General features: G+C 58.9%; 116 protein-coding genes, 3 pseudogenes and 1 riboswitch (1 of these 120 only partly in view). Of the genes and pseudogenes, 45 read left to right on the forward strand and 74 right to left on the reverse strand.

The genetic code is table 11. The annotated features are described in order from the left end of the window. The first annotated feature begins 432 nt into the window (after nt 1-432). From H8F21_RS17570 to H8F21_RS17580, 3 genes are all read left to right on the forward strand, one after another. Complete coding sequence (locus tag H8F21_RS17570; protein ID WP_203482692.1) at nt 433-945, forward strand: sigma-70 family RNA polymerase sigma factor; 513 nt, start codon at nt 433-435, stop codon at nt 943-945. Beyond that, the gene (locus H8F21_RS17575) at nt 921-1889 is read left to right on the forward strand and encodes a FecR domain-containing protein (protein WP_203482691.1); all 969 of its coding nucleotides are present in this window, start codon (nt 921-923) and stop codon (nt 1887-1889) included. The genes H8F21_RS17570 and H8F21_RS17575 overlap by 25 nt, the downstream gene beginning before the upstream one ends. A gap of 118 nt (nt 1890-2007) precedes the next feature. Beyond that, nucleotides 2008-4485 (forward strand): TonB-dependent siderophore receptor, encoded by a 2478-nt coding sequence (locus tag H8F21_RS17580; RefSeq protein WP_203482690.1) that lies wholly within the window; start codon nt 2008-2010, stop codon nt 4483-4485. A gap of 198 nt (nt 4486-4683) precedes the next feature. Here H8F21_RS17580 and H8F21_RS17585 read toward each other — a convergent pair whose 3' ends face one another. Further along, on the reverse strand, nt 4684-4872 hold the full coding sequence (locus H8F21_RS17585) for a YhfL family protein (RefSeq protein ID WP_136478052.1): 189 nt from the start codon (nt 4870-4872) through the stop codon (nt 4684-4686). A gap of 360 nt (nt 4873-5232) precedes the next feature. On the opposite strand from H8F21_RS17585, the gene gabP reads away from it, so the two are divergent. Continuing rightward, nucleotides 5233-6636, forward strand: coding sequence for a GABA permease (gene gabP, locus H8F21_RS17590; RefSeq protein ID WP_203482689.1), 1404 nt, complete (start codon nt 5233-5235; stop codon nt 6634-6636). Between the two features lie 10 nt (nt 6637-6646). Here gabP and H8F21_RS17595 read toward each other — a convergent pair whose 3' ends face one another. The 4 genes from H8F21_RS17595 to H8F21_RS17610 are packed head-to-tail and all read right to left on the reverse strand — an operon-like array spanning nt 6647 to nt 10889. After that, a complete protein-coding gene (locus tag H8F21_RS17595) occupies nt 6647-7771 on the reverse strand; it encodes an agmatine deiminase family protein (RefSeq protein ID WP_203585121.1) in 1125 nt (374 codons plus the stop codon). 48 nt (nt 7772-7819) lie between these two features. Beyond that, nucleotides 7820-8923, reverse strand: a complete 1104-nt coding sequence (locus tag H8F21_RS17600; protein ID WP_203585122.1) for an extracellular solute-binding protein — start codon at nt 8921-8923, stop codon at nt 7820-7822. 1 nt (nt 8924) lies between these two features. Continuing rightward, nucleotides 8925-9833: an N-carbamoylputrescine amidase gene (gene aguB / locus H8F21_RS17605; protein ID WP_203585123.1), complete on the reverse strand. Its 909-nt coding sequence runs from the start codon at nt 9831-9833 to the stop codon at nt 8925-8927. A gap of 3 nt (nt 9834-9836) precedes the next feature. Further along, nucleotides 9837-10889, reverse strand: a complete 1053-nt coding sequence (locus H8F21_RS17610; RefSeq protein WP_203482685.1) for an agmatine deiminase family protein — start codon at nt 10887-10889, stop codon at nt 9837-9839. 132 nt (nt 10890-11021) lie between these two features. Here H8F21_RS17610 and H8F21_RS17615 point away from each other — a divergent pair, with 132 nt between their 5' ends. After that, nucleotides 11022-11888: a LysR family transcriptional regulator gene (locus H8F21_RS17615; RefSeq protein ID WP_203585124.1), complete on the forward strand. Its 867-nt coding sequence runs from the start codon at nt 11022-11024 to the stop codon at nt 11886-11888. On the opposite strand, the gene H8F21_RS17620 is transcribed toward H8F21_RS17615, so the two are convergent. Further along, a complete protein-coding gene (locus tag H8F21_RS17620; protein ID WP_203482683.1) occupies nt 11885-12127 on the reverse strand; it encodes an addiction module antidote protein in 243 nt (80 codons plus the stop codon). The genes H8F21_RS17615 and H8F21_RS17620 overlap by 4 nt on opposite strands. Here H8F21_RS17620 and H8F21_RS30060 point away from each other — a divergent pair, their 5' ends adjacent. Continuing rightward, nucleotides 12128-12235: a DUF3077 domain-containing protein gene (locus tag H8F21_RS30060; protein ID WP_203482682.1), complete on the forward strand. Its 108-nt coding sequence runs from the start codon at nt 12128-12130 to the stop codon at nt 12233-12235. It abuts the gene before it with no gap. A 2-nt stretch (nt 12236-12237) separates the two neighbouring features. On the opposite strand, the gene H8F21_RS17630 is transcribed toward H8F21_RS30060, so the two are convergent. After that, a complete protein-coding gene (locus tag H8F21_RS17630; protein ID WP_203482681.1) occupies nt 12238-13419 on the reverse strand; it encodes a YeeE/YedE family protein in 1182 nt (393 codons plus the stop codon). A 101-nt stretch (nt 13420-13520) separates the two neighbouring features. Between H8F21_RS17630 and H8F21_RS17635 the strand changes: the two genes are divergently transcribed. Continuing rightward, the gene (locus H8F21_RS17635) at nt 13521-13997 is read left to right on the forward strand and encodes a GNAT family N-acetyltransferase (protein WP_203482680.1); all 477 of its coding nucleotides are present in this window, start codon (nt 13521-13523) and stop codon (nt 13995-13997) included. A gap of 1 nt (nt 13998) precedes the next feature. Here H8F21_RS17635 and H8F21_RS17640 read toward each other — a convergent pair whose 3' ends face one another. Further along, on the reverse strand, nt 13999-14640 hold the full coding sequence (locus H8F21_RS17640) for a DUF1109 domain-containing protein (protein WP_136478062.1): 642 nt from the start codon (nt 14638-14640) through the stop codon (nt 13999-14001). After that, the gene (locus tag H8F21_RS17645; RefSeq protein ID WP_203482679.1) at nt 14640-15209 is read right to left on the reverse strand and encodes a sigma-70 family RNA polymerase sigma factor; all 570 of its coding nucleotides are present in this window, start codon (nt 15207-15209) and stop codon (nt 14640-14642) included. Before H8F21_RS17645 ends, H8F21_RS17640 begins: the two co-directional genes overlap by 1 nt. A gap of 181 nt (nt 15210-15390) precedes the next feature. Between H8F21_RS17645 and H8F21_RS17650 the strand changes: the two genes are divergently transcribed. From H8F21_RS17650 to H8F21_RS17665, 4 genes are read left to right on the forward strand one after another with little or no spacing between them, the layout of a single operon-like run. Then, on the forward strand, nt 15391-15672 hold the full coding sequence (locus H8F21_RS17650; RefSeq protein ID WP_136478064.1) for a BufA1 family periplasmic bufferin-type metallophore: 282 nt from the start codon (nt 15391-15393) through the stop codon (nt 15670-15672). Nucleotides 15673-15703: 31 nt separating this feature from the next. Next, nucleotides 15704-16555: an MNIO family bufferin maturase gene (bufB, locus tag H8F21_RS17655; RefSeq protein WP_203482678.1), complete on the forward strand. Its 852-nt coding sequence runs from the start codon at nt 15704-15706 to the stop codon at nt 16553-16555. Next, the gene (locus H8F21_RS17660) at nt 16552-17298 is read left to right on the forward strand and encodes an HvfC/BufC N-terminal domain-containing protein (RefSeq protein WP_203482677.1); all 747 of its coding nucleotides are present in this window, start codon (nt 16552-16554) and stop codon (nt 17296-17298) included. The genes bufB and H8F21_RS17660 overlap by 4 nt, the downstream gene beginning before the upstream one ends. A 37-nt stretch (nt 17299-17335) precedes the next feature. Continuing rightward, on the forward strand, nt 17336-17809 hold the full coding sequence (locus H8F21_RS17665) for a DoxX family protein (RefSeq protein ID WP_203482676.1): 474 nt from the start codon (nt 17336-17338) through the stop codon (nt 17807-17809). On the opposite strand, the gene phnE is transcribed toward H8F21_RS17665, so the two are convergent. From phnE to H8F21_RS17685, 4 genes are read right to left on the reverse strand one after another with little or no spacing between them, the layout of a single operon-like run. Continuing rightward, on the reverse strand, nt 17806-18573 hold the full coding sequence (phnE, locus tag H8F21_RS17670; protein ID WP_203482675.1) for a phosphonate ABC transporter, permease protein PhnE: 768 nt from the start codon (nt 18571-18573) through the stop codon (nt 17806-17808). The genes H8F21_RS17665 and phnE overlap by 4 nt on opposite strands. Beyond that, entirely contained in the window at nt 18570-19397 is an 828-nt protein-coding gene (locus H8F21_RS17675) for a PhnE/PtxC family ABC transporter permease (RefSeq protein ID WP_203482674.1), read from the reverse strand. Before H8F21_RS17675 ends, phnE begins: the two co-directional genes overlap by 4 nt. Continuing rightward, complete coding sequence (locus H8F21_RS17680; protein WP_203482673.1) at nt 19391-20185, reverse strand: phosphonate ABC transporter ATP-binding protein; 795 nt, start codon at nt 20183-20185, stop codon at nt 19391-19393. The genes H8F21_RS17675 and H8F21_RS17680 overlap by 7 nt, the downstream gene beginning before the upstream one ends. After that, the gene (locus H8F21_RS17685) at nt 20182-21036 is read right to left on the reverse strand and encodes a putative selenate ABC transporter substrate-binding protein (protein WP_203585125.1); all 855 of its coding nucleotides are present in this window, start codon (nt 21034-21036) and stop codon (nt 20182-20184) included. Before H8F21_RS17685 ends, H8F21_RS17680 begins: the two co-directional genes overlap by 4 nt. A 124-nt stretch (nt 21037-21160) precedes the next feature. Between H8F21_RS17685 and selD the strand changes: the two genes are divergently transcribed. Together selD and mnmH are read left to right on the forward strand one after the other, a co-directional pair. Then, nucleotides 21161-22195: a selenide, water dikinase SelD gene (selD, locus tag H8F21_RS17690; protein WP_203482671.1), complete on the forward strand. Its 1035-nt coding sequence runs from the start codon at nt 21161-21163 to the stop codon at nt 22193-22195. Beyond that, nucleotides 22195-23298, forward strand: coding sequence for a tRNA 2-selenouridine(34) synthase MnmH (gene mnmH / locus H8F21_RS17695; protein ID WP_203482670.1), 1104 nt, complete (start codon nt 22195-22197; stop codon nt 23296-23298). Before selD ends, mnmH begins: the two co-directional genes overlap by 1 nt. 8 nt (nt 23299-23306) lie before the next feature. On the opposite strand, the gene H8F21_RS17700 is transcribed toward mnmH, so the two are convergent. Both H8F21_RS17700 and H8F21_RS17705 read right to left on the reverse strand, forming a co-directional pair. After that, entirely contained in the window at nt 23307-23687 is a 381-nt protein-coding gene (locus H8F21_RS17700) for a lysozyme inhibitor LprI family protein (protein ID WP_203482669.1), read from the reverse strand. Nucleotides 23688-23799: 112 nt separating this feature from the next. Beyond that, entirely contained in the window at nt 23800-24711 is a 912-nt protein-coding gene (locus H8F21_RS17705) for a LysR family transcriptional regulator (protein ID WP_203482668.1), read from the reverse strand. Nucleotides 24712-24800: 89 nt separating this feature from the next. Here H8F21_RS17705 and H8F21_RS17710 point away from each other — a divergent pair, with 89 nt between their 5' ends. Continuing rightward, nucleotides 24801-25283: a DMT family transporter gene (locus tag H8F21_RS17710; protein WP_203482667.1), complete on the forward strand. Its 483-nt coding sequence runs from the start codon at nt 24801-24803 to the stop codon at nt 25281-25283. Here the strand turns inward: H8F21_RS17710 and H8F21_RS17715 are convergent. From H8F21_RS17715 to H8F21_RS17760, 10 genes are all read right to left on the reverse strand, one after another. Further along, on the reverse strand, nt 25276-25833 hold the full coding sequence (locus tag H8F21_RS17715) for a hypothetical protein (protein ID WP_211202181.1): 558 nt from the start codon (nt 25831-25833) through the stop codon (nt 25276-25278). The genes H8F21_RS17710 and H8F21_RS17715 overlap by 8 nt on opposite strands. A gap of 96 nt (nt 25834-25929) precedes the next feature. Further along, on the reverse strand, nt 25930-26304 hold the full coding sequence (locus H8F21_RS17720; RefSeq protein WP_203482666.1) for a YkgJ family cysteine cluster protein: 375 nt from the start codon (nt 26302-26304) through the stop codon (nt 25930-25932). A 149-nt stretch (nt 26305-26453) separates the two neighbouring features. Further along, nucleotides 26454-27671, reverse strand: coding sequence for an alanine transaminase (gene alaC / locus H8F21_RS17725; RefSeq protein WP_203482693.1), 1218 nt, complete (start codon nt 27669-27671; stop codon nt 26454-26456). A 143-nt stretch (nt 27672-27814) separates the two neighbouring features. Further along, the gene (locus H8F21_RS17730; protein WP_203585126.1) at nt 27815-28948 is read right to left on the reverse strand and encodes a hypothetical protein; all 1134 of its coding nucleotides are present in this window, start codon (nt 28946-28948) and stop codon (nt 27815-27817) included. 156 nt (nt 28949-29104) lie between these two features. After that, entirely contained in the window at nt 29105-29992 is an 888-nt protein-coding gene (gene cyoE, locus H8F21_RS17735; RefSeq protein WP_203482664.1) for a heme o synthase, read from the reverse strand. An 11-nt stretch (nt 29993-30003) separates the two neighbouring features. Then, nucleotides 30004-30336, reverse strand: coding sequence for a cytochrome o ubiquinol oxidase subunit IV (gene cyoD / locus H8F21_RS17740; protein ID WP_203482663.1), 333 nt, complete (start codon nt 30334-30336; stop codon nt 30004-30006). Continuing rightward, the gene (locus H8F21_RS17745) at nt 30337-30966 is read right to left on the reverse strand and encodes a cytochrome o ubiquinol oxidase subunit III (protein WP_203482662.1); all 630 of its coding nucleotides are present in this window, start codon (nt 30964-30966) and stop codon (nt 30337-30339) included. It abuts the gene before it with no gap. Between the two features lie 3 nt (nt 30967-30969). Next, the gene (cyoB, locus tag H8F21_RS17750) at nt 30970-32988 is read right to left on the reverse strand and encodes a cytochrome o ubiquinol oxidase subunit I (RefSeq protein WP_203482661.1); all 2019 of its coding nucleotides are present in this window, start codon (nt 32986-32988) and stop codon (nt 30970-30972) included. A 3-nt stretch (nt 32989-32991) separates the two neighbouring features. Then, the gene (gene cyoA, locus H8F21_RS17755) at nt 32992-33936 is read right to left on the reverse strand and encodes a ubiquinol oxidase subunit II (RefSeq protein ID WP_203585127.1); all 945 of its coding nucleotides are present in this window, start codon (nt 33934-33936) and stop codon (nt 32992-32994) included. Nucleotides 33937-34499: 563 nt separating this feature from the next. Next, nucleotides 34500-35006: a disulfide bond formation protein B gene (locus tag H8F21_RS17760; RefSeq protein WP_136478082.1), complete on the reverse strand. Its 507-nt coding sequence runs from the start codon at nt 35004-35006 to the stop codon at nt 34500-34502. A 239-nt stretch (nt 35007-35245) separates the two neighbouring features. On the opposite strand from H8F21_RS17760, the gene H8F21_RS17765 reads away from it, so the two are divergent. After that, on the forward strand, nt 35246-35509 hold the full coding sequence (locus H8F21_RS17765) for a YebG family protein (protein ID WP_203543433.1): 264 nt from the start codon (nt 35246-35248) through the stop codon (nt 35507-35509). Nucleotides 35510-35516: 7 nt separating this feature from the next. On the opposite strand, the gene H8F21_RS17770 is transcribed toward H8F21_RS17765, so the two are convergent. Beyond that, on the reverse strand, nt 35517-36536 hold the full coding sequence (locus tag H8F21_RS17770; RefSeq protein ID WP_203482132.1) for a Leu/Phe/Val dehydrogenase: 1020 nt from the start codon (nt 36534-36536) through the stop codon (nt 35517-35519). A 125-nt stretch (nt 36537-36661) separates the two neighbouring features. Between H8F21_RS17770 and H8F21_RS17775 the strand changes: the two genes are divergently transcribed. Beyond that, nucleotides 36662-37468 (forward strand): SirB1 family protein, encoded by an 807-nt coding sequence (locus H8F21_RS17775; RefSeq protein ID WP_203482133.1) that lies wholly within the window; start codon nt 36662-36664, stop codon nt 37466-37468. Here H8F21_RS17775 and maiA read toward each other — a convergent pair. Genes maiA through hmgA form a run of 3 tightly spaced genes read right to left on the reverse strand, consistent with a single transcriptional unit; the run spans nt 37465 to nt 40704 of the window. Beyond that, nucleotides 37465-38094, reverse strand: a complete 630-nt coding sequence (maiA, locus tag H8F21_RS17780; RefSeq protein ID WP_203482134.1) for a maleylacetoacetate isomerase — start codon at nt 38092-38094, stop codon at nt 37465-37467. The genes H8F21_RS17775 and maiA overlap by 4 nt on opposite strands. Nucleotides 38095-38106: 12 nt before the next feature. Beyond that, a complete protein-coding gene (gene fahA / locus H8F21_RS17785; RefSeq protein ID WP_203482135.1) occupies nt 38107-39399 on the reverse strand; it encodes a fumarylacetoacetase in 1293 nt (430 codons plus the stop codon). A 3-nt stretch (nt 39400-39402) separates the two neighbouring features. Next, entirely contained in the window at nt 39403-40704 is a 1302-nt protein-coding gene (hmgA, locus tag H8F21_RS17790) for a homogentisate 1,2-dioxygenase (RefSeq protein WP_203482137.1), read from the reverse strand. Between the two features lie 172 nt (nt 40705-40876). Here hmgA and H8F21_RS17795 point away from each other — a divergent pair, with 172 nt between their 5' ends. Further along, entirely contained in the window at nt 40877-41671 is a 795-nt protein-coding gene (locus H8F21_RS17795) for an IclR family transcriptional regulator (protein WP_203482139.1), read from the forward strand. A gap of 282 nt (nt 41672-41953) precedes the next feature. On the opposite strand, the gene H8F21_RS17800 is transcribed toward H8F21_RS17795, so the two are convergent. The 5 genes from H8F21_RS17800 to H8F21_RS17820 all read right to left on the reverse strand — a co-directional run bounded on the left by H8F21_RS17800 (nt 41954) and on the right by H8F21_RS17820 (nt 45576). Further along, nucleotides 41954-42310, reverse strand: a complete 357-nt coding sequence (locus tag H8F21_RS17800) for a hypothetical protein (RefSeq protein WP_203482141.1) — start codon at nt 42308-42310, stop codon at nt 41954-41956. A gap of 74 nt (nt 42311-42384) precedes the next feature. Further along, complete coding sequence (locus H8F21_RS17805; protein ID WP_203482142.1) at nt 42385-43299, reverse strand: SDR family oxidoreductase; 915 nt, start codon at nt 43297-43299, stop codon at nt 42385-42387. A 127-nt stretch (nt 43300-43426) separates the two neighbouring features. Beyond that, complete coding sequence (locus H8F21_RS17810; protein ID WP_203482143.1) at nt 43427-44329, reverse strand: alpha/beta fold hydrolase; 903 nt, start codon at nt 44327-44329, stop codon at nt 43427-43429. A gap of 184 nt (nt 44330-44513) precedes the next feature. Continuing rightward, nucleotides 44514-45200: an LrgB family protein gene (locus tag H8F21_RS17815; protein ID WP_203585128.1), complete on the reverse strand. Its 687-nt coding sequence runs from the start codon at nt 45198-45200 to the stop codon at nt 44514-44516. Next, nucleotides 45190-45576, reverse strand: a complete 387-nt coding sequence (locus H8F21_RS17820; protein ID WP_136478094.1) for a CidA/LrgA family protein — start codon at nt 45574-45576, stop codon at nt 45190-45192. Before H8F21_RS17820 ends, H8F21_RS17815 begins: the two co-directional genes overlap by 11 nt. A gap of 97 nt (nt 45577-45673) precedes the next feature. Here H8F21_RS17820 and H8F21_RS17825 point away from each other — a divergent pair, with 97 nt between their 5' ends. Next, nucleotides 45674-46561 carry a LysR family transcriptional regulator gene (locus H8F21_RS17825; protein ID WP_203482144.1) on the forward strand — a complete coding sequence of 296 codons (888 nt, stop codon included), beginning with the start codon at nt 45674-45676 and terminating at the stop codon, nt 46559-46561. Here H8F21_RS17825 and H8F21_RS17830 read toward each other — a convergent pair whose 3' ends face one another. Further along, on the reverse strand, nt 46562-47017 hold the full coding sequence (locus H8F21_RS17830; RefSeq protein ID WP_203482145.1) for a flavodoxin: 456 nt from the start codon (nt 47015-47017) through the stop codon (nt 46562-46564). A gap of 139 nt (nt 47018-47156) precedes the next feature. Between H8F21_RS17830 and H8F21_RS17835 the strand changes: the two genes are divergently transcribed. Further along, the gene (locus tag H8F21_RS17835; protein ID WP_203482146.1) at nt 47157-47615 is read left to right on the forward strand and encodes a PAS domain-containing protein; all 459 of its coding nucleotides are present in this window, start codon (nt 47157-47159) and stop codon (nt 47613-47615) included. Nucleotides 47616-47686: 71 nt separating this feature from the next. Continuing rightward, on the forward strand, nt 47687-48304 hold the full coding sequence (locus H8F21_RS17840) for a hypothetical protein (protein ID WP_203482147.1): 618 nt from the start codon (nt 47687-47689) through the stop codon (nt 48302-48304). Here H8F21_RS17840 and H8F21_RS17845 read toward each other — a convergent pair. Further along, nucleotides 48289-49239, reverse strand: a complete 951-nt coding sequence (locus tag H8F21_RS17845) for a MerR family transcriptional regulator (RefSeq protein ID WP_236043103.1) — start codon at nt 49237-49239, stop codon at nt 48289-48291. The genes H8F21_RS17840 and H8F21_RS17845 overlap by 16 nt on opposite strands. Before the next feature lie 226 nt (nt 49240-49465). Here H8F21_RS17845 and H8F21_RS17850 point away from each other — a divergent pair, with 226 nt between their 5' ends. From H8F21_RS17850 to H8F21_RS17865, 4 genes are read left to right on the forward strand one after another with little or no spacing between them, the layout of a single operon-like run. Further along, on the forward strand, nt 49466-50035 hold the full coding sequence (locus tag H8F21_RS17850) for an antibiotic biosynthesis monooxygenase (protein WP_203482150.1): 570 nt from the start codon (nt 49466-49468) through the stop codon (nt 50033-50035). A 55-nt stretch (nt 50036-50090) separates the two neighbouring features. Continuing rightward, the gene (gene folM / locus H8F21_RS17855) at nt 50091-50789 is read left to right on the forward strand and encodes a dihydromonapterin reductase (RefSeq protein WP_203482152.1); all 699 of its coding nucleotides are present in this window, start codon (nt 50091-50093) and stop codon (nt 50787-50789) included. A gap of 24 nt (nt 50790-50813) precedes the next feature. Beyond that, nucleotides 50814-51110, forward strand: coding sequence for a DUF1244 domain-containing protein (locus H8F21_RS17860; protein WP_203482154.1), 297 nt, complete (start codon nt 50814-50816; stop codon nt 51108-51110). Continuing rightward, nucleotides 51103-51441, forward strand: a complete 339-nt coding sequence (locus H8F21_RS17865; RefSeq protein ID WP_203482156.1) for a HopJ type III effector protein — start codon at nt 51103-51105, stop codon at nt 51439-51441. The genes H8F21_RS17860 and H8F21_RS17865 overlap by 8 nt, the downstream gene beginning before the upstream one ends. Here H8F21_RS17865 and H8F21_RS17870 read toward each other — a convergent pair. The 7 genes and pseudogenes from H8F21_RS17870 to H8F21_RS17895 form a co-directional block, all read right to left on the reverse strand. After that, nucleotides 51428-52375, reverse strand: coding sequence for an alpha/beta hydrolase family protein (locus H8F21_RS17870; protein WP_203482158.1), 948 nt, complete (start codon nt 52373-52375; stop codon nt 51428-51430). The two genes, H8F21_RS17865 and H8F21_RS17870, sit on opposite strands and share 14 nt — an antisense overlap. Before the next feature lie 60 nt (nt 52376-52435). Then, a complete protein-coding gene (fabV, locus tag H8F21_RS17875) occupies nt 52436-53635 on the reverse strand; it encodes an enoyl-ACP reductase FabV (protein WP_203482159.1) in 1200 nt (399 codons plus the stop codon). 170 nt (nt 53636-53805) lie between these two features. Beyond that, nucleotides 53806-54735 carry a methyl-accepting chemotaxis protein gene (locus H8F21_RS30065; protein WP_413243011.1) on the reverse strand — a complete coding sequence of 310 codons (930 nt, stop codon included), beginning with the start codon at nt 54733-54735 and terminating at the stop codon, nt 53806-53808. Then, nucleotides 54709-55803: pseudogene (locus H8F21_RS30070) on the reverse strand (methyl-accepting chemotaxis protein); the annotation flags it as partial. The pseudogene H8F21_RS30070 and the gene H8F21_RS30065, both read right to left, overlap by 27 nt. Nucleotides 55804-55991: 188 nt before the next feature. After that, nucleotides 55992-56831 carry a regulatory signaling modulator protein AmpE gene (gene ampE / locus H8F21_RS17885; protein WP_203585129.1) on the reverse strand — a complete coding sequence of 280 codons (840 nt, stop codon included), beginning with the start codon at nt 56829-56831 and terminating at the stop codon, nt 55992-55994. After that, the gene (gene ampD, locus H8F21_RS17890) at nt 56828-57394 is read right to left on the reverse strand and encodes a 1,6-anhydro-N-acetylmuramyl-L-alanine amidase AmpD (RefSeq protein WP_203482162.1); all 567 of its coding nucleotides are present in this window, start codon (nt 57392-57394) and stop codon (nt 56828-56830) included. Before ampD ends, ampE begins: the two co-directional genes overlap by 4 nt. A gap of 80 nt (nt 57395-57474) precedes the next feature. Then, nucleotides 57475-59667, reverse strand: coding sequence for a DUF1631 domain-containing protein (locus H8F21_RS17895; RefSeq protein ID WP_203585130.1), 2193 nt, complete (start codon nt 59665-59667; stop codon nt 57475-57477). A gap of 151 nt (nt 59668-59818) precedes the next feature. Here H8F21_RS17895 and nadC point away from each other — a divergent pair, with 151 nt between their 5' ends. After that, nucleotides 59819-60667 (forward strand): carboxylating nicotinate-nucleotide diphosphorylase, encoded by an 849-nt coding sequence (gene nadC, locus H8F21_RS17900; protein ID WP_203482164.1) that lies wholly within the window; start codon nt 59819-59821, stop codon nt 60665-60667. 84 nt (nt 60668-60751) lie between these two features. Here the strand turns inward: nadC and trxB are convergent, their stop codons facing one another. Both trxB and H8F21_RS17910 read right to left on the reverse strand, forming a co-directional pair. Continuing rightward, nucleotides 60752-61708 (reverse strand): thioredoxin-disulfide reductase, encoded by a 957-nt coding sequence (gene trxB / locus H8F21_RS17905; protein ID WP_136478111.1) that lies wholly within the window; start codon nt 61706-61708, stop codon nt 60752-60754. A gap of 136 nt (nt 61709-61844) precedes the next feature. Next, complete coding sequence (locus H8F21_RS17910; protein ID WP_133216766.1) at nt 61845-62444, reverse strand: peroxiredoxin; 600 nt, start codon at nt 62442-62444, stop codon at nt 61845-61847. A gap of 266 nt (nt 62445-62710) precedes the next feature. Between H8F21_RS17910 and cysZ the strand changes: the two genes are divergently transcribed. Both cysZ and H8F21_RS17920 read left to right on the forward strand, forming a co-directional pair. After that, the gene (gene cysZ, locus H8F21_RS17915; protein WP_203482165.1) at nt 62711-63466 is read left to right on the forward strand and encodes a sulfate transporter CysZ; all 756 of its coding nucleotides are present in this window, start codon (nt 62711-62713) and stop codon (nt 63464-63466) included. Between the two features lie 83 nt (nt 63467-63549). Then, a complete protein-coding gene (locus H8F21_RS17920; protein WP_203482167.1) occupies nt 63550-64542 on the forward strand; it encodes a cytochrome-c peroxidase in 993 nt (330 codons plus the stop codon). Nucleotides 64543-64599: 57 nt separating this feature from the next. Here H8F21_RS17920 and H8F21_RS30075 read toward each other — a convergent pair whose 3' ends face one another. Both H8F21_RS30075 and H8F21_RS30080 read right to left on the reverse strand, forming a co-directional pair. Further along, nucleotides 64600-65031, reverse strand: coding sequence for a methyl-accepting chemotaxis protein (locus H8F21_RS30075; RefSeq protein ID WP_413243012.1), 432 nt, complete (start codon nt 65029-65031; stop codon nt 64600-64602). A gap of 114 nt (nt 65032-65145) precedes the next feature. After that, nucleotides 65146-65979: pseudogene (locus tag H8F21_RS30080) on the reverse strand (PAS domain-containing protein); the annotation flags it as partial. A gap of 114 nt (nt 65980-66093) precedes the next feature. Here H8F21_RS30080 and H8F21_RS17930 point away from each other — a divergent pair. After that, nucleotides 66094-67323 carry a glycosyltransferase family 4 protein gene (locus H8F21_RS17930; protein WP_203585131.1) on the forward strand — a complete coding sequence of 410 codons (1230 nt, stop codon included), beginning with the start codon at nt 66094-66096 and terminating at the stop codon, nt 67321-67323. Here the strand turns inward: H8F21_RS17930 and H8F21_RS17935 are convergent. From H8F21_RS17935 to H8F21_RS17945, 3 genes are all read right to left on the reverse strand, one after another. Continuing rightward, nucleotides 67292-68395 carry an NADH:flavin oxidoreductase gene (locus H8F21_RS17935; protein WP_203482173.1) on the reverse strand — a complete coding sequence of 368 codons (1104 nt, stop codon included), beginning with the start codon at nt 68393-68395 and terminating at the stop codon, nt 67292-67294. The two genes, H8F21_RS17930 and H8F21_RS17935, sit on opposite strands and share 32 nt — an antisense overlap. Nucleotides 68396-68545: 150 nt before the next feature. Next, a complete protein-coding gene (locus H8F21_RS17940) occupies nt 68546-69028 on the reverse strand; it encodes a glutathione peroxidase (protein ID WP_203482174.1) in 483 nt (160 codons plus the stop codon). Nucleotides 69029-69184: 156 nt separating this feature from the next. Then, on the reverse strand, nt 69185-69670 hold the full coding sequence (locus H8F21_RS17945) for an FKBP-type peptidyl-prolyl cis-trans isomerase (protein ID WP_203482175.1): 486 nt from the start codon (nt 69668-69670) through the stop codon (nt 69185-69187). On the opposite strand from H8F21_RS17945, the pseudogene H8F21_RS30085 reads away from it, so the two are divergent. The 4 genes and pseudogenes from H8F21_RS30085 to H8F21_RS17960 form a co-directional block, all read left to right on the forward strand. Continuing rightward, a pseudogene (locus H8F21_RS30085) lies at nt 69639-69760 on the forward strand (DUF3565 domain-containing protein); the annotation flags it as partial. The gene H8F21_RS17945 and the pseudogene H8F21_RS30085 sit on opposite strands and share 32 nt — an antisense overlap. A 99-nt stretch (nt 69761-69859) precedes the next feature. After that, the gene (pta, locus tag H8F21_RS17950) at nt 69860-71956 is read left to right on the forward strand and encodes a phosphate acetyltransferase (RefSeq protein ID WP_203482176.1); all 2097 of its coding nucleotides are present in this window, start codon (nt 69860-69862) and stop codon (nt 71954-71956) included. Nucleotides 71957-71958: 2 nt separating this feature from the next. Beyond that, the gene (locus H8F21_RS17955; RefSeq protein WP_203482177.1) at nt 71959-72861 is read left to right on the forward strand and encodes an acyltransferase; all 903 of its coding nucleotides are present in this window, start codon (nt 71959-71961) and stop codon (nt 72859-72861) included. A 150-nt stretch (nt 72862-73011) separates the two neighbouring features. Then, complete coding sequence (locus H8F21_RS17960; RefSeq protein WP_203482178.1) at nt 73012-73590, forward strand: hypothetical protein; 579 nt, start codon at nt 73012-73014, stop codon at nt 73588-73590. A 94-nt stretch (nt 73591-73684) separates the two neighbouring features. Here the strand turns inward: H8F21_RS17960 and H8F21_RS17965 are convergent, their stop codons facing one another. From H8F21_RS17965 to H8F21_RS18005, 9 genes are all read right to left on the reverse strand, one after another. Then, a complete protein-coding gene (locus tag H8F21_RS17965) occupies nt 73685-73987 on the reverse strand; it encodes a DUF3077 domain-containing protein (protein WP_203482179.1) in 303 nt (100 codons plus the stop codon). Between the two features lie 377 nt (nt 73988-74364). Beyond that, on the reverse strand, nt 74365-75060 hold the full coding sequence (locus H8F21_RS17970) for an OmpA family protein (RefSeq protein WP_203482180.1): 696 nt from the start codon (nt 75058-75060) through the stop codon (nt 74365-74367). 96 nt (nt 75061-75156) lie between these two features. Continuing rightward, nucleotides 75157-75801: an MBL fold metallo-hydrolase gene (locus H8F21_RS17975; protein WP_203482181.1), complete on the reverse strand. Its 645-nt coding sequence runs from the start codon at nt 75799-75801 to the stop codon at nt 75157-75159. Between the two features lie 75 nt (nt 75802-75876). Next, nucleotides 75877-76626: a hypothetical protein gene (locus tag H8F21_RS17980; RefSeq protein WP_203482183.1), complete on the reverse strand. Its 750-nt coding sequence runs from the start codon at nt 76624-76626 to the stop codon at nt 75877-75879. 104 nt (nt 76627-76730) lie between these two features. After that, nucleotides 76731-78440, reverse strand: coding sequence for a DUF5666 domain-containing protein (locus H8F21_RS17985; RefSeq protein WP_236043104.1), 1710 nt, complete (start codon nt 78438-78440; stop codon nt 76731-76733). After that, nucleotides 78437-79273 (reverse strand): DUF6502 family protein, encoded by an 837-nt coding sequence (locus H8F21_RS17990; protein WP_203480668.1) that lies wholly within the window; start codon nt 79271-79273, stop codon nt 78437-78439. Before H8F21_RS17990 ends, H8F21_RS17985 begins: the two co-directional genes overlap by 4 nt. A gap of 86 nt (nt 79274-79359) precedes the next feature. Next, complete coding sequence (locus tag H8F21_RS17995) at nt 79360-80115, reverse strand: hypothetical protein (RefSeq protein ID WP_236043105.1); 756 nt, start codon at nt 80113-80115, stop codon at nt 79360-79362. Between the two features lie 200 nt (nt 80116-80315). Next, on the reverse strand, nt 80316-81071 hold the full coding sequence (locus tag H8F21_RS18000) for a cache domain-containing protein (RefSeq protein WP_203480667.1): 756 nt from the start codon (nt 81069-81071) through the stop codon (nt 80316-80318). A 68-nt stretch (nt 81072-81139) separates the two neighbouring features. Further along, nucleotides 81140-81916 carry a FadR/GntR family transcriptional regulator gene (locus H8F21_RS18005; RefSeq protein ID WP_203480665.1) on the reverse strand — a complete coding sequence of 259 codons (777 nt, stop codon included), beginning with the start codon at nt 81914-81916 and terminating at the stop codon, nt 81140-81142. 284 nt (nt 81917-82200) lie between these two features. Between H8F21_RS18005 and H8F21_RS18010 the strand changes: the two genes are divergently transcribed. From H8F21_RS18010 to H8F21_RS18030, 5 genes are all read left to right on the forward strand, one after another. Beyond that, entirely contained in the window at nt 82201-83625 is a 1425-nt protein-coding gene (locus H8F21_RS18010) for a gamma-aminobutyraldehyde dehydrogenase (RefSeq protein ID WP_203480663.1), read from the forward strand. Nucleotides 83626-83688: 63 nt separating this feature from the next. Further along, nucleotides 83689-84294, forward strand: coding sequence for a dimethylamine monooxygenase subunit DmmA family protein (locus H8F21_RS18015; protein WP_203480662.1), 606 nt, complete (start codon nt 83689-83691; stop codon nt 84292-84294). Then, nucleotides 84291-85259, forward strand: a complete 969-nt coding sequence (locus H8F21_RS18020; protein ID WP_203480660.1) for a PDR/VanB family oxidoreductase — start codon at nt 84291-84293, stop codon at nt 85257-85259. The genes H8F21_RS18015 and H8F21_RS18020 overlap by 4 nt, the downstream gene beginning before the upstream one ends. Before the next feature lie 17 nt (nt 85260-85276). Further along, on the forward strand, nt 85277-86314 hold the full coding sequence (locus tag H8F21_RS18025; protein WP_203480658.1) for a heme-dependent oxidative N-demethylase family protein: 1038 nt from the start codon (nt 85277-85279) through the stop codon (nt 86312-86314). Between the two features lie 72 nt (nt 86315-86386). After that, complete coding sequence (locus H8F21_RS18030; protein WP_203480656.1) at nt 86387-87592, forward strand: MFS transporter; 1206 nt, start codon at nt 86387-86389, stop codon at nt 87590-87592. Nucleotides 87593-87675: 83 nt separating this feature from the next. On the opposite strand, the gene H8F21_RS18035 is transcribed toward H8F21_RS18030, so the two are convergent. From H8F21_RS18035 to H8F21_RS18075, 9 genes are all read right to left on the reverse strand, one after another. Continuing rightward, nucleotides 87676-88368, reverse strand: coding sequence for a sensor histidine kinase (locus H8F21_RS18035; protein WP_203480654.1), 693 nt, complete (start codon nt 88366-88368; stop codon nt 87676-87678). Further along, nucleotides 88365-89972, reverse strand: a complete 1608-nt coding sequence (locus tag H8F21_RS18040; protein ID WP_203543405.1) for a response regulator — start codon at nt 89970-89972, stop codon at nt 88365-88367. The genes H8F21_RS18035 and H8F21_RS18040 overlap by 4 nt, the downstream gene beginning before the upstream one ends. Nucleotides 89973-90093: 121 nt before the next feature. Further along, nucleotides 90094-91173, reverse strand: coding sequence for a sensor domain-containing diguanylate cyclase (locus H8F21_RS18045; RefSeq protein WP_203480649.1), 1080 nt, complete (start codon nt 91171-91173; stop codon nt 90094-90096). A gap of 80 nt (nt 91174-91253) precedes the next feature. Then, complete coding sequence (locus H8F21_RS18050) at nt 91254-91844, reverse strand: MliC family protein (RefSeq protein WP_203480646.1); 591 nt, start codon at nt 91842-91844, stop codon at nt 91254-91256. Between the two features lie 72 nt (nt 91845-91916). After that, complete coding sequence (locus tag H8F21_RS18055; RefSeq protein WP_203480643.1) at nt 91917-94640, reverse strand: helix-turn-helix transcriptional regulator; 2724 nt, start codon at nt 94638-94640, stop codon at nt 91917-91919. Nucleotides 94641-94846: 206 nt separating this feature from the next. Next, nucleotides 94847-96211 (reverse strand): DUF1329 domain-containing protein, encoded by a 1365-nt coding sequence (locus H8F21_RS18060; RefSeq protein ID WP_203480641.1) that lies wholly within the window; start codon nt 96209-96211, stop codon nt 94847-94849. A 27-nt stretch (nt 96212-96238) separates the two neighbouring features. Continuing rightward, on the reverse strand, nt 96239-98122 hold the full coding sequence (locus tag H8F21_RS18065; protein WP_203480639.1) for a DUF1302 domain-containing protein: 1884 nt from the start codon (nt 98120-98122) through the stop codon (nt 96239-96241). A 337-nt stretch (nt 98123-98459) separates the two neighbouring features. Beyond that, nucleotides 98460-100142, reverse strand: a complete 1683-nt coding sequence (locus tag H8F21_RS18070) for a fatty acid--CoA ligase (RefSeq protein ID WP_203480637.1) — start codon at nt 100140-100142, stop codon at nt 98460-98462. Between the two features lie 123 nt (nt 100143-100265). Further along, the gene (locus H8F21_RS18075; RefSeq protein WP_203480635.1) at nt 100266-100895 is read right to left on the reverse strand and encodes a LysE family translocator; all 630 of its coding nucleotides are present in this window, start codon (nt 100893-100895) and stop codon (nt 100266-100268) included. Between the two features lie 143 nt (nt 100896-101038). Between H8F21_RS18075 and H8F21_RS18080 the strand changes: the two genes are divergently transcribed. The 5 genes from H8F21_RS18080 to H8F21_RS18100 all read left to right on the forward strand — a co-directional run bounded on the left by H8F21_RS18080 (nt 101039) and on the right by H8F21_RS18100 (nt 104878). Continuing rightward, nucleotides 101039-101617, forward strand: coding sequence for an NAD(P)H-dependent oxidoreductase (locus H8F21_RS18080; RefSeq protein ID WP_203480633.1), 579 nt, complete (start codon nt 101039-101041; stop codon nt 101615-101617). A 12-nt stretch (nt 101618-101629) separates the two neighbouring features. Beyond that, entirely contained in the window at nt 101630-102001 is a 372-nt protein-coding gene (locus H8F21_RS18085; protein WP_203543400.1) for a MerR family transcriptional regulator, read from the forward strand. A gap of 26 nt (nt 102002-102027) precedes the next feature. Continuing rightward, on the forward strand, nt 102028-102993 hold the full coding sequence (locus H8F21_RS18090) for a 2-hydroxyacid dehydrogenase (RefSeq protein ID WP_203480628.1): 966 nt from the start codon (nt 102028-102030) through the stop codon (nt 102991-102993). Between the two features lie 51 nt (nt 102994-103044). Beyond that, complete coding sequence (locus H8F21_RS18095) at nt 103045-104043, forward strand: class I SAM-dependent methyltransferase (protein WP_203480625.1); 999 nt, start codon at nt 103045-103047, stop codon at nt 104041-104043. Between the two features lie 38 nt (nt 104044-104081). Then, a riboswitch (yybP-ykoY riboswitch) is annotated at nt 104082-104203 on the forward strand. 87 nt (nt 104204-104290) lie between these two features. After that, nucleotides 104291-104878 carry a TMEM165/GDT1 family protein gene (locus H8F21_RS18100; protein ID WP_136478147.1) on the forward strand — a complete coding sequence of 196 codons (588 nt, stop codon included), beginning with the start codon at nt 104291-104293 and terminating at the stop codon, nt 104876-104878. Nucleotides 104879-104946: 68 nt separating this feature from the next. On the opposite strand, the gene H8F21_RS18105 is transcribed toward H8F21_RS18100, so the two are convergent. The 4 genes from H8F21_RS18105 to H8F21_RS18120 all read right to left on the reverse strand — a co-directional run bounded on the left by H8F21_RS18105 (nt 104947) and on the right by H8F21_RS18120 (nt 106931). Continuing rightward, entirely contained in the window at nt 104947-105762 is an 816-nt protein-coding gene (locus H8F21_RS18105) for a M48 family metallopeptidase (RefSeq protein WP_136478148.1), read from the reverse strand. Nucleotides 105763-105851: 89 nt separating this feature from the next. Next, nucleotides 105852-106475 carry an SOS response-associated peptidase gene (locus H8F21_RS18110; RefSeq protein WP_203480622.1) on the reverse strand — a complete coding sequence of 208 codons (624 nt, stop codon included), beginning with the start codon at nt 106473-106475 and terminating at the stop codon, nt 105852-105854. 13 nt (nt 106476-106488) lie between these two features. Further along, nucleotides 106489-106749 (reverse strand): putative signal transducing protein, encoded by a 261-nt coding sequence (locus H8F21_RS18115; RefSeq protein WP_203480619.1) that lies wholly within the window; start codon nt 106747-106749, stop codon nt 106489-106491. Continuing rightward, the gene (locus H8F21_RS18120) at nt 106749-106931 is read right to left on the reverse strand and encodes a CPXCG motif-containing cysteine-rich protein (protein ID WP_203480616.1); all 183 of its coding nucleotides are present in this window, start codon (nt 106929-106931) and stop codon (nt 106749-106751) included. Before H8F21_RS18120 ends, H8F21_RS18115 begins: the two co-directional genes overlap by 1 nt. Nucleotides 106932-107052: 121 nt before the next feature. On the opposite strand from H8F21_RS18120, the gene H8F21_RS18125 reads away from it, so the two are divergent. Beyond that, entirely contained in the window at nt 107053-108219 is a 1167-nt protein-coding gene (locus tag H8F21_RS18125; RefSeq protein ID WP_203480613.1) for a 1-acyl-sn-glycerol-3-phosphate acyltransferase, read from the forward strand. Between the two features lie 41 nt (nt 108220-108260). Here the strand turns inward: H8F21_RS18125 and H8F21_RS18130 are convergent, their stop codons facing one another. Together H8F21_RS18130 and H8F21_RS18135 are read right to left on the reverse strand one after the other, a co-directional pair. After that, nucleotides 108261-108521: a hypothetical protein gene (locus H8F21_RS18130; RefSeq protein ID WP_203480610.1), complete on the reverse strand. Its 261-nt coding sequence runs from the start codon at nt 108519-108521 to the stop codon at nt 108261-108263. A 206-nt stretch (nt 108522-108727) separates the two neighbouring features. Next, nucleotides 108728-109312, reverse strand: coding sequence for a YajG family lipoprotein (locus H8F21_RS18135; protein WP_136478153.1), 585 nt, complete (start codon nt 109310-109312; stop codon nt 108728-108730). A 177-nt stretch (nt 109313-109489) separates the two neighbouring features. Here H8F21_RS18135 and H8F21_RS18140 point away from each other — a divergent pair, with 177 nt between their 5' ends. After that, the gene (locus tag H8F21_RS18140) at nt 109490-109723 is read left to right on the forward strand and encodes a hypothetical protein (RefSeq protein WP_203480607.1); all 234 of its coding nucleotides are present in this window, start codon (nt 109490-109492) and stop codon (nt 109721-109723) included. Nucleotides 109724-110328: 605 nt separating this feature from the next. Further along, nucleotides 110329-111021, forward strand: the beginning of a protein-coding gene (mqo, locus tag H8F21_RS18145; protein ID WP_203480605.1) for a malate dehydrogenase (quinone). 813 nt of this gene lie beyond the right edge of the window; only the first 693 of its 1506 coding nucleotides appear in the window; the start codon lies at nt 110329-110331; its stop codon lies beyond the right edge, outside the window.

The raw sequence follows: 111021 nt of genomic DNA on the forward strand, positions 1-111021 counted from the left end.
CTCGTGCAGTCACTTGTGATGCTGATAATCTTTCTGACTATCAGTCTGAGTCACAAGCACCCACACGAATTGCTTGATTCGATTGTTAAAGAGCGTTGGCTGAAGTCTTTCGCTTCAACCGAGGCGCACATTCTACGCTTTCCTCAGAGTGTGTCAAGCGTTTATTTTGAAGTTTTCCAGAATTTCTCTTTCAACTTCAATCGCTTAAGCTAAAAGCAGTTTCGAACTGCTCGTTAGCGGGAGGCGAATAATACAGTATTCAAATACCCGGTCAACCCCTGCCTGGAAATTCTTTTTCCTTATCAAAGCACCCGGGTTGCCACTATAGATACTGACTGACTGCTTTTGGCCCCTGCTGACCAAGCGCTTACGATTGCCTTAAAGCGCAGCATCGCAAATAATGAGACATATTATCATTTGCAGCGATCAATCATGGACGCAGGGGTCAAAGCTACAACACCACTGGATGTCGAGCATCTGTACGGCGAGCATCATAGCTGGCTGAAAGGCTGGATACGTTCGCGTATCGGTAATAGCGCCGATGCTGCGGATCTGGCTCAAGACACCTTTATACGTATGCTGACCCTGCGCAGCACGCCCCTCCTGCGCGAACCACGGAATTATCTGGCGACCATTGCCCGCGGGCTATTAATAGACAAGGCCCGCCGTCAAACCCTCGAACGGGCGTATCTGGACGTACTTGCCACTCGCCCCGAGCCGCTGCAGATATCACCGGAAACTCATCACCTGATCATTGAGTCGCTGATGGCCATCGACGCGCTGCTTGATGGTCTTGGGGCACGCACCCGGAAAATCTTTCTGCTGGTTCAGCTCGAAGGCCTTAGCTACGTGCAAGTGGGCAAGCAGTTGGGGCTATCGGTAACGACAGTGAAAAACCATCTGGCAAAGGCGCTGATGCAATGCATTCTGTTGATGGACGATTGAGCGGTGCGCACATCGATGCGCCGACCAAGGAGCACTTGCAAGCGGCAGTACAGTGGTACCTGGCACTCAACGACGTCGATGTCAGTTGCGACCAGCGCATGGCTTGGCAGCGCTGGCTTGGCGCTGACCCCCGGCACGCAAATGCCTGGGCGCGCATCGAAAAGCTCCAGCAGCAGTTGCGCGGTGTAGCGCCAGATGTGGCCTTGCCAGTGTTGTCGCAAATGGGCGTGCAACGGCGCCAGGGCCTGAAGATGCTGATGGTGTTGACCGCCGGTGCCACGACTTTTGCAGGTTACCGCGCCTCCCCCTACAGCGCGGATTTCGCCACCGGCACCGGACAACAACGGCAAGTGACCCTGCCGGACGGCAGTAACCTTGAGTTGAACACCGACACCCGTGTAGACATCGCGTACAGCCTGGAGGAGCGATTGATTCTGCTGCGGCAGGGCGAAATCCTCGTCACCACTGCAACCGATCGCGCTCCCGCTCGCCCGTTGTCGGTACAAACGCCGCATGGCCGCATCCTGGCCTTGGGCACTCGTTTCGATGTACGCCTGCAGCAGGGCTTCAGCAGTGTCGAGGTGCAAAAGCATGCAGTGGAGGTGCGCGCCTTGGACGCCCCACTTCAAGTACAAAGAGTCGAAGCAGGGCAAGCGCTGACCTTCGGCACCTCCCAGCTCGGTAAGCTGCGCCCGAGTCCTGTCGGCAGTAGCGCCTGGAGCCAAGGTTTGTTGGTGGTCGTGGACTGGCGACTGGCAGACTTTGTCGCCGAGCTGGCTCGCTATCGCCGCGGTTATCTCGGGTGCGCCGAGAACGTCGGCGATCTGCGCATCTCCGGCGCTTTCCGCCTGGACGATATTGATGGTGTGCTGGCCAACCTGCAGGTTTCGCTCCCTGTGAAGGTGCGGCGCTTTTCCAGATATTGGGTGCGGGTCGAGGCATAGTCGGCTCGCCTACCTGCGAATAACAATAAATCGCGTCTTGCCGATTCCTTTTTTCGTTCGGCTCATCAGTAGAGCGGTTAATCAGCCGCCTTTACTGCAACGGCATAGGAAGCGTTACATGAGCCACCCCAGTCCCCTCCAGAAGACCGCATTGCGGATGAACCTCAATGGTGCATTGTTGCGCATCAGCCTCGGCGCTGCCTTTTGCTCCGCAGCCATTGCTCCCTGCGCCTGGGCGCAACAAGCCAGCGAACAGCTCGACTACACCATTGCGGCCGGCCCCTTGGGAACCGCGCTCAGCCAATTTGCCGCGGCAAGTGGCGTAACCTTGTCGTTCGGTTCAACGCAAACCCAGGGCCTGGTCACCCCGGGAATCAAGGGCCGCTACTCATTCAATGAGGGCATCACCCGGCTGCTGGCAAATAGCGGGCTGCAGCTGCGTCAGGAGGGGGCCGGACGCTTCAGCTTGATCAACACACCATCCGGCTCGGCCCTGGAACTCGACACCACTAACATCACCGGTGGATACCTGGGCGCTACCACCGAAGACACCGGTTCCTACACCACCGGCTCCATGCAGACGGCAACCAAACTTGCGCTGTCGATTCGCGAAACACCACAGTCGGTCACGGTCATTACCCGCCAACGCATGGACGACCAGAACATGAAGTCGCTGGAAGATGTGCTGAAAAGCACCCCCGGCATCGCCGTTACAAAAGATGGCCCGCAACGCTCGACCTTTTACTCCCGCGGCTTTGCCGTGGAAAACCTGATGACCGACGGCCTGGCCAACGATCTCTCGCACTACCTCACCCGCGACATGAACTCCGCCCCCGACATGGCGATCTTCGACCGAGTGGAGGTGGTCCGTGGCGCAACCGGCATGATGCAGGGCTCCGGCAATCCCGCGGCGGCGGTCAACATGATCCGTAAACGACCTACCGCCACACCGCGTGTGAGCATCACCGGCAGCGCCGGCAGCTGGGACAACTACCGCACCGAATTCGATGCCTCTAATGCACTCAATGAAAGCGGCACCCTGCGCGGCCGCGTGGTTAGCGCCTATCAGAGCAAAAACAGTTTTCAGGACTTTGTCAGCGCCGAACGCTCGGTGTTTTATGGCATTACCGAAGCGGACCTCAACGAAGACGCCACCTTCACCTTTGGCATCAGCAACCAGAACTCCAACTACAACGGTGCATGGGGCGGCTTGCCGGTTGCCGCCGATGGCAGCGATCTGCACCTCAAGCGCTCCACTTATTTAGGTAGCAACTGGGAGTTCTGGGACCAAGACAACACCACTGCCTTCACGCGCCTGGAATACCGCTTCGCCAACAGCTGGAAAATGATGCTGGCGGCCAGTAAGAGCTGGTCGGACCTAAGCATGGCCGGCTCTATTCCTGAACGAATGGGTGACAACTTTGACCAGTTCGGCCAGTACATCGGCAGGTACGATTACGACGACCGACAGAGTAGTTACGACGCTTATGTAACCGGCCCCTTCTCGCTGCTCGGCCGTAACCATGAGCTGATTATCGGCGCCAGCAAGCGTGACTTGAAGTTCAAGGGCAAGGGCCTGGCCACTTCGCTCGATACCCATACCGACCTGCACAATCCCGGCGGCATTCCCAAGCCAGACTTGAGTGCAAACCCCTGGAAACAAGACCGCACCAGTGAGCAGGAAGGTGCCTATGTCACCACGCGACTGAGCATTACCGACGATTTGAAATTAATCCTCGGCGCACGCCTGGACTGGTACGAGTTTGATGTGGATACCAGCTGGAACGGCAAGACCTCGGCCAGCAGCCTGCCGAACAAAGTCACCCGCCATCTGACCCGCTATGCCGGCGCTGTCTATGACCTGGACCAGAACCACTCGGTGTATGTCAGTTACACCGACATCTTCCGCCCGCAAACCGAGCTAGACGCTCAGAGCAACGCACTCAAGCCTATTGAAGGTAAAAACTACGAGATCGGCATCAAGGGCGAATACTTCAACGGCAACTTGAATGCCAGCGCAGCTATCTTTCGCATCGATCAGGAAAACCGCGCCAAGGAGCTCAACCCCAACCAGTGCAATCCGGTGGGCAGCACCTGTTTTGAAGCCGCTGGGGAAGTGCGTAGCGAAGGTTTCGAACTGGAAGTGAATGGCTCGCTGATGCCCGGCTGGGAGTTGGGCGCCGGGTACACCTATGCCGCGGCTAAATACACCAAGGACACTGACCACAATAATGTCGGGCGCTTGTTCAGCACCAACATTCCGCGTCATATATTCAAGGCGTTCACCACCTATCAACTGCCGGGTGAACTCAATCGCTGGACGATCGGTGGCGGTCTCTCCCGACAGAACACTGTCTACAACAAAGGCACTAACGACTACCTGACCACGTTCGACTATCGCATCGAACAAAAGGCCTACACCGTCGTAGACCTGATGACCAGTTACCAGGCTTCGGAAAACGTGAACGTACGTGTGAACCTGAACAACGTCTTCGACAAAACCTACTACCAGGACATCAGCTCCAACACCGACTACGGCAATAGCCTGTACGGCGAGCCACGCAATGCGATGGTGACTGTTCGCTGGTCATTGTAAGGCCGTAGCTCGCTGCTGCAATCGCGGATGTTAGCACCATTCCCCGTGCCGCCAGAGCCTGACAAATTGTTAACCTGAAGATCAAGTTAGTTGGGATACAAGCAGCTTAACAACAGCAGAAAAACAAAACCCCCTGCTACGTCAGTAACAGGGGGTTTGGACTGATCCCGAAAGGGACCAGTCGAGTCACTTCTAAACTTACTGCTGTGGCAGCTTGTCGATAGGACCGCAACCACCAATAATTTTAGAAACGGAAACCGAAGGGTGGAACAGGTAGTCGTAGGTGCAGTTTTTTGGCTGGTTGTAAACTTGGCCAGTGCAGCCCGACAGCAGAGCAACGCCCGAAACCAGGGCAACAGCAACAGATGCTTTCAACAGCTTTTTCATACTAAGTCCTTTAATTTATGAAACACCGCCCTAATAGCGGCGGCGCGATTATACGGAAAACTTGTAAAACTCACCAGTCAGCAATGGACCCGCTCTAGGGCGTCTTTTTAACCCGACTGATCTGCCATGCCATGTCGCAATCGGACTTGGCTACGGCGCGCTCGACAAACACTCCAGCCCACACTCGTAGGTAATGTGACCAGGCCTTTTTCAACCATGCGTTCGTCGTGATGACTGATCGACTAGAGCAACTGCGCGTTTCAGCTATGCCGCTTTCAAGGTGTTCGAACGGGAAGAATTGATGTTCGCCTAACGGTCAGTCAGCACGCCCCAAGATCAAACACAAAGAGAATAAGCATAATGATCAGCTTGGGCTCCGAAGATTCGAAAGGTCAGTTGGCGCAAGGTTTCAAACCTCGCCACGTCACCATGCTTTCCATTGCCGGTATTATTGGTGCGGGGCTATTCGTCGGTTCCGGACATGCAATTGCCGCTGCCGGTCCCGCTGCAATCCTGGCTTACTTTTTGTCCGGCATTCTGGTCATCCTGGTCATGCGTATGCTTGGCGAGATGGCCGTCGCCAATCCTGATACCGGCTCTTTTTCCACTTACGCCGACCAAGCTATCGGGCCATGGGCGGGTTTCAGCATTGGTTGGATGTACTGGTGGTTCTGGGTGCTGGTCATTCCAATTGAAGCGCTTGCTGCAGGGCATGTACTCAACGCCTGGTTTCCTGGGGTCGAGTCCTGGTTGTTTGCACTGATCTCCATCATCGCCCTGGCCGCCACCAACTTATTCAGTGTTGCCAAGTACGGTGAGTTCGAATTCTGGTTCGCGATGTTCAAGGTGCTGGCAATCATCGCCTTCATTGGCCTGGGCGCTGCGGTGCTGATGGGCTGGGTGCCAGAGCGGGAGGTCAGTGGGTTTAGCCAATTACTGGAGGAACACGGCGGCTTCGCACCTAACGGCGCTTCGGCCGTGGTAGGGGCCTTCATCACCGTAATGTTCAGCTTCATTGGTATCGAGGCGGTTACCATTGCCGCGGCTGAATCACAAAGTCCGGCAAGGAACATCGCCAGGGCTACCCGTTCGGTCATCTGGCGGATCGGCGTGTTTTACCTACTGTCGATTTCCGTAATCATTTCCATCGTGCCCTGGAACGATCCTTTGTTGGCGTCGGTGGGTTCCTACCAGCGAGCACTGGAGTTGATGAACATTCCCCACGCCAAGTTCATGATGGATGTGGTGGTACTGGTCGCGGTGGCCAGTTGCATGAACTCCTCGATTTACATTGCCTCTCGCATGCTCTATTCGCTGGGTAAGCGTGGCGAGGCGCCCAGGCAGGTTAAGGTCACCTCAAAAGTAGGAGTACCAAGAACTGCCGTGATCGCCAGCACCGTGCTCGGTGCCGTGATCACCGTAGTCAGTTACTTCGCCCCGGCTGGGTTGTTCCAGTTCCTGCTGGCCAGCTCTGGCGCCATTGCCTTGCTGGTGTATCTGGTTATCGCCATTTCACAGATGCGCATGCGCGCTAAGCTGCGGCGCCAAGGCGTGCAGCTCAACTTTCAGATGTGGCTGTTTCCGTGGCTCACGTATGCGGTGATCGCCTTTATTATCGCAGCGCTCGGGGTCATGCTGGTAACCCCGGAGCACCGCGCCGAAGTCACCACAACCATCGGCCTGGCGCTGGTGATTTCCTTACTGGGCATTGTGCTGACCCGCCAGCAAGGGCAGCCAGCACGCGTGCGCTCTACCGCTCAGTGAACACCTGGGCTTATACCATCGGCAGTTGGTGGGTTACGCAATGAATACCGCCCCCACCCGCTGCAATGGCGTCGATATTGAGCTGCACCACATCACGGTCCGGGTACAGTTCCGTGAGCAAGTCGTACGCTTTGGCGTCGGCGGTTTTATCCCCAAACTGCGGAGCAATGACTGCGCCGTTGATAACGAAGTAGTTGATATAACCGGCAGCAAAATCCGGATTGTCCTTGCTGAAGCGGTTGCTACGCGGATTCAGTGGCGGTGACACCGTGTGTATCTTGAGCTTGCGGCCATCGGCGTCGGTCGCGTTGTTGAGAATTTCCAAATGCCTCTTGGTTACCTTGTGATCGTATGAATCAGGGTCGGTGTCGAGGTTGGCAATAACGACGCCAGGGCTGACAAAACGCGCATAGAAATCGACATGCGCATCGGTGATGTCCTTGCCCTTGATCCCCGGCAACCAGATGATCTTGCGCAGCCCCAGTTGCGTCTTGAGTTCCTCTTCAACCTCAGCCTTGCTCCAGTCACGGTTGCGATTGGCATTGATCCAGCTGCTTTCGGTCATGATGCCCGTACCGTGACCGTCCACTTCGATACCACCACCTTCACCCACCAATTCGCTACGCCGATAGGTGGCCTCGGCGTTGTTCGCCACCAGCCTTGCCACCCGAGCGTCAAAGGCATGCTGTTGCTTGTTGCCCCAGCCATTGAAGTTGAAATCGACTGCACCCAAGTCGCCTTGCTCGGTGATGACAAAGTTGGCGCCGATGTCACGCATCCAAATGTCATCCAGCTCGGTAACGACAAAGGTGGTGTTCTTGCTGCCACATAGTTCTTCGGCCAGCTCCCGCTCATGGGCACGGCACAGCACAACCACAGGCTGGTAGCGAGCGATGGTGCTGGCGATCCGGCCGATCGCTTCTTGCACGTCACCGGTGAAGTCTTCCCAGATGGCTTCTTGGGCACCAAAGGACACAAAGGCGCACTGTTGCTTTTCGCCCTCGTCCGGCATGAACCAGTGACCATTACCGGCTGCCAACGCCCGGGGGGTGCCGAAACCAAAGCCCATCGATGCAACCAGACCCAGGCCGGCGGCCGCTGAAACCTGCTGTATAAATTCACGACGCGTTGGCATCTGTTTGTCTCTCAATCAAATCAATAACAGTGAACGGGCGCCACGCCGTCAGTTGCCGGACGCCGTTTTGAATTTGGTCCAAACCCGCATCCGCGCACGCATGTCGGATTGGGGAATGTCCTTACCTGTCACCAGGCGCTCGAAGGCCTCTGCAGCCGGATAGATGTCCGGGTTGTTGCGCATCTGCGGATCGACATCCGGGCGCGCCTTGGCGTTCGAGGTGGGGTAACCGGTGAAATTGCTGATAGCCGCCATGTTCTCCGGACGCATGACGAAGTTGATAAAGGTATAGGCGTATTCCGGGTGTTTGGCATCGACTGGAATCGCCATGTTGTCCATCCAAACCGTGGTGCCTTCACGCGGGATGCGGTACTGGAAGCTGACTTTCCTGGACGCTGAGTCGGCGGTGCGCTGAGCCTGGGTCATGTCGCCGCTGTAACCGAGCGACAGGCACAAGTTGCCGTTGACCAGGTCGGTGACCGGCTGCGACTGGAACTTGCGGATATACGGCCTGATCTTGAGCAGCAGTTCGCTGGCCGCGGCGAGGTCTTCCTTCTTGGCACTGCGCGGATCGCGGCCTAAGTAATTAAGTACTACCGCCAGGGCTTCGTCCGGCGAATCGATCATCGAAATCCCGCAGTCGGCAAATTTGGCTGCCAGCTCCGGTTTGAACAACAACTCCAGGCTGTCCACCGGCGCATCCGGCATGCGCTTGCGAATCTGCTCATCGTTGTACGTCAGGCCGATGGTGCCCCAGGGAAAAGGCACTGTCGCTTTGCTGGCGTGCGGATAATGAGTACGCAGCTTCTGCAGGCCCGGCTCCACATCGGCCAGCGCGGTTATCTTCGAGCGGTCCAGCTCCTGCAGGCTGCCGGCACGCATCAGTCGCTCCGCCACGGTGTCGCCAGGAAAGATCAGGTCGTAGCCGCTGCCGCCGGTCATCAATTTGGCTTCCAGCACTTCGCTGCCGTCCATCACGTCGTAGATCACCTTAATGCCGGTCTCGGCGGTGAACTTGGATAGCGTGTCCTCGGCAAAGTAATCAGCCCAGTTGTATAGGCGCAGGGTCTTTTCCTCAGCATGTGCCGTGGTCAAGGTTGCCCCCAGCGCGAAGCCCAGGGTAACGAGTAAACCTTTATGGCTGACGTTCATATCAATCCCCTTGGGTCTTCCAGCACGCGTTGACTTGACGGCCATCCAGCCCCAGAAGCGCTGCATACATTTCCGGGCGGCGGTCGCGGTAAATACCCCAGGTAAGACGCTCTTCACGCATCGCCGCCAGGTCCAGTTGCTGCACCAGCACACCAGAGGTATTGCGGTCGGCTTCGGCCAGCATCTTGCCTTTGTGGTTGCTGATAAACGACGAGCCATAAAAGGTCATCTGCAACTCGGGATCGGTGGTCGCTGCCTCAAGCCCCACACGGTTGGAGGCAACCACCGGCAAGATATTGGCCGCTGCATGTCCGCGCATTGCCATCTGCCAGTGATCCCGCGAATCCAGTTCCGTAGCACCTGGCTCAGAGCCGATAGCGGTCGGGAACAACAACACCTCGGCGCCCATCAGCGCCAGGCAGCGTGCAGTTTCGGGGAACCACTGGTCCCAGCAGATGCCCACGCCCAAACGTCCAAATGCGCTATCCCAGACGCGGAAGCCGGTATCGCCAGGGCTGAAGTATTCCTTCTCCTGATAGCCGATGGCGTTGGGGATATGGGTTTTGCGGTACACCCCCAACAGACGACCATCGGCATCGGCCACGCTCAGCGAATTGAAGTAGGCATTACCAGCCTTTTCAAACCAGCTCAGCGGCAGTACCACGCCCAGCTCTGCAGCCAATGCGGCAAAGCGCTTGAGCACCTGGCTGTGTTGATACTCCTCGGCCAGGGCCAAATGTTTGTGATGCTGCTCGATGCAAAAGTACGGCGTGGCGAACAACTCTTGCAGCAAGATTACCTGGGCGCCCTGGGCCGCCGCCTGACGCACCAGCTGTTCGGCCTGATCAAGGTTGTGCTGCAAATTCCAGGTGCAGGGCATCTGCGTAGTAGCAACGGTCAACATGCTCATGCATCACCCCTTTACCGGCCAGGCGGGTTGCTGTTGAGTGATGCAGTGCACGCCCCCACCACCGTGGGCCAGATGGTTGATCTGCACCGGGACCACTTCACGTCCAGGGAACGCCTTGGCCAATACCTCGGCAGCCGCATGGTCCGCCTCGATGCCGTAGGCCGGCATGATGATGGCGCCATTGGCAATATAGAAGTTGGTGTAAGAAGCGCAGAACACCTCGGCATCGACATCCACTGCCTCGCTCGCTTCGTACAGCTCGTGCATTTCAAACCTGCGACCCTGGGCATCGGTGGCCAGCGCCAGCGCCCTACGGTTTTCCCGAGCCACCTGGGCATACACCGAACTCTGGTCGCGGGTCGCATCGACCAGCAACACGCCAGGACGAGCGAACGCGCAGACGCCATCAACGTGGCCATCGGTCATGTCACCGGTGACGTAGTCTGGGTCACCCGGCAGCCAGATGGTTTTTTTGATACCCAGAAAGCGCGAGAAAATATCCTCGATCTCGGCCTTGGTCATTCCCGGGTTACGGTTAGGGTTGAGTAACACCGACTCGGTGGTAATCAACGTACCCTCGCCGTCCACATGAATTGCCCCGCCTTCGTTGCTCAAGGCCGTGCCAAAGCAGTCCAGCCCGAGCGTGTTGAGCACACGCCGCGCCAAGCCTTCGTCCAGGTCATGCGCCGACTTGCCGCCCCAGGCGTTGAAGCGCCAGCTGACACCGGCCAGCCCCAGCTTGGGATGGCAAACAAAGCTTGGGCCCGAGTCGCGGCACCAGCTGTCGTTCACCGGCAGCTCGATCAACTCGATGTTCGCCCCACAGAGTTTGCTGGCACTGGCGCGGGCGGAGGGATCAACCACCATCTTGACCGGTTCGAAGCGCGCAATCGCATTGGCAACACGGGCAAAGTCCACCTGAACCTGCTCCAGCGTCACCTTCCAGCCGGACTCCCACAACTGCTGGTTGTGCGGCCAGACCATCCAGGTCGCTGCATGGTTCACCCACTCTGCGGGCATGAACCAACCACTGTTCAGATCGTCATTGCGCTGCATGCTTCTCACCTTTCAGTTAAGGGATATTAATTACTGAAAACCGCTGCTGCGGTAAGAAAGTCCATGCTATGGCTTCATAAATGCGCAAACAAACGATAGATTTAGCCGACAACTGATAAGTAGAGCTAATCAATGCTAAAGCACTGGCCTCCCCTGAATGCCCTGCGCGGCTTTGAAGCTGCCGCTCGCCTGGGCAGCTTTCACAAGGCAGCCGAAGAGCTACATCTCACTCAATCGGCGATCAGCCAGCAGATACGCAGCCTCGAAACATTCCTGGAGCAACCGTTGTTCTTTCGCAGCGGCCGCAGCGTGAGCCTTACCGATGCCGGCTACGACCTGCAAAGCACCACCCAGGCGATGCTGCAGCAATTGTCGGTGGGTATTCGCCGTCTGGAGCAATACCGCAAGCCCAACCAACTGGTGGTCAACACCACTCCGGCGTTTGCCCGCCACTGGTTGCTGCCGCGCCTGGGCGATTTTCATCGCCAGCACCCCGAGGTTGACCTGTGGTTGTTCACCAGTTTCGAGCCACCGGACATGGCCACGCAAACCATCGACCTGAGCATTCGCGATGACCTCAGCGCCCAGGCAGAATGCAGCCACCGGACCCTGTGCCGTGATCGCCTTTACCCGGCTTGCCATCCTGCTTTGCTCAACACGCCCAGGGAGCAGCGCACCACCTTGCATGGCGAACGCGAAATGGACTGGAGTCATTGGGTAATAGAGGGCGGCGAAGATGTTGGCCAACGCAGCAATGGCCTGAACTTCTCCGACCCTGGCCTGCTGCTCGATGCCGCCTGCGCGGGTCATGGAATTGCCTTGGTCAGCCAACTACTGGCAAATCAGGCAAACAGCCAAGGATTATTGCAGCCGCTGTGCGCACAAACCGTACGCGGGCCTGACTGGAGCTGCCTGATACATCGCGATAGCGAGAAGAGCCCATTGACGCGAAGTTTTAGTATTTGGTTGCAGGCGAGCCTGGCAGTTGATGGCGATTAATGATGTGGCGTTGTATGCGGCATCGCCAAAAGGTCGATTCCCAGGGCGCGAATAACTCTCAGCACCGTGTCGAAACGAGGCTTCGCACCTGGAGACAATGCCTTGTAGAGGCTTTCACGACCTAACCCACTGGCAACGGCTACCTGAGCCATGCCACGAGCTTTGGCAACATACCCAAGCGCTCTGATGAGCTCGCAGGCTTTGCCAATGCCTACAAAGTGCGGGTAATACCGTTCCATGTGGGAGCCCGCGTTGCCGGGACTGCAGATGAAGACGCGACCCTGGTATGGGCCGCGCATTTTCCAGGTGAGATGGCTAAAGCCATTATCGATAATGTGGTTCTGTAGGCTTATCGCGCGAAGAAGAACGGACGAATACGCACGCCAACCACGTTGCCCGCATACGCCGCAATCAACCATAACCAGCCATGCACGCTACCGGAGGCGATACCGCTGAAGTACGCGCCGATGTTGCAGCCATAGGCCAGGCGCGAGCCGTAACCCAATAGCAGACCGCCAATAACCGCGGCTACCAGTGAACGCAAAGGAATGTTCAGGTTGGGCGCAAAGCGACCCGCCAAGCCTGCGGCCAGCAGCGCACCGAGGACAATGCCGATGTCCATTACCGTGGTGACATCCTCCCACAGTGGCGACGCCAGGGCCTTGGCATTGGCCGGTACTTGCCAGAACGCCCAACTGCCGACGTCTACGCCCAGGCCACCAAGGGTTTTTGCGCCCCACAGGGCGAATGCCGAGGTGATGCCCCATGGTCGCCCGGCCAGTGCCAGGGTTGCGTAATTGAGCAACGCCAGGGCCACAGCGCCCCACACCAGCGGCCATGGGCCACGCAGAAAACGACGCAGGCCCTGGTGCTCACTGGGTGGCGCAGTTTCCAGCAGACCGTGACGGCGCTTTTCCAACACCACTGTGGCCCATGCAATTACCGCGAATACCGCCAGGCTCACCAGCACTGCCGGAAGCAGGCCAAAAGACTGAACAATCGAGGTGGCCGGCAACGATGGCAGCGAGAACCACCAATCGACGTGATGGGTGGCCGTTACCGAACCGATGATGAAGAACAGCAGGGTCACCAGCATCCGTGCGTTGCCGCCACCGACGGTGAACAAGGTACCGGAAGCACAGCCACCGCCCATCTGCATGCCGATGCCAAAGATGAACGCACCAAACACCACCGAGACCCCGGCCGGGGCCACCAGGCCTTTGACCGGCTGACCGAACAGGGTGCCGGCATCCAGCGCCGGGAAGAACAGCAACACGGCGATGGTCAGCATGACCATCTGCGCCCGCAAGCCTGCCCCGCGGCGTTCATTGATGAACACGCGCCAGGCCGAGGTAAAGCCAAAGGCGGCGTGATACAAAGTGAGCCCCAAGGCGGCGCCAACGATCAACAGCAACACCTGGTTGGTGCCGACATAAGCCTTGAGGAACAAGGCACCGATCAGCAGCAGCGCCAAGGCGAACAGCGGCGCACCGAGGCGACGTTCAGGCACGATGGGAACAGAAAGACTCATGACAATATCCGCGTGGCGATTTTTCAGCTGCCAATTGTACCTGCGCAAGCCAGCAGGCAGTGTAGGATTCCTGACACCCTCCTCCATGAGCGAGCCACCTTATGCAACTGACTCATCGCCCAGTCCAGGCCGCGGACATCGCCGCCATCTGCTGCTTTCCCCAAGGCCCCGACGAGCTGTTCTACATGTTCCCCAAGGCCAATTACCCACTGACGCCAGCGCAATTGAGCGATGCAATCGCGCAGCGGGCCGGCTCGACAGTGGTAGAGGGCGACGGGACGGTGCTGGCGTTTGCCAACTTCTACAAGGCCGAGCAAGGCGGTGTCTGCGCCTTGGGCAATGTGGTGGTAGCCCCAGCGGCCCGGGGTCATGGCGTAGCGCGCTATTTGGTGCAGAGCATGATTGATCTGGCCTGCAGCGAGTTCGATGCCCGCGAAGTATGGGTATCGTGTTTCAACAGCAATACCGCCGGCTTGTTGCTTTATCCACAGCTGGGGTTTGAACCCTTTGCCATCGAGGAACGCCAAGGGCCTGGCAATTCGCGGGTAGCCTTGGTGCAGATGAAGCAGATGTTGTAAGTTACCAACGCAACCAGCGCGGCCCGAGCAACGCGCCTAGCAGAGTGGGAATGGCCATACCCAGCACATACCAGACGCCCCAGAACGGCACTTCCATCTCTGGGCAATGCAGGCAGTAGGCCAAGGTGGCAGTGGCGCTCGCCAACAAACCGGCCACTGCACCCGACAGGCGCAACTGAGTAGGTGCAAACTCGCGCAAGACACGAATCAACGCAAAGAAGCCCGGCACCGACAACAACACAATGTTGAACGCACAGCTGCGCCAGGTCTGGCCGAAGATCATGCTCAATTGCTGTTCTTCAGGCACACCGCTCAATACCAGCAACGTCACCGCCCAAACCCCAAGCACGGGCGCGCCAATCCCTCCCCAGCGCAGGCCAACCTCAAGGCCAGGACGTGCCAACCGGTTGAAGACCAGTAGCGCAGCAACCATCAAGCTTGCCGGCAAGGCGATCTTGCCCCAGAACAACGGTGTTGCCGCCACCACGGCAAGGTCGGCACGCACCCCATACAGCAGCACTGTCAGTACGCTTGCGCCGACAATGGCGATCAGCATGGCAAGGCCAATACGCCGCGTAAACTGCTGCCGATCGATCGGTTCGATACCGGTGGCAAGCAGGGAAATCAGGTCGTCGGTTTTCATCATGTACCTCGAATCAACGCTGCGAGTGCCTTGAGCCCCCGATGGATGCCAACCTTCACCGCTGACCCGGAAAGCCCGGTCAGTTGTGCGGTTTCCTCGACCGACAGCCCCTCCAACTTGACGTGCACAATCGGCAAGCGTTGCTTGTCTGGCAGTTGCTGCAGCAGTTTACCCAAGTCCCGCTGGGCTTGAGCCGGCGCTTGCTGCTCCTGTGCAAACAGCTCGTCGCTGTCCTCCAGTGGGTCGTTCAAGGCGTCTCGTCGCCCTTGGCCGCGTAAATGATCGGCGAGTTTATAGCGGGCAATGGCCTGCACCCAGGCGGTCAACGGCTGATCGCGCTGATAGCTTTGACGGGCGTTATGCACCGCCAGCAGCACCTCTTGGAGCAAGTCCTCGAGATCGTCAGAGCGCGAATACAGGCGCTTGCGCAAAAAACCTCGAAGGTGCCCGCTCAGTTGCTGCAGGAACAGTCGATAAGCCTGCGCATCGCCGTCCAGTCCTGCCACCAACAAGCCTTGCAGCGCTGCTTCACGCGCACGCAGCAATTCACTCTGTTTAGTTCGGTCCATCCAAGGCTCTGGTTACAGGGGACGAAAAGAAAATAGCTGCCAGAAACGATAGCGTTTTTAACTACCTGGCGAAAAGACAAAAAAATTCTGCTGGGCTGTAACCCATCGGCTAAACCCGGCGAACTACTTCACGAGCCGCAAGCAAAAATGCCCGGCCACCTAACCTTTGGAGTATGACGCCATGAAAACTTTCGCCGCTACCGCCGCCGCTCTCGCCTTCGCTTCGATCGCAGGGACTGCCGTTGCCGCTTCGTCCACCGATGCGCCAGCACCTGCCATGGAAAAATGCTACGGCGTGGCCATGGCAGGTAAAAACGATTGCAAAGCCGGGGCCGGCACCAGTTGCGCCGGTACAGCAAAAATGGACTACCAAGCCAACGCCTGGAAGAACGTGCCTGCTGGCACCTGCACCTCGATCAAAACGCCCAACGGCATGGGCTCGCTGACTGCAAAACAGTCCTGATCCTCGGCAACCGGTAAAGGGCGAAGCGACCATGAACACACCTTCCTCTCTGAGTGCCAACACCGGCTTGGGCGCCGGTCTCGGGCTCAAGGCCGAGCATTACGAACACGCCATGGCCTGTAGGGCACCCGGAATGTGGTTCGAGGTTCACCCGGAGAATTACATGGTCGCAGGCCCTCGACTGGAATGGCTACAAGCCGTTGCCGAGCAGCACCCGCTGTCTTTGCATGGTGTGTCCATGTCGTTGGCCGCCGACCAGTTACCGGATGCCGAGCATCTGTATCGCCTCAAAGCGCTGACCGAACGAGTGCAACCACAACTGTTGTCGGAGCACCTGGCCTGGTCTACCTGGCAAGGGCAGTACCACCCGGACTTGCTGCCCTTTGCGCGCAGCCACGCGGCCCTGCAACGCATAGTCGAGAACATTGACTACGCCCAGGATATCCTGGGCCGCCCGCTGGCGATCGAGAACCCAAGCCACTACACGCACCTGGACGGGCATGACTTCAGTGAGATCGACTTTCTCACCGAGCTTTCCCAGCGTACCGGCTGCAGTCTGTTGCTCGATATCAACAATGTGCATGTCAGCGCCCATAACATGGGCTTTGAGGCCAGCACCTACCTGGATGCATTTCCGGCCCACCTGATCAGCGAGATTCACCTGGCCGGTTACAGTCAGGACGCCAACAGCGACCTGTTGATTGACTCCCACGATGCGCCCATTGCCGCCGAGGTGTGGACGCTCTATCTGCGCTTGATAAAACGCATTGGCACGCGTCCTACCCTGATTGAGCGCGACGATCAGATCCCCCCCTTCGAGGCACTTCTGCGCGAGCGCGACATGGCCCAGTTGCTGCTCGATAGCAACAGTAGACAACCATGAGCACTTCAACGCTGGGACAATTCCAGACAGCTTTCGTCAACGCCTTGTACGGCGGCGCAGCGTCGAATGAGCTGCTTGCACTCACCCAGCAAGTTGGTTTCACGGTGTATCGCAATACCGTGCTCAAAGGCTGTGTGGATGCCTTGCAGGCCAACTTTCCCTCCGTCGAGCGTCTGGTGGGCAACCCTTGGTTCCGCGCTGCCGCTACGGTTCATGCAACCCAGACGCCGCCCAGCGACGCGCGCCTGATCTTCTATGGAGAGCACTTCGCAACCTTCATTGAGCAATTCGAGCCCGCCCAACATCTGCCTTACCTGGCCAATGTGGCCCGCGCTGACAGGCTATGGATCGAGGTGCACACCGCGCCTGCCGACAGCAGCCTGAACAGGCTGGCGATGACCAACCTGGCACCTGAACTGCTCGGTCAACAACACCTGCGCCCGCGCACCGATGTGCGCTGGCAATGGTTCGCCGAACAACCGATCTACAGCATTTGGGACAGTAACCGCAGGGCCGCGCCCGTGCCGGAGCCGCTTGCCTGGGAGGGTGAAGGGGTATTGATGCGCCGACACCACGGCCAGGTGCTCTGGCAAGTTCTGAGTGAAGTCGATTGCATCTTTCTCGACGCCTGCGCGGCGGGCAACTCCCTGGAACAGGCAACCAACAGCGCCCTGACGTTCGATCCAACGCTGGACTTCACCACCCTGCTCGCCCGCCTGCTGGCGGCGGAAGTATTTGCTTGAGCAGCGCCTACCCATGTGCCCCTGAATGGAGAACACCATGCACTCGATCAGTGAAACGCCCGACAAACACCCAACCGCCGCTGGCACATTCTGGTCGCGTTGCGCAGGGCAGCTGCAAGGACTGATCAGCGACTCGTTGCTGTCACTGATCGCCCGCCTGGGCATCGCGGCGATCTTCTTTCTTTCAGGGCGCACCAAGGTCGAAGGCTTTCTCAGCATCACGCCCAGCACCTATGAGTTGTTTCGTACCGAGTACGTGTTGCCGCTGCTCCCGCCCTGGCTGGCCGCTCACCTGGCCACTTATGCCGAACACGTGTTTCCGCTGTTGCTGGTACTTGGCCTGTGCACCCGCTTCGCCGGCTTGGCGCTGCTGGGAATGACCTTAGTGATCCAGGTGTTTGTCTATCCCGACGCCTGGCCAACTCACTTGAGCTGGGCAGGTTTGCTGCTGGTGGTGATCGGTCGTGGCGGTGGTCGCTGGTCACTGGATCACCGCCTGGGCATCCGTTAGGCCCGCACAAAACGCTGCCTGAGCACATCACTCAAGGCATCCACCAGCAACACCAACACCAGCATGGCAATGATTACCGTGCTGGCCTGGGCCTCCTGGAACAGGCTCAACGTGGTGTAGAGCATCTGCCCCAAGCCACCGGCTCCCACGAAGCCGAGCACGCTGGCCATACGAATATTGTTTTCCCAGCGATATAGGCTGTAGGCCAGCAACTGCGGCCAGAGGTTGGGCAAGGTGCCAAAGCAGAAGGCCGCGACTTGGCTACCGCCCTGCAAACGAATGGCAGCAGCCGGCTCAGGCGGCGCGTTCTCCAGCGCTTCAGCGAACAACCGGCCCAGCACTCCCGAGGTGTGCAGGGCCAACGCCAGGGTGCCGGCGTTCGGTCCCAGCCCAGCTGCCAGCACTGTCAGCGCGGCCCAGACCAGTTCCGGGATCGCACGCAAGGCATTGAGCAACAAACGTGCAGCGCCCTGCAGCGGCCAGCCAAAACGCCCGGCGGCTGGCAACGCCAGCAACAGGCCGAGGATTACCGCGAGCAAAGTGCCCAAGCCAGACATGGCCAACGTTTCAAGGGCGCCTTTGCCCACTGCCTGTAAATGCCCGGCGCTCAGGTCCGGGCTGAGAAAGCGTGCTGCATAGGCCCCCATCTGACCCAGCCCGCCATTACCGAACAGCGACTGCAAGTCGAGGCTGAGGTAGGCGAACGAGGCAAACACGGCCGCCAGCAGGGCGAGAATCAGCGAGGCATTGAGCAAGCGTCTCATGCCAGCCTCCCGCGCAGCACTCGGCTGAGTTGGTCCGCCAGCCATACCAACACCAGGAAAGCCAGCAACATGCTCGCCACCTCGGCGCCGGCGAACATGCGCATCGACAAATCGATCTGTTGCCCGAGCCCTCCGGCGCCAACAAAGCCCATCACAACCGAGGCGCGTATCGCGCACTCCCAGCGATACACCGTGTATGACACAAGCTCTGCTGCTGCATCGGGCAGGATGCCGTAGAAGAATGCACTCAGACGACTACTGCCAGCTTGCAGCAGGGCGTGGGCGGGACGCTGGTTGACCGACTCGAAGATCTCCGCATAAACCTTGCCGAGCATACCGCTGTAGGTAATGGCGATGGCCAACACCCCGGCAGTCGGCCCCAGGCCCACCGCGCGAACGAACAGCAGCGCCCAGACAATCTCTGGCACGCTGCGCAGAAAGATCAGCAGGCCACGCACCGGCAGGCGCACCATGCGTGACCAAAACCCCAGGCGGCCACCACGAGAGGCGGCGTCCATGGACAGCGCCCGGCTAGCCAGCAGGCTGGCTGGAATCGCCAGCATCAACGCCAGGGCCATACCGGCAGTGGCCACCGCCAGCGTTTGCAAAGTGGCCTGCCAGAGCAAGACGAGAAAATCCGGGTCATGCGCTGGAGGCCAGAAGGCGCTGACGAAATTGCCCATTTCACGACGGTTTTCAGCCTCTAGGAGCACGCCGGGATTAAGCTCGCTCAACTGAATACCAGGCCAGAGCACGGCAATAATCAGCAGGGTCAGCAACAGCCTGGGCAAGGCTGCAGGGTCGCGTTTTTCGGCACTCAGCATCGTGGAATCTGCAGGGGCAGGGCCGGCAAAGGCACTTGAGGCGAAACCAGATGTTCGTTGGCATACAGCGCATCGAGCATGTCTTGGGAGACGTGCGCAGCGGGTAGGTCGAACATCACCTGCCCTTCGCGAATGCCGAGTACCCGCGGGAAGTGCGCCAACGCAAGCTCCACCGCGTGCAGACTCGCCACCAGGGTGACACCACGTTCAGTGGCATGTTGATTGAGCGTTCTCAGGCTGTGTTCGGCCAGCACTGGGTCCATGGCCGAAACAGGCTCATCCGCCAGCAGGATTTGCGGTTGCTGATACAGGGCGCGGGCAATGCCGACACGCTGCAACTGCCCGCCAGACAATTGCCCGCACTGGGCAAATACCTTTTCCGCCATGCCCAGCCGCGACAGCACCGCGCGCACACCGGGTACATCCGAGGGGTGCAACAGATTGAGCAACCCACGCAAGGTGCTCCATTGACCCAGGCGCCCAGCCAGCACCGCAGTCACCACGCGTTGGCGCGGAGGCAATGGCGGTGCTTGATGGACCATAGCAATACGTGCGCGCAGACGCTGACGCGCACCTGCAGACAGACGCCAAGGCGCTTCACCGAGCAGCTCGACGCTACCGCTGGTGGGCGCCATGGCACTGGCTATGAGGTGTAGCAGGCTGGACTTGCCGGCGCCCGAAGGGCCGATGATTGCCAGCCGCTCGCCGACCTCGACACTCAGGTCGACCTCAAGCAATGCCTGTACCGCACCATGGCGCAGGCTGACGCAGTTGAGCCGGATCGTCACTTGAGCAACTCAGCAGCGCGAGCGGCCTCCTCGATACCCTTGTAGTTGTCCGGGCTGGTGGCGATGAAGCGGCTGGCAGCCTGCAGGTCGAGGATCGCCTTGTCTGCGGGTTTGGCCGGGTCAAGGTCAAGGAAGGCCTGCTTGATTTTCTCTTTCAAGGCCGGATCGAGGCTGCCGCGTACGGTCCAGTTGTAGTCGTAGTAACTTGGGGTGGTGGCGAACACCTTGACCTTGTTGGTATCGACCTTGCCCGAGGCGACCAGCTTGTCCCATACGCTGGCGTTGAGCACGCCGGCATCGACCTTACCGGCTTGTACCCAGGCTGCAGTCGCATCGTGAGCACCCGAGTAGGCCACCCGGCTGAAGTAGGTTTCCGGCTTGATGTTGTTGTCCTTGAGCATGAAGTAGCGCGGCATCAGGCTGCCGGAGGTGGACGAAATCGAACCGAAGGCAAAGGTTTTGCCCTTGAGATCGGCCAGGCTCTTGATTTGCGGGTTGGCGGTGATGAATTTGCTGGTGAACTCGGCATCCTGCTCACGCTGCACCAGTGGTGTAGCGGTCGGGCTCTTCAGATGCACCTGAACAAAGGTGAAGCCGCCCAGCCAGGCCATATCCAGACGGTCAGTGGCCAGTGCCTCGACCACCGCTGGATAGTCGGAAACCGGCACGAATTCGACCTTCATGCCCAGCTTCTGCTCCAGGTATTCGCCCAGCGGCTTGAATTTGCGCAGCAGTTCGGTGGGTGCCTCGTCAGGGATGGCGCTGACGCGCAGGGTGTCGGCCGCTTGGGCCAGGTAAGTCGAACACGACAGTACGAGGCCGGCAAACAGCGCCAGGGGACGTTTGAGCATGAGGGGTTCTCCGGTTCAATAGCGGGGAATGAGCCAGCAATGGGCTAGCTGCGCAAATTATAAGAGGCATCGGCGCAAAGACCAGCTTTGCTACAATCGGGCTTCACGATTTTTCGAGGTGCGTATGAGCGAGCCGATTCGTCTGACCCAGTACAGCCATGGCGCCGGTTGCGGCTGCAAGATCTCTCCAAAGATGCTGGAGGTGATCCTTGCCGAAAGCGGTACCCAGGCGCTGGACCCAAAGCTTTGGGTTGGCAATGCCTCGCGTGATGACGCGGCAGTTTACGCGCTGGACGATGAACGTGGCGTAGTTTCGACCACCGATTTCTTCATGCCTATCGTCGACGACCCGTACGATTTCGGTCGCATCGCCGCCACCAACGCCATCAGCGATATCTACGCCATGGGCGGCGATCCGCTGATGGCCATTGCCATTCTCGGCTGGCCGATCAATGTATTGGCCCCGGAAGTAGCCCGCGAAGTGATTCGCGGCGGTCGCGCGGTGTGCGCCGAAGCCGGTATCCCGCTGGCCGGTGGTCACTCGATCGATGCGCCAGAACCTATCTTCGGCCTGGCCGTGACCGGCGTAGTGCAAAAGCGCCACATGAAGCGCAACGACACCGCCATACAAGGTTGCCGCCTGTACCTGACCAAGCCTTTAGGCATCGGCATCCTCACCACAGCCGAGAAAAAATCCAAGCTGCGCGACCAGGACAAAGGCCTGGCCCGCGACTGGATGTGCACGCTGAACACCCCCGGCAGCCGCTTCGGCAAGCTGGCAGGCGTCAAAGCCATGACCGACGTTACCGGTTTCGGCCTGCTCGGCCATCTGGTTGAACTGGCAGATGGCAGCGGCCTGAGTGCGCGCCTGAACTATAACGCCGTTCCGCGCCTGCCGAGCGTCGAGCATTATCTGGCTGAGGGCTGTGTGCCCGGCGGCACCTTGCGCAATTTCGAAAGCTATGGCGAAAAAATCGCGCCGTTGAACGACGAGCAGAAACACCTGCTGTGCGACCCGCAAACCAGCGGTGGCCTGTTGGTAGCGGTAACACCTGACGGTGAAGCAGAGTTTCTCGCCGTAGCCGCTGAACTGGGCCTGAACCTGGCACCAATCGGCGAACTGGTCGAGCGACAGAGCCATGCGGTTGAGGTGCTGTAATGCGTGACAACACCACCGACTACCGCCAGCTGTTTTTGCACGCTGTACCCATGATGGACATGCGCGCCCCGGTCGAATTTGCCAAGGGCGCCTTTCCCAACGTGATCAACCTGCCGCTGATGAACGACCTCGAACGGCAAAAGGTTGGCACCTGCTACAAGCAGCAAGGCCAACAGGCCGCCATCGCCCTCGGCCATCAATTGGTCAGCGGCCAGACCAAGGATGAGCGGGTTGCTGCCTGGGTCGCCTTCGCCCAAGCCAACCCTGAAGGCTACCTCTACTGCTTTCGCGGTGGCCTGCGTTCGCAGATTGTCCAGCAATGGCTGCTAAGCGAGGCAGGCATTCAGTATCCCAAGGTGGTTGGTGGCTACAAGGCGCTGCGTAACTTTCTCCTCGACACCACCCAGAGTGCAGTGGCCGAGTGTGATTTCGTATTGATTGGCGGCCTGACGGGAACCGGCAAGACCGAGGTGCTGCAAGACCTGGACAACGCCCTGGACCTTGAAGGCCATGCCAACCATCGCGGCTCCAGCTTCGGGAAACGCGCCACCGGGCAACCGGTGCAAATCGATTTCGAAAACAGCTTGGCCATCGACATCCTGAAGAAACGCGCACGCGGTCTCGAACAGTTCGTGCTCGAGGATGAAGGTCGAATCGTTGGCAGTTGCTCGCTGCCCCTGGAACTGTACCAAGGCATGCAGCAGTACCCGCTGGTATGGCTGGAAGACAGTTTCGACAATCGCGTCGAGCGTATTCTTGGCGACTACGTGACCAACCTGTGCGCCGAGTTCGTGGCGCTGCATGGTGCTGAGCAAGGCTTCACGCTGTTCGCCGCACGCCTCAACCAGAGCATGGGCAATATCCTCAAGCGCCTGGGTGGCGAACGCTACCAGCGGCTTTCAACGTTGTTGCTGCAAGCCCTGGAAGAACAACAGCGCAGCGGCGCAGTCGACCTGCACCGCGCCTGGATCAGTGGATTGCTCAGCGAGTACTACGATCCGATGTACGCCTTTCATCGCGATAGCAAGGTCGGGCGCATCGAGTTTTCCGGCAATCATGTCGAAGTCCGTGAATACTTGCGAGCGCGCGCAGCCCGACGCTGATCAAGCGATCAAGACTGGCTCAGCGTTGCCAGCTCATCAGCGCGAGCCTTGGTCATATCCAGAACGCAGCCTGCACCATTGAGCTGATCGATGGTGCCGCCGGTGAGGTTGAAGTACACCTTGCAGTTGGCGTCGCGGTATTTGATCCACAAGCGCTGGGCCTCGAGCAACTGAGTTTGCTGGGCAGGCTCCAGCGCAGCCTTGGCCTTTTTGTAAACACTGTTGAGGCGAGCGTCCTGGCGTTCGATTTCGGCGCCGTTGCAGTTGTTCATGTCCAACGTTGATTGGGCGGTTTCCATACATTGGCTGTAGGCAGGCGAATCGTTTTGAGCCACGGCGAATGGCGCAACAACGGCCAGCAGCGTGAAGGCCAGCAGCGGATATTTCATCTGGGGAACTCCTTGTAAGGGGCGCTCAGAATGCAGGGTGAAGGCTTGCGTCACAATAGGCCGCACTCAGGTTTCGCGGCTGCTGCGCTGCCAATCGCGGGCAAGCCCGCTGTTACCGGGGTGATAAGGCTGACACCTGTGCTACTCGCTCACGCAACCAGCGGTGCCCTGCTTCGCTCTCGCGACGTTGATGCCAAGCTTGCTGGAAAGCAAAGGCCTTGATCGGTAGCGGCGGATCGAAGCGGCGCAGGCGTGGATCGAGTTTACCGTTGTCGAGGCTACGTCGGGCAATGGTGAGAATCAGGTCGGTACCGGCAATCACTTCCTGCGCCGCTGCCCAGTGCGGCAACGCCAGTGCCACCCGGCGACGGGCGTCAATTGCTGAAAGCGCCAGATCGATCTCGTTGTCGACACCGGGTCGCACCGCAACCAGTACGTGAGGGCGCGCCAGCCACTCGGTTAATTCCAGACCACCACGGGCAGGCAAATACCTACGGTCGGCAAGGCAGGTAAAACGTTCCTCAAACAGGGTTTCAACCTGTAGCTCTGCCGGTTGCTGCGCAAAAACACCCAGTGCCAGGTCGGCCTCGCCATCGAACAGATGGCCAAGCATCGCTTCTCGACTGCCCTGGATAACCACCAGGTCTACCTCCGGCGCCTCATCACGCAGCACCCGCATCAGCCCTGGCAATACCACTCGCGCGCCATAGTCCGACATGGCCAGGCGAAAGCTGCGTCGTGCCTTGCGCGGGTCAAAACCCGGATGGGCAAGCAACCCATCAAGCTGCTCCAAAGCCTGCTGCAACGGCTCGACCAAAGCCTGCGCCCGGGCTGTGGCCTGCAAGCGCCCACCACGGCGCACCAACAAGGGATCGGCAAACAACTCGCGCAACTGCGCCAAGGCATGACTTACCGCAGGCTGGCTGCGGTGCAAACGCAACGCTGCGCGCGAGACATGCTTTTCAGCCAGCAAGGCATGCAAGGTCAGCAGCAAGTTAAGGTCAATACGACGCAGATCATCCATCAGACGAATAACTCCCGTGCAGCATTCGAATTTCCATTAGCAATATGGATAGCGAAGACTTTACCCATTCATTTTCAAGGAGTCTTGCCATGAGCGTATCTTTCACCCCAGCGGCCCTCCTGCCGCTTGCCATCGCCCTGTTAGCCGGTGCAGCGGTGCCTTTTCAGGCCGGCAGCAATGCAGCCTTGGGCCGCCTGCTCGGCCATCCGCTGTGGGCCACGCTGGTATCGCTGGGGGTGAGTGTGCTCATGGTGATTCCAGCCCTGTTGATGCTGCGCGCGCCGCTACCCCAGGTCGGCGCCCTCGCCCAGGCGCCTTGGTGGGCCTGGCTGGGCGGCGTAGGAGGCGTGGCATACATCACCGCGGCACTGATGCTCACACCGCGCCTGGGCGCAGCCGGGTTTATTGTCTGCGTGATTGCCGGTCAGGTGCTGTCATCCCTGCTGATCGATCAATGGGGTTTGATGGGGCTGGCGCAACGGCCGGTGAATGGACTGCGCCTGGCCGGGGTCGGTTTGATTGTGCTCGGTATGCTGGTGGTGCAATGGGGCACTTCGACGTCGGCTAAATAGTGTCTGGGGTAATCGGCTGGATTGTAGGTTGCGGCTCCAGGGCGCGATCGATTTCAAATCTCAGGCCAGGCTCTTCAATAGCAAAACTGACCGTCAGGCCCAGCACCACCAGCAGGCCGCCGTCCAGCCAATGCCAGCCAGGAATCGCGGCACCTCGACGCGCCTGAACACACCACCAGGCTTGCGCCAGGCAAAAGGACAGAATCGACAGCAACCAGATGTAAAAACCCGGCGCGAAGTGGGTCAGGTAGACGAAGTTGTAGCTACGGTTATCCGGCATCCGATCAACCCCGAAACTGGTCAAGGCCAGGCACAACGCGCCCAGTCCCAGCGCCAGCGATACCCAGCGCCAACGACGATGCAGAAGAATTGCCAGCCCAAGCAAGGGATTGGCAAACCAGCCGAACATGCCAAATACCATGCCCCAAGGGCCGTACAACAGTGCCTGCAAGGCGTGTAGGCGCCCCTCACCAGTGAGGTACATGGCGTTGAAGCACAAGCTCACCAAGAACAGTGTCAGGGTAATTGAAATGTAACGGCTAGCAATCATTGCGCAGTACCCGAGGATGCGGCACGGTCAGAGCTCCTGTCCTTTGCGAAGAGCCGCACAGTCTACCTCAAGGCTACCAGGCACTGCCCACGACGATCAGGCTACCTCAGCGCCATCATCCGGCCAGATCGGCTCGTTGGCTTCAAGCGGAGTCAAACCATAGGCTGCCCGCGCAGCATCACAACTCGGATTGGGCTGGCCATCGACCCACGCCGCTTCGAACTCGCGGCACGGGGTGGAACGTTTTTCATAAAGGCTGCAGCTGACACCTTTGCCAATCTCGCCCTCAAGGCCAATACAGCGGCAGGGCTTGCTGTCGGTGCCGATCATCGCTACGCGGGTAGGATTGATCTGCACCACCAGGTCGTCGGGTACCAGACCTCCCGACGACTCGCACTCACCCCAGAAAAATGACACACGGAAAAACCCGCAGCAGGCGCCGCAGTTCAAACAAGGATTATGTTCGGACATGATGAGAAGACGGGGGGCAAGTTATCGTTATTGGGAGAAAACCCGTCGCCATTCTATGCTTCGCCACGATTTTGAGAAGGGGGTGCGAGCAGAAAAAAACCGTCGCTGACGGACGGTTTTTTCGTGGTCTCGCAGTGCGACTGCTGCGCTTACTTCTGAGACTTGACCCCTACCCCATCAGCACGGAACATCTGACGAATACCCCTGACTGCCTGACGGATCCGGTCCTGGTTTTCGATCAGGGCAAAGCGCACGTGATCATCGCCATAGTCGCCAAAGCCAATACCTGGGGATACGCAAACCTTGGCTTCGGCCAGCAGCTTTTTGGAAAACTCCAAAGAGCCCAGATGAGCGTATTGCTCGGGAATTTTTGCCCAGACGTACATCGAGGCCTTGGGGTTCTCGACCATCCAGCCCAGCTCGTGCAAACCCTTGACCAGCACATTGCGACGCTGGCGATACTGCTCGGCAATATCCCGCACGCACTGCTGGTCGCCTTCCAGGGCTGCGATCGCGGCAACCTGAAGAGGGGTGAAGGTGCCGTAGTCGTGGTAGCTCTTGATCCGCGCCAAGGCGTTGACCAGTTCCGGGTTGCCGACCATAAAACCGATACGCCAACCCGCCATGTTGTAGCTCTTGGACAGCGTGAAGAACTCCACAGCAATGTCCTTGGCGCCGGGAACCTGCATGATCGATGGCGCTTTCCAGCCGTCGTAGACGATGTCGGCGTAAGCCAGGTCGTGAATGACCAGCACGTCGTACTGCTTGGCCAATGCCACTACGCGCTCGAAAAAGTCCAGTTCCACACATTGAGCGGTGGGGTTGGAAGGAAAGCCGAGAATCATCATCTTCGGCTTGGGAATCGACTCGCGAATCGCCCGTTCCAGCTCGTTGAAGAAGTCCACACCCGGCACCAGCGGCACCGAACGCACCTGGGCACCGGCAATGACCGCGCCGTAGATGTGAATCGGGTAGCTTGGGTTGGGGACCAGCACAGTGTCGCCATGATCCAGGGTGGCAAGCATCAGGTGCGCCAGACCTTCTTTGGATCCGATGGTGACGATGGCTTCGCTTTCCGGGTCGATCTCGACCTCGTAGCGTTCTTTGTACCAACGCGAAATCGCCCGGCGCAGGCGGGGAATACCGCGAGAGGTCGAGTAGCCGTGGGTGTCATCACGCTGGGCGACTTGCACCAGTTTCTCGACAATGTGCGGCGGCGTCGCCCCATCGGGGTTGCCCATGCTCAGGTCGATAATATCCTCGCCACGACGGCGCGCAGCCATCTTGAGTTCGGCGGTGATGTTGAAAACGTAAGGGGGGAGACGATCAATGCGCGCAAAGCGGCGCGGCGAACCTTGGTCAGCCATGGTTTCCTCGAAGACGTAAGCGCCCGGAACCGTCCGAGCGACGTTGGCCACTGCGGTGGCCGGGGCAAACAATAGAGCCTGGGCGTGCCGCCTGTCCAGTGGCAAAGTAAATACCAGGACGGCCAGCCCAGGCCTGCGGGCAGCTAGCGGATGTCCTTGTAAGTAGCGGCGCTCCAAGTCACAGGACTCGCAAGGGCGCTGTCCGGTTGAAATGCCTCGTCCTGGACGCTTGAGAACGCCACACTTTGGTCCCCCAGACTGACGCGGCGTTCATTCTTCTCGGACTCGGTGATCACGGTGTATGAGTGCTTGCGCATCGACTCATATTTGCCATCATCGCGAGCCAACGCCTGATGGTGGTTGTTCAAATCGCCTTCACTGAGCTTGAGCATCTTGTTCAACTTTGCCCCCCAGCGCGTCAGGCAGACCTCGGCAAGGTGCCGAACGATCAGGCCGGGTTCGGCGAGCACCTTGCCGCCACCGGCACCATCTGCCGAGGCGTTGCCTACCAACGTCGCGTGTCGGCCTGGCATCGGGTAGACGTGGCAGCGGGTAGTGCCATGGGTTTGCGGAACAACACAGGAGAAACCCTTGGATCGCTCGTCGCGGGAGAAGAAGCCAACGTACTCCTTCACATTGGCACCGAGCTGCACGCGATGGCTGTCGAAATTGCCAACACCTGGAACCGGGTCAATGGCGAAAATATTTACCGGGAGCTTGCTCAGTTCACTGTCTGCGAGCATAGCGTTAGCCAGCATGTGACAGCTGATACCGCCCCGGCTCCATCCAACCAGGTTGACCTGGGTAGGGATTATGCCGTCCTTGCGAAATTGCTTGATGATCTGTTCCTGGAGCATCTGCGGGGTGATCTTGCGGTCACCGTAGTTGTACGTACGCCAGAACCAGGAGGCTGTTGCGGTAGGCTCCGGAACAGGTACGCCAGACGCCTTGAGACGCTGATACTCGTCTTCACTGAGCTCCTTGCGCTGCCAATTGCTGCGGCCCTTGATGATCTGCATTGCGTGCTGGACATTCTCTTCCCAGCCCTTGCCGAACAAAGTCTGGTTCCAGTTGTAGTAACCACCGGGTTTTACGAACAACTCATCGGCTTGAAGGTTGCCACTTCCTGGTCCATCGACTGCAATCCAATGGGCGTATTCCTTACCCTGATCGTTGGCAGCCAGGGTCGAAACCAGCTCGCCATTCCAGAAGCTGGGGTTGGCATCATCGAAGCGATGGGAACCGGTGCCACAAAAATAGACGGTCAGCACACTCATGTTATTTTCCTCCGTGAATGAGTAGTAGGGCACTCTAATCACGGCGCTGAGACAACAGCAGAGGGCAACCCTGCCCTACTTCGTGTGCTGGCCGAGGCACAAACAAAAACGCCCCGAACCTTGCGGTTCGGGGCGTTCTCATTCAACCCGACACACTCAATGTGCGTAGGTCAGCAACAATTCTGTCGGCACTTTGGTGTCCAGCGACATCATCACGCTCAATGCGGTGATGGTGAAGATGGAGAACACAAACAGCTTGCGTGCCCACAGGCGATCATCCACCGCTTTGTAGCCGGTCCAGGCCATGTACAGCCAGTACATGCCCATGGCCGCAGCCACCGCCATGTAGCTCATGCCCGCGTAACCACCGATGGTGAGCATCAGGGTTGCAGCAAGGAACGCGACGATGTACCAGAGGATGTGCTTCTTGGCGACCAGGATGCCGCGCTTGACCGGCAGAACCGGAATGGAGGCCGCCAGGTAGTCGTTGAAGCGGAAGATCGCGATGGCATAGGAATGCGGCATCTGCCAAAGGCTGAACATCACCAGCAGCGTCAGTGCAGCCAGATCGAAGGTATTGCTCACGGCGCAGTAGCCGATCACCGGAGGCATGGCACCGGACAGGCTGCCAACCAGGGTGCCGTGCACCGATTTACGCTTCAGATACAGGCTGTAGAAACCAACGTAGATGATGAAGCCGATCAGGCCGAACAACGCTGCCAGCGCATTGGCCTGCACATACAGCAGGCCAAGGCCGGCCACCCCGAGCAGGGTGGCGTAGACCAAGGCTACTTTCAGCGATATCTGGCCCTGAACCATTGCACGGTTCTTGGTGCGCTCCATCTTGATGTCGATGTCACGGTCGATGCAGTTGTTGAACACGCAACCGGACGCCACCACCAACGAAGTACCAATCACTGTGGCCAGGAACAGCAGGAAGTCGACATGCCCTTGCGCGGCAAGGAAGAAACCGCCCGCCACAGAAAGCACGTTACCGAAAATGATCCCCGGTTTGGTGATTTGGATAAAGTGCTTAATGGACATGTCGTCTTACCTCACTTCGCCATCATGCTGGTGTGGATGCTGAACATGATCCACAGCGACAGGCCGACCAGCAGTGCAATGACCATCGCGGTGAACAGGAAGGTCGACACGTTGGAACGCTGCTCAGGCGAACGGTCCATGTGCAGGAAGTACACCAAGTGCACGACCACCTGAATGACCGCCAGGGCCACTACGACCATGATAGTGATGTCCTTCGGCATGCTTGGGAACATCACCAGGCCGAAAGGAATTGCAGTCAGAATCACCGAGAGGATGAAGCCGATTACATAGGACTTGACGCTACCGTGGTTGCCCTCGGCGTGGCTGTTATGTGCATTAGCCATTTACAGAACCCCCAGCAGATACACGACGGTGAACACACAGATCCAGACCACGTCCAGGAAGTGCCAGAACAGGCTCAGGCAGCTCATGCGGGTCTTGGCAGTGCCAGTAATACCGTGCTTGTTGATCTGGTACATCATTACCGCCATCCAGATCAGACCAGCAGTCACGTGCAGACCGTGGGTACCTACCAGCGCAAAGAACGCCGAGAGGAAACCGCTGCGCTGCGGGCCGAAGCCCTCAGCGATCAGGTGATGGAATTCATAGACTTCCATCGCGATGAAGCCAGCACCTAGTAGGAAGGTGACAGCCAGCCAGCCCAGCACGCCGCTCTTGTTGCCTTTGAACATCTGCAACATGGCGAAGCCGAAGGTGATACTCGAGAACAACAGCAATGCGGTTTCGACCGCGACAAAGTCCAGTTGGAAAATGTCGTGACCGGACGGGCCGCCGGCAAAACTGCCGGACAGCACCGCGTAGGTAGCGAAGAGCGACGCAAACAAGATGCAGTCGGTCATCAGGTACAGCCAGAAACCGAAGACGGTCATCTGGCCCGAGTCGTGGTGGTGATCGTCATGGCCATGGTCGTGACCATGGGCATGAGTGTCTGCATTGATTACATGACTGGACATTGATTAAACCCGCTCAAACGATTTGACACGTGCGCCGTCCGGCGAACCGGTAGCCAGGCCCAGGGCCTTCATGCGCTCGCCTTCGATACGCGCCACTTCCTCGGCAGGAACCATGTAGCCCTGGTCGTCACGCGCAGCGTGGGCGACGAAGACAGCGATGGTGCCAACCAGGCTGGCTGCAACCAGCCACCAGATGTGCCAGATGAAAGCGAAACCGAATACGGTGAGCAACGCACCCATGAACACACCGGTAGAGGTGTTGTTCGGCATGTGGATCGCTTCGTACTTGGCCGGAACCTTGTAGGCGCCGCCGGCTTGCTTGGTTTCGTGCCAGGCATCGAGCTCGACGTTTTCAGGCATGGTGGCGAAGTTGTAGAACGGAGGTGGCGACGAAGTCGACCATTCCAGGGTACGGCCGCCCCATGGGTCGCCGGTCACGTCCATGTTGTCCTTGCGGTCGCGGATCGAAACGTACAGCTGGATCAGCTGGCAAGCGATACCGAACAGGATCAGCACGGCGCCGAATACGGCTACGTACAGGTAGGGTTCCCACAGTGGGTTGTCGGAGTGGTTCAGACGACGGGTCATACCCATGAAGCCCAGTGCGTACAGTGGCATGAAGGCCACGTAGAAACCGGAGATCCAGAACCAGAAGGCAGCTTTGCCCCACTTCTCGTTCAGGGTGAAACCGAAGGCTTTCGGGAACCAGAAGGCGAAGCCGGCAATGTAGCCGAATACCGCACCACCGATGATCACGTTGTGGAAGTGAGCGATTACGAACAGGCTGTTGTGCAGAACGAAGTCAGCACCTGGAACAGCCAGCAGTACGCCGGTCATACCACCGATGGAGAAGGTAACCATGAAGCCCAGGGTCCACAGGACCGGCGCGGTGAAGCGCAGACGGCCTTGGTAGATCGTGAACAGCCAGTTGAACAACTTCACCCCGGTCGGAATCGAGATCAGCATGGTTGCCAACCCGAAGAAGGTGTTCACGCTTGCGCCCGAACCCATGGTGAAGAAGTGGTGCAACCATACCGCAAAGCCCAGTACCGCGATCGCGCCCGAAGCGTAGATCATCGACTTGTGGCCGAACAGACGTTTACCTGCGAAGGTCGAGGTCACTTCCGAGAACACACCGAAGGCCGGAAGGATCAGGATGTAAACCTCAGGGTGACCCCAGGCCCAGAACAGGTTGACGTACATCATCGGGTTCCCACCAAGCTCATTGGTGAAAATATGGAAGTCCAGATAACGGTCAACAGTCAGCAGTGCCAGAGCGGCGGTCAGAATCGGGAACGATGCAACGATCAGTACGTTGGCCCAGGTGCAGGTCCAAGTGAAGATCGGCATGTCCATCAGCTTCATGCCAGGCGCACGCATTTTCAGCACGGTGGCCAGGAAGTTGACCCCCGTTAGCGTCGTACCTAACCCGGATAGCTGTAGCGCCCAGATGTAGTAGTCAACACCCACGCCCGGACTGTATTGGATACCCGCCAACGGTGGATAAGCAACCCAGCCGGTCTTGGCGAACTCACCAACACCCAGGGACACGTTGACCAGCACGACGCCGGACACCAGGAGCCAGAAGCTCAGGGAGTTGAGGAACGGGAAGGCAACGTCACGCGCACCGATCTGCAGAGGCAGGGCCAGGTTCATCAGGCCGGTGAAGAATGGCATTGCCATGAAGATGATCATGATCACACCGTGAGCGGTGAAGATCTGGTCATAGTGTTCGGGAGGCAGGTAGCCCTCGGAACCGCCGGTGGCCATGGCCAACTGCGTACGCATCATGATGGCGTCGGCAAAACCGCGCAGCAGCATGATCATCGCGACGATGATGTACATCACCCCGATTTTCTTGTGGTCGACCGAAGTCAGCCACTCGGACCACAGGTAGGTCCATTTCTTGAAATAGGTGATTGCACCAACGAGCGCGAGACCGCCGAGCGCAATCATGGCAATGGTCACCATGACTATCGGCTCGTGATACGGAATCGCATCCAGACTTAGTTTACCGAACATCTCTTACTCCTCTGCCCCAGCAGCTGAATGCATACTCACGTCCATCCCTTCGGTACCGGCCGCTTCTTTGCTCTGCTCTTTCTCGTGGACCGGCCGGCCGCGGTTCATGCCTTCGTACTTGTCGACGATGGACTGGAACTGCTCAGGCGAGGCCACGCTGTACAGCGCGACTGGATTGTTTTCGCTAGTTTTGGCCAATGCTGCGTATTCAGCCGCATCCAGCTGTTTTGGCGATTGCTTGACTTCGTTCACCCATGCTTCGAAATCAGCCTGGGAGGTGGCGGTTGCCTTGAACTTCATACCGGTGAAGCCAGCGCCGCTGTAGTTCGCCGAGATACCGTCGAACTCGCCATTTTCGTTGGCGATCAGGTGCAGCTTGGTGGTCATGCCGGCCATTGCGTAGATCTGGCCGCCCAGGCCCGGGATGAAGAACGAGTTCATCACAGAGTCCGAGGTCACGCGGAAGTTGATCGGGGTGTTAGCTGGGAAGACGATCTTGTTGACCGTGGCAATGCCTTGTTCCGGGTAGATGAACAGCCATTTCCAGTCCAGGGCAACCACGTCGATCCGCACCGGTTTCACATCGGAAACCAGCGGACGATACGGGTCCAGCTCATGGGTGGTCTGGTAGGTCACATAGCCCAGGGCAATGATGATCAGAACCGGGATAGTCCACACCGCCACTTCGATCTTGGTCGAGTGCGACCAGTCAGGCGTGTAAGTAGCGGCCTTGTTGGAGGCGCGGTACTTCCAGGCGAAAGCGAGGGTCATGAAAATGACAGGAATCACCACCAGCAACATCAAGCCGGTAGCGATCAAGATAAGGTTCTTTTGCTCAATGCCGACCTGACCTTTCGGGTCGAGCAGGGTCCAGTTGCACCCACTGAGTAAAAGCATGCCTAAAAAGGGCAGAATGCCAAACAGTCTGGGGTAACGCTTTTTACTCATCTCACGACCTCTAGAGCAGCTTGCTTCAATGCAATTTGTGTTTTGGTCGCCAACACTTCGTCCTGCCAAGCGTTAGCATTTATGGGAGCGGGTACGGTCATGCCTTGAGGCCAGCTGCGGCGGCTCGGCATAAACCGGGTACTGCGGTGTTTATTGTTTTGACTTCGTAGGCAACAGGCCTGTGTTCAGACCAATTCCATTTGGTGCGGGAAATCACGGAGGGGGGTCAGCCCGGCATCGCCGCGGGCGATGCTCGTCAGAGTCTGCAAAAAAGAGCCTGAGCTCCTTTAATCCTGCGACTCGCAAGCGGTGCCGAACGGAAATTGGGGGCGATTGTAGATAGGTCGTCATTCAATGACTATGACTAATTGAGCAACAGTCCTTTACAGAATTGACAATAATCAAGCCTAAAAAATCAGTTTCGCGACAGTTTGTCGCACCCCTCTCAATACCCCTGAGGCCCTTGTAATACAAGGTCTCGCGCTTGATCTGAATCAAGAGAAGTGCAACGTCGCAGCGATGTTTGTGCACGGGGCGCAGATGTATCAAAACATTACTTTTGTCTAAGGCTTGCGGCGATTGCGGTAGATACCGACGGGCACCAGAACAGCTGTGAGCGTAAAGGCAAGCAATGCCCATTGCGCCAGCGACAAACCCAACACCGGTGGGTAGGGTGTAGAGCAGAATCCATCAACCTGGAACACCAGCGGCAATACCGACGCCAGGGGCAGGCCATCGACGATCGGCTGCAAAGTATCGATGCCGCAACTGATCGCAGGGTTGGCGAGGATATACACATGGTTGCCAGCAGCGGCCATGCCGCCGATGGCGCTGAGTACCACCAGGCCTTCAAGGATGGTGAGGCTGCGACGCCCAGGCATTGCCGCACCGATGAACGCGAACACCGCTATCAGCAGCAAGGCGTAGCGTTGCAGGATACACAACGGGCAAGGCGCCTCGCCGAGAACGATCTGCATATATAAGGCACCGCCAATCAAGGCCAGGCAGATCACCCCCAGCAGTACCAGAAAGCGCCGTTCCCGGTTCAGGCGCGATGTGTGCTCGTTCATTGCATATCCTTAGTTAACTGAATGGCTCTTCTGCCTTGGCGGGAATTCTACACGCTCATCAAGACCTTCAAGAACGGTAAAAGTGCCGCGCCCACTGTTTCAGCCCGGGATGACCGGCTTCTGCAAAAGCAGAATGCTGATTTGCCACTATCTTAGTCGTGTGGATTACCCTATCATTAACACTGTACAAATAAACAGTATCGAGCATCTCGATATTCAAAAGGCATGTGAGGTGATGAATGGCCGTCGAAGTGGTATACCGCAGCAGCCGCGATCTGGAGCGCTTGTTCATGGATAAAGCCGAAGCTGACCGTCACGACAAAATGCTCGAATTGGCCGAGCTGCTCGCTGAGGTCCTGAAAAAAGCCGTGCCGTCGCTGAGCGAACAACAGGTCGAGGATGCTGGCATCTATATGGCGAAAAACCGCGATGTGTTTGCCAAAGCTTTCAAGAGCCAACCCGACGCATTGTCCGAGCTGCTCACTGACAGCGCTGCAGACTAACTACCCGTCAGTTGTAGATCAACCGCTCGGCAAGCATCTGCGCGACACGCGCAGGTGAGCGCTTTTCGGCTTGCGCATGGGCAAATACTTCGGTCAGTCGCGAAGGGATGCGCGCCAGGTGTGCGGTGATCGTGGGCAGTTCCTCTCCCCTGTGCTTGAGTGCTACGTAGATCAAGCCGCCGGCATTGATCACATAGTCAGGGGCATAGAGTATTCCACGACTCTCCAACTGATCAGCCACCTGCAGGGTGGTGAGCTGGTTGTTCGCCGCTCCCGCCACGGCTGCGCAGCGCAGTTGCATCACACTCTGGCCGTTGAGTACCGGCCCTAGCCCACAAGGGGCGAAGATATCGCAGGGGGTGCTGATCAACATTTCATTGGCCACCGGGCGTGCATTGAACTGCTCTATCGCCAATTGCACCTTTCCCTGATCCAGGTCGCTGACCAGTAGCTCGGCACCCGCGGCATGCAGTTGCTCGGCAAGTGCATAACCAACGTTCCCCAGACCTTGTACTGCCACCCGCAACCCCTCCAGGTTGTCACTGCCAAGTCGGGCCATAGAGGTGGCACGAATACCAGCAAATACCCCCATGGCAGCATGGGGCGATGGGTCGCCGGCAGAAGTGGTACTGGTGACATGCTGGGTGGTCTGGGCGATGCAGTCCATATCCAGGGTTGACGTCCCGCTGTCCACGGCGGTAATGAACCGGCCTTGCAGGGTTTCGACAAAGCGACCAAACGCTTCAAACAACGCAGCACGGTTTTCCACATGTGGATTACGAATGATCACCGCCTTGCCGCCCCCCAAAGGCAGGCCAGCCAACGCTGCCTTATAGCTCATACCCTGGGCGAGGCGCATGGCATCGATCATCGCGCTGTCGTCATCCGGATAGGCCAGATAACGGCAACCGCCCATGGCCGGGCCAAGATGCTCGCTATGGATAGCGACCACCGCCTTGAGCCCGGTACAGGGGTCAATGCACATGTGCAGCGATTGCGTGCGGGTGCTTTGCATGATCGCGAACATCAGCGGGCTCCTCAATGAGGTGCTGATCCCAGTATAGGCTGCGCTACACCGATTGATGGCGTGACCCGGACCACTGGACGAAAGGCTTAGTCAGCGCTACAAAATAAGCTTGAGCGGAGATTGTCATGACCCCACGCCAAGCTTGTCTTGCCTGCCTGGAACGCGAACCGGTCGATTTGCTGGAGGCTGCGGTGTGGGTGGCAGCCGAGCACGACGACAGTGTTCGTCCCGTGGATGTCATGGCACAGGTCAAGGCGCTTCAGCAGGAGGTCAGCGCCGGCCTGCCGATGCTACCCCTCTGCGAGTTGGCCCAGCCGTTGTTACGCAGGCTCAGCGCCTTGGGATTCCAGCAAGACGAATACCACCCCTTGCGCCCCCAGGTGGCCTTGCTCGACAAAGTCCTGGAGCGCCGTCGCGGCCAGCCACTGGCCCTGGCGTTGTTGACCCTGGAACTTGCCCGCGGCTTGTCGATTCCGCTGGAAGGGGTGAATTTTCCCGGGCATTTTCTTTTGCGTGTGCCCGGCGCCGACCATCTGCTCGACCCGTGCGGTGGACGCAGGCTTTACCCTGCCGATTGCCGTGAGCTGCTCGGTCGTCAGTTTGGTCCGCAATTGCTGCTCACTGCCGACCACCTGCTGACTGCAAGCCCCAAGCAGATGCTTCAACGCCTGTCCCGCAACCTGCGCCAGTTGCATACCACTCATGACGATGATTTGGCTGCGCTCAAGGATGCCGAAAGAGTCCTGTTGCTGGGGCCTGCCCTGGCCAGCGACTACATGGCCCGCGCCACCTTGTACCAACACCTTGAATGCCCCCAGGCCGAACGCTTCGACCTGGAGCATGCATTACTGCTCAGTGACGATCCAATCCAACGCTTGCGCCTGACTGAACGCTTGAGCCACCTGCCACATATATCGCCATCTGTGCACTAACCCGGCATATCCGGTTGTTTGGACGGATGAGCCTGGACAAAGGCCGCGTGCTGTTCGGCTAACCCGGCGACCCGACGAATACGCGAGAAGCCACCAAGGTCGATGTTGAAACGTTCAGCCGCATAAAGCTGTGGAATCAAGTAGACATCGGCCAGCCCCGGTTCTTCTCCAAAGCAAAAGCCTTCGTCACCAATCAATTGCTCGACGGCTGCCAGCCCCTGGCTTACCCAATGGGCAATCCACTGGCTGACTTGCGCATCGTCCTGCCCCAACCCGCGCAGCTGGTTAAGCACACTGACGTTGTGCAGCGGGTGAATATCACAACCGATCAATGCCGCCACGCCCCGCACCTGAGCACGTTGCACTGGGTCCTGGGGGAGTAGCGCCGGGCTTGGATACACCTCTTCCAGGTACTCGATGATTGCGGGTGACTGCACCAGCAGTTCACCGGAATCGATCTTCAAGGCCGGCACCCGGCCCTGAGGATTGAGGGCGAGGAAATGCTCTTCGCGCTGCTCACCCTTGAGCAGGTTGACCGGAACGTACTGATACTCAAGTTGCTTGAGCGCCAGCGCAATCCTCACCCGGTAGGATGAGGTCGAACGGTAGTAGTTGAGCAGATCCATGATGTTGCCCTCTCAATGTGCCGGCAGAATCTTGCCTCGGCACTCGCCAAAGCCGATCGATGCCACGCCGTCCCGGACACAGCGAGCACGCAGGATGACTTCGTCGCCATCTTCAAGGAACTTGCGCACCTCACCCGACGCCAGCTGCACCGGTTCCTTGCCACCTTGGGTAATCTCCAGCAGGCTGCCGAACTGACCAGGCTGGGCGCCGGACAATGTGCCCGAACCGAACAGGTCGCCCGACTGCAACTGGCAACCGTTGACGCTGTGATGGGCGACCATCTGAGCCACGGTCCAGTACATGCTTAAAGTATTGCTCAACGTCAGGCGATGGGCGGGCAGATTTTGCTCGCGCATGCGCTCGGTGAGCAGCAGCACTTCCAGTTCGATATCGAAGGCGCCGTTAGCCTGGTCGCGCTTGTCGAGCAGGTACGAAAGCGGCTGCGGATCGCCCTCCGCACGCGCCGGCTGGGCGCAGCGGAACGGCTCAAGGGCTTCGGCGGTCACCACCCATGGCGAGATGGTCGAAATAAAGCTCTTGGACAGGAACGGACCCAGCGGCTGATATTCCCAGGCCTGGATGTCGCGAGCCGACCAGTCATTGAGCAGGCAGAAGCCGGCAATGTGTTCAGCGGCTTCGGCGACGGGGATCGAATCACCCATGTCATTGCCCTGACCAATCCAGATGCCCAGCTCCAGTTCGTAGTCCAGGCGTGCGCACGGGCCGAAGCTCGGTTCGCTCTGACCTGCGGGCAGGGTCTGGCCTTTTGGTCGACGCACATCGGTGCCGGACGGGCGAATGGTCGAAGCGCGGCCGTGGTAACCGATCGGCACGTACTTGTAGTTGGGCAGCAATGGGTTGTCGGGACGGAATAGCGCGCCGACGTTCTTGGCATGCTCGATGCCAACATAGAAATCGGTGTAGTCGCCGATCTGCGCAGGCAGATGTAGCTGACACTCGACGCTGGCGAGCAACAGCGGCTTGAGCGCAGCCTGATGCTCACTGTGCTCACCGAGCAGTTGCAGCAGGCGTTCACGCAAGGCCACACGGGCACCACGACCCAGGGCAAAGAACGCATTCAGCACACCGCCACGGGTGGCCTCGACAGCGGCACGCGCCTGACCGTCGAACAGCCCAGCGCTCAACGCACCTTCAAGGTCGAGAATCGCATCGCCAATGGCCACGCCACAGCGCTTGGCCTGACCCTTGTGGGTAAAGATCCCCAGCGGCAGGTTCTGCAGTGGAAAATCGCGATGCCCGTTGGCATGTTCGACCCAACTGCGGGCAATAGCGGACTGATTCATGGGTTATCTCCGATTCGGGGTGAAGGTGCTCGGCAACGAGGCCCAGCAACTATCGTAGTCGGCCTGCAACTGCGGGCACTCTAGCGCATGACGGCTCGGACGCAGCACTTGGCTGGTCTCGAACATGAACGCCATGGTGTTGTCGATTTTGTTCGGCGCAAGTTCCACGGCAATGGCCTTGGCGCAGGTTTCGGCGTCCGGGCCATGGGCACTCATGCATGCGTGCAGCGAGGCGCCGCCTGGCAGGAACCCTTCGGCCTTGGCGTCGTATTCGCCTTTGATCAAACCCATGAACTCATTCATCAGGTTGCGGTGGAACCATGGTGGACGGAAAGTGTTCTCGGCCACCATCCAACGCGGCGGGAAGATCACGAAATCGAGGTTGGCCATGCCGGGCACGCTGGTCGGCGAGGTCAGCACGGTGAAGATCGACGGGTCCGGGTGATCGAAACTAACAGTGCCGATGGTGTTGAAGCGGCGCAGGTCGTACTTGTACGGCACGTTGTTGCCGTGCCAGGCGACCACGTCCAATGGCGAATGGTTAAGCTGGCAACCCCACAGCTCACCAAGGAACTTCTGCACCAATTGCACCGGGGCATCGATTTCTTCGTAATGGGCCACTGGCGCGAGGAAGTCTCGCGGATTGGCCAGGCCATTGCTACCAATCGGCCCCAGGTCCGGGATACGCAAGGGCGCCCCGTGGTTTTCGGCCAGATAGCCACGGGCCTGGGCGTCGATCAGTTCAACCCGGAACTTGAGGCCACGAGGCAGTACGGCAATTTCCAGCGGCTCGACGGCCAGTACACCCAGTTCCGTCACGATACGCAGGCGGCCTTGTTCAGGTACCAGCAGCAGCTCACCGTCGGCGTTGAAGAAGACCCGCTCCATGGAGCGATTGGCGCAGTAGGTGTAGATGCTGATACCGGCCGGCTTTTCGCCCGCCGAGTTGGCCGCCATGGCCACCCAGCCGTCGATGAAATCGGTTGGCTCGCTCGGGATGGGTTGCGGGCTCCAGCGCAGACGGTTAGGGGTAACCGGGCCCAGCGGACCACCGGCCAACTGCCGCTCCAGGCGCTCGAAGCGTGGGTGCAGGGCCGAAGGACGAATACGGTAGAGCCAGGTGCGGCGAGACTCACTGCGGGTCATGGTGAAGGCAGTGCCGGAAAGCAACTCGGCATACAGACCATAGGGCGCCTTTTGTGGCGAGTTCTGGCCGACCGGCAGGGCACCGGGTAAGGCTTCGCTGGCGAATTCGTTGCCGAAGCCGCTCAAGTAGTCGAGGACGGGGGTGCTTTCGAGGTTCATCGAGCCTCCGGGCCCACTGCAGGCCGGTTGATGGCAGCTGGCTGGCGCCGTTGACGCTGGCAACCACGCTGCATTATTTTTATCGTAATTACATTACGCATAACGTAATTTGATTGGCGAAGACCGTCAAGCTATAAAGACGCCCATCTGAACCATCCGGAACATTCCTACAATGGCCAAAGCCAGCTCCACCGCCGACAGCGCCGGCAAACAGAAGGTACGCTCGGCCGAGGTCGGTACCGATATCCTCAAGGCCTTGGCCCAATTGTCGCCCTCCACCTCCCTGTCGCGCCTTGCCGAACATGTCGACATGCCTGCCAGCAAGGTCCATCGCTATTTGCAGGCGCTGATCGCCAGTGGCTTTGCCGAGCAAAATCCGGCCACCAACCACTACGGCCTGGGTCGTGAAGCGCTGCGCGTGGGTCTCGCCGCCCTTGGCGGCATGGATGTGCTGAAGGTTGCGGCAATGCCGTTGTCGCAATTGCGTGATGCCCTCAACGAAAGCTGTTTCATTGCCGTGTGGGGCAATCAGGGCGCCACGGTGGTCAATATCGAACCGGCGGTGCGCGCGGTGACCGTGGTCACCCAGATCGGATCGGTGCTGCCCTTGCTTAGCTCATCGACCGGCCTGGTATTTGGTGCCTACCTTCCCGAGCGCGAAACCGTCGAACTACGCGACCAGGAACTGGCCATCCTCGGACACAGCGTCAACGACTATGAAACGCTGTTTGCCGACATTCGCCGGCGCGGCCTGCACCATATCCATGGTTTGCTGATGCCGGGCGTGGATGCGCTTTCGGCCCCGGTATTCAATGCAGTGGGAAAGATTGTCGCGGTATTGACTGTCGTTGGACCGACTTCGATCTTCCATGCAGATGAACAAGGTCCGGCAGCGCAACAACTATTGGCGGCGGCAAAAATGATCAGTTGGCGCATGGGTTACGAAGAAACGCCCCTGAATACTTGAAAGTCAGGACGAGGCCACTGTTGCCATTGATGTAACAGTGAATGTCCAAATCGACTATTTTTCCTTTGGGGCCAGCGGCTTATTCTGTTTGCAGCTGGACCGCGCCATCACCAACAGCCGCTCTGGCCCGGGCATTTCAGACGTGCACACCCCGTCCCCGGCATCAGGTTCACCGACGTTGATTTTGAAGCTCCTTGATCTAACGTCTTACTTGGCCGCTGCTTTGCAGCGGCCTTTTTTATGCGCCTGATCGCAGGGCAAGCCCACACCTATCGGCTGCGGTCAATCGTCGTCATCGCTGTCGTCGAAGTGAAAGCGATGCAGTATCCGATGAGCGACAGGGGTCAGAATCAAACCGATACTGGCAACAAATACCAGCCCGACATACAACCCATAAAGGGCAAAGAACAACTTGCCGCCCATGGTCTGCGGCAAGATCACTGGCCCTACCCCACCTAGCAACAAGGTGGCGTTGAAGATGGCATCGTGCAGAGGAATGTGCGGTTCGAAGTACCAATGGCCAAGTACCCCGAACAGGACCGAGGCGACCAGCAACACGCAGGCCGCCAGGCCATGGCGCAATAATCGAAAGCGAAACTGCCGAGGAGAAATGAGCGCTTCTGTCTTGGACTCGTACATCCTTGTTACTCCTGTAACGATCATGACCGCCCAGCATAGGAAAGAACCTCGGGCGACCACAACCTCAGGCAGCCTCAGCGCTGTGGGAATTTCTGCAGGTTGGCCATCATTTGCTGCAATGCTTGCAGGCTGTCGTGCGGGTGTACGGCATCGGTAAAGTCGCCAATGTCCTGCCAGTTGGCGGCGATGTCTTCGGGCGTGAATCCTTGGTGGGGATTGAAGCCCACGCCCAGGCTACGCTCCCAACGCACTTTACCAACCCAGCCACCGCCCACTTCATACAAGCCTGCACTGTCTTGGCATTGCTCACTGCCCAGGTAAACGACCAACGGACTGACCAGCTCGGGCTTTAATTGCTCGAAAACCTGAGGAGGGATCAAACCTTCGGTCATGCGCGTACCGCCTGTAGGCGCAATGGCATTGACCAGAATGTTGTGTTTGCGTCCCTCGATGGCCAAGGTTCGGGTCAAACCGTAGAGACCCAATTTGGCCATGCCGTAGTTGGACTGGCCGAAGTTGCCATAGATACCCGAAGTGGAGGCGGTGAAAATCACCCGCCCCCAATTCTGTTCACGTAAATGTGGCCAGGCCGCATGAGTGACCTTGTAGGCCCCTTCGACATGAACCCGATAGACCTGATCCCAGTCGCTGTCTTCCATTTTGTGGAACGTCTTGTCGCGCAGAATACCGGCGTTGTTGACCACCACATCAATGCGACCAAAGGTATCCAGCGCCTGCTCGACAATACGATGACCATCGGCCACCGAGTCATGGTTGGCCAGTGCTGTACCACCTGCCTCGCGGATCTGTGCAACCACCCGGTCGGCCGCAGAGGCGTTCGCGCCTTCGCCGTGAGTGGAGCCGCCCAGATCGTTGACCACCACCCGCGCACCGTGACGAGCGAACAACAAGGCATGGGCTCGGCCCAGACCTCCTCCCGCGCCAGTCACAATCACTACTTTATCGTCCAGGCGCACAGAATCGCTCATGCTCGACACTCCAGCAAATCAACAGGGAATGTCCGAGTGTCGACCAGCATTGGCCCGCATACAATCAAGCGCGTCTGGGGTGAATGGCTGTCGATAAGGCCAGAAAATGATGCAGTTTGCCTGTCTCTCAGGACCAGGCCACCTTCTGCGGCGCAGGCAGGGCCTGCTCGCGAAACGCCAGATAATGGCGCAACACTTGCGTTGGCGCTTCTGTATGAGGGTAATGACCAATGCCCGGGAGCAAGACAGCATCTGGGTTTGGAATTAATTCCAGGTAACGCTGATACATATGTGCGCCACAAACTGGATCCACTGCACCGTTGATAAAACGCAGCGGTATGCCCTCTTTCTGCATCGCCGCGAGCCAACGCTCGCGGTGGGTCGCCCGCTCCGGCACGTAGGCCACCAACTTGTGCAGGATACGGGTGCCGCGATTGGCAACCATCAGGCTCCAGCAGTCATCCAGGGCACTCTCGCTGGGATGCGTGCAAGGCCCGTAGACCTGGGTGACGTTACGCACCAGATCATCACGGCCAAACGAGCGCGCCACCAACCAACCGAGCCGGCTGAGCAGCAGTTTCTGGATCAACAGTGAACGATGGCATTCAGGAAACAGCCCGCCATTAAGGAACACACAACTGGCAATGTCGGCCCGACCTTCATGATGGCGTGCCAGCAGTTCCTGAGCGACGCTGCCGCCATAGTCATGGGCCAACAAGTGAACCGGCTGATCAACTTGCAGGTGTTCAAGCAATGCCTGTTGCAGATCGGCCTGCTCGATCAAGGTGTAGTGGTGATGAACGGGTTTGGAGGAATCGCCAAAGCCGAGCATGTCACAGGCAATTACCCGAAAGCGCTGGGTCAGTGGAGCCCACAGGTAGTGCCAGTCCCAGCTTGCAGTGGGAAAGCCGTGGATAAGCAGCAGTGGTTCACCTTGACCTGCTGTCCAGTATCGAATGGTCTGGCCACGGAAGGTAAGGTTCAGCCCTCGAGTACGCCAGACGCATAATGGAATTTCGGTCAAGGGCATCAGCGTATCCCCGTTGAACAGGGGGATAGCGGGTTGGGCAAGGCATCAGCTGCGATCATTGCAATCACCTCGGCACATTCGTGTGCTCTAGTGACGCAGTCTAATCAGCACACTGGCAAAGGTAAGTTGCATTGGCAGCCAGCTTATTGACCTTGTGAGTCAGGTAGTAAAATAACTCGACCGGTCACACCACCAATAGCAGCAACGGTGCGGCAAACAGGTTGAGAAGCCCGGTCAGTACCATCACCAGCCCCGCTACAGAGCCTTCTTCGCCCCCGACCTCATGGGCCCGACTGACCCCTGCGCCATGCGCGCCAACACCAAACAACGCGCCACGTGCCAAGGGCGTGCGCAACGGCAGAAACTTCAGCAGCACCCCGCCAAACATCGCGCCCAGCACACCGGTGAACATCACGAAAACCGCTGTCAGCTCCGGCACCCCGTCCAGATCCCGGGCCATTGGCATGGCAAAGGGCGTGGTAATCGAGCGCGGCAACAACGACAGGCTCACCGAGTTATCCAGCGACAACAGGTGCGCCAGGCCCCAGGAACTGGAGATAGATGCGGCGCTGCCCACCAGCATTCCCAGGGTCAATGCCGGCCAGTGACGAGCCAGCAGGGCCCGCTGTTGCCAGATCGGAACCGCGAACGCCACCGTCACCGGTCCCAGGACCGCCATCAGCCAATGGGTGTCCCGTGAGTATTCGGCGTAAGCCGTGTTCAACGGTACCGCAACCGCCAGCAGCAACGCTGGCACCAGAATCAGCGGCGACAACAGGTAACGACCTGTGCGCCGGTACAACCAGCGGCTTCCCAGGTAAGCCGATAGCGTCAGCATCAGCCAGAACAGGGGCATGGGTTCAAGCGTCATGACGCATCCTCCAGCGGCACACCCACTCCACGGTGACGGCTGTCATAACCATGACCATCAAGGTACTGACCGCGATCACCAACAGAATTCGCCAGCCCTCATCGCGCAGCAAGCTACCGTAGTCGAGCAGGCTCATCAGCGCAGGAATAAAGAAAAGCAGCATTTCGGCCATCAGAAGACCAGCGCCCAGCTGCAGGGCAGCAGGCTTGAGCCAACCCAGGGCAAACGCGATCAACAGCAGCGCCAGCCCCATGACCCCACCAGGAATTGGCCAGCCGAGCCAAGCTGCCAGCTGACCGCCAATTGCATAAAGAGAAAGAAATACTGCCAGTTCGGCGAGTAGACGCAGGAAGCGTTTAAATGATGCGGGTTTCATCGCAGTGGACCTCTTCAAGGCTCTATTCTAGAGCCCCCTTCGCCACGCTAAAAACGAATTGTTAGACTAGCTTCCATTCCACAATGGAATTCAGATCATGGAATTCAAACAGCTACGCAGTTTTATCGAGGTGATCCACAACGGGGGTTTCACTCAAGCCTCGCACATCCTGAATATCAGCCAGTCAGCCGTGAGCAAGCAAGTGGCCCAGCTCGAACAAGACCTCGGTACACCCTTACTGGAGCGCCAAGGCTCACAGCTACACCTGACGTCTGCCGGCAAGATTGTGCTGGAACGAGGCGAAGTTATGCTGCGCATGCGCCAGGAACTGCTCAATGAACTCGATGACCTGAGCCAACTGGGTCGTGGCGAGTTGCGTCTTGGCCTGCCGCAGCTTGGTAGCGACGCGCTGTTTGCCAGGCTGTTCGCGGAGTACCGTCGGCGCCATCCAAACATCACCATTCATTTGCTTGAAGGCGGTAGCCGCAGTGTCGAGCAAGCGGTGTTGAGCGGCGAGCTGGAGCTGGGCGGTAGCCTGACACCGAACGATCCGGCATTCGCGTTTCAACCGTTCTGCAATGAACCGCTCGATGCATTGCTGCCCACCGATCACCCCTTGGCCGGGGCCGGTCGAGTCAGTCTGGCGCAATTGGCCGACACGCCGTTTTTACTCTATCAGCGCAGCTTCGTGCTCAATGACCGGCTGCTTGGCGCGTGCCAGCAAATGGGCTTTACCCCAAAGGAAGGTGGGAGAAGCGGCCAGGCCGACTTCCTCGCCGCTCTAGTAGCCGCAGGCCAGGGCGTCGTGTTGCTGCCGAGCGTAGTAGCCCGAGGCCTGGAACGCCCCGGCGTGGTTCGCCTGACGCTGAGCGAACCAACCGAGCTGCGCTGGGACATCGCCTTTATCTGGCGACAAGGCGCTTATCTGTCACGCGCAGCGCAGGCCTGGCTGCAATTGCTGCGCGAGCAACCTCACACGGATTGATCAGCTACGCAGCGCGCTGATCAATTCGGCCAGCCATGGCTCGGCATCGGTTTCCGGGGTTACCGTTTCGCTGGCATCCAGGCGCAGCATTGGTAGCACTTCGGTAACACCCATCTCGGCGAACAACTCACGCATCTGTTCGCCACCACCACAGAAGGTGTCTCCGTAGCTGGAATCACCCAGGCCGATCACGGCGCCGGGAAGCCCACGCCAGGCTGCGGGCAGCACATCGCGAATTTCACTGAACAAAGGCATCAGGTTATCAGGCAGCTCGCCCATCCCCGTGGTTGAGGTCACCGCCAGGAAGGCTTCAGGAGCAAAGCCCTGAAGGTCTTGCAACGTAGCGCGATTGGCGTGCCAGGCCTCGAATCCTGCAGCGTTGAGCAGGGTTTGAGCATGCCGGGCGACTTCTTCGGCTGAACCGTAGACCGAACCGGAAAGGATGGCGACTTTCATAGAGTATTCCGAAGCTGAGTAAAAACGTAGGATACTAGCATTGGACACTGGCAAAAGGCCTCATTCTCCAGATGTGAGGCGCCAGCCAATCCTCTAGAATCTACCGCCGTTCTTGATTCAGTCTTGCGGAACTCGTCGAATGATTAACGCAACATTGCTGCAACGTATGGTCGATGCCTCGATCGACGGCGTCGTGATTGCCGAGCAAGAAGGTGATGACGACACCATCCTGATTTATGTGAATCCGGCATTCGAACGAATGACCGGTTACCAGGCCAACGATATTCTCTATCAGGACTGCCGATTCCTGCAGGCTGATGATCGTGACCAGGACGCCCGCACGCGAATCCGGGAGGCAATCAAGAGCGGCCGGCCAAGCCGGGAAATCCTGCGTAACTATCGCAAGGATGGCAGCATGTTCTGGAACGAACTGTCGATCACCCCGGTGCTCAACGAGGCCGATCAGCTCAAATATTTCATTGGTATCCAGAAGGATGTCACCCGCCAGATCGAGAGCGAACATCGGCTGGTGGAACTGGAACGCGAGCTTGCCGACGCCAGGGCACATATTTCCAGGCTGGAAAGCGACGAACGGTAAAAACAAAACTACCGTATGGTTGTCCATCACGGTGACTAAATGCATTCACGACTGACCTTTCGAGTTCGACCATGCAAGCAGATGCCCTCCTGACTCAGGACGAGTTGGACTTTATCAGGACCATGCAGCGCACCTCACAGCCTTCTTCGGCTGAGTCGCCTTCGCGCCTGATGGTCAATGGCGGCCCCGAGATCAAGCACCTGTTGACCCAACTCATTGCCCAGGAGCAAGTCACCCTGCAGGCGCAGTTCGACAACCACCAGATGACCTTCCCCCTGCATCTGGTCGAAGACGAATTCCACTCCTTGCAACTGCAACTGGGTGCGCCGCACATCTACGAAGAAGGTCCGATGGTACGGCCATGGCGCCTGACCCTCGAGACCCCAGTCGCGTTGGAAGATGAACTGGGCCTGAGCACCGGTTTGTGGGTTCGGGAAATTTCCTTCAAGGGCGTGCTGGTGGAGTTTCGGGATCAGCCCAAACCACCGACAACCTTCGATCTCTGGTTTGCCCCTGCCCATTGCACGCCGATTGCCCTGCACGGCATTCTGCAGCGGCGAACCGGGCAAAATCTGGCAGCGTACAACCTCAACCAGAGCCAGCAGGCAGAAATCGACCGGCTACGCGAATACATCCTCCAGGCCCATCGCCAAGCTCACCCGGAGCTGCACCCTCAACTGTCCAAGTGACCTGCCAGTGATTGCTGCAGGCGACGCAGCATCAAGCGCCCTTCATTACCAAGGCACGCCACTTGCGAACCGATAAGGTTGTCCTGTGCCATTTCTGCCGCCTCTCCTGCCAGCAGTAACGGGCACTCCAAGCCCAGGGCAAGGCGAGCCAGGCGCTTGGGCAAGTCGTGCGCCGGTGGATGATTGGAGAACAGCACCAGGGCGTGCGGGGTCATGCGCTCGCAAACCAGGGTGAGTTCTTCCACAGGCTGGCCCAGACCTAATACCGTCACGCCGATTTCACTGGTGCCCAGCATCAGTGCGGCTACCAGCAGCTCCAACTCGCGACAGTGGCCGGGTATCGCCGCAAGCACTACCCTGACCTCCTGCTGGCCGGCGCTCAATTGCAGGCGCTGCAACACCCGGCCGCGCAGAAAGCCATCAAGAAACAGCCATTCGCTGAGGTGGCCGAACGCTTCCTGGGTGCTGCGCAACTCCTGCCAGACCGGCAAGAAGATGTCCTGGAATGCCACCACCTGTGGATAAGTACTGAACACCTGACCGTACACCTGCTCCAGGCGCAGTTCATCGAACGCTCTTACAGCCTGGCGCAGTTGCAGTTGCCACTGTTTGAAATCGTCTTTGGAAACCGGGTTGGGTATACCTTCGCTTTGCAGCTTGAGGCTCTGGCTGCGTGCCAGGATCTTGCCAACCTTGCTCACGGCGACGCCACGCTCGATCCAACCAAGGATATTGCGCACCTCGTCGATATCGGCCTGGGAATAGAGTCGGTGCCCACTTTCGGTGCGCGTCGGCTGGATCAGCCCATATCGGCGCTCCCAGGCTCGCAGCGTAACCGGGTTGATACCCGTCAGACGCGAGACTTCACGAATGGGAAACAGCTCCTCATGATCGAGGTCACCGGCGTTCGATGAAGGCTGGGCAGATTCAAGCATTGCCAGAAAACCACGACTCTTTGGGGGTAGCGCACATTCTACTCCGGGCAATACAAAAGCGACTATTGGCATTTCTGTCAGTTGGCGACAACCCAGCACTGACGGGTCAGTTTATTTGAGGAATAATCCGTGCCCGCTTTTTGCATGCAACCCGATGCAGTCCACCACTCCGGATGCATTACACGGGCAAGGCCATCCGCCCTGCCCCGTTGCCAGGAGATACACAATGTCTACCCCTCCCGTTACGTTGATGGTAACGCGCCGCGTTGCCGAAGGCCGCTATCAGGACCTGATGAGCTGGCTTCACGAAGGCGAACAATTGGCCACCGACTTTGCCGGCTACCTGGGCTCCGGCGTACTGGCGCCACCGCCACAGGGCGACGAGTTTCAGATCATCTTCCGCTTTACCAACGAGCAAACCATGCATGCATGGGAGCACTCGGCTTCGCGCAACGCCTGGCTGACCCGTGGCAACGGTCTGTTCGAACAGCCGCAAGAGCTGCGGGTCAGTGGCCTGGACGGCTGGTTTGGCACCAATTTGGTGCAGCGACCCCCACGCTGGAAACAAGCTGTGGCAATCTGGCTGGCGTTCTTTCCGGTCTCACTTTTGTTCAACCTGTTGTTCGGCCACTGGCTGGCCGCCTTGGACCTGGTCCCGCGCATACTGCTGAGTACGCTGGGGTTAACGCCGCTGATGGTGTATTTGTTCATTCCCTTGTCCACCCGCCTGCTGGCCAACTGGCTCAATGCCCCAGCACGCGGCTGCAGGCCGCAGGGTGCGCGCAACGCGGTCTAGTTCGGGTATGCTGGCGGTAATCCAAGCGAACCTGTAAAAGTTGACCGCCCCCACCATGAACAGCCCAATTCTTGTCACCGGAGCCAGCCAGCGAGTCGGACTGGCGTTGGCCCTGAACCTGGCGCAGGCCGGCCATACCGTGGTCAGCGCCAGCCGTAGCAAAAACGCCGAGGCGCCGCACCCGAACATCATCCAGTTCCAGGCCGATCTGTGCCGGGAAGACGACCGCCAGGCCCTGATCGACCACCTCACGAGCAACTATAACGGCCTCAGGGCAATTATTCACAACGCCTCGTTGTGGCTCGACGACGACCTGGTCAATCTCAATACCATGTTCAAACTGCACGTCGAAGCGCCCTACCACCTGAACCTGGCGCTGGGCGAGCAACTGTTGAAAATGGCCAAGGCCGATATCATCCATATCTGCGACGAAACCTCCTCGCGCGGCAGCAAGAGCCACATTGGCTACGCCGCCACCAAGGCTGCGCTGCAGAACATGGTGTTGTCCTTTGCCGAGAAATACGCACCGGTGGTGCGAGTCAACGCGATTCTGCCCGGGCTGCTGATTCTCAAGGAAAACAGTGACGAAGCGTATCGTCAGCAAACCTTGAAAAAGGCCTTGCTGGAATTTGAACCGGGCGCGCAGCCGCTGATCGAGGCGGTGCAATTCCTCCTCGAAAGCCAATACAGCACCGGCAGCAGTGTGGTCATCAACGGTGGCCGCCATCTAAAAAACCGCATCGCGGTAGACTGAATTGTCCTTGTCACGAGAATGACCATGAACGACCAACAAAAAATTGAGCTAGAAGCCGCCGCCTTCCGCCGGCTGGTTGCTCATCTGGACAGCCGCAAGGATGTACAGAACATCGACCTGATGAACCTCTCCGGTTTCTGCCGCAACTGCCTGTCGAAGTGGTACAAGGCCGCCGCCGACGAGCGCCAGATCGAGCTGAGCATGGATGACGCCCGCGAAGTGGTCTACGGCATGCCTTATGCCGAGTGGAAAGCCCAATACCAGAAAGAAGCCAGCGCCGAACAGCAAGCTGCCTTCGCCAAAGGAAAGCCCCATGACTGATCTGAACACCCTGCGCAAAAGCCTCAACAGTGGCGAGCACGCCTTCGCCGATACCCTGGCTTTTGTCGCAGCGCACTACGAGTACCAGCCACAAGCATTCAACAATGGCGGCGTAGAAAGTGCTGCCGGGCAGAATGAAGGCTCATGCAAAACCCTGGGCCTGGCCCTGCTCGAAGGCCTGAGCAACGAAGAAGCGTTGTTGGCGTTTGGCGAACACTACCGCTCGGTCCTGGCCACCCCTGAGGGCAGCGACCACGGCAACATCCGCGCCCTGATGCAGCACGGTCTGGCCGGCGTCACGTTCGCGGCACAACCGCTCAAGGCTCGCTAAGGGCGAGCAGGCGTCCCGGCGCGCCATCGGCCAGTTGCCCGTGTTGCAGCCACTGCAGGGCAATTGGCCAGAGCCGGGTCTCGAAACGATTGTGAAAAAAGGCGAAATGGCCAATCTGCGCTTCGCCGATATCGGCCGGTGCTATGCGCAAATGGCTGGGTGAACTCGATGCGCAGTAACTGAGCAAGCGCTCGATTGCCGCAACCGTGCCGAAAGGATCATCGGTCAGACTGATCGCCAATGTTTGCGCCCTGAACTGGGCAAATGGCCGCTCGACCAAAGCCTTGCCACTGGGGCGTCGCTCGTAGGCTGCGCTCAAGGTGCTCCAGTCTTTCACCACGCCGGCTGGAGTGTCCTCCAACCAACCCAGGCGCTTGCCGGGAAAATACCCAAAGAGTTGTGTCAGCAACGGCATTACCACATGCCACTTGCCAAACAGTTGCCAGCGGCTGTCGGCGGCGTAGTCGCGCCAATAAGCGAACTGCGCGCCCACCGTTACCAACCTGCGCAACTGAGTTGACGATGCTGCCAATCCCGCCGCACAGCCACCAAAGCTATGGCCGACAACATCGATTGGCTGACCGGGAAACTCGCGGCGAGCACGCTGCAGTACCGCTTCGAAATCCAGTACGCCCCAGTCGGTCCAGGTGGCCTTGAAGTTGCGCATCGACGCCGGGCGCGACTCTCCAATGCCGCGATAGTCATAGGTCATGACATCGAAGCCGTGGCTGAACAGGTATTGGGCAAAACGGGCGTAGTAACTGCAACGCACCGAAGTGGCAGCATTGATGATCACCACCGGGCGTGCGCTGTCGACCAATGGATGGCGCCAGCTGAAACCGCCGATGGAATATCCATCGCTTGCCGCTTCGCGAAACGCTTGTGCAGCGCTGCTGGCGGCCAATAGAGGTGAAAATGCTTCGAGGCTGCTCATCGGGAAACCTCAAACAGTCGCCGCTCCCGCACGAATACGGGAACGGCGGCAGAGGACTGCTTACAGCTCGATGCAGTCGAATTTAACGTCGGTGGCTACATCGGCGTCGTAATCAACGTCCGCACGCTCGAAACCGAACAACTTGAGGAACTCGCGCTTGTAGTCCTTGTAGTCGGTAACGTCGAACAGATTCTCGGTGGTCACGGTCGGCCACAGGGCTTTGCAGGCATCCTGGACGTCATCACGCAGCTCCCAATCATCCAGACGCAGGCGGCCTTCTTCGTCCAGTGCTGCCGGCGCACCATCTTCACGGTACAGACGGTCACGGAACAGGCGGTCCAGCTGGTCTTGAGTACCTTCGTGAACACCCTTTTCCTTCATGATCTTGAAGACCATCGACAGGTACAGCGGCATTACCGGAATAGCCGAGCTTGCCTGGGTAACCACGGACTTGAGCACCGCAACGTTGGCACCACCACCGACTTTGCTGCCCAGACGCTTGGCCGTTTCATCCAAGTCCATCTTGGCCTTGCCCAAGGCGCCGTGCCAGTAGATCGGCCAGGTAATCTCGGTGCCGATGTAGCTGAAGGCTACGGTGCGAGCTTGCGGGGCCAGAACGCCGGCGGCATTCAGGGCATCGATCCACAGCTGCCAGTCCTGACCACCCATGACGGTAACGGTATCCGCGATTTCCTGCTCGGTAGCAGGCTCGATGGACGCCTCGATGATGGTGTCTTTGTTGGTGTCGATGGCAGTCGACTTGTACGGCTGGCCAATCGGCTTGAGGGCCGAACGTACCAGTTCGCCGGTCTGTGGCAGTTTGCGCACAGGCGAAGCCAGCGAGTAGACCACCAGGTCAACCTGACCGCCCATTTCGTTCTTGATCAGCTCAATGACCTTGGCCCGCGCTTCGTCGGAGAAGGCATCGCCGTTGATCGACTTGCTGTACAGGCCTTCGGCCTTGGCGAACTTGTCGAATGCTGCAGAGTTGTACCAGCCGGCAGTGCCGGGCTTGGTTTCAGTACCTGGCTTTTCGAAGAATACGCCGAGGGTGTCAGCACCAAAGCCGAACGCGGCGGTGATGCGCGCTGCCAGGCCGTAGCCGCTGGATGCACCGATCACCAGGACCTTCTTCGGACCATCCTTGCGCACGCCCTGCTTGCGGGTGGCTTCGATCTGATCACGTACGTTCAGCTCGCAACCGGTTGGATGCGTAGTGGTGCAGATAAAACCGCGAACTTTAGGGTGGATGATGGCCAATGTCTGTACCTCGTCAGTGAATATGCTGAGGGAGCCGAATCGCGGGGGACTCGTGGTTCCGTTGCTGTGAGGGTGAGACTACACCCGCAGCGTTGCCGACACATCCGGCTCCCTGGAATCCTTAAGGGCGCTACTTTGTCACAGCGTGGAAAAGTTCAGCAACTGCGATGTCAGACTCTGAATGCGCCGATCAGGCGCTTGAGCTCCATCACCTGGGCTGACAGCTGGCGGCTGGCATCTTCAGTTTGGTGAGCACCTTGGGTGGTATGTTCGGCGGCCCGATTGATCTGCACGATATTCTGGTCGATGTCCTGGGCAACCGCTGTCTGCTGCTCGACGGCAGCCGCAATTTGCTGGTTCTGATCAACGATGGTGCCAACCGCGCCAAGAATGTTTTCCAGTGCCTGCTGCACCTGCTGCGACTGCCCGACCGTACCGGCAGCCACCTGATGGCTGGCATCCATTGCCTTTACCGCTGCACCGACACCGCCTTGCAGGCGCGAGATCATCTGGTCGATTTCTTCGGTCGAGTGTTGGGTACGCTTGGCCAGGGTGCGGACTTCGTCGGCCACCACGGCAAAGCCACGCCCCTGTTCTCCGGCACGCGCGGCCTCGATGGCAGCATTGAGTGCCAACAGGTTGGTTTGCTCGGCAATGCTCTTGATGACTTCAAGCACGCGGCTGATGGCCTGGCTGTCACTGGCCAGTTGATTGATGACCACCACCGACTGATCGATTTCACCGGCCAGCCGCGCAATATTGCCCTGCTGAACCTCGACCAGACCGCGGCCACTCACTGTCTCCTGGTTAACGCTATGAGCACTGTTGACCGCGGCCGCGGCACTGCGCGCCACTTCCTGGGCAGTGGCCGACATCTGGTTCATGGCCGTAGCCACCTGCTCGATCTGCCCGCGCTGGCCACTGACCGCCTGATTGCTGCGTGCCGAAACCGCGTGCACCTGCTCTGCCTGGTGCTCGACTTCAACCACGGTACGACCGACCTGCTCGATAAGATCGTGAATACGCTGGACCGTACCGTTGAACACCTGCCCCAGCTCGCCCAGTTCGTCACGGCTGTCGGCTCGAAAGCTTACGGTCATATCCCCGGCAGCGACCTTGTCCATGACCGCGCCCAGGCTTTTCAGGGTATGGCGGGTAGATGCGTAGAAGCCGCCGTAAAGATAGACAATCAGCAAAAATACGCCGGCCAGTGCAGACACCAGCAAGATCATGTGCAACCGATGCTCGCCGAGGCGCTGCTGCAATTGCTGATCAAGAAACTCGCCTGTCGCCGTGTTGAGCGCGTAGGTATGGGCCATCAGCCCACTGACTTGCTGGTAGAACCCCAACCAGGGTGCGTCGAACGTTTCGGCCAGGATCACTTGCTCTTCGAACAGCTCGCTGGCCTGCTTCAACGAAGCCTGGCTGCTGTTGGCCAGGCTGCCTAGGCGCGATTGCGCAGCAGGCTCACTGGCCAATGCTTCCTGGACCCTCAATGCATAGTTTGCAGCGAGCTTGTCCAACCGCTGCAGCAAATCCTCGAAGCGGGTACTGACAGCTGAGTTGAGAAAGCCCTGGCCCAACGAATAAGCGCCCATAGCCCGGCCTTCACCCAGGGTCTGGGTCACTTCAGGGGTGACGTTGACCATCAACTCTGTCAGTTGGCGAATTGCCACGTCGCTGTCCTGGGTAAGTCCGGCCTGGCTGGCAATCATTTTGCTCAGCACCTGGGCCTGCGCCAGAAGCTTGTCGAGATGGGCAACCTTGCTGGTCAGGGACGACTCGGCTTGGGCAGCTTTAAGCAAGTTGAGCATGTCATCGCGCTTGCCATGGAGGTCCCGCGCCTGGCCCTCATCGGCGATAACAGCAGAAATACCCGACAAACGCTCGAACACTTGCTGCTCAAGCGTCGAAATCTGCGCCTCAAGATCGCCGGCCTTGCCCGACTGGCCGAGTATGGCGTTGATTTGTACCAGGTTGCCCAGGGTTTCCAGGTCACCACGCAAGGTCATGCTGTTGCCGAGCAGCTCAAGGCTCTTGAGCTCAACCTGCGTGGCATGGAATTTCGCGTAGGAGTCGTGGACCAGGTAGTAGTTGGTCACCAACATAGGCAGGAAAAACAGAATACTGATCAAGCTGAATTTCATCCCGAAACTCAGCCGATTCATCAGTGCGATAGCCGGATACAACAGACTCTTCACAGGCGGTCCCCTCCGATTCTTATTGTTATGCGCGCACAATGGCACTAGGCCACTGATGAAATTTCAGCACCTGTATAACGCATATCGGAAGGAGGTTTTGTAACTTAAGGTAAACCGATTCGGGAGCAGACCAGCGGCTGCTCCCGCTTGTGCATTCAGCCAAGTACGGTCCACAGGGCGAAACAGGCATACCAGAGCACTGCAGAGCGAAGCAGCAGCTCCCATAGCGAATCCAGCCCGACCAGGCCTGCAGGTCCTGCTGGCACATCTGCAGGCATGTCCCCAGCTACTTTACCGACCGAAGCGATCAATTTTGCCGCGCTGATGTGCCAATTGAGCAACTCGTGCAGCATCACCCGGCTTACTGCAACAAAATTGCCGACCAGGGCAAAGCTCACACCCAGCACCCGCACCGGCGCCCAGTCAAAGGCATGGCGCAATTGCTGGGCACGCTCGCGCAGCGCTGCAGCATTGGCATGCTCGGCGGTCAACGCCAGCAAACGATAGGCCAGCGCTGCCGCAGGGCCTAACAGGGCATACCAGAAAATTACCGCAAAGAAGCTCTGGTACGCTTGCCACAACAAGTGCCCCTGAACCCGTTCAAGCAGAGATGACGCGTCGTCACCGGTCACATTCAGGTCTCGCTCGGCCACGTGCACGGCAGCTTGTTCATCACCGCGCCGCCAGGCGTCACGAAACGGCCCCAGTGATGCTTTGACGTCACCGCGGCCCAGGCTGTAAATCAGCACCAGCAGATGCACCGGCAGTGCCAGCAAACCGTAGGCTACGGGTTCCAGCACATGAACCAGCAAAGCCACCAGCAGCACCGGCACCGGCAACAGCACCAGAATCAGCAGCAGCCACCATGGATGGCTTTTGCCGCTGCGCTCCAGCCGGGCAAGTTCGGCACGAAAGAAACCGTCGCGCTGCAGTCGCTGGCGCAGTGCCGAAAATTTCTCGACCCACAGCACCAGCAACAACACCAGAAAACTCATGATCTGTCCTCTTTGTTCTGCAAGGCCGCACGGTATCGCGACCAGTCGAAAGCAGGGCCCGGGTCGGTCTTGCGCCCCGGGGCAATATCGCTATGGCCCTGGATTCTCTGCTCGTCAATGGCCGGCCAGGCAGCCTGGATCTGACGGGTCAGTTGCTGCAGTGCCTGATACTGGGCATCGGTGTAAGGCAACTCATCGGTACCTTCAAGCTCGATGCCGATGGAAAAATCGTTGCAGGCCTCACGCCCGGCAAAACAGGACACGCCAGCATGCCAGGCGCGATCCAGGCAGGAAACGAACTGGGTAACCTTGCCGTCTCGTTCAATCAGAAAATGCGCTGATACGCGCAGGTGCTTGATCCCTTCGAAATAGGGATGTTCGTCAGGGTCCAGGCGATTTTGAAAGAATTCCTGGACTTTGCCGGTAGCAAACTGCGCGGGCGGCAGGCTGATATTGTGAATCACAAGCAGGGAGATGACTTCGCCTTCGGCGCGGACATTGAAGTTCGGCGAAGGGCAATGAGTGATGCCGGCGAACCATCCTGTAGTGCGGTCCAGTTGCATAGAAAATCCTGAGGCACGAGAGCACGCTCTCAGTATGCCCCGAGGCGTCATGGGATGCATGGTTAAAACACGTAGGAAAACTAACGCAACTGATGTCGGCGCAATTGACTGACTACTGAGTCCAGCGCCCGGTCGAATAGCAGCGAGTCGTCGAGTACGCGCGCAGTACCGCGGCGAAAGGCGGCTGCCAGCGCCAACGGCGAATACTCACAAACCTTGAGGCCAGTGCGATTGACGAAAACCAGCCGGTCGGTGCTGTCGATCTGGGTAATCAGCTTGCAACGCTGCACATCTTCACCCTCAATCAGCTCTACCCAGGTGCCAATACGCAAGCGCTGCACTTGCAGTATTGCCGGATCGTCGTTGCCCATGAACATCACACTGTCCACAGGCATTGCCTGTTCCGGGCCGATCAAATTGATTTCATCGAGCACCAGCACACGCTCCAGCCCTGCGTTGCTCAGGTGGCTGCCAGTGAACCGATTCTCGAATGCCTGTACGTGCAAAGCTTCCAGCTGCGCAAAGAACTCGCTGGTGGCAAAAGGATCGAAAGCAGCGCTGGCCAAGCCATCACGCAGGGCCTTGAGCAACCCCGGCAAAATTTCAAGCAAGTGCTGGCGCGCCTGCGGCTCGTCGGTGGAGTGTTCGACACTCCAGATCAATTCGTTCATGGTCTCCAGAGTTTCGAGCCACGAAACCGAAGTATCCCCATGCTTGAGATAAACCAATAGCAGCACTTGGCTCCAGGCCTCTTCAAGCATGCGCACCACCACCCGTGGCAAGCTTTTGCCCAAGAGCCGGCGATTGAGTTCCTGCTGCACTCGCTGACGCGCCAGATGCGCTCGCGCGCGGCCTTCTTCGGCATCCCGTGTACGTTGCTCCAGCAGTTCGTTGCGTCGCCGCTCTTCGCTGCTGAAGGCGACAAACTCGCTTAGTAGCTCGGAAAAAATCACCGGATCATCGTCAAAGTCGTTGAGCAGGCTCTGGATGATTTTCTCCACGCGCTGGTACAAGGCATCGCGCTGGCCGTCATCGCTTGCCTCCCAACCCACGGCTGCTGTAGCGATTTCGTTGAGCAGGCGTCGGGCGGGATGACAGCTGCGACTGAAAAAGCGCTTATCCAGCACTGCAACCTTGAGCATGGGGATCTGCATGCGTCCGATCAGGCTGCGCAGAGACTGCGGCAGGTTGTGATCGGCAAGAATGAAATCGAAGAGCATGCCAATCAGGTTGATGACATCCTCATCAACCACTTCGACCTTGCGGTAGGTGCCGCTCTTTACACTGACGCGAGTCAGCAACTGCTCAAGCTGCTGGTGCAGGTCGAAATCATCAGCCTCACAGGCCGGCGGTACATAGTGCTGCAGATGAGAAAGCAGGCGCAGCAGATCACGGGTGCTGATCGGCTGCACCGGGCTGCACGCCTCCAGCCGCGGCGCCACACGCCCCCGCACCCTCGAAAGCAAGCTTTGTAATGAAGTGAATACCGCCTGCTCGCTGGCATCCAGCTCGACATTCGGTTCACCACACTGGCAAGGGGTGTTCTCGACGCTCGGCACGGGACGGTGCTGCGCTCGACGCCGATGTACCGCTTTGAGTTCAGGCAGAATTCCGGTCGCCATCAATAACTGATTGGCATCGCCATACAGCTGCTGGGCGTCTTGCAGGACGTAACGCTCGAAAAGCTTGAGGATGATCAGCTTGACCTTGATGCCTACCCCAAGATTGCGCCCAGCTTGAAGAAAGTATTCGCACAGCATGGCCGGGCCCAACGGATTGCGTCGGTCATCGAGGGGCTGGCCGGTCAATGCGCTGAAACGCAAGGTCAACTGATTGAGGGCAAAGCCGTCGCGCGCAAGAATCCGCTCGACCATCGCCTCCAGCACGCTGGAGCGCTCTCGCTCGTTCAGAACCGCCTGAGCTGACTGCTCATGGCTGTCTGACTGTCTAGGTAACAGCATCTCGGCCTGGCCCATGCGCCCGAAGGCCTCATAGAAACAGTCCAGATAGCCACGCTCGATATTCTTGCTTTTCAGCCGCAGGTCTCGCATGGCTTCGAAGAGTGCGTTCTGCTCACCGTTACTGACCGCCTTGTCAGCCATTTCGAACAGCATGTCGTCGGCATTCTCGAACAACGCCTGCAGACCTTGTCGTAGTTGTAATGCAGCTTTGTCGCGCACCTGCAGGAGCACCACCGGCAGACGAGCCATAGGCGCGTTGCGCGCCTGATCGATGGCGGCCTTGATTGGCACCACCTTCCCGCCTTTGTGCATCCCGGACTCCTTGCAGGGTAGATTTTTGTAGTAAGGCAACCGATCGTCAAAGCCATGACGTCAAATACAAGTCGCATTATCTGGCAAAATCAAGACACTCGCTAGCACGGGCTGCCCTATAATCCCGGGCAATTAGCTTGTGGAGCCTGCCATGCCGAATTTACGCCTCGCCGACCTGACCGCCGAAATCGAAGCCAACGTGCGCCGCGCATTGCTCGAAGACGTTGGCAGTGGCGACATCACCGCCCAACTGATCCCGGCCGAGCGCCTGGCCAAGGCCACCATCATTACGCGCGATGAGTGCGTCATTGCTGGCAGTGCCTGGGTCGATGCAGTGTTTCGCCAACTCGATCCGCGGGTAGCGGTGCATTGGCAGGTAAAGGACGGTGAGCGTGCCCAGCCCAATCAGCCGCTGTTTCATCTGGAAGGACCCGCCCGCTCGCTTTTGACCGGCGAGCGCAGTGCGCTGAACTTCCTGCAATTGCTCTCGGGGGTGGCAACCCGCGCGCAGTTCTTCGCCGATAAAGTCGCCGATACCCAGGTCAAGCTGCTCGATACCCGCAAAACACTGCCGGGCCTGCGCCTGGCGCAGAAGTACGCGGTCACCTGTGGCGGTTGTCACAACCATCGTATCGGTCTGTTCGATGCCTTCCTGATCAAGGAAAACCACATTGCCGCCAGCGGCGGAATTGCCCAGGCTATCAGCGCCGCCCACAAGATTGCGCCCGGCAAGCCGGTGGAAGTCGAAGTGGAAAGTCTGCAAGAGCTCAAGCAAGCCCTGGATGCCGGTGCCGATATCGTCATGCTCGACGAACTGAGTCTGGACGACATGCGCGAAGCCGTGCGCCTGAATGCCGGCAAGGCCAAGCTTGAGGCCAGCGGGGGCGTAAACGAGGACACCCTGCGGGTGATTGCCGAAACCGGCGTCGACTACATCTCCATTGGTGCCATGACCAAGGATGTGAAGGCTGTGGACTTGTCCATGCGTCTGAGCCTGTAAACGCATTGCGGGGCAAACCCGCTCCTGCCGGCTTGTACAACACCGGAGGGAGCGGGATTGCCCCGCAATTTTGCTACAGCACAATCAAGCGTTCTGCAGGCCGTCCAGGTAGCGCTCGACATCCAGCGCAGCCATGCAACCAGCACCGGCCGAGGTGATCGCCTGGCGATACACGTGGTCGGCTACGTCGCCCGCGGCGAACACGCCTTCAACGTTGGTAGCGGTAGCGTTGCCATCGCGCCCACCGTTCACCACCAGGTAGCCATCCTTAAGGGTCAGCTGACCTTCGAACAGCGAAGTGTTCGGGGTATGACCGATAGCGATGAACACGCCGTCGACCTTGATCTCATCGAAACTGCCATCGTTGTTCTTCAGGCGAGCACCGGTGACGCCCATGTCGTCGCCCAGAACTTCGTCCAGGGTGGCGTTGAGTTTCAGCTCGATCTTGCCTTCAGCTACACGTGCGTTGAGCTTGTCGACCAGGATCTTCTCGGCGCGGAACGTTTCGCGGCGGTGAACCAGCGTAACCTTGCTGGCGATGTTGGCCAGGTACAGGGCCTCTTCAACAGCGGTGTTACCGCCACCGACGACTGCCACTGGCTTGTTGCGGTAGAAGAAACCGTCGCAGGTTGCGCAGGCAGAAACACCTTTGCCCATGAACGCTTCTTCCGATGGCAGGCCCAGGTAACGAGCGCTGGCACCGGTGGCGATGATCAGGGCATCGCAGGTGTAGGTGGCGCTGTCACCTTTGAGGGTGTACGGCTTGCTGGCGAGGTCGACGGCATTGATGTGATCGAACACCACTTCGGTTTCGAAACGCTCGGCGTGTTCCTGCATACGCTGCATCAGTGCCGGGCCGGTCAGACCGTGGGCATCGCCCGGCCAGTTGTCGACTTCGGTGGTAGTGGTCAGCTGGCCGCCAGCCTGCATGCCGGTAATCAGCAGCGGCTTGAGGTTGGCACGTGCGGCGTACACGGCGGCGCTGTAACCGGCAGGGCCGGAGCCAAGAATAATCACTCGCGAATGACGAACTTCAGACATGACGCTCTCCTGTCAAAGCGGGCGCTGGATTGCCCGCTTCGTATCGCCGGGGTGGCCGGCTGGAATAAAAAAGAACCTGCGAAGCACTTGGGGAAGGCTTTTGGCCGCAGGTTCTGAAAACCGTTGAAACGCAGCCTTACAGGCTGGCGGCGTTTTCCGCCAGGTAGTCGGCAACGCCTTTGGCATCAGCCTTCATACCTTTCTGGCCCGGACGCCAGCCGGCAGGGCAAACTTCGCCGTGCTGCTCGGTGAACTGCAGTGCTTCGACCAGACGGATCATCTCGTCGACTTCACGACCCAGCGGCAGGTTGTTGACAACCTGGTGCTGTACCACGCCTTGCTGGTCGATCAGGAACGAGGCACGCAGTGCCACGCCAGCATCGTGTTCGATACCGTAGGCACGGGTGATCTCGTGCTTGACGTCGGCAACCATGGTGAATTCGACTTCGCCGATACCGCCCTTCTCCACTGGCGTGCTGCGCCATGCGTGGTGAGTGAACTGCGAGTCGATAGAGACACCTACCACTTCAACACCCAGCTCGCGGAACTTATCCATGCGGTTGTTGTGGGCAATAATTTCCGACGGGCAGACAAAGGTGAAGTCCAGCGGCCAGAAGAACAGCACGACGTATTTGCCGCGCAGCGAGGAAAGCTTGAAGCTGTCGACGATAGAACCGTCGCCCAGAACTGCCGCCGCATCGAAATCAGGGGCTTGCTTGTTGACCAGAATGCTCATGAAAACTCCTTGAAGATCAGAATTCGAAGGCGTTGAAAAATATGTGCGCACTTTAGCGAGGCCGCAGAGATTAAGGAAATATCCTTAGACAATCCACCTTATAGGCCGGCTCTATTCATCATCGGAGCCTACAGCTGTTTGCCTATTACACTACGCCTTACCAGGTGCCGAGCTTTGTTACAGCCCGTTTCCTCCATAGCGCCGCGCTTTCGCCAGCCGCTCAAACTCGGTAAGGTCAGCGCGTTTGCCTTCACCCGGAGTTCCCTATGCAAGCCCCTGTACTCTCTGGCCCTCAGTACCTGCGTGAAGGACTGAAACTGGTCCTGAGCCCGAGCCTGCGCCTATTCGTATTGCTGCCTCTGGCAGTCAACCTGCTGCTGTTCGTCGGTTTGATCTATTTCGCTGGCCATCAATTCAGCCTCTGGGTCGATTCACTGATGCCCAGCCTGCCGAGCTGGCTGAGCTTTCTCAACTACGTGCTGTGGCCATTGTTCGTCGCGCTGGTGGTGCTGATGGTGTTCTTCACCTTCACCCTGCTGGCCAACATTATTGCCGCGCCCTTCAACGGCTTTCTGGCTGAAAAGGTCGAAGTGGTCGTACGCGGCACGGATGACTTCCCGGCCTTCCGTTGGGCCGAACTCACCGCCATGGTGCCGCGCACCCTCAGCCGCGAAATGCGCAAGTTGGGCTACTTCCTGCCGCGGGCGCTGGCACTGTTCGTCCTGTCGCTGATTCCAGTGGTCAACATCATTGCCGCTCCGTTGTGGCTACTGTTCGGTATCTGGATGATAGCGATCCAGTACATCGACTACCCGGCGGATAACCACAAGATGAGCTGGCAGGACATGCTTGCCTGGCTGCGCGCCAAACGCTGGCAGAGCCTGGGCTTTGGCGGCATCACTTACCTCGCGCTGATGATTCCTTTCGTCAACATTCTGATGATGCCTGCCGCGGTGGCCGGCGCCACCTTGTTCTGGGTGCGCGAACGCGGGGCGGAAACGGCAGCAGTACAGAAACCCTGACATCGGCGTTGATCTGCATCACGGCAGCAAACCCATACATGGAACATGGTTATTAAAACTATAAGCCTGTAGGGGAGCGCTCCATGTTTAGACCACTGATGCTGATGTTCGGGTTAATGGCGGGAGGACAGGCATGGGGCTCAGCCCCTGCCAACGAGCCCATCCTGCCGGTACAGCCGGCGAAGATCACCAACGAAGCCAAGGTTGAACTGGGCAAGCAGTTGTTCTTTGATCCACGCCTGTCCAAGTCCGGCTTCATTTCCTGCAACTCTTGCCACAACCTGAGTATGGGCGGCAGCGACAACCTGCCCACCTCAATCGGCCACAACTGGCATCAGGGTCCGATCAACTCCCCTACTGTGCTCAACTCGAGCATGAGCGTCGCGCAGTTCTGGGATGGCCGCGCTGCGACCCTCAAAGAGCAGGCCGGTGGCCCCATCGCCAACCCCGGAGAAATGGGCTTCACCCACGATCTGGCGGTGGACGTGCTGCGCTCGATTCCCCAGTACAAGGCATCGTTCAAGCAGGTGTATGGCAATGACAGCGTGACCATCGACGAGGTAACCGACGCCATTGCAGCCTTCGAAGAAACCCTGGTCACACCCAACGCGCCATTCGACCGTTGGCTGAAGGGAGACAAAAAGGCCATCAGCGCCACCGCCGAGAAAGGCTATCAGTTGTTCAAGAGCATCGGCTGCGTTGCTTGCCACAATGGCGAAGCCGTAGGGGGCGCCTCGTTCCAGAAAATGGGCATGGTCGAACCCTATGCCACCAAGAACCCGGCCCAAGGTGTCGCGGGCCTGACCGGCAAGGACCAGGACCGGATGATGTTCAAGGTGCCGACGCTGCGTAACGTCGCGTTGACCTACCCCTACTTCCATGACGGCGCCTACTGGCAGCTGGAAGAAGCGGTGGATGTGATGGCGCGGTTGCAACTGGGGCGTAAGTTGAGCGGTGACGAGGTTTCCCAGATCGTCGCCTTCCTCGATACGCTGACCGGCGATCAACCGAGCTTCAAACTGCCAATACTGCCCCCGTCTTCGGCGCAGACGCCGCGTCCGGCACCGTTCAACTGAACCACATCGGCTGATTCAACGCAGGAGCCTGCCTTGTGTTCAGGCAGGCTACTGTACTTAGACGTTCAGCTGACTCGAAAACTGCCCCACGGCGCTGACAACCTTTTTCGCCCCGTCCTGGATTTCGACAATCACCGTTCCGGTGTGACCGGCAAGCGTCAGCCCCTGCTCGGCCTGGCGCTTGCTGCTGTCGATGATATCCACCGCAGCCTTGGCCAACTGCTCGTTCTGCTGCACGACCCGGGCGATTTCCTCGGTGGCCGTGCTGGTGCGCGAAGCCAATTGGCGTACTTCGTCGGCAACAACGGCAAAGCCGCGGCCCTGCTCTCCGGCGCGAGCTGCCTCGATGGCGGCATTAAGGGCCAAAAGGTTGGTTTGTCCGGCGATGTCACTGATGGTCTTGATGATTGAACCGATGACCTGCGACTGCTTGTTCAGCGCTTCGATACCCTCTGCCGCGTCCTGCATGCACGACTCCAGGCCACGCATGACATCCACGGTCTGGGTCACCACCTCCGTAGCCTTGCGCGCACTGCTGTCGGTTTCCAGCGAGGTGTTGTAGGCAATGTCGGCCGCTGCGGCCACGGCGATTTCCTGATTGACCTGCTCGGTGATCACAGTGGCGAACTTGACCACTTTGTAGAGCACGTCATGGGCATCGATGATCGGGTTATAGGACGCCTCCAGCCAGACCACCCGGCCATGTGCGTCCACACGCTTGAAGCGCTCGGCAACGAACTGGCCACGGCGCAAACTTTCCCAGAACGCATCGTAGGCAGTGGAGTTGTAATCCTGCGGCTCACAGAACATACGGTGATGCTTGCCGACAACTTGCTCCAGCCGATAGCCCATGGTCTGCAGGAAGCGGTCATTGGCGGTCAGCACTTCGCCCTGCAGGTTGAACTCGATCACGGCAGTAGAGCGCATCAGTGCCTTGATCAAGCTCTCGTGTTCACGCGAGGTCTCGATCGTGCGGGTCAGGTCGCTGGAGTGCAGGGTGAAATACTTTAGGCGCCCCTCACTGTTTTTCACCGGCTGCAGAATCGAGCGCAACCAGGCCTCCTCACCATTGCCACGCAGCAGGCGAAACGCACCGTTGAGGTGCTCGCCGCGAGTGATTGCAGTCTTCATGCGCTGGTAGAAATCCAGCTGCTTGACGTGAGGCGGTACGATTTCTTCGATGTTGCGGCCAATCAGTTGATGGCTGCTGTAGATCATTTCCTTTTCGAAATTGCTGTTGACCGATTCAATCCGCCCCTGAGGGTCAAGCTCCAAAACCAGCATCTCGCTGTCCAGGCTGCTTTTGACCTGCTCCATCGACAGCAGCTCTTCGCGCAGCTTGAGGTTTTCTTTTTTCAGTTTGCTGTTGAACATCAACGCTCTCCTGGAGCGAAATCGGTCATTCGAATGCCTCTGCATCGGCAGATCGTCAGACATTCTTGAGTACCACCCTGGGAAATATTTTCAGCCCGCCAGCGCCATAAACCGGGCATCACAAATCAGTCATTAATATGTCACTGCAGCGCAACCGAGGCCGCTGAGACTGGTGTTATGAGCGCACCCTCCCTGCACGTCACCCTAATCAGCGAAACCTTCCCACCGGAAATCAACGGCGTGGCCATTACCCTCGGCCACTTAATCGAGGGGTTGGGCCAGCGGGGCCATCAAGTTGAGCTGATCCGCCCTCGCCAGGCCGGTGATCCGCCGGGTGACAAGAGCAACTGGCAACTGCTCTGCAGAGGTTGGCCGTTACCGGGCTACCCAGGACTGCAGTGGGGCCAGGTGTCGATGCACAAACTGATGCGGCGCTGGCGCCGACAGCGTCCGGACGTGCTGTATATCGCCACCGAAGGGCCATTGGGCTTAAGTGCCCTGAGGGCTGCGCGCAGACTGGGGATTGCCGTGGTCAGTGGCTTTCACACCAATTTTCACCAGTATTCGAACGAATATGGGCTGGGGCTGCTGGCAAGGTTGCTCACTCACTACCTGCGCTGGTTCCACCGCCGTACCCATACCACGCTGGTCCCAAGCGCCAGCCAGCATCTTGAGCTAGGACGCCGCGGTTTCGACAATCTCACGCTGATGGGCCACGGCGTCGACAGCCAATTGTTCTACCCGGGACGGCGAAGCCAGGCGCTACGTGAACAGTGGGGCCTGGAAAACGACGATATTGCACTCTTGCATGTCGGACGCCTGGCGCCGGAGAAAAACCTAGGCATGCTGCAACACTGCTTGCACGCAGCACGAAAAAACTATCCACAGCGCCGTATCAAATTGATTGTGGTCGGTGATGGCCCCCAGCGCAGCGCTTTGCAACAACAGCTGCCTGAGGCCCTGTTCTGCGGAGCCCAACGTGGTGAAACCCTGGCCGAACATTACGCCTCCGGGGATATTTTCCTGTTCCCGAGCCTGACTGAAACCTTTGGCAACGTGGTGCTTGAAGCAATGGCGGCAGGATTGGCGGTGGTGGCCTACGACCAGGCTGCCGCGGCCCAGCACATCCGCCACGGCCACAGCGGCGCGCTGGCCATGCCGGGCGACGAAGCTGCGTTTGTCGATGCCTGCAACTGGCTGCTGGATGACCCCGAAGCATTACGTCGAGTACGTTTGAACGCCCGGCAACACGCCAGCCGGCAAGGCTGGCCAGCAATTGTCGAGCAGTTCGAAGGCCATCTTCACGCGGCCTGTCAGCAGGTCCGCAGCGCTACGCAGCGACTGCCGCCAGCGCTGATCATCAAACCAGAGATCATCAAACCAGAGTCGTCAACGCCTCACGGCTGAATGGCAAAATATCCTGCTCGCGGCCATCGCGAACCTTGGCAGCCCAATCCGGATCAACCAACAACGCACGCCCTACTGCTACCAGGTCGAACTCGTCGTTGTTCAAACGCACCAGCAGATTTTCCAGGCTGGCCGGCTGCGCCACCTTGTCAGTGGCCACCATGAACTGCAGGAACTCGCCATCCAGGCCAACGCTACCGACGGTAATGGTCGGTTTTCCGGTGAGCTTACGCGTCCAGCCAGCAAGGTTCAGGTCAGAGCCTGCGAACTCCGGCTCCCAGAAGCGGCGAGTGGAGCAATGGAAAATGTCCACACCGGCTTCGGCCAGCGGCTGCAAAAATGCACCCAGCGCTTCGGCGCTTTCAACCAGGCGGGCGCTGTAGTCCTGCTGCTTCCACTGCGAGAAACGGAAAATGATCGGAAACCCGGGGCCCACGGCGGCCCGTACGCCCTGGATCAGCTCGATGGCAAAACGCGAACGGCCGGCCAAATCGCCACCGTATTCATCGGTACGTTGGTTGCTGCCGGCCCAGAAGAACTGGTCGATCAGGTAGCCGTGGGCACCATGGATCTCCACCCCATCCATGCCGATGGCTTGAGCGTCACGAGCAGCCTGGGCAAAGGCTTCGATAACCTCACGAATATCGTCATGGCTCATGCCATGGACCGCTACCTGGCCGTCCTTGATCTTCTCACTTGGGCCGTACCCCGGCACGCTGGCATCCGGCTCGGTGCCCACACGCCGCACACTGCCCACGTGCCAGAGCTGCGGAACGATACGTCCGCCTTCGGCATGCACGGCATCAACCACCTTTTTCCAGCCGGCCAGCGCGTCTTCACCATAAAAGCGAGGAACGTTCGGGTAACCGTTGGCGGCTTTATGAGCGACGGTGGTGCCTTCGGTAATGATCAGCCCGACGCCTGCGCCAGCACGTCGGCGGTAGTACTCGACAACCTTGGCGTGGGGCACGCCACCGGGGCAGAACGTGCGGGTCATCGGCGCCATCACCACACGGCTTGGCAGCTCAAGTGAGCCCAGTTGGAAAGGGGTGAACAGTGCAGTGGCGGACATGCGGCGCTCCAAAGAAGTAGGAATGCGCCAAAGAATAGGGTGAGCCGCAGGGGTGGCCCAGCACTATTGATTTGAGTGATTTAACAGCATCGCGGGCCAAACCCACTCCTACCGTTTAGTAGGAGTAGGCTTACCCCGTGATCGAATCTACTAATCCAACGCCTTTTCGATCGCCTGCACCACGGTCGCATCATCCGGTGCGGTGCGCGGTGAGAAACGTGCCAGCACCCGACCGTCCTTGCCCACCAGGAACTTCTCGAAGTTCCAGGTAATGTCGCCAGGGAACTCGGCGCCTTCACCGGCGAGCAAACGATAGAGCTGATGACGTTCAGCGCCATTGACGTCCAGCTTGCTGCCCAGCGGAAAGGTCACACCGTAATTCAGGCTGCAAAACTGCTGGATTTCTTCTTCAGTGCCTGGCTCCTGCCCGGCAAACTGATTACACGGCAAGCCCAGCACGCTAAAACCTTTGCCTTTGTATTGCTGATAAAGGTTTTCCAGCGCTGCATATTGCGGGGTCAAGCCACACTTGGAGGCGACATTGACCACCAGCACCACCTGGCCCTTGAACGGCGCCAGAGGCAACTCCTGCCCATTCAACGCCTGCAACTTCAGGTCGTGAAATGCACTCATGACGTACTCCCCTCTCCAGATCCCGGTTGCCGCTGCAGGCTGCAATCAGTAACACCAGCCCATTAAAAAGGCGCCCTGCCAAGCCGTCTTCCCCTATCTGGAGTGCGACGGACTTGCCCGGGCGCCTTCGCGACTCTCTGAGCTTAGCGCAGAAAATCAGTGCTGATGGCCACCTTCGCCATGGACGTGGCCATGAGCTACTTCTTCTTCGCTGGCGTCACGAATGGTGATGACCTTGACCTTGAAGTTCAGGCGCTGACCCGCCAGTGGGTGGTTGCCGTCGACAGTCACGTCGTCGCCATCCAGATCACGGATGGTAACGATCTGCATCTGGCCATCTGGAGCGGAAGCGTGGAACTGCATGCCCACTTCCAGTTGGTCGACGCCTTCGAACATGCTGCGGTTCAGGGTGCTGACCAGTTCGGCCAGGTATTCGCCGTAGGCGTCTTCTGGTTCGATGGCAACTTCCAGTTCGTCACCGGCAGTTTTGCCTTCCAGGGCTTTTTCCAGGCCTGGAATGATGTTGCCTGCGCCATGCAGGTAAACCAGCGGAGCGCCGCCGGCGGAGCTGTCGATGACCTCACCAGCGTCGTTGGTGAGGGTATAGTCGATGGAGACAGCCTTGTTGGCGGCGATCAGCATGGGGCGAGACCTTTTGCATAAGAATGTAGAGCAACAAGTGTAACCAACGCATCGCTTGAAAGCGAACGCAACCCGGACAAACGGGACTTGGCACGCCCGATCCTGCGCAATACCCGCTATCGGCAGGGTGTCGATAACGATACCCTTGGCAATTGAATTTTTTGCCACAGCTCTTTTCGAGAAGCTCGCATGCAGACATTTTTCATCGCGCCGACCGACTTTGGTGTCGGCCTGACCTCCATCAGTCTTGGCCTGGTTCGTACCCTTGAGCGCGCCGGCCTGAAAGTCGGCTTCTTCAAGCCGATTGCCCAGCCGCACCCTGGCGACACCGGCCCGGAACGTTCCACCGAACTGGTTGCCCGCACCCACGGCCTCAAGCCACCCCAGCCATTGAGCCTGGGTCATGTCGAACGCATGCTCGGTGATGGTCAGCTGGATGAGTTGCTCGAAGAAATCATCACCCTGTATCAGCAGGCATGCATCGGCAAGGACGTGGTTGTGGTCGAGGGCATGGTTCCTACCCGCCATGCCAGCTATGCCGCCCGGGTAAACCTGCACCTGGCCAAGAGCCTGGATGCCGAGGTGATCCTGGTATCGGCGCCGGAAAACGAAGTGCTCACCGAGCTTTCCGGCCGGGTCGAGTTGCAAGCGCAGTTATTCGGTGGCCCGAAAGACCCGAAAGTGCTGGGCGTGATTCTCAACAAAGTGCGCACCGACGAAAGCATGAGCGTGTTCGCCGACCGCTTGAAAGAGCACTCGCCCTTGCTGCGCAGTGGTGAGTTCCGCCTGTTGGGCTGCATTCCCTACCAGGCCGACCTCAACGCTCCACGTACTCGCGATGTAGCCGAGCTACTCGGTGCCCAAGTGCTCAACGCCGGTGATTACGAACAGCGGCGGATGAACAAGATCATCATTTGTGCCCGAACAGTGGCCAACACCGTACCCCTGCTCAAGCCGGGCACGCTGGTGGTAACACCGGGTGACCGCGACGACATCATCCTCGCGGTGAGCCTGGCCGCGATCAACGGCGTACCGCTTGCCGGTCTGCTGCTGACCAGCGACAGCAAGCCTGACCCGCGCATTCTTGAACTGTGCCAGGGCGCCTTGCTGGCGGGACTGCCGATTCTCTCGGTGAGCACCGGTTCCTACGACACCGCCAACCAGTTGAATCAGCTCAACAAGGAAATCCCGGTGGATGACCGCGAGCGAGCGGAAATCATCACCGACTTCGTCGCCAGCTACCTGGATGCCGACTGGCTGCACCTGCGCTGCGGTACCCCGCGCGAGCTGCGCCTGTCACCGGCGGTATTCCGCTATCAGTTGATCCAGCGCGCCCAACAAGCCAACAAGCGCATTGTCTTGCCTGAAGGCGCCGAGCCGATGACCGTGCAGGCTGCAGCCATCTGCCAGGCGCGCGGCATCGCCCGCTGCGTGCTGCTGGCCAAGCCCGACGACGTACAGGCCGTGGCGCGGGCCCAGGGCATCACCTTGCCCGAAGGCCTGGAAATCCTCGACCCGGACCTGATTCGCGAGCGTTATGTAGAACCGATGGTCAGCTTGCGCAAAAGCAAGAGCCTGAACGCACCCATGGCCGAGCAACAACTTGAAGACCCGGTAGTGATTGGCACCATGATGCTGGCGCTGGACGAAGTCGATGGCCTGGTTTCCGGGCTGGTCCACTCTACCGCCAACACCATCCGCCCCGCCTTGCAACTGATCAAGACCGCGCCGGGCTGCAGCCTGGTGTCTTCGGTGTTTTTCATGCTGTTTCCCGAACAGGTCCTGGTGTACGGCGATTGCGTAATGAATCCGCACCCTACCGCCAGTGAATTGGCAGAGATCGCCTTGCAAAGTGCCGACTCGGCCGAAGCCTTCGGCATCGCTCCACGCGTGGCAATGATCAGTTACTCCAGCGGTGACTCAGCCAGCGGCGAAGAAGTGCAAAAGGTACGCGAGGCCACCTTGCTGGCGCAGGAAACGCAACGCACCCTGCAAATCGATGGCCCCTTGCAGTACGACACGGCCGCCAACCTGCAGATCGCTCGCGAACTTGCACCCAATAGCCAGGTGGCGGGCCGTGCGACCGTCTTCGTGTTCCCCGACCTGAACACGGGCAACACGACCCACAAGGCAGTACAACGCAGTGCCGATTGCGTAAGCCTTGGGCCGATGCTGCAAGGCCTGCGCAAACCGGTCAACGATCTGCCGCGCGGTGCCCAGGTCGATGACATCGTCTACACCATTGCCCTGACTGCGATTCAGGCCAACCGCTCACTGGATAGCTGACCATGCTCGGATTTCTACCCGCGCCTCTGCGCGGGGTAATTGCCTCGTTGCTGCTGGGCCTCAACACCATTGTCTGCTGCACCCCGTTGTTCATCGTCAGCCTGTTCAAGCTGTGCCTGCCGTTCGCGGCGGCGCAGCGGATAACCGATGAACTGATGCGGCACATCCACGAAGCCTGGATCAGCAACAACAACGCCTGGATCAACTTGCTGGGCAAAGCCCGCTGGCAGGTCGAAGGTCTGGCTGGGCTGGACTATCAACACAGTTATCTGATCACCAGTAATCATCAGAGCTGGGTGGATATCCTGGTGCTGCAGTACGTGCTCAATCGCCGTATTCGCCCGTTGAAATTCTTCCTCAAGCAGGTACTGATATGGGTGCCGGTGATCGGTTTGGCCTGGTGGGCCCTGGGCTTCCCGTTCATGAAGCGCTACACCAAGGCGTACTTGGCCAAGCACCCGGAAAAGGCCGGTAAAGACCTGGAGACCACCCGGCGAACCTGTGCCAAATTCCGTGGCAAACCCACCGCCATTTTCAACTTCGCCGAAGGCACCCGCTTCACCCCAGGCAAACACCGCCAGCAGCAATCGCCCTTCAAGCACCTGCTCAAGCCCAAGGCTGGCGGTATCGCCTTCGTGCTCGATGCCATGGGCGAACAGTTGCAGTCGATCGTCAACGTAACCATCCATTACCCAGCCGGCGCACCCGGGTTCTGGGACCTGTTGTGCGGGCGAGTGAAGCACTTTGTCGTACACCTCGAAGAGCTGGCGATCCCGGCCCAATTCCTGGGCAAAAACTACGACCAGGATGAAGCCTATCGCTTGGCCTTCCAGCAATGGATCAACCAGTTGTGGCAAGACAAAGACGCCCTGCTTGAGCGCCTGAAGGCCGAAAATCCTGCCTGAGTCAAACTTGCCCTGCCCAAGCGGGAAGTTTTCTTCCCCTTGGGACTGAGTCAAATCAACAGAAAATCACCTAGCGCTTCCAAGTTTCCTTTCAGCATCTATGCTCTCTCCACGATGTTTCTTAATAGCCATCACATGGAAAGCATGCCTATGAAACCGCTGCGCACCCTGACTCACGCCATTGCTCTTGCTTCGCTCATGACTGCAGCCAGTTTCTCGGTGCAGGCGCAGGATATCCTGATCAGTGGCACGGCCATTGAGGATGATGTGGTAACCAAAGTATTGGCGATCGACATGGACAAGCGCCTGGTAACGGTCGCGGGCCCGAATGACACCCAGGTCCCGATTCAGGTTTCAGAACAGGCCAAGGCGCTGGGCAACCTGAAGGTCGGCGATGATGTAAACGTGCATGTCACCCGCTCCGTGGCGACGGTGCTGGATACCAACGTCGGCGGCGAGCCAGGTGCCAGCAAGGAAGCCGGCGTCATCCGCGCCACCAAGGAAAACCCCAATCCGGGCGGCGAAGCGTTCCGCCAGATCAAAATCACCTCGAAGATCACCAAGATCGACCTGAAGTCTCACGAAGTCACCCTGATGCCGCCAGAAGGCCCGCAGAAAGTGGTGAAAGTTGAAGACCCAGAACTGCAAGCTCGGATGAAAAACCTCAAGGTGGGTCAGACTGTCGACATCGTCTTCACCGATGTACTGAAGATCACCACCAAACACTAACCACTGTAAGTAGGAATGGGCTTGCCCTGCGATTGCGAACTGGCTGCTACATCGCATCGCGGGGTAAACCCGCTCCCGCAGTGGTGAGTTGCAGTTAGCGCATTGCGCGACTCTCCAGGCCATCGAGCAACGAATCGATCAGGCCCTTGGCCATTTCCATTGAATGCAAGGACGACTGGACGAATCCTCGGCCAGGCTCGCGGGTGTATTCAACCGCCAGTGGTGCGGTCATGCTCGCGCACTTCAGATACAGCGCTGCATGCACCAAGGCGTCTTCGACATTGACTCCACTGCACACGGAAAATAACGGCGGATGACCTACATCACAGAGGCCAAAAGGGGTTTCCGTGGTTTCGAGGAGGTGAAATTCTGGAGGATCGGGAACAACTTTTTTCATGATGGAACTCCTTTTGATGTGGAGCCACCACCAAATCGTCGCCAAACGAATGGGTGGCGGCTGTACGCGGATTGGCGAACCGAGACAAAAGGAAAACCCGGCAGGGCCGAAGCCCTCCCGCGCACAGCCACCATAAAAACTATGGTGAGGTCTTTTGTTCACTCCGAGTCGCCAAACCCGATCGCTGATAATGCAGCGACCCAATTAGCCTAGTGGCGTACTTCCCTCGGAGCAATCATCTGCAGGGCGACAGAGTTCGTAGGATAGGTCCTAGGAACCAAGCAAAGCCAGTACAAGCCTGTTGCAGACCGCTTTTACCGACAGCAGCTCAGAAAAAAGGGGAGCCATTTGGCTCGCCTTCTTACATTCGCTGAAACTTACTGGTACTGCTGGCCAGGAATCGGCTTCAGGTTGACTTCTACACGACGGTTTTGCGCACGGCCATTGGCATCGGCGTTGCTCGCGATCGGCTGGTCAGGGCCCATGCCGCGGGCGGTAACGCGGCTGGCGTCAACACCTTGGGAGGTCAGGTAAGACACGACCGACTGCGCACGACGCTGGGACAGGTCCATGTTGTGCTGGCGGCTGCCGGTGCTGTCGGTGTAGCCCACGACTTCAATGGTGTTCTGGTTGAACTGTTTGAAGGAGTTGGCCAGGTTGTTCAGTGGCGAGTAGAAGCTTGGGGCAATGTTCGCCGAGTCGGTAGCGAAGGTGATGTTGCCCGGCATGATCAGTTTGATTTGATCGCCCTGGCGCTGCACTTCTACACCGGTGTTGGCCATGCTTTCACGCAAGGCAGCTTCCTGCTTGTCGGCGTAGTAGCCGTAACCTGCTGCGGCAGCACCTACGGCAGCGGCACCAATCAACGCGCCCTTGCCACGATTGTTATGGTCGATGGCCGCACCGGCAATTGCCCCGGCCAACGCGCCCAGGCCGCCGTACTTGGCGGTTTTGCTCATCCCGGTGGAGCCCTGTTGTGCCTGACCCTGATTGTCATACGGGTTCTGGCTGGCACAACCGGACATCAAGGCGGCAGCAGTAGCGACGATAATCAAACGACGCATGGTGAACATGGACAAGCTCCTACTGAAATTCAAAAGTGCAGGCAGACCGATTAGCGGTTCTGTGCCAGCCTTGGATTGCGAAAAAGTAAAAAAATTCCGTAGTACTCAGGCGCGCACGAATGGATTTTGACGCATCTCGTCACCCAAACGAGTGTCCGGACCGTGCCCGGTGACCACAGTGGCGTCTTCATCCAGGCTGTAGAGGCGCTGTTTGATCGAGCGAACGATAGTCGCTTGGTCACCGCCCCACAAATCGGTGCGACCAATACCCCGGCGGAACAAGGTATCACCGGCGATCAGCAGCTTGGCATCGGCAAACCAGAAACTCATTGAGCCAGGCGTGTGCCCCGGCGTGTGCAGGGCCACGCCGCAACCACACGCCAGCTCTTCGTCATCGGCCAGCCAGCGGTCTGGCGATGGCACCGGCGTATAGGGCACACCGAACATTTGGCACTGCATTTCCAGGTTGTCCCAGAGGAACTGATCGTCCTTGTGCAGGTGTAAGGTTGCACCGGTCTTTTCCTTCAACTGCCCAGAGGCCAGGAAGTGATCCAGGTGTGCATGGGTGTGAATGATGCTCACCACCTTCAGGCCGTGCGCATCCAGGCGTGCAAGGATCTGCTCATGGTTGCCACCCGGGTCGACGACGATGGCTTTCTTGCTGATCGGGTCGCCGATGATGGTGCAGTTGCACTGCAACGGGCCGACGGGAAAGGTTTCGCGAATGAGCGCAGGTTTTCCGGGTTCCATGGGTGTTCCTTGAAAATTGATGGCCCATTTTGGCCCAGTAATGAAAAGTGGGCGACCACTTTGGCAGCAAGCCGATCAGAACGAGTGGAAGACCAGCATCCCTCCCTCGGCATCCGGGCTGGCGTCGGAAAAGCCTTTTACAGCGTACAGCTGAACCTTCCATTGCTGGCTGAGCTTATGAGTGACAAATAACGTGAGCTCCTGGATTTGCGAACCGGTGGAGACCACTTTCTGCCGCCAATCATAGGACGCTCCTGCGGTGGTGCGTGCCGCGATGGGCGTGGCGAAACCCAGGCTGGCAAATACCGGATCATCAAAATCGCTATCGGGTGGGTCACCGTACTTTTTCCAGCCGAGCGTGGCAAAACCCGTTACCGGGCCAAATGCCTTGGCGACATCAACCTGAGCGGTATAGTCGGTTTCGCCTGTGCCCAAACACTGGTCTTCATCTGCGGTGGGAAACTTTACCTTACCGATCAGATCCACGAAGACGCCACTTTCACTGCCATCGAGCAACGCATAGCTTGCGCTACCCACCGTATCGCCGAGGCCGCTTTCTACATCCCGGCAGCCTCCGGGCAATGGGTCTCCGTCCGGGCCCACTTCGGGGTTGGTAATCCGCAGCCAGGGCACGGTGACCTTGTAGGTCATGGGCCCGGTTTCGTACTTGCCAACAACGGGCACGTACCAGATTTCCGAGGTAGTGTCGGTGCCGTAGTCACCGCTTGAATAATCGAAACCAACGGCGGTACTAAACGTATCGCCCAGGGTCGGCAGGCTAAAACTGGCAAACAGGCTGGCGAGCAGAGTGAGCGTAGGTCTCATCATCACCTCAAGGCCGCGCAAAGAAACGCTATCAGGCCTTGTCAGCCTAGTTGCTTATCAGCAAATCGTTGGCTGCCAACAGGGCAGAAAAATCGCCGATACACTCAGTCGGGGCGCTCTGCTTTCTCGAGTTTTTCGACTTTTTCGACCTTTTCGGGCTTCTCTACTCTCTCGGCCTTTTCCACCTTTTCAGGCTTCTCGACCTTTTCCACCTTTTCGGGCTTTTCTACTTTCTCGACCTTTTCCACCTTCTCGGGCTTTTCTACTTTCTCGACCTTTTCCACCTTCTCTACTTTCTCGACCTTTTCTACCTTTTCGGGCTTCTCTACCTTTTCGGCCTTTTCTACCTTCTCAGGCTTATCTACCTTTTCGGCTTTCTCGACTTTCTCAACCTTCTCAACCTTCTCAACCTTCTCAACCTTCTCAACCTTCTCAACCTTCTCGACTTTTTCAGCCTTTTCGACCTTTTCGGATCGTCCGCTGCGGTCTTCCTTTTCGGCTTGCTCAACTTTCTCGACGTGCTCTGATTTTCCAGAGTTATCCACAGCCTCAGGCGTGCCGCTGTCTTCGCGACCACTGCCATGGCTGCCGTCGTCACGGTCATCACCCCCGTGGCTGGCATCAGAACGAGCGCTCTCGGTCACGCCACCCTTCCCGCTACTGCCGCTGCCCGAGTGGTCATCGTCGGAATGTTCGTGGTGACCGGAGCGGTCCCTGCCCGGTGTTTCGGCGCGCTCGCTGTGCAGTTCAACCCGAGTGGCACGCACCTCTCTAGCACCACTGAGCTCGCCGCTCACTCGCACCCGCTGGTCAATTGCCAATGCCGAGCCCTGCTCACCGACAATTACCGTGTCGTGGCCCAGGGTCACATTGACGCCTCCCACTACCAGGCGCCGCTCCTGCCGGCCCTGCACCAGCCCTTCGATTACTACCTGATGCACTCTGGCGGTAAACGGCATGCTCGGATCGGGGCGACTCTGGGCGACTTCCAACTGGCGACCGGTCCACTGACCACGCACGAGCACTTCTTGCGCTGCCGTTACCCGGCTTCCCAGCTTCAGCCCTTGAAGGCTACCCGTGCGGTCCACCACGCCAATGGCGCTGGACTCCTTGAGGCCCGGTGCTCGCTCGATACGGCTGGCAACTACCTCGCCACGGGCATTGCGCAGGCCGCTGACCTTGACCGGTTCACCAGGTCGCAAGCCTTCTGCGACTCTTGCGCCCTTGGCCAGGTGCACGGGCTGGCCCATTACTCGCAGTGGCGAGGTGGTATTTGGCAGCTGCGTCAGCGGGCCTTCGTAAACGTTCAGGATCGAAATGCGTCCAGCCTCAAGGCCTCGCTTGCCGGCGAAAGACTCCACCGCCACTACCTGCCCGATTGCCAGGTTGGCGCTGCTGGCTGCGACGCCATTTTCACTCACCGGTACATCTTTGCCGTAATGCACCTCCACGCCATTGACGCAGATTGAAGCGAAGCCGGTTATGGTGCCGACGATACCGGTGCCGCCGGTTCCACCGGGAGACCAAATCGGCGCACCGGTGCCACCCGTTCCACCCGGACGTTGCTGGATTGGCGCACCGCTGCCGCCCATCCCCCCGTTATCACTCTGAATCCCCGTGCCACCCACGCCGCCCGAGCGGGCCCCGGTGCCTCCCGTGCCTCCGGGAAACTGCAGGCTCGATGCGCCCGCCATACCAATCTCATCACGGCTGACGCAGGCCGGTGCTGCGCTGCTCAAGGAGCAGAACCCCAGGCCTGACAACAGCCCCAGGGCAGCAATAAAGGTATGAGCGCGGCGCAGGAGTGAGTTCATGAGCGAGGCGTCGTCAGCGAGTTAGGCTCAGTGTAGAAATAAAGCCCGATAGTGATGCGCTGGCGTGGCTCCAGGCTGGATAAATCACGGTTTTCCAAACTTGCGGCAAGTCGGCTGAATTCGAGCAGCGTTTGCATGCCCTCACTGGCAACTGCATCGCGCAGTACCTGGACGCTGACCGGGGTGAGTGCGTCGTAGTGCACACTGCGCTCAAAGAAGGGTGGTCCTTCACCGCTGAGGTTGTGAACGGCAGCGCTCGCATGGTCATGGAGGTTATGGCCTAGGTAAGCCGCTTTCTCGTCAAAGCCCTTCTGCGGCAAAAATGCCTGGGCCTCCAGGTGCACACAGTCTTGCTCATCGAGTCGTACCACGCCCAGGCGCAACCATTCATCGAGCACCACGCGCGCACGAATGTCCGTGCTGACTTTCGCGACCAGGGCATCAAACGATGCTTCGCCGCCAACGCTCGCCAAGCGCGGCAGAGGCAACGCCTGACCAGTTTCCTTACAGAAAGGTGGGCTATTGGTCCAGACATTGACCAGTTGGGCGCCCAAGGTGATGTTGTCGGGGAGTGCCATGCTGGAGGCGTCAGCCTCATGACGTAGACGCCGGACGTCCTTGCGGTGCACACCGGTCAGCAGGCTGATGCGGCTGTCACTTGGAACTTTGTCGTCCAGACGGAATTCTCGATCGGCCACATCAACGAATACCTCCTTGAGCAAATCGACAAACACCGTATAGGTGATGCCTTTGCGCAGCATAAGGCGCACCAGCGGACGCATGACTCGTCGCAGCGCACTTATGAGGGAAGGTGCAAGTGTGGGCGATGGCATTGGGGACATTCCTTGACAGTTGGTCTCAGTAATACAGTTCTCGTACAAAACCCGCTCCTGGGTTTTGTACGAGAACCCTCAGTCAGTCAACTTCTGCTGTTATCGTCTCCAGGCTCGCCGCCGACGTGATCGCCACGGTCATCACCCGGTTCGCCCCCCACATGATCACCACGATCATCACCAGGCTCACCGCCAACGTGATTGCCGTGGTCGTCGCCAGGCTCGCCGCCAACATGATTGCCATGATCGTCTCCGGGCTCACCACCAACGTGATTGCCATGGTCATCGCCGGGCTCACCACCCACATGATTGCCATGATCATCGCCAGGTTCTGAATGGTTGCTGCTGCGCCCGGAGTTCGAGTTTCCGGCCTGACCCTGGCCGGCGTCACCATGGTCGCTACCACTATGGCCGCTACCGCTATGACCGCTGCCACTGCTGCCGCCACTGCCATTGCCAGCATGGCCACCACCACTGCCGCTTCCACCATGGCCACCTGAACCTCCGCTTCCACCGCCACCATGGCCGCCGCCACTACCGCCGCCGCCACTGCCTCCACCATGACCGCCACCACCGCCTCCACCGTGGCCTCCACCACCGCCGCCACCGTGACCACCGCCGCCGCCTCCGCCGTGACCACCACCACCGCCGCCACCGTGACCACCGCCACCACCTCCGCCGTGGCCACCGCCACCGCCACCGCCACCACCACCACCACCATCTTTGGCGTAGGCACTGGAATCATGGGAAATCGAATCGGGGAGCAGAACCATGGAGGCCGACAGCACGCCTCCAATCGCTATCGCCAACAATGCCTTGGTGAATAACTTGTGAGTGTGCATCTTCCGTCTCCTGGTCATTACCGCGAGAAACGTCGAATCAAGTTGGAAATCGATGTTTGTTTTTCTACTTTTTATCTCTGTGGGAAATTTTCCCACATGAAAAAATTAGACCTGTTCATCCACGGATTCAAGCGACGCAGGAGAAAGCCGACCAGTGGCGGCCAGATCAAGTGAACAAAGATTGAGCGGTGTAGCCGCCCCTAAACGGGTGCGGCTTTTCGCAGGTCCGGCAAACGAATCAATGACCAGCCCCCTTCAGGCTCAGCCAATACCACTCGCACACCCTGACTGAGTGATGGGTCCAGCAGCCTCGGCGCCAGATCACCCACCATCCAGTTGGCGGTATTGGAAGCGATCACTCGGCCATCGGCGGAAACCAGCACCGCTTCATGCTCGAGGCGCATCAGGCTGCGCACCAGCATGCGTTCAACGTTGTGCAGTGACAGGTCCAACCCGGCCACGCCGATGAAGCAGCCCTGCACGAAAATGGGCATGGTGAAGGTGAGCACATACATGTTGGTGCCGTAGAGGTCGACGTATGGGCCCTCGACGCTGCTGCTGCCGGAGTCACGCGGACGGCTGAACCAGGGCGCGGCGGTGTAATCGTAGAAGTTTTCCCGTCGACGATCGAAGTTGGGCCGCAGCGGCAGGGTCTTGCCTGCATCTGCCAGGTACCACCATTCCAGGTGCATTTCCTGGTCGCTCAAGCTACCCGGCTCAAGAATTACCCCACCGCCACAGCCGAAGGCCCCGGTGGCCAACAACTGCTGATCAATTGACGGCCGGAGCAAAGCCAGGTCCTTGACGTTGGGCACACGGCCTTCAGAGAGTACGCGCTCCCAGATACCGATGGTTTCATCCACCAACTGGCGGACCTGGCTGAAGATGCTCTCCAGCGTGCTGTTGAGCTGCCGAGCGCAAGCACACAGGGGGTCGTTTTCGCTCAGGGCGAACATGGTATTACCTCACGCAGGGTTGGCTTTATTATTATCCGTTCGGGTTTCTGCTAAAAACCCACGAAGGTCTAGGCAATTATCGCGCCGGCCTGATCTTCGTCGTCACTGCCCGCCAACAACTCGAGTCGCAGGCTGATCAGACGCTTGATTCCACGACTGACATGCGCCTCGGCGAGAGCACCGGCAAGCACCGTGTCGTTGCTGAGCAAGGCTTCGAGAATGGCGCGGTGTTCGTGTTCGACCACCGTCACATCGCCGCCTCCGGCTGCTTCAAGCCAGAGCAACTCGCCCACCTCTGACTGTAAGCGCATTTCGGCGTGGGTCAGGCGCAGCGACTGGGCCGCAGCTGCCACCTCGATATGAAAACGTGCATCGGCGCGATGCCGCGCCAACCGCGTGCCTGCCTGTTTCAGGGTGTCAATGTGTTGCGCGATGCGGACGTACTGTTCGCGTGAGCCGCGTTGGGCAGCAAGGCGTGCGGCCGTGCCAGAAATTGCCATTTGCTCATCACCCAGGTCACGCAGGTCTGGGCCGCTCATCTCGCGCAGTCGCTGCAGCAGCAGGCCTTCAGGCAACTCCACGGGCGCACAGACGAAGCTGCCGCCATTGCGTCCGCGCCGGGTCTCGATCAGCCCCCGTTGACGCAGCACCACCAGCGCTTCGCGCAGGGTAACGGTGGCCACCCCCAATTGCATCGCCAATTCGGTTTCACTCGGTAGCTGCTGCCCTTCGGCGAACAGGCCCAGTTCGATAGCTTCAACCAGCCGTCGCGCCACTTCATCGGTGCGCCCTTCCTGGCGCAGCCGGATGAAGGCGGTACTACGGGCAGTATTCAGGGCATTCATCGGCTCTCCATAGTCAGCATGTATTGGCCCAGGTGGAGCCTGCTAAACGTTCAGTTTCGTATCTTATAGGGATTGCACGGCCTCTGACACCGTCGATTTCAGCCCTTGATCGATTAAAAATCCGTCAAAACGCCATTTTCCAGCCGACAGATGGAGAGTTGCCGAACCACGAACATTAAGATATGTTTTTATATGTTTAGTGTGAACAGCGGGCAAAGCTACCTCTGCGCCACCCCGCATTGGCCCAGCGATCTCAACCGATAAGTCTAATCAAGGGACACGCCATGCAAACCAAACTCCTGATCAACGGCCAGTTGGTCGACGGCGAAGGTGAACAATACGCCGTTTACAACCCGGCCCTGGGCACCGTGCTGGTGAACATCGCCGAGGCTAGCAGTGCCCAGGTCGATGCCGCTGTGCAGGCCGCCGATCAGGCATTCGACGCTTGGTCGCAGACCCCACCCAAGGATCGCGCCCAACTGCTGTTGAAGCTGGCCGACTGTATCGAGGCCGAGGCGCAGACCCTGGCGCGTCTGGAATCGCAAAACTGCGGCAAGCCCTATCAGGCTGCGCTCAATGACGAGATTCCGGCAATTGCCGATGTGTTCCGCTTCTTCGCCGGTGCCAGCCGCTGCCTGAATGGTTCGGCCGGTGGCGAATACCTGCCAGGTCACACCTCGATGATTCGTCGCGATCCGCTGGGTGTCGTGGCGTCGATCGCGCCCTGGAACTACCCACTGATGATGGTGGCGTGGAAACTTGCTCCGGCCCTTGCTGCCGGCAACTGCGTGGTGCTCAAGCCATCCGAGCAAACGCCACTGACTGCCTTGAAGCTGGCGCAAATCATTGCCGAGCTGTTCCCGGCAGGCGTCGTCAACATTCTTTTCGGCCGCGGTCCAAGCGTGGGCGAACCTCTAGTCACCCACCCCAAGGTTCGCCTGGTTTCGCTTACCGGTTCGGTGGCCACTGGCGCACGCATCGTCGCCAACACCGCCAGCAGCGTGAAGCGCACGCACATGGAACTGGGTGGCAAGGCGCCGGTGTTGATCTTCGATGACGCCGATATCGATGCCGCCGTAGAGGGCATCCGCGCCTTCGGTTTCTATAACGCCGGCCAGGATTGCACCGCTGCCTGCCGCCTGTATGTGCAGCAAGGTGTCTACGAGACTTTCGTGACAAAGCTTGGCGAAGCCGTGGCCAGCATTCGCCATGGCCTGCAGGACGATCCAGAAACCGAACTCGGCCCGCTGATCACCCAAGACCACCTGCAACGCGTCGAAGCCTTTGTCGAGCGCGCCAAGGCGCAGCCACACATTCGTGTAATCACCGGTGGCAAGCGTGTTGAGGGCCCCGGCTTTTTCTTCGAGCCAACCGTATTGGCCGACGCTCGCCAGGATGACGAAATCGTTCAGCGCGAAGTCTTCGGCCCGGTGGTCAGCATCACCCCATTCAGCGATGAAGCCCAGGCGCTGGCCTTCGCTAACGACTCCGACTATGGCCTGGCCTCCTCGGTATGGACCCGCGACGTTGGCCGCGCCAATCGCCTGGCCTCCCGTTTGCAATACGGCTGCACTTGGGTAAACACCCATTTCATGCTCATCAGTGAAATGCCCCACGGCGGTATGAAGCAGTCGGGCTACGGCAAAGATATGTCGATGTACGGCCTGGAAGACTACACCTGCGTGCGCCACGTGATGTTCAAGCACTAAGCGCGCTGCGTTTTGGCGCTGATTAGACTCACTATAAACATATAAAATAATAGGTAATATGCCATGCTTATCACCGGCATCAAAAGCCGCCCGGTCTACGACCACCTGCAACCGATGGCAGGCGGTTTACGTCACCTGATCGTCGGCCAGGGCAGCGGCGGCACAGCCATGCTGCGTCTGATCGAGGAAATGACCCCGGCACAGCGAGAAAACAGCACGCTGCTGTACTCCACTGAGTCCTTCTCCGGGCATAACCACCTGGCTGCACTGCGCCAGGCACCGGCGGGAGACTTGCAGGTATTTGACAGCAACCATGCACTGATCGAAGGCCTTCGTCGCCTGCTCGATACCGCGCACATGGGTACACGTCTGTACCTGAGCGGTTCGGAAAGCTTCATCGGCACCACGATGCAGGCGGCCAATGCTGTGGACCTGAATCGCGATGAAGTGCTGCGCGAACACAGCGGTACCCTGGTTCGCCGCGTCTGGTGTGCTCACTGCGACACCTACACCGAAAACGTCACCCACCGCGTATTTACCTGCCCCGGCTGCAAGCTCGACCTGGTCGTGCGCGATCACTACTCCCGTCGCCTGGCCGCTTTCCAAGGCATCAAGGCCGACGGTGAAGTCCCAGGCGAAATGCCAGCTGCCGAGGAGCTCGATACATGAACACCCATAACGGAACCCTCAGCGTGCGGGTTACGCGCATCGAGAACCTCACCCCGGAAATCAAGCGCTTTACCCTGGTGGACCTGGATGGCAAGCACTTGCCTGCATTCTCCGGGGGCAGCCATGTGGTCGTAGTGGTCGAGGACGGTGACAAGACGCATCGCAACGCCTATTCGCTGATGGGCTCGCCCTACGACTCCAGTGCCTACCAGATCGCCGTGCGCCGGGTCAGCGATGGCCGTGGCGGTTCACGCTACCTGCATGACGCCCTGGAAGAAGGTGCGCTGTTGCAGATCCTGCAACCTGCCAACCTTTTTCCGCTGGCCAAGCATGCTCGCCAGCACGTGTTCATCGCCGGTGGCGTAGGTATCACGCCGGTGTACTCGCAGATGGAAGAGCTGCACATCAAACAGGCCGATTTCGAGCTGCACCTGGCAGTTCGTGGGCCGGAACACACTGCACTGGGCCTGGAGCTGCAGGCACGTTACGGCGAGCGCGTGCACCTGTACGTACAGGGCCAGGAAGCACGCATGGATATCCGCCAGATCCTTACTGCACGGCCACTGGGTAGCCATGTGTATGTCTGCGGTCCGGACAGCATGATCGATGACACCCTCGACAGCACACGCGCGCTGGGCTGGACCGACAGCCACATTCATTACGAGCGCTTTGTCGAACAGGGCTCAAACGGCCAGCCATTCAGCGTCACCCTGGCTCGCCAGGGCGTAACCATCGATGTACCGCCAGACCAGTCGTTGCTCGAAGCGGCCGAACAAGCCGGCTACAAAGTGCCTTACCTGTGCCGTGGCGGCGCCTGTGGATACTGCGAAACCGAAGTGCTGGAGGTCGAGGGCGAGCTGGATCACCGCGACGACTGGCTTAGCGAAGAAGACAAACAAAGCAATCGCAAATTCATGCCGTGCGTATCCCGCGCCTGCGGCAGCCGCCTGGTCGTAGACCTCTAATAACAGGAACAAACGTCATGACCGCTTTCAAGCCAATCGAAACCTATTCCGACGACTACACCTACAGCAACAGCCGCGAAGCTATTACGCGCCTGCCGTTCCCGTATCCGGAAGACCAGTACATGTACTCGATGAACGTCGAGCCGCATGTGCCTTTTGGTACAGGCGCGCTGCGCGCCCAGTTCGATATCGACGAACACTACATTTCCGAGTGCCATCACCGGGCGAAAACCCTCGACGAGCAACCTGGTGTGCATTACGCCGCTTTGCCGCACATGATGGAAGCCCAGTGGGACCTGCTTGAACTGTTGATGGAATCTTACTCCCGCGACTTTCCCGAGCACTTCACCCTGGAGAAGAACGGCAGCCAGTGGCACTGGATCAACCGCCCGCTGCAAATCGATCAGACCTTCACCTTCGGCGACGCCAGCACCCTGCCGATGGACCCGATGGAATACATCACCCGCCAGGCCCAAGGCGAATTCATTCTCCTCGAAGAACGCGACGAAACGCTGATCATGGGTGCCGGCATGGCGACCCAGCGCGCCGATTACTCATTGCGCTTCAACCTGGGCATGAGCTTCATGGAGTTCCACGGTCCAGTGCCCAAGCTGCATGAAATGGGCATTCTGCAACGCGCATTGAAGTTCCTCCTGCGCCTGCGTCCGGGCCACCCGGTTCGCCGTACCAACTGGTCGATCACGGTTAACCCACGCCTGGAAACCTCGGCCGAAACCCTGCCGGACTGGGCGCCGGACCGTACCGTGGTTACCGCGGAAAATGCCGGTGATCTGGTCAACTTGCGTGTTGAACTGCAACCGTTGCATCGTCTGCCGCGCAGTAATGCCGTGCTGTTCCCGGTGCGCACCTATCTGGTAAGCCTCAAGCAACTGGCCGAGTTCGCTCCGCAGTGGGCCAAGCGCATGCACCGGGTAATCCGCGACCTGGACCAGGAACTGGTCGATTACAAGGGTTTTACCCGTTATCGCGATGCAATGGTCACCTGGCTGTCGCAGTACGACGACGGTACGCCAGTGGACGAGAGCAAGCAGTAAGTTTCCAAACTATGAGCGCGCCACAAGGCGCGCTTTTTTGCACCGCGTGCTAGCCAACCAGGGATTACCCCGATGAAAAAAACAATAAACAATTTTCTGCCTGAAAGCTGGAGTCTGGTGTTCTCCGCTGCAGGTTCGGCCTATGGCGTCGGCCTTCTAGGGCTGTGGGCGCTGCCGTTCCTGATCAGCGCAATTATCAATGACCTCAAGCTCAATGAGGCACAGGCCGGCATTCTCATGTCAGCTGAATTTGTCTTCACCATGCTTGCATCGTTGCTGGTTGCGCCCTTCATGGGCCGGGCCCCACGACGCACATTGGCGCTGCTCGGTACCTTGCTGGCCATCGCTGCCAACCTGGTCAGTGCGAACATGACCGAGCTCTATTCACTGGCCGCCGTACGTTGTGTGGCCGGTATTGGCGCGGGCCTGGCGTTGGCTTGCGGTAATGCCTGCGTCTCCAGCGCCAAGCAACCTGACCGAATTGCCGGGCATATGAACGTGCTGTCGGTACTGCTGATGATTGTGGTGATGCTCGGCTACGCCAAAGTCATGGCCGCTTATGGTTTGCCGGGGCTGTACTACGCCATGGCGGCAACCATGGCGGTGATGTTGCTGGCGATTCCAGCGATGCCGCAGCGGGCACCAGTGATGGCTGCGCAAGTGAATCTGCACGCGAGCAAGGGCTCAGGCAATATCCTGTTGAGCTTGCCTGCCATCTGCATGATGTTGGCCATGTTCGTGTTCCAGGCCCGCGACACCATGGGTTGGGCGTTTGTCGAGCGCATTGGCACGATGGTCGGTTACAGCGGAGATGAAGTTGGCGTGCTGCTGTCCTTCCAATCCTTCGTCGGGCTGATCGGCCCGTTACTGGCAGCCATGGTTGGCAAGCGTTTCGGTCTGAGCACCCCAGTGATCCTGGCGATCCTGCTGACTGGCGCTACCAGCTTGAGCTATGTACTTGGCGAGCACTCCAAGACCTTGTACACCATCGGTGTGATGACCATCTGCGTGACCTACTTCTACGCCCTCAGCTACCTCACTGGCCTGGCTGCTGCGCTGGATCGGGAAGGCCGGGTGGTTGCCGCTGCAAGCAGCTTCCTGAGCCTGGGCCTGGCTGTCGGCCCGGCGATTTCCGGTGGCTTGATTTCGCTGGGTGGGTTCAGCCTGGCGGCGTGGGGAATTGCCGTAACCGTGCTGCTGACCTTGATGCTGGTGATGATTCCACTGGCGAGCATTCGTCGCGAAGAGGCTGGTTTGAAGCTGGCTGCGGCGATCTAACCAGTCACCGTTTCGCGGGGCAAGCCCTACCGTGTGCGGCAGACCGCCGTCACCCGGTAGGAGCGGGCCTGCCCCGCGATCACTCAAGGCAGATACAGCCTGAACAAGCCACCACCCAACGCCCCACCATTGGCAATCTCGATCCGTCCACGAACACCATTGCGCTCGTGCAACGCCGCAATCCGCGCAGCAAAGTACAAGCCCAAGCCCGTACTACCCGTCTGCGCATCGATACCTTGCACATAATCCTGCTGACGTTCGAGCATGCGCGCAGAGAAGCCCGGGCCGTCATCGTTGATGCTCAGCACTAACTGGTCATCCTCGTCAGTCACCATGATCAACAAGGTATGACCGGCATATCGGATGGCATTGTTGAGGATATTGGCAACCACGGAGCTGATCAGTTCACGATCGAAAAAACCCAGCGGGCTGGCAGTCTCGATACGCCAGCTGGCGAGGATGTCACGGTGCTGGAGCAGGTTCTGCTGGGCCGCCAATTGCGCTTCGATAAAGTCGTCCAGCTCATGGTAATCGGGGCACATCGGCAACTGGTTGATACCGAGTTTGTACAACCCCAACAGTTGCACCAGCATGCCATTGAGGTGGGTGAATTCATGCTCCATCACCCCCTGCTCGCTACCACTGCGCTGGGCTTGCGGCAGACGCGCCAACCACTGGCCATGCGCCTGGGTCAGGGCCGACAGCGAGTTCTTCATGTCGTGTACGGTGGAGGCGATCACCGTGGAGAAATCCAACCCCTGATTGTCCTGGTTCATGCGCCAAAAGCTCGTATGTGCAGTTTGCGGTAGCGGTCATAACGACTGTCGCTTTCAGGAATACCGGCCACGCAGGTCAGGCACGCTCGGCATTCCTCCATGATTGCGGGTGGCGGCGTTTCCCCACCTATGCGCAGCAAGGCTTGGGCGGTATTGAGCGCGATACTGATGTTCTTCGGTTGCAGGCTCAATGCGCGACGGAACTGCCCCAACGCCTCACTCAATTCACCCGCCTGATAGCTGCGAACGCCTTGACGGTTAAGGTCCACCGCTTCGGTCACCGCGCCGAGCACCGTCGGGTCGTCAGTCAAGCGTGACACGCTCTGCATAACCTTGGGGTCATCACCGTAGGTCTCCACGCAGCTTTTCAGAATCGACGTACCGGCCGAATCCTGACCCAGCTTTTGCAGTTGACTGGCCACAACCAGCGCAGCCTCAACGGAGAAAAACTGCTCCATCTTGTCCAGACGGGTCATGGCTTGTTCGGTCAGTTTGGCAGCGGTTTCCGGGTCGCCGGCCTGCTGTAGGCTGGCTGCTTTCATCAACCGTGCACGCACCTGCAAACCCTGGTCTTCGACGTTTTCCTTGGCGACTTCGCTGAGCACGGTGTTGATCTCTACGCGCGTGCGCGCATCGAGGCCGTTGCCAGCGTTCTTGTTCATCAATGCCTGGACCAGGCCGAGGTTACTTTCCGGGTCTTTGTATCGAGAACTCTGGCCCTGGTTGACTGCATGCCGGTACGCCTTGGAGGAGGTGTCGAAGTCATCGTTGCTCAGCGCCAGCTTGCCCAGCATCATTTGCCGGCGCACCGCCAACGGCGACAAGCGTACCGCTTCCTCCAGAACACCCTGGGCGCGCTTGCTTTCCCCTTGGGCGATCAGCACCTCGGCCAGCCCGTCATAAAGACCCGGCATCATCGGGAAGGCTTTAAGCGCCTGCTCATACACACCTTGGGCCTGGGCTAACTGGTTGCGCTTGTACAGCAGGCTACCCAAGGCCGCATAGGCCCAAGGGGTAGCCCGGCTGGAAATAATACTGGTGAGAAACTTGCCCAGTTCATCGAAGCGATTCAGGTCACGCAATGCATCGGCGCGGTAGCGCAGGCACAACGGCGCAAAGCGTGGGTCCTTCTTGCACAGCTCGGCGCACGCCGCCAGCACCTCGGCTGGGCGGCCACGATCGAGGGCCTGCAGGATCGGCTTGAGCAGTGTTTTGCGCTGAACCAGTTTTTCCAGGCGCTGGGCCAGGCCGATACGGTTGAAGGGCTTGGTCAGGTAGGCATCCGGCTCGTGCTCCAGGGCACTCAAGACGATGGCCTGGCTGGTTTCGGCGGTAACCATGAGAAACACGCATTCATGGCTGATCAGCTTGTCGAGGATCAGGTCCTCAAGCACTTGCTGGCCATTCTTCTTGCCGTCCCCAAGGTGGAAATCCTGAAGAATAAAGTCGTAGCGCTTCTGTGCGCACATGCGCAGGGCCTGCTCACCACTGTCGGCTGTGTCGACATCGCGCACACCCAGCTCACGCAGCATGGAACGGGCCGAACTGCGAAAATCCGAGAAGTCATCGACGATCAGAAAACTTTTTTGGCTGTAGACCTGCATCCACGAAACCTGACATGGCAAAAAATAAGAAGGATGCACAGACCTCAACAACCTCAGCCTGGCTTCGCGGGTAAATCCAGGTGCGACATCAGCGTCGCCACCCTTGGGTCGTGCTCAAGCGTTAAGCACAGGTTGCAGTAGCGGCGACTCGGTACTGATTGTCGCCACTGCGTTTGGCCTCATACATGGCCAGATCTGCCAGGTGAATCAATGTGTCCATGCTGGCGGCGTGGTCGGGATAAATCGCGACCCCCAGGCTGGTACCCACCTGCAGGAGTTCTCCGGAAATGATCATGGGAAAGGCCAGCGACTCGATCACCTTGCTGCAAACCTGTCGCACTTCTTCTTCCAAATCGTCCCCAGGCAAGAACCCTTCAAGGATCAGAACGAACTCATCGCCACCTATCCTGGCCACGGTATCGGCCGAGCGCAGCATTTGCTTGAGCCGCTTGGCGGTAAACGTCAGCACTTGATCACCAATGGCATGGCCATTGCGGTCGTTGATCGCCTTAAAATCGTTCAAGTCCAGAAACGCCAAGGCAACGCGGGTGTTGCAGTTGCGCGCCTTTTCCAGCGCCAGCGCCAGGCGCTGCTCAAACACCACTCTATTGGGCAGGCCGGTCAAGGCGTCATTGTGGGCCAGGCTCTGCAACTGATTGGCCCAGGCCTTTTCCTCGGTGATATCGCGTACTACCCCGATCATCTTCACCGCCACGCCCTGGTCGTTGCGCACCACGTTGCCGGTCTCGCGCAGCCAGCGAATGCTGCCGTCGGGCCAGACCACACGATATTCTTCATCGTGGTTCTCACCGGTGTGGATACAACGCAACTCCCCGGCCCGCACCTGGGCGCGGTCATCCGGATGTACGCTGGTGCAGAAACGCTCGTAGCTGGGGCTGATCTCCCCGAGCTGAAATCCGAACATGGGGTATATGGCGTCGGACCAATACAGCGCTTCGGTATCGATATCCCAGTCCCACGTGCCAATGCGCGCAAAATACTGGCTGCGTTTATAACGCTCGATATCCTCGCGCTGCACCACGCCAGACTTACTCTGGCGCAGGCCCAGGTCATCAAGATACTGGTGACATGCACGCAGCTGCCGTTCGAGGTGACGACCGCGCAGCACCGTGCATAACCATAGGATCGAAAGGATAACCGCGCCGATCCATGGCACGACGATGTACAGCATCTGCGTCATGAGGAAGCGCTCAACGATGATAGCTAGTAGCCATCATCCTAGATCCACACTTGCTCGTAAAGCTGTGGATAAAAGAAGCCTCAGCGAGCAACCTGGCAGGTCATATCGGAGCCGTACCATTTCACTTTGGCTTCGCCCTGATGCTCCCAGAACTCGACGCCCTGGCTGCCATACTTGCTGCCGCTTGCCGCCGGCTGAGCAATCACGATGGTCTGGTCACCGCCATAGGTGAGCACTGCCGCTTGCGGCTCGAGCTGGTTGTAGAACACCGCGGTGAATGGCTTGTCGCTGTCGTTATCGTCACAGTCAAACTCGACCGCTGCCGGCACTTGCACCGCGCCAGACTGGATCTGTAGTTTGACGATGCGCACCTGATATTGCTCAAGCACACAGGCGTCGGCGTCAGTGGCTTTCCAGCATTCGTCCCGGCCTTTGATCCAGCCCCGCTGGGTTGCCTTGAGTTGTTTCTGTGCGTCGCTATCGGCCTTTGCCAGCATTTGCTTGTACAGCGCGGAAAGGTCTCGATCAAGTTTGCTCAGTTGCGGGCTCTGGCAGACTTTAAGCTCCATGCCCTGCGCTTTGTCGCAAGAAAACGATGGCCCTTCAGCTGCTTGTACTGCACCTGCGCAAAATAAGCCGGCCAGCAGGAGTTGCGTACGCGCGCGGATCATTGGTGAAACCTCCAGCAAAAATAATCTGCCAGAGAGTACAGCAGATATTTTTCCCCTGCCCTTATCCAATCGTCAGGCCAGCAAGCCCAGGGCCTTGGCTCGAGCGACAGCTTGGGTCCTGCGCTCGACGCCCAGTTTGCTGTTGATGTGGCTGGCATGGGTCTTGACGGTATGCAGTGAGATAAACAGGCGTTCACTGATCTCCTGGTTGGAACAGCCCTGGGCGATCAACTCCAGCACCGACTTCTCGCGTGCGCTCAGCGCTTCACAATTGCCGCCCGCCACCTCCGCAATATCCTGAACCGGTAGCAGCGCCAGCAAACTGGCTTGCGCTGCACTGGCCGGTTGCAGCAGCAGTTGTTCGCGCAACCATTGCGGATACTCGTTCAACAAGCTTTGAAAAGGTTGCAGGGCTCCACCTCGCGCCGCCTCCAGGCTCAAGGTCAGCAGGTCACGGGCTTGCGCCGGGTTGTTGTTGCCCAACAGCAAACTTGTCCATTGGCATAGCGCAGTGACACAAAGCATATGCCCACCGCTGTCCTGTCCACGTGCAACCAGCGCCTGCAAACGTTGCCCGGCCTGTTCCAAGCGCCCCAGGGTACGGTCGAGTGAGGTTTGCAGCACCTCGATATGCAGCGGCAGCAAGGGGTGGAACTCCGGTGCTGCAGCAGGCTTTTTGCCGCCGTAGGTCTGCCCAAGGCGCAACAGCCAGGACTCAGCCAGGTCGATGCGCCCCTGAGCCAACCACAGCTCGCACTTGATCAGGGTGATCATGGCCAAGTAGAAAATTGGTGGAACATCCCATATGTGCATCAGCCGTTCGGCTTCGGCCAGTTCGGCGAACGCTTCGGTGAAGCGGCCCTCGCGTCCATCCAGCGAAGCGATCACACAGTGGCCGATCAACACGCTGATGTCGCGACAGGCCCGCGCTTCGATCAGTCCGGCTCGCAATCGACTGCGTCCGGCTTCCGGTTGCAGGCGCGCAACCAGCAGATAGCCTTCGTATAACGTCAAGCGCGCCCTCGCCGCATACAAGCGTTGCGCCGACAAACCTTGCAGGCGCTGTAAGCCCTGACGCACTTCATCCAGTGCGCGCAGCACCTCGCCACGGGCGTGCAGCACCCGCGCGCGATCGTAATGAGCAAGGGCTTCGAACAGCGGGTTACCAATTCGTTGCGCCAGTTCCAGCGCTTCGCGGTTCCAGGTGCGCGCCCGCGAAAAATCGGCATCGGCAATGGCCAGGTTCGATAGCGTCGACAAGCACACCAGACGCTGGCCGTAGCGTTTTTGCGGCAAGCTGCGCAAAGCTTCTACACAGAAGATACGGGTACGCTCGCGATCACCACGACCACGAGCGATCACCCCACTGAGCGCCAGCCACTGCGCCAGCATCGACTTCTGCGCGGTTGCCGAAGGGGCCGGCAGAAACCGACTCAAGTGACTGGCCAGTTCTTCGGCGGCGTCCAGTTGCCCGGCCAGGCCCAGGGCCCAGCTGTACAAAACGATCAGGCGCGGTGTGCTGATCAGCAAGCTGTCAGGCAGGTCCATCTTCCAGCGCAGCAACATACCGACGTTCTGTTCGGCCAGCAGTTGCTCTTCAGAAAGGTTCTGCACCAGGTTGGCGGCGACATCCAGGTGCCCCGCGCGCAACGCCTGCTCGACTGCCTCGTCAAGCAATCCCTGGCCGTGAAACCAGCGACAGGCACGCAGGTGCAGGCTCGAAAGCGGCAAGCTGGGTTGACGGCTGCGCAGCAGGTCGGAGAACAGGTGATGGTAGCGATACCAGCGCCCATGTTCGTCCAGCGGCACCAGAAATACCTGATGCGCCTGTAGATAACCGATGATCTCGGCACTGTCATGACTTTCCCGAAGTGCATCGCACAGCTCGCTGCAGAATCGCTCCTGACAGGCTGTGTCGTTGAGAAAGCCCTGTACTTCGGCGGGCAGAATATCGATCACTTCTTCAAGCAAGTAATCGCGAATCAAGCCCTCGCCACCATGCAAAGCCTGCGGCAACGCGCTGTCGCCGCCCGACTCGCTGACCGCCAGTTGCCAGAACCGCAGGCCGGCGATCCAGCCGTCACTGCGTTGAATCAGGTTGTCCAGCGCCTGGCCGCGCAAGCCGCTTGGCTGTTGTCCCAACACGGCCAGCGACTCGTCGGGGGTCAGGCGCAGGTCCTGCTCGTTGAGCTCGAGCAATTGGCGCGACAGGCGCAGCCGCGCCAGATGCCAGTCAGGGCGCAGGCGGCTGGTAACCAGCAGCACTAGCCCAGGTGGCAGATGGTTGAGGAAGAACTGCAAGCAACGATCGAGTACCGGCCCCTGCACCAGATGGTAGTCATCAAGTACCAACAACAAGGGATTGTGCGGCTGCAGGTGACGGGCCAGCTCATCGAGCAGCCCATCGAGCCATTCTTCGAAAGCAAAGGGTTGATGGCGCTGGCGCATCTTGAGCAAGCCCAGAGACTGGTTGCCCACGGCCGGACAAACCTGCTGCAAACCTTCCAGCAAACGTTCGAGAAAACGTCCCGGGTCGTTGTCGCGGCGGCTCAACCCCAACCACAGACTGCTCCAGTGGTTGGGCAGGCTTTGGCAAAACTCCACGGCCAGCGAACTTTTGCCGAATCCTGCTGGTGCCGTCACCAGCAACAGGCGACCACCCAGTCCGGATTGCAGGCGCTGGCACAAGCGCGCCCGCGGCACGTGCCCGTCGGGCAGTGGCGGACGATAGAAGCGTCCTTCCAGGACGTTCATGGCCTGGCTGGCGAACCCTTGCGTACGGGACAGATCAGTCATGGCCGGCTCGTTTTAGTTAGAGAATCTTCGGCAACACAGATCTGGGCAGACTAGCGGTTATAAACGCGCATTTGAAGATGATTGCGTCGTCTTGCCGAAAAAAGACTACAACAAAAAGCGACAGTTCCTATCCCACCCCCACCTGCATAAACAGAAACGCCCCGGCAAGCCGGGGCGTTCTGGGAGATCACAAGGAGGTTTGAAACTTAGCGCACACCTTCCTGGCGAAGCGCTGCAGGCTGGAAGTCAGCCTTGACTGCGGTGAAGCCGAAGTCGTAGGCCTTTTTCTCTTCGTTCTTCATGCCCAGTGCCAGATAACGGCCCGACTGCAGGTCGTAGATGGCTTCCAGGGTGTACCACGGCACCTCAACGTTGTAGTAGTCCTGGGAGTGCGCTTCGGACACACGCCACAGTTGGTTGCGACCGTCGTACTGGTCGATCACTGCCGCTTGCCAGGTGTCTTCGTCAATATAGAAGTCACGTTTGGCGTAGATGTGACGCTGACCCGGCTTGAGGGTAGCAACCACGTGCCAGACACGGCGCAGCTCATAGCGGCTCAGGTCCTGGTTGATGTGACCGGCCTTGATAATGTCGCTGTATTTGAGCTTTGGATCGTCAAGCTTGTAGCTGTTGGAGGCGATATACAGCTCTTTCTTGCCTTCCAGCTTCCAGTCGTAACGATCTGGAGCACCGTTGAACATGTCCAGGTTGTCGGAGGTACGCAGGCCATCGGCGGCAGTACCCGGACCGTCATAGGAGACCTGTGGCGCCTGGCGAACACGACGTTGACCGGCGTTATATACCCATGCCTTACGCGGCTCCTTGACCTGGTCGAGGGTCTCGTGGACCAGCAACACGGTACCGGCCAGACGCGCAGGCGCCGTCACCTTCTGTTTGAAATAGAACAGAATGTTGCCAGGGTTGCTCGGATCGTAATCCTTCATCCGGTCACGGAAGACGAATTGATCCTGGAAGTACACCAGGCTGTACGAGCCATTTTGCTGCGGCGTGGCCTGGGTCACCAGGCGGGTCACGCTGCCACCACGGTAGCGGGTGATGTGGTTCCAGATGACCTCCACGCCGCTTTTCGGAATCGGGAACGGCACTGCAGTATCGAAGTTCTCCAGACCGTTTCCGCCCGCTACCAGGTTGGTGCTGGTGGCGTTTTTCTTGATCGCGGCAAACACTGCATCCGGAACCGTCGAGCCGCGGTGAGTGGTGTACACCGGAATCTTGTAGGTGTCCGGGTAGCGCTTGAACATCGCTACCTGGCCAGGCGACAGTTTGTCCTTGTACTGCTCAACGTTCTGGGCAGTGATGGTGTAGAGCGGCTTTTCACCCGCGTAGGGGTCGGCAAGAAAACCTTTGCTATCAACGGCACCGGCCGACTTGGTCAGCGGTTTCCAGGCACTGATCGAACCATCGGCGTTACCGGCCTTTTCCGCGCCCATTGGCGTCAGGGTCGAACCCAGCTTGGCTGCCTCGTCGGCGGACACCGCCGCCATGACACTGGTGGCCAGCAGCGACAGGCCCAGTACACCGGCTTGCAGCAGACTCTTGGTCATTTTCATGTTTATGCTCGTCCTGAATCGGTGTTCTTAGAAGTTCACGCCAAAGCTGAGGGCGACGAAGTCGCGATCATCCACAGTGCTGTACTTGCCATCGAAGAAGTTGGTGTACGACAGGCTGGCGGTGTAGGTGTTCTGGTACTCGGCATCCAGCCCCAGGCTGACGGCCTTGCGGCCTTCCTCGAAGTTGCCGCCAGGACCCGGCGAGTAACCGGAGACATCATGGGACCAGGCCACGTTAGGCTTGAGGTTGACCCCGGCGAACACGTCGTTGTAGTCCCAGATGGCGCGAGCGCGGTAGCCCCAGGAAGTGCTGGTGGTGAAACCGTCGTTCTCGCACTTGCGTGAAAGGTTGGCCGAAGAAGCGTTGTTGCCCGCACCGGCGATGGTTCGGCTGTTGAGGAACTCACAGGTACTGACCGGCCCCGTAGGCTCCAGTGGCCCCGGACCAAATACTGGGTCACGGCCGTAACGCATCTTGTGCGCACTTTCCAGACCACCCACGTGAGTCACACCAACTTCACCCACCACGGTCAGGCGGCTGGCGCCCATGACTTGATCGAAGAAGTGGGTGAGCGTTGTCTGGAACTGGGTGATTTCCTTACGGGTGTAGCCATGCTGGTCCTGGCCTGGAACGCCTTTGAGCAGCGAGGCATTGCCAAAGCCTGGGATTGGCGTGACACCGGAGTAAAGAATGTCCGTGGTATTGAGCTGAACTGGCGCGTTGGGGCGGTAGCTGAGCTCACCGCTCCACGCGGTGCCGGTGGACAGCGTGGTGGAGAAGCTCAGGCCGTAGAGGCGGATGTCTTCCGGGTACTCGACGAAGTACTGCGAGTTACCGGCGACGATCAACGGCGCCAACTGCGCCAGCGGCCCCTGAAGGTTGCTCAAGCCGGCATAAACCGAAGGATCAGCACCGGTGGCACTGAAGATCGGTGCGCGGCTGTGGTAGTTCATGAAGTAGGCGCCAAACTCGGTGTCCAGCGGCTCGAACATGTAGCGCAGTGCCACACCGAACTGGCCACTGTCACGGGCATCGCGATCCGGGCCACGGGCTACCTTCACCCCTTCCTGGTTGATGTCGACACCTTGGCTGGCGAGGAAGCCCAGCGCTTGTGTCGACAGGCTGCGGCTGCTGTTGAGCAGGCGCAGGTTATCGGTACAGCCGTCGGCGATGACGTCGGGCTGCGAGAAGAAAGTACCGCAGTTATCGACAACGGTCTGGTCCCATTCGATCTGGTAGAACGCTTCAGCCGACAGGTTGTCGGTGAGGCTCTGGGACACATAGAACATGTTGACCGGGATCAGACCTTCCTTGACCTCGGCACCTGGGCGACGGAAGGCGGCTACGTCGATAGGGTTGATGGAGTTGATACCACCGCCAATGAACGTACTTTCACCCCAGCTGACGACTTGCTTACCAAAGCGCACCGAGCCTGGCTGATCGGCAATGGCGTAGTTGTGGTAGACGAAGGCATCGAGAATCTCACCACCCGAGGACTTGGCGCCCTCTTTGCGGTTGGAGTCGCTGATGTCTTTGAATGGACGGCTTTCGTCCTTGAGTTCGAAGTCGTACCAGTACTTACCGCGTACGAATACACCGGTGTCACCGTACTTGAGCTCCAGGTCATGGATGCCCTTGAAGATCTTCGAAAAGGTCTCACCGCTCTTGAAGTTCAGGTGGCCATCGTCGGAGGTCTGTGACAGACCTTGACCGCCGTTGTTGACGCCGATCAGGTTCTTGTTCGCACTCTCCGTCGACCAACTGGCGCCGACAGACAGCGAGGAGTCAAACGACCCTTCAATTTCACCGATGTTGAAACTGACGCCGAATGCAGGACCGGCGAGCGTAGAAGCGAGGCTGACAGCCAAAGGCAGTTTCGCCCGGCGCCAGAACAGATTTGCTGATGTCATCGACGCTACTCCATGTACTTTCTTTATTTTTATGGCAGTGAGTCCTTTGCAGAAACGCCTCGTTCGACAGGTGTGAGCGCACCTTATACGTCGAGCAAGTGGCTAAACACATGCGTGTGCTGCCCCCCATTCCTGAAAATCCCCTGACCCGACTATAGCCAGCAGGTACTTCTGCTTGATCCCTCTAAAGTGTGATTTGCATGTTTACCCCGCAGGCGCGGTTGCTGAACCGGCCACTGCGCTGGCGAGAGGAAGAATGGCTGAAAAACGACATTTTACAAGGCCGGGATGTGTCTATCCCGCGGATCGCGCCCAGGCAGGCGCGACCCAGGGCAGGTCACAGCGTCGAGAGGAAGGTACTGTTACTGGCTTGCCATTGAGTGATGTCGAGACGGATACGTTTCTTGTCGAGCTTGCCGACGCTGGTCTTGGGAATTTCAGTAACAAGGGCGATCTGACTAGGAATCGCCCACTTGTTGATATGGCCAAGCTCCACGAACGGTTTGAGGTGTTCCTTGAGTGCCTTGGCATCGACGCTCTGCTGTTCATGCAACACCAGAAGGGCGAAAGGCCGCTCACCCCACTGCGGATCGGCAACGCCCACCACCGCCACTTCGCGGATCGCTGGATGACGGCTGATCAGGTCCTCCAACTCCAACGACGAGATCCACTCGCCACCGGTCTTGATCACATCCTTGATACGGTCGCGAATGTCGATCACACCCATGCTGTCGAGCGTGGCCACGTCCCCGGTGTGTAGCCAGCCCCCCTGCCACAACTCGGCGCTCTTTTCCGGCTCGCGGAAGTAACCCATGGTCAACCAGGGCGCGCGCAGCACCAGTTCACCCTGGGTTTCACCATCGTTCGGGAGGAAGTTGCCCTCGCCGTCGACAATCGCCGTTTCCACCAAGGGCACCGGTACACCCGCCTTGATCCGATAAGTGATGCACTCATCTTCGCTACCGGCCAGAAGTTCCTCGTTGAGGTGGGCACAAGACACCAGCGGGCAGGTTTCGGACATACCGTAGGCCGCCGTCAACTGAATACCATGGGCTTTGGCGGCCTCGTACAAAGCTCGGTTCAGGGCGCTTCCGCCAATAATGATCTTCCAGCCGCCAAAGTCCTGGTCCTGAGCGCCCTTGGCATTAAGCAGCATTTGCAAAATGGTCGGCACACAGTGGGAGAACGTAACCTTTTCCTTGCGCCACAGTTGGCACAGCAGTTCCGGCTCGTAGCGCCCCGGATACACCTGCTTGATTCCCAGCATGGTCGCCACGTAGGGAATCCCCCACGCGTGCACGTGGAACATTGGCGTGATGGGCATGTACACATCGTCACTGCCCAACAGCCGCACGCTGTCGATGCTGCCCGTAACGGAAGCGGCGGCGAGGGTGTGCAGCACCAATTGCCGATGGGTGAAATACACACCTTTGGGGTTACCGGTGGTACCGGTGGTATAGAAGGTGGTGGCTACCGAGTTTTCGTCGAAATCGGGAAACTCATAGACCGGGCTGGCTGCGGCCAGCAACTCCTCGTACTCACCCACAAGGTTCGGCAGCTCGGCGGTCTTGGACTCGGCGTCGGTCAATAGCAGGGTTTTCTCGACCGTGGTCAGTTGCCCTGCAATCCCCTGGTAGAGGCCGACAAAATCACTGTTGACCAACACGAAGCGGTCTTCAGCATGGTTCATGGTGTAGAGGATCTGATCCGGTGACAGGCGCACGTTGATGGTATGCACCACCGCGCCGATCATAGGGATGGCAAACATGCATTCCAGATAGCGATGGCTGTCCCAATCCATCACCGCCACGGTATCACCAGCCTTGACCCCGGCTTCGGTCAACACGTTGGCCAGGCGCGCAATACGCTCGTTGAGGGTCAGGTAATTGAAGCGCAGTTGATCGCGATAGACAATTTCGCGGGTTTTCTCGTAACGGCTGCCTGACAACAGCAAGCGCTTGATCAACAGGGGAAACTGATAAGCGCCCTCGGCGGGAGGAATGACACGAGTCTGCAACATAAGGGTCCCTTTTCTGGAGTGCACGTGCTGGGCAAGACATGACCCACTCTAGAACGCCCTAACGCCGGCTAAATCAGCCAAAGGAATGATTTAACCGAACGCGTCATTACAGGCAATTTGCCATCAATGCATCTCGGTAAAAGCGATTTTCACACCCAGGGCAATCAGCACCGCGCCCATGGTGCGATCAAACCAATGCCCCATACGAGCGAATCCGGCGCGTACGCGCTGCTGGCTGAACAACATGGCTACCAGACAGAACCACAGGCCGGTGGCCGCAGCCAGATACACGCCATAACCGGCCTGGATCGCCAGCGGCGTATGCGGATTGATGACCACGGTGAACAGCGACAGGAAGAACAAGGTCGCCTTCGGGTTCAAGCCATTGGTCATGAAGCCTGCAACAAAGGCTGCGCGTGGGGTGCGCTCGACCGTGGAGGTCTGCACTGTCTCGCTGCCGGGTGCAGCCGGGCCTGCGCGCAGGGCTTTGAAACCGATGTACAGCAGGTAGGCCGCTGCCAGCCATTTAAGTGCATTGAACAGCACGATCGACTGCGACACGATCAGACCGATACCCAGCAGCGAATACCCGACATGCAGGAAGATTGCCATGCCGACGCCAAAGGCAGTCCAGGTACCGGCGCGCCGTCCATGGGTCACGCTCTCGCGAACCACCACAGCAAAATCAGGACCGGGGCTGGCCACGGCGAGCAGGTGAATCAGGGCAACCGTCAAAAATTCAGCCCAATACATGGGGGCTCCTTGCGCTAAAGGGAGAATACAAAGAACACGTACCTTACGCCCTCGACATACCATGTAACAACCTGTGAGCCGCTTGACTCTCCCCTTAGGGGCAGGCGCTAGCGTGACCGCTTTGGATCACAGGGCTGCCTTCAATGAACAAACGTGTACTGGTGATTCTCGGACACCCCTCGAACCATAGTTTCTGCGCCGCGCTGAGCAGCGCCTATGTCGGTGCATCCCGCGCGCTTGGCCATGATGTGCAGGTGCTGGAGCTTGGTGCGCTGAACTTCGATCCTCTGCTACGCCAAGGGTACCGCCAAGAGCAGCCGTTGGAGCCCGATCTGTTGCACGCGCAGGCACTGATGAACTGGGCGCAACACCTGGTATTCGTGTTCCCCATCTGGTGGGGGGGCATTCCAGCGTTGTTGAAAGGTTTCCTGGACCGCGTCCTGCTTCCAGGCTTCGCTTTCAAGTACCGCAGTGACTCGCCCTTCCCCGAGCAACTGCTCAAGGGTCGCAGTGCCGATCTGCTGGTGTGCATGGATACTCCCCCTTGGTACTACCGCTGGGTATACCGGATGCCCGGCCTGGAACAGATGCGTCGCACGACCTTGCGCTTTTGTGGAATCAGGCCAAAAAAGACGTTAACGTTTGGCCCCATCATCAGCTCGAACGCAAAGCAACGCGACGCCTGGTTGCAGCGGGTCCGCAAGCTGGCCGGCACACGATAAAAGGGATTTTCGATGTACATTGGTAAAGCCGCGCAGCTTTCCGGTGCCACGATCAAATGCATACGTCATTACGAAAAGATCGGCCTGCTGCCCCCGCCTCGACGCCAAGGCAACTATCGCATCTACGATCAACAGAGCGTGGCCCTGGTCAGTCTGATCAAATGCGCGCAAAAGCTCGGTTTCAGTCTCAAGCAGATGCAGGCGATGGTCGCTGGAAACGACCCGGGTGTATTACCGTTGGCCCGAATCCATCAAGCCATTGCCAGCAAGAACGCCCAACTGCAGGCGCAAATTGCCGACCTGCAGCAGCAACAGCAAAACCTCGAAGCTTTTGCAGCGAGCCTTGAGCAGACCCGATACGATTGCTTCAGCTACCCGACCTGAGCCCGACCGACCTTACTGGAGCTTCCATGTCTGCCCCACGCCGCGCCGTATTTCTCGACCACCACTCACTGGACCTGGGCGACCTCAATCTGGATCGCCTGCGCGGTTGTTTCGACGAGTTGCAACTGTATCCGGCGACCGCCCCGGAGCAGGTAGCGCAGCGCTTGCAGGAGGCGAGCGTGGCGATCAGCAACAAAGTGATGATCGATGCCAGCACCCTGGCCGCCTGCCCCAACCTGAAGCTGATCCTGGTGTCCGCCACCGGTACCAACAATGTCGACCTGCAGGCTGCACGGGCTCAAGGCATTGTGGTGAGCAATTGCCAGGGCTACGGCACGCCGTCTGTCGCCCAGCACACCCTGGCCCTGCTGCTGGCACTGGCCACTCGCCTGCCCGACTATCAGCAGGCCGTCGCCGCCGGGCAATGGGGCAAGGCCAAACAGTTCTGCCTGCTGGACTTTCCTATCGTCGAGCTTGAAGGCAAAACCCTTGGCATGCTCGGGCACGGTGAGTTGGGCGGCGCCGTAGCACGCTTGGCAGAGGCCTTTGGCATGCGTGTTCTGCTTGGGCAACTGCCTGGACGCCCGGCACGTGAAGATCGCCTGCCCCTGGACGAACTGCTTCCCCAGATCGACGCCCTGACCTTGCATTGCCCGCTCAACGACCACACCCGCAACCTGATTGGCGCCAAGGAGCTGGCCCTGCTCAAGCCCGGTGCGTTTGTGGTCAACACGGCCCGTGGTGGCCTGATCGACGAACACGCCCTGGCAGATACGTTACGGGCAGGTCATCTGGGCGGTGCGGCCACTGATGTGTTGAGTGTCGAGCCCCCAGTCGATGGCAACCCATTACTAGCAGCCGACATCCCGCGGCTGATCATCACCCCACACAGCGCCTGGGGAGCCGTGGAATCGCGCCAGCGCATCGTCGAGCAGTTGAGCGAGAACGCCGAAGCCTATTTTGCCGGTAGCCCGCGCCGACAGGTCGGTTAAGCCACGCCCGGCTCTGCTAAACTGCGCCACTTTTTTCAGGAGCCGCCATCCATGGACCCGCGCAGTGAAGTGTTGCTTCGTCAGGCCGAGTTATTCCAGGGCTCGCTGTTGCTCGCCGGCCTGCCTGCCGACGACCTGCTCGGCAAACTGCCTGCAGCACATGGCTGGTGCTGGCATGCCGGCGACCAGACGGTTCTGGATGCCCGCTTTACAGGCCGCAGCCATTTTGGCGTAGAGGCGCCCGCCGAGAAATTTGAAGCGGCTGTGCTGTTTCTGCCCAAGTCCCGCGATCTGGCCAATTACCTGCTCAATGCCTTGGCCTCGCGCCTGGCAGGCCGCGAGCTGTACCTGGTGGGGGAAAAACGCGGCGGTATTGAAGGCGCGGCCAAACAACTGCACGCCTTCGGCAAGCCGCGCAAACTCGACAGCGCACGCCACTGTCAGCTGTGGCAAGTCACCGTCGAGCACGCCCCCGAAGCCAAACCGCTGGAAAGCCTGGCCGAGCGCTTCGAACTGGACATGCCGGAGGGGCCGTTGAAGATCGTCAGCCTGCCGGGTGTATTCAGTCACGGCCGCCTGGATCGTGGTAGTGCCCTACTGCTGGAAAATCTTCAGCAATTGCCTGTTGGCCACGTTCTTGATTTCGGCTGCGGTGCCGGTGTGTTGGCCTCGGCGCTCAAGCGCCGTTATCCCCAAAGCCGGATCACGCTGCTTGATGTCGATGCCTTTGCCGTCGCCAGCAGTCGCTTGACCCTGGCTGCCAACGGCCTGGAGGGGGAGGTAATTTGTGGTGACGGCATCGATGCCGCCCCTCGCGACCTGGATGTAATCCTGAGTAACCCGCCGTTCCATACCGGGGTACACACCAACTACCAGGCATCGGAAAACCTGCTGAAAAAATCAGCCGATCATCTGAAAAAAGGCGGCGAACTTCGACTTGTCGCCAACAGCTTCCTGCGCTATCAACCACTCATCGAAAGCGCCCTGGGCAATTGCCAGGTAAGGGCCGAAGGACAGGGCTTCAAAATTTATCAGGCAACACGCGGTTAAAATCAGCGCTTGCCGAAACGGATTTGCCTAGGCAGAATCCGCTCCGTCCTAGGGGAGTAGTCTCCCGCGAGCACCCAGCTCGCCCGGTACGCGTCAACATACTTGGTCAACAGACCATGGCGCGTGCGACCCACGGTCCGCATAGACGGACCCAGGGTTTGACAAGACCTATGACACGAACACCTTACCCGGGGCGGGAAGGCTGTACGTGTCATAGCCGTGTCGACCCGCCCCCGTAGGAATCCTGATGCTGGAATCATTGCTCGTCCCAACCGCGATCGTGGCCCTTGCCGAAATTGGCGACAAGACCCAATTGCTCGCGCTTATCCTGGCCGCCCGCTTCCGCAAGCCTTGGCCGATTATCGCCGGTATCATCGCCGCAACCCTGGCCAACCATGCCGCTGCTGGCGCTGTCGGCGCCTGGTTCAGCACTTTCTTCTCTGCCGCCACCCTGCACTGGATTCTCGCTGCCAGCTTCGCTGCCACCGCTCTGTGGACCCTGATTCCAGACAAAATGGATGACGACGAAGCCAGCTCCGCCCGGCGCTTCGGGCCTTTCCTGACCACCCTGATCGCGTTTTTCATCGCCGAGATCGGCGACAAGACTCAAGTCGCAACCGTGATGCTAGCCGCCCAGTACCCGCACCTGATCATGGTTATCATCGGTACCACCCTGGGTATGCTGATTGCCAACGTACCGGTGGTGCTGGCGGGCAACTTCGCTGCAGAAAAACTGCCACTGACCCTGATTCGGCGCCTGGCATCGGCAGCCTTCTTTGTCCTGGCTGCCGTGGCGGTGTACTCAGCGATGGAAGTCAGTGGCTGGATAGGCTGACCATTGGTTCAAGCCAGCGCAGGAGCTGGCCCAGCCGACGATGGGCCGCTCAGCGGCCCGGGCCCGGCTTACTTCTTAGCCTGTTCGTACAGCGGCATCACCTTGGGGATCGCCGCGCGCAACGCAGCCTGGCGGCTGTCGGAAGCTGGGTGAGTACTCATGAACTCCGGCTGCGAACCACCCGAAGCCTGGCTCATCTTGTCCCACAGGGTGATCGCGGCATTCGGGTTGTAACCGGCACGGGCCGCAAGCTCCAGGCCAATCAGATCAGCTTCGTTCTCGTTCGAGCGGCTGTTGGGCAAGGTCATGCTGTACTGCACCACAGTGTCGGCAATCGCCAGGCTATCCTGGCCAAGCCCCAGCAATGCACCCGCACCCTGACGCGCCATCTGCACACCGTAGGCCTTGGACATGGCCTCACGCCCGTGTTCACGCAGGGCATGGGCGATTTCATGGCCCATGACCGCGGCGATCTCGTCGTTGGTCAACTTGAGCTTATCGATCAGGCCGGTGTAGAAAAAAATCTTGCCACCTGGGCCGCAGTTGGCGTTGAGCTCATCACTCTTGATCAGGTTAACTTCCCAGTTCCACTGCGCCGCATCCGGGCGAAACTTTGGTGCCTGGGCTATCAGACGATCGGCAATCACCTGCACTCGCTTGGCATCGGCACTGGTCTTGTCGAGCACACCTTTGCTGGACGCCTCGCCCAGGGTCTGCTGGTAGGACTGTGCATACATCTGGTTGACCTCATCGGTCGAGAGCATGCTGAACATATATTGCTTACGCTCGACACCCACGGCGCCGCCGCTGGTGGTGTTTACTGCCTGGCATCCGGCAAGTAGCACACTGGCACTCAGAGCACCGATAACAAATGACTTACGCATGAAAACACTCCATTCGAACATGCCGCGTATCCTAGGCCGAGTCGATTGAGGCCGCTACACCCCAAACGAAGAAATCTCCAGGCGGCAGGTTACGCCGGGGTCAAGCACTCAGGCCCATTGAGCTTGGGATCGTTGACAAAGTTGGCCAGCACGCGCTCTCGTAAAGGTGCCTGGGCGCTGGCCAGTAACTCGTACAGGCGCGCCACGGGTGTTTGCGGGTCCAGCCATGCTGCTTGACCGGCGGCATCGAGAATCAACGGCCGACGCTGGTTCACCGCAGCCTGAGTTACCACCGCAGTGCTCAGCCAGACCTGGTCCTGCACCGGGTAGGCCTCCCAGATCGCGGCAAAAAACAACGAAGAGCCTTCTCCAGGCGTCAGCCAATAGGGCCTTTTGCGCACCGTACCGCGCCATTCGTAAAAGCCGTTGGCCGGCATCAGGCACCGACGCAGGCGAAAGGCCTCGCGAAACATCGGCTGCTCTGCCAAGGTTTCGGCCCGGGCATGCGCAGGCGTTCGCGACAAATCCGTCAACCAGGCCGGGGTCAGTCCCCAGCGTGCGCGGGCAAGTTCCGCCTGACCTTGCTCCCCATTTCGCTGGATCAGTACCGAAGCGCCGGGAGAAATATTCCATTGAGCCTGCTGGTCGGCCGGAAACCCCGGCAATGCAGCAAAGGCAGGCGACCATCTAAACAGCGCGTAACGTCCACACATGGGGGATAAAGACCTAGCAAATCAGGGTTCCCGGAATGTGCTCCGGTTCGTCGCCAGCCAGTGGCTGAGCACTATTGTACGCGGCGATCATCTGCCGTGCGTACTCAGCCTGGTCATCCGCAACCGCCAGCGCCAGTAAGCCCTGCATCGGTAGGTCGCCCATGGCGCCCATCAGGTCACGGCCGATCAAGTGAACCTTGACCCCTTCACTTTCGAGCATGCCAATCAGCATTTCGGCTTCCAACAGGCTTTCCGGCTCGTAAATTCGCTGCATCAGTCGTTCTCACCGTAAACATCCAGCATCCACTCCTCCCCGTGCACTTGCAGCACGAAGCGGATCGGCTTGCAGCAAACCTGACAGTCTTCGATGTATTGCTGATCGCCACCGGACAGGTCCACCGTTGTCTCGACTTCTTCACCACAATAAGGGCAATCGTAGATCGCAGTTTCCAGCATCGCGGCCTCCCGAGTGACTTGTGCGTATAATTGCCGGTCTATTTACAGGACCTGCGCGTGTTCGAGCCGTTTTTCGAAGCCCGGTCCTACCTATTACCCTAGCCGTTTCCAACAAGAGAGCATGATGGGCGAATTCGATGCCATCCGACCGTACAACGACGCTGAGGTCCCTGCCGTTCTGGCACGCCTGCTCAGCGACCCGGCATTTCTCGATATCCTCACCCACTTCCGCTTCCCGCGCGCTGCCGGGGCCTTTGGCTGGTTGCTCAAGCCGCTGATCGCCCGACGCCTGCGCAAAGAGTTTGCTGGCGTTACCTGCGTTTCGACCCTGCAGGACAAAGTCGAGTACTACGTCGACCATACCATCGAGCGGGCAACCGACGGGGTTACCTACACCGGCGTCGAGCTGCTCAAGTCCGGGACCGCCTATTTGTTCCTGGCTAACCACCGCGACATCGTCATGGACCCGGCGTTCGTCAATTACGCGGTGTACCACGCCGGCCTGCCTACGCCGCGGATCGCCATCGGTGACAACCTGCTGCAAAAGCCGTTCGTCAGCGACATGATGCGCCTGAACAAGAGCTTCATCGTTCATCGTTCAATCAGCGGACGGCGGGAAAAGCTTGCCGCTTACCAATTGCTTTCAGCCTATATCAACCATTCGATCCGCAACGACGGCCAGTCGATCTGGATCGCCCAAGCCGAAGGCCGGGCCAAGGATGGTGACGATCGAACTGATTCAGCAATCCTGAAAATGTTCCACATGAGTCGCAAGGACGAGCCCTTCGGCGCGGTTATTCAGTCGCTGAACCTGAGCCCGGTGTCGATCAGCTATGAATACGATCCCTGCGATCAGGCCAAGGCTCGCGAGCTGTACATTCGCGCCACTACCGGCACCTACACCAAGGCACCGGGCGAGGATGACCTGAGCATCGCCCAGGGCATAACCGGCTACAAGGGACGTGTACACATCAACTTCGCGCCGCCGGTAACGACGTTCTTCGAAGATACCAAGCAGCTGGCAGTGGAGATCGACCGGCAGATTCTTGCGGGCTATCGACTGTTTCCGGTGCACTACCTGGCTTATGCACAGTGGGCGGATGCCGACCCGCAATTGCAGGTGCCGACGGCCGACAAGGTGTTCCCGGCCCAAGAGCTGGATCGCGCCCAGGCCGAATGGCAGCGTCGCCTGGACGCCTGCCCGGTGGAACAGCGCCCGTACCTGGTACAGCAGTACGCCACACCCGTGCGTAACCAGTACCGGGTCAAGGCAGGTTTGGCGCTCTAACGATTACCTGGAGACGGCGGTGGGGCGTGAAGCAGCCCCATTCACACCCAGGTGCTGAACCAGGACAGCAGCAAGGCCAGCGCCAGGAAGGCAAAGCCCAGGATGTAGTAGAAGCGGTTGATGCGCAGGGTCATGCCATCAACCACCGCCTCGTCGCTCGGGGCCTTGGCCACTGCCAGCGCTTCACGACGTCGTGCGCTGTGCAACAGCAGGCCGCCAGGGCAGGTAATCAGCAGTGCCAGCAGGTTGATCAACTTGGCCGGATGGGCAGCGATCAGCCCCCAGAACATTTGCAACGACATTTACAGCACCTCGAAAAGCGACATTCCACCGGCGCGCATTTTACCCAAGCGTCACCTTGTGTCCCGGTTTTTTCGACCAACGACGATCATCGTCACGCCAATATCATCCGGATACATCGCCCCAAGCGGCCTGAATTCACCTACAAAAAAGCCCGATGACTGCCACACAGTCATCGGGCTTTTTCAGGTGTACTGGCTTAGCGGGCTTATTCGCCGAGGATTTGGCCGATTGCCTGGTCCTTGAACAGACGGGTAAGCGCGTCGCTGAGGACATCACCAACCAGTTTGGTGTTGGTTTCCTGGTTTGGCGCCATACCGAAGCGCTGGTCCAGGGAGGCACCATAGCGGCCACTGTAACGACGGTTGGCATTGGCAACGTCGGCCTTGAAGGTAGCACCAATGGTGGCCTCGGTGACGTACATGCCTTCTTTTGGCGACTGATACTTGAGCTCTGCCAGGGTCACGGTCAGCTGCGGGGCGTTGTAGGCGTTCGGCGTAGGGGTAAAGCCCAGCAGGCGCACCGCTGCTTCTGCCTGAGCTTGCAGCTTGGGCAGGATATCGTTGCCGGTCACTGTGATAGCGCTGGTTTCAGGGTACAGGCCGCCGCGGGTGCCCAGGGTTTGCGACGCGCGACCGTCGACCACCTTGACCACTACCGGCTGGCCATGGCCTACCGGCGCGAGCTGGGCGGTGAGTTTTGGTTGCGGGCTGAGTTGTTGCGGGCTGTGGGCACAACCGACCAGGGTCAGACTGGTCACCGCGATCAAACCGAACAACAAACGTTGCAACATGCTCATCTCTCCAGAATAGGCAGCAAAGGCCGCCAGTATACCCAGCGCAGCGCGGCCCAGCCATCGCTGTGCCATTAGCGTATGAGACAGGCAAGCGCGGCGGCGGTTCGTTGTCACAATCGTTTAATGACCCCACCGCTATGCTGGCGTCGAGAACACTTGAAGAGGTAGACCGCCATGTCCAACTTCTGGACTTCACTGCTGACCCGCCGCCCCATGCGTAACTTCGCGCACCTGGATGCTCAGGGTATTTGCCTGGCGTTCAAGCAGTGTGCCGATCAGCCTGCTGTCGGCAATTGGGTGCAAATCAACGAAATCTGCCTGACCTGGCTCAATCGCCCGCTGCCCTCTAGCGCACGGGTTTGCGCGCGTCCTCGCGGCAACTTACTACAGCGCAGCCTGGCCGCCTGAGCCGTGCATCAATAAAAGTCGCTAATAAAGATCATTTCTGCCCGAGACATCGTTATAATCTCCCCCCGATTATAAGGACGTCTCCTGATCGGGCCTCGCAGCACCGCCAATGTTCACCATTCGGCATCCTCCGCACCGCCCACAGAGAGCCTTCCACACAGGTCTTGCACCAGCCAGTGCCAGCATCATTCGGCCCTCTGCTCTGCCTGAACCTGCCGGGTCTGCCATCGCGCAGCCCTTTTTGAGGTTCACGACTCCAAAAGAGCGTGAAAAAACGGGTTTTCACAACTTCACGAGAGTGTGGCGAGCAATGAACAGTCTGGCATGTGCAAAAGCACCTAAAGTGTCCCTAGCAGCCCTGAACAGCTGGCAACAGCTCTCTTCCAGGATGAGAGCCTGAGGCCGGTCCATAACGCACGACGGACACCTTGACCATAAGTCGAATTGCCGCATCGGTCTTAAAATGCGTTCATAAGCAACGCAAAGCCCGTTTGGCGGTGTCCGCTGAAGTTGCAAAAACTGCGAAGAATCGGACATGGCGATCCTGGCTAGGCCAGAGATCCTATGCTGTCAATTTGGTGCTGTAGATTTTGGAGACGCGTTAAATGGCGCAGAACGAAGCAGTCGATGTGGTATTGGTAGGGGCAGGCATCATGAGTGCCACCCTGGCCGTACTGCTCAAGGAACTCGACCCGGCTATCAAGCTGGAAGTCGTCGAGTTGATGGATTCGGGTGCCGCGGAAAGTTCCAACCCGTGGAACAACGCCGGGACCGGCCATGCCGGGCTGTGTGAACTGAACTACACGCCGCAGGCCGCCGACGGCAGCATCGACATCAAGAAAGCGGTGCTCATCAATACTCAGTTCGAAGTGTCCCGGCAGTTCTGGGCCTACCTGAGCAAGAAAGGCGCATTCAGCTCGCCACGGGCGTTCATCAACCCCGTTCCACACCTGAGCTACGTCGAAGGTGAAAAAGGCGTCGACTTCCTCAAGAAGCGCTTCGAGCTGCTCAAGCAGCATCACGCCTTCGCCGAGATGGAATACACCGAAGACAAATCGGTAATGAATGACTGGATGCCGCTGATGATGCCGGGTCGCCCTGCCGACCAGACTATCGCCGCCACCCGTGTCATGAAAGGTACCGATATCAACTTCGGCGCCCTGACCAACAAGCTGCTCAAGCACCTGGCAAGCACGCCGGATGCCCAGGTCAAGTACTGCAAGCGCGTGACTGGCCTGCGCCGTAACGGCAGCGGCTGGACCGTCAGCATCAAGGACGTTAACAGCGGCAGCAGCCGT

It is taken from the genome of Pseudomonas arcuscaelestis (assembly GCF_016881005.1).
Lineage (GTDB): Bacteria > Pseudomonadota > Gammaproteobacteria > Pseudomonadales > Pseudomonadaceae > Aquipseudomonas > Aquipseudomonas arcuscaelestis.

Coding starts and splice junctions, on each gene's coding strand:
- H8F21_RS17600 (WP_203585122.1), bottom strand. CDS start 8,923: ATGAACGTCAGCCATAAAGGTTTACTCGTTACCCTGGGCTTCGCGCTG.
- H8F21_RS17760 (WP_136478082.1), bottom strand. CDS start 35,006: ATGAACGAGCACACATCGCGCCTGAACCGGGAACGGCGCTTTCTGGTA.
- H8F21_RS17820 (WP_136478094.1), bottom strand. CDS start 45,576: ATGAAACCCGCATCATTTAAACGCTTCCTGCGTCTACTCGCCGAACTG.
- bufB (WP_203482678.1), top strand. CDS start 15,704: ATGAACACACCTTCCTCTCTGAGTGCCAACACCGGCTTGGGCGCCGGT.
- H8F21_RS17930 (WP_203585131.1), top strand. CDS start 66,094: ATGAGCGCACCCTCCCTGCACGTCACCCTAATCAGCGAAACCTTCCCA.
- H8F21_RS17675 (WP_203482674.1), bottom strand. CDS start 19,397: ATGCTGAGTGCCGAAAAACGCGACCCTGCAGCCTTGCCCAGGCTGTTG.
- nadC (WP_203482164.1), top strand. CDS start 59,819: ATGCCGAATTTACGCCTCGCCGACCTGACCGCCGAAATCGAAGCCAAC.
- H8F21_RS18060 (WP_203480641.1), bottom strand. CDS start 96,211: ATGAAAATGACCAAGAGTCTGCTGCAAGCCGGTGTACTGGGCCTGTCG.
- H8F21_RS18005 (WP_203480665.1), bottom strand. CDS start 81,916: ATGAATGCCCTGAATACTGCCCGTAGTACCGCCTTCATCCGGCTGCGC.
- cyoE (WP_203482664.1), bottom strand. CDS start 29,992: ATGTCCATTAAGCACTTTATCCAAATCACCAAACCGGGGATCATTTTC.
- maiA (WP_203482134.1), bottom strand. CDS start 38,094: ATGGATCTGCTCAACTACTACCGTTCGACCTCATCCTACCGGGTGAGG.
- H8F21_RS18050 (WP_203480646.1), bottom strand. CDS start 91,844: ATGATCCGCGCGCGTACGCAACTCCTGCTGGCCGGCTTATTTTGCGCA.
- H8F21_RS17825 (WP_203482144.1), top strand. CDS start 45,674: ATGGAATTCAAACAGCTACGCAGTTTTATCGAGGTGATCCACAACGGG.
- H8F21_RS17975 (WP_203482181.1), bottom strand. CDS start 75,801: ATGGAACCCGGAAAACCTGCGCTCATTCGCGAAACCTTTCCCGTCGGC.
- H8F21_RS18105 (WP_136478148.1), bottom strand. CDS start 105,762: ATGCGTAAGTCATTTGTTATCGGTGCTCTGAGTGCCAGTGTGCTACTT.
- H8F21_RS17570 (WP_203482692.1), top strand. CDS start 433: ATGGACGCAGGGGTCAAAGCTACAACACCACTGGATGTCGAGCATCTG.
- H8F21_RS18095 (WP_203480625.1), top strand. CDS start 103,045: ATGGACCCGCGCAGTGAAGTGTTGCTTCGTCAGGCCGAGTTATTCCAG.
- H8F21_RS18015 (WP_203480662.1), top strand. CDS start 83,689: ATGCTTATCACCGGCATCAAAAGCCGCCCGGTCTACGACCACCTGCAA.
- H8F21_RS18120 (WP_203480616.1), bottom strand. CDS start 106,931: ATGCTGGAAACTGCGATCTACGATTGCCCTTATTGTGGTGAAGAAGTC.
- H8F21_RS17800 (WP_203482141.1), bottom strand. CDS start 42,310: ATGTACGAGTCCAAGACAGAAGCGCTCATTTCTCCTCGGCAGTTTCGC.
- gabP (WP_203482689.1), top strand. CDS start 5,233: ATGATCAGCTTGGGCTCCGAAGATTCGAAAGGTCAGTTGGCGCAAGGT.
- ampD (WP_203482162.1), bottom strand. CDS start 57,394: ATGCAACTGGACCGCACTACAGGATGGTTCGCCGGCATCACTCATTGC.
- H8F21_RS18080 (WP_203480633.1), top strand. CDS start 101,039: ATGAACAAACGTGTACTGGTGATTCTCGGACACCCCTCGAACCATAGT.
- alaC (WP_203482693.1), bottom strand. CDS start 27,671: ATGGCTGACCAAGGTTCGCCGCGCCGCTTTGCGCGCATTGATCGTCTC.
- H8F21_RS17705 (WP_203482668.1), bottom strand. CDS start 24,711: ATGGATGATCTGCGTCGTATTGACCTTAACTTGCTGCTGACCTTGCAT.
- H8F21_RS17715 (WP_211202181.1), bottom strand. CDS start 25,833: ATGATTGCTAGCCGTTACATTTCAATTACCCTGACACTGTTCTTGGTG.
- H8F21_RS17765 (WP_203543433.1), top strand. CDS start 35,246: ATGGCCGTCGAAGTGGTATACCGCAGCAGCCGCGATCTGGAGCGCTTG.
- H8F21_RS17815 (WP_203585128.1), bottom strand. CDS start 45,200: ATGACGCTTGAACCCATGCCCCTGTTCTGGCTGATGCTGACGCTATCG.
- H8F21_RS18115 (WP_203480619.1), bottom strand. CDS start 106,749: ATGCAGCGAATTTACGAGCCGGAAAGCCTGTTGGAAGCCGAAATGCTG.
- hmgA (WP_203482137.1), bottom strand. CDS start 40,704: ATGAACCTCGAAAGCACCCCCGTCCTCGACTACTTGAGCGGCTTCGGC.
- H8F21_RS17665 (WP_203482676.1), top strand. CDS start 17,336: ATGCACTCGATCAGTGAAACGCCCGACAAACACCCAACCGCCGCTGGC.
- H8F21_RS17585 (WP_136478052.1), bottom strand. CDS start 4,872: ATGAAAAAGCTGTTGAAAGCATCTGTTGCTGTTGCCCTGGTTTCGGGC.
- H8F21_RS17960 (WP_203482178.1), top strand. CDS start 73,012: ATGAAACCGCTGCGCACCCTGACTCACGCCATTGCTCTTGCTTCGCTC.
- H8F21_RS17840 (WP_203482147.1), top strand. CDS start 47,687: ATGCAAGCAGATGCCCTCCTGACTCAGGACGAGTTGGACTTTATCAGG.
- H8F21_RS17955 (WP_203482177.1), top strand. CDS start 71,959: ATGCTCGGATTTCTACCCGCGCCTCTGCGCGGGGTAATTGCCTCGTTG.
- H8F21_RS17895 (WP_203585130.1), bottom strand. CDS start 59,667: ATGCACAAAGGCGGGAAGGTGGTGCCAATCAAGGCCGCCATCGATCAG.
- H8F21_RS17795 (WP_203482139.1), top strand. CDS start 40,877: ATGGCCAAAGCCAGCTCCACCGCCGACAGCGCCGGCAAACAGAAGGTA.
- H8F21_RS17995 (WP_236043105.1), bottom strand. CDS start 80,115: ATGCACACTCACAAGTTATTCACCAAGGCATTGTTGGCGATAGCGATT.
- H8F21_RS17770 (WP_203482132.1), bottom strand. CDS start 36,536: ATGTTCGCGATCATGCAAAGCACCCGCACGCAATCGCTGCACATGTGC.
- H8F21_RS17945 (WP_203482175.1), bottom strand. CDS start 69,670: ATGCTGATCGCCGCCAACAAGGCTGTCTCCATCGACTATACCCTCACC.
- H8F21_RS17615 (WP_203585124.1), top strand. CDS start 11,022: ATGCTAAAGCACTGGCCTCCCCTGAATGCCCTGCGCGGCTTTGAAGCT.
- H8F21_RS17830 (WP_203482145.1), bottom strand. CDS start 47,017: ATGAAAGTCGCCATCCTTTCCGGTTCGGTCTACGGTTCAGCCGAAGAA.
- H8F21_RS17775 (WP_203482133.1), top strand. CDS start 36,662: ATGACCCCACGCCAAGCTTGTCTTGCCTGCCTGGAACGCGAACCGGTC.
- H8F21_RS18140 (WP_203480607.1), top strand. CDS start 109,490: ATGTCCAACTTCTGGACTTCACTGCTGACCCGCCGCCCCATGCGTAAC.
- H8F21_RS18020 (WP_203480660.1), top strand. CDS start 84,291: ATGAACACCCATAACGGAACCCTCAGCGTGCGGGTTACGCGCATCGAG.
- H8F21_RS18135 (WP_136478153.1), bottom strand. CDS start 109,312: ATGTTGCAACGTTTGTTGTTCGGTTTGATCGCGGTGACCAGTCTGACC.
- H8F21_RS17575 (WP_203482691.1), top strand. CDS start 921: ATGCATTCTGTTGATGGACGATTGAGCGGTGCGCACATCGATGCGCCG.
- H8F21_RS17980 (WP_203482183.1), bottom strand. CDS start 76,626: ATGAGACCTACGCTCACTCTGCTCGCCAGCCTGTTTGCCAGTTTTAGC.
- H8F21_RS18130 (WP_203480610.1), bottom strand. CDS start 108,521: ATGTCGTTGCAAATGTTCTGGGGGCTGATCGCTGCCCATCCGGCCAAG.
- H8F21_RS18010 (WP_203480663.1), top strand. CDS start 82,201: ATGCAAACCAAACTCCTGATCAACGGCCAGTTGGTCGACGGCGAAGGT.
- H8F21_RS18000 (WP_203480667.1), bottom strand. CDS start 81,071: ATGTTCGCCCTGAGCGAAAACGACCCCCTGTGTGCTTGCGCTCGGCAG.
- phnE (WP_203482675.1), bottom strand. CDS start 18,573: ATGAGACGCTTGCTCAATGCCTCGCTGATTCTCGCCCTGCTGGCGGCC.
- H8F21_RS17810 (WP_203482143.1), bottom strand. CDS start 44,329: ATGCCCTTGACCGAAATTCCATTATGCGTCTGGCGTACTCGAGGGCTG.
- H8F21_RS18090 (WP_203480628.1), top strand. CDS start 102,028: ATGTCTGCCCCACGCCGCGCCGTATTTCTCGACCACCACTCACTGGAC.
- H8F21_RS17610 (WP_203482685.1), bottom strand. CDS start 10,889: ATGCAGCGCAATGACGATCTGAACAGTGGTTGGTTCATGCCCGCAGAG.
- H8F21_RS18110 (WP_203480622.1), bottom strand. CDS start 106,475: ATGTGTGGACGTTACGCGCTGTTTAGATGGTCGCCTGCCTTTGCTGCA.
- cyoD (WP_203482663.1), bottom strand. CDS start 30,336: ATGGCTAATGCACATAACAGCCACGCCGAGGGCAACCACGGTAGCGTC.
- H8F21_RS17620 (WP_203482683.1), bottom strand. CDS start 12,127: ATGGAACGGTATTACCCGCACTTTGTAGGCATTGGCAAAGCCTGCGAG.
- H8F21_RS17990 (WP_203480668.1), bottom strand. CDS start 79,273: ATGCCATCGCCCACACTTGCACCTTCCCTCATAAGTGCGCTGCGACGA.
- H8F21_RS17910 (WP_133216766.1), bottom strand. CDS start 62,444: ATGAGCATTCTGGTCAACAAGCAAGCCCCTGATTTCGATGCGGCGGCA.
- H8F21_RS17630 (WP_203482681.1), bottom strand. CDS start 13,419: ATGAGTCTTTCTGTTCCCATCGTGCCTGAACGTCGCCTCGGTGCGCCG.
- H8F21_RS17850 (WP_203482150.1), top strand. CDS start 49,466: ATGTCTACCCCTCCCGTTACGTTGATGGTAACGCGCCGCGTTGCCGAA.
- H8F21_RS17580 (WP_203482690.1), top strand. CDS start 2,008: ATGAGCCACCCCAGTCCCCTCCAGAAGACCGCATTGCGGATGAACCTC.
- cysZ (WP_203482165.1), top strand. CDS start 62,711: ATGCAAGCCCCTGTACTCTCTGGCCCTCAGTACCTGCGTGAAGGACTG.
- pta (WP_203482176.1), top strand. CDS start 69,860: ATGCAGACATTTTTCATCGCGCCGACCGACTTTGGTGTCGGCCTGACC.
- H8F21_RS18055 (WP_203480643.1), bottom strand. CDS start 94,640: ATGACTGATCTGTCCCGTACGCAAGGGTTCGCCAGCCAGGCCATGAAC.
- H8F21_RS17845 (WP_236043103.1), bottom strand. CDS start 49,239: ATGCTTGAATCTGCCCAGCCTTCATCGAACGCCGGTGACCTCGATCAT.
- H8F21_RS17635 (WP_203482680.1), top strand. CDS start 13,521: ATGCAACTGACTCATCGCCCAGTCCAGGCCGCGGACATCGCCGCCATC.
- mnmH (WP_203482670.1), top strand. CDS start 22,195: ATGCGTGACAACACCACCGACTACCGCCAGCTGTTTTTGCACGCTGTA.
- H8F21_RS18065 (WP_203480639.1), bottom strand. CDS start 98,122: ATGACATCAGCAAATCTGTTCTGGCGCCGGGCGAAACTGCCTTTGGCT.
- H8F21_RS17720 (WP_203482666.1), bottom strand. CDS start 26,304: ATGTCCGAACATAATCCTTGTTTGAACTGCGGCGCCTGCTGCGGGTTT.
- aguB (WP_203585123.1), bottom strand. CDS start 9,833: ATGAGCATGTTGACCGTTGCTACTACGCAGATGCCCTGCACCTGGAAT.
- H8F21_RS17730 (WP_203585126.1), bottom strand. CDS start 28,948: ATGAGTGTGCTGACCGTCTATTTTTGTGGCACCGGTTCCCATCGCTTC.
- H8F21_RS17935 (WP_203482173.1), bottom strand. CDS start 68,395: ATGTCCGCCACTGCACTGTTCACCCCTTTCCAACTGGGCTCACTTGAG.
- H8F21_RS18100 (WP_136478147.1), top strand. CDS start 104,291: ATGCTGGAATCATTGCTCGTCCCAACCGCGATCGTGGCCCTTGCCGAA.
- H8F21_RS17645 (WP_203482679.1), bottom strand. CDS start 15,209: ATGGACCGAACTAAACAGAGTGAATTGCTGCGTGCGCGTGAAGCAGCG.
- trxB (WP_136478111.1), bottom strand. CDS start 61,708: ATGTCTGAAGTTCGTCATTCGCGAGTGATTATTCTTGGCTCCGGCCCT.
- H8F21_RS18025 (WP_203480658.1), top strand. CDS start 85,277: ATGACCGCTTTCAAGCCAATCGAAACCTATTCCGACGACTACACCTAC.
- H8F21_RS18075 (WP_203480635.1), bottom strand. CDS start 100,895: ATGTATTGGGCTGAATTTTTGACGGTTGCCCTGATTCACCTGCTCGCC.
- H8F21_RS17710 (WP_203482667.1), top strand. CDS start 24,801: ATGAGCGTATCTTTCACCCCAGCGGCCCTCCTGCCGCTTGCCATCGCC.
- H8F21_RS17805 (WP_203482142.1), bottom strand. CDS start 43,299: ATGAGCGATTCTGTGCGCCTGGACGATAAAGTAGTGATTGTGACTGGC.
- H8F21_RS17660 (WP_203482677.1), top strand. CDS start 16,552: ATGAGCACTTCAACGCTGGGACAATTCCAGACAGCTTTCGTCAACGCC.
- H8F21_RS17595 (WP_203585121.1), bottom strand. CDS start 7,771: ATGCCAACGCGTCGTGAATTTATACAGCAGGTTTCAGCGGCCGCCGGC.
- H8F21_RS18085 (WP_203543400.1), top strand. CDS start 101,630: ATGTACATTGGTAAAGCCGCGCAGCTTTCCGGTGCCACGATCAAATGC.
- H8F21_RS17870 (WP_203482158.1), bottom strand. CDS start 52,375: ATGAGCAGCCTCGAAGCATTTTCACCTCTATTGGCCGCCAGCAGCGCT.
- H8F21_RS17700 (WP_203482669.1), bottom strand. CDS start 23,687: ATGAAATATCCGCTGCTGGCCTTCACGCTGCTGGCCGTTGTTGCGCCA.
- selD (WP_203482671.1), top strand. CDS start 21,161: ATGAGCGAGCCGATTCGTCTGACCCAGTACAGCCATGGCGCCGGTTGC.
- H8F21_RS18040 (WP_203543405.1), bottom strand. CDS start 89,972: ATGCAGGTCTACAGCCAAAAAAGTTTTCTGATCGTCGATGACTTCTCG.
- H8F21_RS17835 (WP_203482146.1), top strand. CDS start 47,157: ATGATTAACGCAACATTGCTGCAACGTATGGTCGATGCCTCGATCGAC.
- H8F21_RS18045 (WP_203480649.1), bottom strand. CDS start 91,173: ATGACGCAGATGCTGTACATCGTCGTGCCATGGATCGGCGCGGTTATC.
- H8F21_RS17650 (WP_136478064.1), top strand. CDS start 15,391: ATGAAAACTTTCGCCGCTACCGCCGCCGCTCTCGCCTTCGCTTCGATC.
- ampE (WP_203585129.1), bottom strand. CDS start 56,831: ATGAGTTTTCTGGTGTTGTTGCTGGTGCTGTGGGTCGAGAAATTTTCG.
- folM (WP_203482152.1), top strand. CDS start 50,091: ATGAACAGCCCAATTCTTGTCACCGGAGCCAGCCAGCGAGTCGGACTG.
- cyoA (WP_203585127.1), bottom strand. CDS start 33,936: ATGAGTAAAAAGCGTTACCCCAGACTGTTTGGCATTCTGCCCTTTTTA.
- H8F21_RS18125 (WP_203480613.1), top strand. CDS start 107,053: ATGATGGGCGAATTCGATGCCATCCGACCGTACAACGACGCTGAGGTC.
- H8F21_RS17920 (WP_203482167.1), top strand. CDS start 63,550: ATGTTTAGACCACTGATGCTGATGTTCGGGTTAATGGCGGGAGGACAG.
- H8F21_RS17685 (WP_203585125.1), bottom strand. CDS start 21,036: ATGCTCAAACGTCCCCTGGCGCTGTTTGCCGGCCTCGTACTGTCGTGT.
- H8F21_RS18070 (WP_203480637.1), bottom strand. CDS start 100,142: ATGTTGCAGACTCGTGTCATTCCTCCCGCCGAGGGCGCTTATCAGTTT.
- H8F21_RS17640 (WP_136478062.1), bottom strand. CDS start 14,640: ATGAAAACCGACGACCTGATTTCCCTGCTTGCCACCGGTATCGAACCG.
- cyoB (WP_203482661.1), bottom strand. CDS start 32,988: ATGTTCGGTAAACTAAGTCTGGATGCGATTCCGTATCACGAGCCGATA.
- H8F21_RS17985 (WP_236043104.1), bottom strand. CDS start 78,440: ATGAACTCACTCCTGCGCCGCGCTCATACCTTTATTGCTGCCCTGGGG.
- H8F21_RS17865 (WP_203482156.1), top strand. CDS start 51,103: ATGACTGATCTGAACACCCTGCGCAAAAGCCTCAACAGTGGCGAGCAC.
- H8F21_RS17860 (WP_203482154.1), top strand. CDS start 50,814: ATGAACGACCAACAAAAAATTGAGCTAGAAGCCGCCGCCTTCCGCCGG.
- H8F21_RS17940 (WP_203482174.1), bottom strand. CDS start 69,028: ATGAGTGCATTTCACGACCTGAAGTTGCAGGCGTTGAATGGGCAGGAG.
- H8F21_RS30065 (WP_413243011.1), bottom strand. CDS start 54,735: ATGACCGTAAGCTTTCGAGCCGACAGCCGTGACGAACTGGGCGAGCTG.
- H8F21_RS30075 (WP_413243012.1), bottom strand. CDS start 65,031: ATGCGTGGCCTGGAGTCGTGCATGCAGGACGCGGCAGAGGGTATCGAA.
- H8F21_RS18030 (WP_203480656.1), top strand. CDS start 86,387: ATGAAAAAAACAATAAACAATTTTCTGCCTGAAAGCTGGAGTCTGGTG.
- fahA (WP_203482135.1), bottom strand. CDS start 39,399: ATGAATCAGTCCGCTATTGCCCGCAGTTGGGTCGAACATGCCAACGGG.
- H8F21_RS17970 (WP_203482180.1), bottom strand. CDS start 75,060: ATGTTCACCATGCGTCGTTTGATTATCGTCGCTACTGCTGCCGCCTTG.
- H8F21_RS17745 (WP_203482662.1), bottom strand. CDS start 30,966: ATGTCCAGTCATGTAATCAATGCAGACACTCATGCCCATGGTCACGAC.
- H8F21_RS18035 (WP_203480654.1), bottom strand. CDS start 88,368: ATGAACCAGGACAATCAGGGGTTGGATTTCTCCACGGTGATCGCCTCC.
- H8F21_RS17965 (WP_203482179.1), bottom strand. CDS start 73,987: ATGAAAAAAGTTGTTCCCGATCCTCCAGAATTTCACCTCCTCGAAACC.